Source organism: Falsihalocynthiibacter sp. BN13B15, assembly GCF_041205415.1.
In the GTDB taxonomy this organism is placed as follows: Bacteria; Pseudomonadota; Alphaproteobacteria; order Rhodobacterales; family Rhodobacteraceae; genus Falsihalocynthiibacter; species Falsihalocynthiibacter arcticus.
Genome location: NZ_JBGFCE010000004.1, coordinates 1 through 112403, shown reverse-complemented (window position 1 = coordinate 112403; position 112403 = coordinate 1). Strand labels below are relative to the sequence as shown.

112 protein-coding genes, 1 tRNA gene, 1 pseudogene and 1 riboswitch (1 of these 115 running past the window's edge) are annotated in these 112403 nt (G+C 53.1%); of the genes and pseudogenes, 60 read left to right on the top strand and 54 right to left on the bottom strand.

All coding sequences use genetic code 11. From position 1 onward, the window contains the following. On the bottom strand, positions 1–812 hold the 5' portion of the coding sequence (locus AB9F26_RS08190) for a short-chain fatty acyl-CoA regulator family protein (RefSeq protein ID WP_369767770.1). The gene continues 589 nt to the left of window position 1, outside the view; 812 of the gene's 1401 nt are visible here — the first part of the coding sequence; its start codon is at positions 810–812; the stop codon falls past the left edge of the window. Positions 813–870: 58 nt separating this feature from the next. After that, complete coding sequence (locus tag AB9F26_RS08185; protein ID WP_039000219.1) at positions 871–2082, bottom strand: multidrug effflux MFS transporter; 1212 nt, start codon at positions 2080–2082, stop codon at positions 871–873. Positions 2083–2271: 189 nt separating this feature from the next. Here AB9F26_RS08185 and AB9F26_RS08180 point away from each other — a divergent pair, with 189 nt between their 5' ends. The 6 genes from AB9F26_RS08180 (at position 2272) to AB9F26_RS08155 (ending at position 7837) form a co-directional block, all read left to right on the top strand. Next, complete coding sequence (locus tag AB9F26_RS08180) at positions 2272–3804, top strand: acyl-CoA carboxylase subunit beta (protein ID WP_369767769.1); 1533 nt, start codon at positions 2272–2274, stop codon at positions 3802–3804. 85 nt (positions 3805–3889) lie between these two features. Then, the gene (locus tag AB9F26_RS08175; RefSeq protein WP_369767768.1) at positions 3890–4207 is read left to right on the top strand and encodes a hypothetical protein; all 318 of its coding nucleotides are present in this window, start codon (positions 3890–3892) and stop codon (positions 4205–4207) included. After that, entirely contained in the window at positions 4204–4593 is a 390-nt protein-coding gene (locus AB9F26_RS08170) for a DUF6497 family protein (RefSeq protein WP_369757623.1), read from the top strand. The genes AB9F26_RS08175 and AB9F26_RS08170 overlap by 4 nt, the downstream gene beginning before the upstream one ends. Positions 4594–4798: 205 nt before the next feature. Next, positions 4799–4936 carry a hypothetical protein gene (locus AB9F26_RS08165; protein ID WP_169798703.1) on the top strand — a complete coding sequence of 46 codons (138 nt, stop codon included), beginning with the start codon at positions 4799–4801 and terminating at the stop codon, positions 4934–4936. 186 nt (positions 4937–5122) lie between these two features. Beyond that, complete coding sequence (locus AB9F26_RS08160; RefSeq protein ID WP_039000167.1) at positions 5123–5503, top strand: hypothetical protein; 381 nt, start codon at positions 5123–5125, stop codon at positions 5501–5503. A gap of 333 nt (positions 5504–5836) precedes the next feature. Next, positions 5837–7837 (top strand): acetyl/propionyl/methylcrotonyl-CoA carboxylase subunit alpha, encoded by a 2001-nt coding sequence (locus AB9F26_RS08155; RefSeq protein ID WP_335586256.1) that lies wholly within the window; start codon positions 5837–5839, stop codon positions 7835–7837. A gap of 12 nt (positions 7838–7849) precedes the next feature. Here AB9F26_RS08155 and AB9F26_RS08150 read toward each other — a convergent pair whose 3' ends face one another. Next, positions 7850–8302: a DUF4174 domain-containing protein gene (locus tag AB9F26_RS08150; protein ID WP_335586257.1), complete on the bottom strand. Its 453-nt coding sequence runs from the start codon at positions 8300–8302 to the stop codon at positions 7850–7852. A gap of 180 nt (positions 8303–8482) precedes the next feature. Here AB9F26_RS08150 and AB9F26_RS08145 point away from each other — a divergent pair, with 180 nt between their 5' ends. Genes AB9F26_RS08145 through AB9F26_RS08115 form a run of 7 tightly spaced genes read left to right on the top strand, consistent with a single transcriptional unit; the run spans position 8483 to position 14774 of the window. Next, entirely contained in the window at positions 8483–9436 is a 954-nt protein-coding gene (locus AB9F26_RS08145) for a hypothetical protein (protein ID WP_335586258.1), read from the top strand. After that, a complete protein-coding gene (gene scpA / locus AB9F26_RS08140; protein ID WP_335586259.1) occupies positions 9408–11531 on the top strand; it encodes a methylmalonyl-CoA mutase in 2124 nt (707 codons plus the stop codon). Before AB9F26_RS08145 ends, scpA begins: the two co-directional genes overlap by 29 nt. 58 nt (positions 11532–11589) lie before the next feature. Beyond that, positions 11590–12210 carry a VOC family protein gene (locus AB9F26_RS08135; RefSeq protein WP_335586260.1) on the top strand — a complete coding sequence of 207 codons (621 nt, stop codon included), beginning with the start codon at positions 11590–11592 and terminating at the stop codon, positions 12208–12210. Continuing rightward, complete coding sequence (locus AB9F26_RS08130; protein WP_335586261.1) at positions 12207–12692, top strand: N-acetyltransferase family protein; 486 nt, start codon at positions 12207–12209, stop codon at positions 12690–12692. Before AB9F26_RS08135 ends, AB9F26_RS08130 begins: the two co-directional genes overlap by 4 nt. Positions 12693–12730: 38 nt before the next feature. Next, positions 12731–13411, top strand: a complete 681-nt coding sequence (locus AB9F26_RS08125; protein ID WP_335586262.1) for a molecular chaperone DjiA — start codon at positions 12731–12733, stop codon at positions 13409–13411. Beyond that, positions 13411–14421: an endonuclease/exonuclease/phosphatase family protein gene (locus tag AB9F26_RS08120; protein ID WP_335586263.1), complete on the top strand. Its 1011-nt coding sequence runs from the start codon at positions 13411–13413 to the stop codon at positions 14419–14421. The genes AB9F26_RS08125 and AB9F26_RS08120 overlap by 1 nt, the downstream gene beginning before the upstream one ends. Before the next feature lie 38 nt (positions 14422–14459). Beyond that, on the top strand, positions 14460–14774 hold the full coding sequence (locus tag AB9F26_RS08115) for an AAA+ family ATPase (protein WP_335586264.1): 315 nt from the start codon (positions 14460–14462) through the stop codon (positions 14772–14774). Here the strand turns inward: AB9F26_RS08115 and AB9F26_RS08110 are convergent. The 4 genes from AB9F26_RS08110 to AB9F26_RS08095 are packed head-to-tail and all read right to left on the bottom strand — an operon-like array spanning position 14771 to position 20341. Further along, positions 14771–16312 carry a Ppx/GppA family phosphatase gene (locus tag AB9F26_RS08110; protein WP_039000155.1) on the bottom strand — a complete coding sequence of 514 codons (1542 nt, stop codon included), beginning with the start codon at positions 16310–16312 and terminating at the stop codon, positions 14771–14773. The genes AB9F26_RS08115 and AB9F26_RS08110 overlap by 4 nt on opposite strands. Positions 16313–16362: 50 nt before the next feature. After that, positions 16363–18537, bottom strand: a complete 2175-nt coding sequence (locus AB9F26_RS08105; RefSeq protein WP_369767767.1) for an RNA degradosome polyphosphate kinase — start codon at positions 18535–18537, stop codon at positions 16363–16365. A gap of 39 nt (positions 18538–18576) precedes the next feature. Continuing rightward, positions 18577–19269 (bottom strand): DnaA ATPase domain-containing protein, encoded by a 693-nt coding sequence (locus AB9F26_RS08100; RefSeq protein WP_335586266.1) that lies wholly within the window; start codon positions 19267–19269, stop codon positions 18577–18579. Continuing rightward, entirely contained in the window at positions 19247–20341 is a 1095-nt protein-coding gene (locus AB9F26_RS08095; protein WP_369767766.1) for an AI-2E family transporter, read from the bottom strand. Before AB9F26_RS08095 ends, AB9F26_RS08100 begins: the two co-directional genes overlap by 23 nt. A 175-nt stretch (positions 20342–20516) precedes the next feature. Here AB9F26_RS08095 and proS point away from each other — a divergent pair, with 175 nt between their 5' ends. From proS to AB9F26_RS08080, 3 genes are all read left to right on the top strand, one after another. Beyond that, positions 20517–21854, top strand: coding sequence for a proline--tRNA ligase (gene proS, locus AB9F26_RS08090; protein ID WP_335586268.1), 1338 nt, complete (start codon positions 20517–20519; stop codon positions 21852–21854). Between the two features lie 179 nt (positions 21855–22033). Continuing rightward, positions 22034–23281 carry a lipoprotein-releasing ABC transporter permease subunit gene (locus AB9F26_RS08085; protein WP_369767924.1) on the top strand — a complete coding sequence of 416 codons (1248 nt, stop codon included), beginning with the start codon at positions 22034–22036 and terminating at the stop codon, positions 23279–23281. After that, on the top strand, positions 23274–23948 hold the full coding sequence (locus tag AB9F26_RS08080; RefSeq protein WP_369767765.1) for an ABC transporter ATP-binding protein: 675 nt from the start codon (positions 23274–23276) through the stop codon (positions 23946–23948). The genes AB9F26_RS08085 and AB9F26_RS08080 overlap by 8 nt, the downstream gene beginning before the upstream one ends. A gap of 359 nt (positions 23949–24307) precedes the next feature. Here the strand turns inward: AB9F26_RS08080 and AB9F26_RS08075 are convergent, their stop codons facing one another. The 3 genes from AB9F26_RS08075 to AB9F26_RS08065 all read right to left on the bottom strand — a co-directional run bounded on the left by AB9F26_RS08075 (position 24308) and on the right by AB9F26_RS08065 (position 27423). Further along, complete coding sequence (locus tag AB9F26_RS08075) at positions 24308–24919, bottom strand: hypothetical protein (RefSeq protein WP_369767764.1); 612 nt, start codon at positions 24917–24919, stop codon at positions 24308–24310. Between the two features lie 5 nt (positions 24920–24924). Continuing rightward, complete coding sequence (parE, locus tag AB9F26_RS08070; RefSeq protein ID WP_369767763.1) at positions 24925–26886, bottom strand: DNA topoisomerase IV subunit B; 1962 nt, start codon at positions 26884–26886, stop codon at positions 24925–24927. Between the two features lie 150 nt (positions 26887–27036). Continuing rightward, entirely contained in the window at positions 27037–27423 is a 387-nt protein-coding gene (locus AB9F26_RS08065) for a DUF1761 domain-containing protein (protein WP_369767762.1), read from the bottom strand. 166 nt (positions 27424–27589) lie between these two features. On the opposite strand from AB9F26_RS08065, the gene AB9F26_RS08060 reads away from it, so the two are divergent. Beyond that, a complete protein-coding gene (locus AB9F26_RS08060; RefSeq protein ID WP_335586274.1) occupies positions 27590–28945 on the top strand; it encodes an MATE family efflux transporter in 1356 nt (451 codons plus the stop codon). Between the two features lie 6 nt (positions 28946–28951). Here AB9F26_RS08060 and AB9F26_RS08055 read toward each other — a convergent pair whose 3' ends face one another. Next, entirely contained in the window at positions 28952–29359 is a 408-nt protein-coding gene (locus AB9F26_RS08055) for a hypothetical protein (RefSeq protein ID WP_039003311.1), read from the bottom strand. A gap of 31 nt (positions 29360–29390) precedes the next feature. Next, complete coding sequence (locus tag AB9F26_RS08050; protein WP_335586275.1) at positions 29391–30608, bottom strand: pyridoxal phosphate-dependent aminotransferase; 1218 nt, start codon at positions 30606–30608, stop codon at positions 29391–29393. Between the two features lie 77 nt (positions 30609–30685). Here AB9F26_RS08050 and AB9F26_RS08045 point away from each other — a divergent pair, with 77 nt between their 5' ends. Together AB9F26_RS08045 and AB9F26_RS08040 are read left to right on the top strand one after the other, a co-directional pair. Then, positions 30686–30961, top strand: coding sequence for a succinate dehydrogenase assembly factor 2 (locus tag AB9F26_RS08045; RefSeq protein WP_335586276.1), 276 nt, complete (start codon positions 30686–30688; stop codon positions 30959–30961). A gap of 90 nt (positions 30962–31051) precedes the next feature. Next, complete coding sequence (locus tag AB9F26_RS08040) at positions 31052–31549, top strand: MarR family winged helix-turn-helix transcriptional regulator (RefSeq protein WP_369754368.1); 498 nt, start codon at positions 31052–31054, stop codon at positions 31547–31549. Between the two features lie 63 nt (positions 31550–31612). Here AB9F26_RS08040 and AB9F26_RS08035 read toward each other — a convergent pair whose 3' ends face one another. From AB9F26_RS08035 to AB9F26_RS08025, 3 genes are all read right to left on the bottom strand, one after another. Beyond that, complete coding sequence (locus AB9F26_RS08035; protein ID WP_039003313.1) at positions 31613–32041, bottom strand: VOC family protein; 429 nt, start codon at positions 32039–32041, stop codon at positions 31613–31615. A gap of 78 nt (positions 32042–32119) precedes the next feature. Next, on the bottom strand, positions 32120–33499 hold the full coding sequence (locus tag AB9F26_RS08030) for a surface lipoprotein assembly modifier (RefSeq protein ID WP_369767761.1): 1380 nt from the start codon (positions 33497–33499) through the stop codon (positions 32120–32122). Positions 33500–33505: 6 nt separating this feature from the next. Then, positions 33506–34357 (bottom strand): hypothetical protein, encoded by an 852-nt coding sequence (locus AB9F26_RS08025; protein ID WP_369767760.1) that lies wholly within the window; start codon positions 34355–34357, stop codon positions 33506–33508. Between the two features lie 224 nt (positions 34358–34581). On the opposite strand from AB9F26_RS08025, the gene thyX reads away from it, so the two are divergent. Beyond that, positions 34582–35490: an FAD-dependent thymidylate synthase gene (gene thyX, locus AB9F26_RS08020; RefSeq protein ID WP_369767759.1), complete on the top strand. Its 909-nt coding sequence runs from the start codon at positions 34582–34584 to the stop codon at positions 35488–35490. After that, positions 35487–36308, top strand: coding sequence for a TIR domain-containing protein (locus AB9F26_RS08015; RefSeq protein ID WP_369767758.1), 822 nt, complete (start codon positions 35487–35489; stop codon positions 36306–36308). Before thyX ends, AB9F26_RS08015 begins: the two co-directional genes overlap by 4 nt. 88 nt (positions 36309–36396) lie before the next feature. Here AB9F26_RS08015 and AB9F26_RS08010 read toward each other — a convergent pair whose 3' ends face one another. The 3 genes from AB9F26_RS08010 to AB9F26_RS08000 all read right to left on the bottom strand — a co-directional run bounded on the left by AB9F26_RS08010 (position 36397) and on the right by AB9F26_RS08000 (position 37810). After that, on the bottom strand, positions 36397–37029 hold the full coding sequence (locus tag AB9F26_RS08010; RefSeq protein WP_369767757.1) for a GDSL-type esterase/lipase family protein: 633 nt from the start codon (positions 37027–37029) through the stop codon (positions 36397–36399). 111 nt (positions 37030–37140) lie between these two features. After that, positions 37141–37350 (bottom strand): cold-shock protein, encoded by a 210-nt coding sequence (locus tag AB9F26_RS08005; protein WP_039000949.1) that lies wholly within the window; start codon positions 37348–37350, stop codon positions 37141–37143. Positions 37351–37600: 250 nt separating this feature from the next. Beyond that, the gene (locus tag AB9F26_RS08000; protein ID WP_039000950.1) at positions 37601–37810 is read right to left on the bottom strand and encodes a cold-shock protein; all 210 of its coding nucleotides are present in this window, start codon (positions 37808–37810) and stop codon (positions 37601–37603) included. A 220-nt stretch (positions 37811–38030) separates the two neighbouring features. On the opposite strand from AB9F26_RS08000, the gene AB9F26_RS07995 reads away from it, so the two are divergent. After that, positions 38031–38363, top strand: a complete 333-nt coding sequence (locus AB9F26_RS07995; RefSeq protein ID WP_335586282.1) for an ArsC/Spx/MgsR family protein — start codon at positions 38031–38033, stop codon at positions 38361–38363. Positions 38364–38407: 44 nt separating this feature from the next. Here the strand turns inward: AB9F26_RS07995 and AB9F26_RS07990 are convergent, their stop codons facing one another. The 5 genes from AB9F26_RS07990 to thrS all read right to left on the bottom strand — a co-directional run bounded on the left by AB9F26_RS07990 (position 38408) and on the right by thrS (position 43343). Beyond that, positions 38408–38971, bottom strand: coding sequence for a DoxX family protein (locus tag AB9F26_RS07990; protein WP_335586283.1), 564 nt, complete (start codon positions 38969–38971; stop codon positions 38408–38410). A gap of 8 nt (positions 38972–38979) precedes the next feature. Then, a complete protein-coding gene (locus AB9F26_RS07985) occupies positions 38980–39732 on the bottom strand; it encodes a DUF2063 domain-containing protein (protein ID WP_369767756.1) in 753 nt (250 codons plus the stop codon). Next, entirely contained in the window at positions 39732–40592 is an 861-nt protein-coding gene (locus AB9F26_RS07980) for a DUF692 family multinuclear iron-containing protein (RefSeq protein WP_369767755.1), read from the bottom strand. Before AB9F26_RS07980 ends, AB9F26_RS07985 begins: the two co-directional genes overlap by 1 nt. Positions 40593–40707: 115 nt before the next feature. After that, positions 40708–40998 (bottom strand): DUF2282 domain-containing protein, encoded by a 291-nt coding sequence (locus AB9F26_RS07975; protein WP_335586286.1) that lies wholly within the window; start codon positions 40996–40998, stop codon positions 40708–40710. Positions 40999–41393: 395 nt separating this feature from the next. Then, a complete protein-coding gene (thrS, locus tag AB9F26_RS07970) occupies positions 41394–43343 on the bottom strand; it encodes a threonine--tRNA ligase (RefSeq protein ID WP_369767754.1) in 1950 nt (649 codons plus the stop codon). A gap of 224 nt (positions 43344–43567) precedes the next feature. Between thrS and AB9F26_RS07965 the strand changes: the two genes are divergently transcribed. Genes AB9F26_RS07965 through AB9F26_RS07955 form a run of 3 tightly spaced genes read left to right on the top strand, consistent with a single transcriptional unit; the run spans position 43568 to position 45409 of the window. After that, positions 43568–44326, top strand: coding sequence for an alpha/beta fold hydrolase (locus AB9F26_RS07965; RefSeq protein ID WP_369754376.1), 759 nt, complete (start codon positions 43568–43570; stop codon positions 44324–44326). A 12-nt stretch (positions 44327–44338) separates the two neighbouring features. Beyond that, positions 44339–44770 carry a VOC family protein gene (locus AB9F26_RS07960; protein ID WP_369767753.1) on the top strand — a complete coding sequence of 144 codons (432 nt, stop codon included), beginning with the start codon at positions 44339–44341 and terminating at the stop codon, positions 44768–44770. After that, positions 44771–45409 (top strand): hypothetical protein, encoded by a 639-nt coding sequence (locus AB9F26_RS07955; protein WP_369767752.1) that lies wholly within the window; start codon positions 44771–44773, stop codon positions 45407–45409. Here the strand turns inward: AB9F26_RS07955 and phaZ are convergent. Next, positions 45406–46704, bottom strand: a complete 1299-nt coding sequence (gene phaZ, locus AB9F26_RS07950) for a polyhydroxyalkanoate depolymerase (RefSeq protein ID WP_369767751.1) — start codon at positions 46702–46704, stop codon at positions 45406–45408. The genes AB9F26_RS07955 and phaZ overlap by 4 nt on opposite strands. 106 nt (positions 46705–46810) lie before the next feature. On the opposite strand from phaZ, the gene AB9F26_RS07945 reads away from it, so the two are divergent. From AB9F26_RS07945 to phaR, 3 genes are all read left to right on the top strand, one after another. Next, entirely contained in the window at positions 46811–48631 is a 1821-nt protein-coding gene (locus AB9F26_RS07945) for a PHA/PHB synthase family protein (RefSeq protein ID WP_369767750.1), read from the top strand. A 129-nt stretch (positions 48632–48760) separates the two neighbouring features. Next, positions 48761–49201, top strand: a complete 441-nt coding sequence (locus AB9F26_RS07940; RefSeq protein ID WP_039000961.1) for a phasin family protein — start codon at positions 48761–48763, stop codon at positions 49199–49201. 144 nt (positions 49202–49345) lie between these two features. Continuing rightward, positions 49346–49891 (top strand): polyhydroxyalkanoate synthesis repressor PhaR, encoded by a 546-nt coding sequence (gene phaR, locus AB9F26_RS07935; protein WP_369767749.1) that lies wholly within the window; start codon positions 49346–49348, stop codon positions 49889–49891. A 69-nt stretch (positions 49892–49960) separates the two neighbouring features. Here phaR and AB9F26_RS07930 read toward each other — a convergent pair whose 3' ends face one another. The 9 genes from AB9F26_RS07930 to secG all read right to left on the bottom strand — a co-directional run bounded on the left by AB9F26_RS07930 (position 49961) and on the right by secG (position 56384). Further along, positions 49961–50800 (bottom strand): ABC transporter permease, encoded by an 840-nt coding sequence (locus AB9F26_RS07930; RefSeq protein WP_369767748.1) that lies wholly within the window; start codon positions 50798–50800, stop codon positions 49961–49963. Continuing rightward, the gene (locus AB9F26_RS07925) at positions 50797–51681 is read right to left on the bottom strand and encodes an ABC transporter permease subunit (RefSeq protein ID WP_335585847.1); all 885 of its coding nucleotides are present in this window, start codon (positions 51679–51681) and stop codon (positions 50797–50799) included. Before AB9F26_RS07925 ends, AB9F26_RS07930 begins: the two co-directional genes overlap by 4 nt. Positions 51682–51756: 75 nt before the next feature. After that, positions 51757–52479, bottom strand: a complete 723-nt coding sequence (locus tag AB9F26_RS07920; RefSeq protein ID WP_335585840.1) for a transporter substrate-binding domain-containing protein — start codon at positions 52477–52479, stop codon at positions 51757–51759. A gap of 21 nt (positions 52480–52500) precedes the next feature. Continuing rightward, complete coding sequence (locus AB9F26_RS07915) at positions 52501–52671, bottom strand: hypothetical protein (RefSeq protein WP_335585839.1); 171 nt, start codon at positions 52669–52671, stop codon at positions 52501–52503. Next, positions 52671–53465: an ABC transporter ATP-binding protein gene (locus AB9F26_RS07910; protein WP_369767747.1), complete on the bottom strand. Its 795-nt coding sequence runs from the start codon at positions 53463–53465 to the stop codon at positions 52671–52673. Before AB9F26_RS07910 ends, AB9F26_RS07915 begins: the two co-directional genes overlap by 1 nt. A 144-nt stretch (positions 53466–53609) precedes the next feature. Next, positions 53610–54044, bottom strand: a complete 435-nt coding sequence (locus tag AB9F26_RS07905; protein WP_369767746.1) for a TerB family tellurite resistance protein — start codon at positions 54042–54044, stop codon at positions 53610–53612. A gap of 5 nt (positions 54045–54049) precedes the next feature. Next, entirely contained in the window at positions 54050–54175 is a 126-nt protein-coding gene (locus tag AB9F26_RS07900; protein WP_335585837.1) for a DUF1330 domain-containing protein, read from the bottom strand. A 42-nt stretch (positions 54176–54217) separates the two neighbouring features. After that, positions 54218–55861 (bottom strand): CTP synthase, encoded by a 1644-nt coding sequence (locus tag AB9F26_RS07895; protein WP_369767745.1) that lies wholly within the window; start codon positions 55859–55861, stop codon positions 54218–54220. Between the two features lie 157 nt (positions 55862–56018). Continuing rightward, the gene (gene secG / locus AB9F26_RS07890) at positions 56019–56384 is read right to left on the bottom strand and encodes a preprotein translocase subunit SecG (protein ID WP_335585835.1); all 366 of its coding nucleotides are present in this window, start codon (positions 56382–56384) and stop codon (positions 56019–56021) included. 242 nt (positions 56385–56626) lie between these two features. Between secG and AB9F26_RS07885 the strand changes: the two genes are divergently transcribed. Together AB9F26_RS07885 and AB9F26_RS07880 are read left to right on the top strand one after the other, a co-directional pair. Then, positions 56627–57919: an adenylosuccinate synthase gene (locus AB9F26_RS07885; RefSeq protein WP_039003326.1), complete on the top strand. Its 1293-nt coding sequence runs from the start codon at positions 56627–56629 to the stop codon at positions 57917–57919. A 2-nt stretch (positions 57920–57921) separates the two neighbouring features. Continuing rightward, positions 57922–58137 carry a DUF2842 domain-containing protein gene (locus tag AB9F26_RS07880; RefSeq protein WP_039003325.1) on the top strand — a complete coding sequence of 72 codons (216 nt, stop codon included), beginning with the start codon at positions 57922–57924 and terminating at the stop codon, positions 58135–58137. Positions 58138–58213: 76 nt separating this feature from the next. Here the strand turns inward: AB9F26_RS07880 and AB9F26_RS07875 are convergent, their stop codons facing one another. Then, positions 58214–60529 (bottom strand): hypothetical protein, encoded by a 2316-nt coding sequence (locus AB9F26_RS07875; RefSeq protein WP_369767744.1) that lies wholly within the window; start codon positions 60527–60529, stop codon positions 58214–58216. A gap of 140 nt (positions 60530–60669) precedes the next feature. On the opposite strand from AB9F26_RS07875, the gene AB9F26_RS07870 reads away from it, so the two are divergent. Beyond that, on the top strand, positions 60670–61335 hold the full coding sequence (locus AB9F26_RS07870; protein ID WP_335585833.1) for a thiamine diphosphokinase: 666 nt from the start codon (positions 60670–60672) through the stop codon (positions 61333–61335). Here AB9F26_RS07870 and AB9F26_RS07865 read toward each other — a convergent pair. Both AB9F26_RS07865 and AB9F26_RS07860 read right to left on the bottom strand, forming a co-directional pair. Further along, positions 61320–62228: a DMT family transporter gene (locus tag AB9F26_RS07865; RefSeq protein WP_369767743.1), complete on the bottom strand. Its 909-nt coding sequence runs from the start codon at positions 62226–62228 to the stop codon at positions 61320–61322. The genes AB9F26_RS07870 and AB9F26_RS07865 overlap by 16 nt on opposite strands. A gap of 49 nt (positions 62229–62277) precedes the next feature. Further along, on the bottom strand, positions 62278–62730 hold the full coding sequence (locus AB9F26_RS07860; RefSeq protein WP_335585831.1) for an Lrp/AsnC family transcriptional regulator: 453 nt from the start codon (positions 62728–62730) through the stop codon (positions 62278–62280). A 72-nt stretch (positions 62731–62802) separates the two neighbouring features. Here AB9F26_RS07860 and AB9F26_RS07855 point away from each other — a divergent pair, with 72 nt between their 5' ends. Then, a complete protein-coding gene (locus tag AB9F26_RS07855; RefSeq protein WP_335585830.1) occupies positions 62803–63402 on the top strand; it encodes a LysE family translocator in 600 nt (199 codons plus the stop codon). Position 63403: 1 nt separating this feature from the next. Here AB9F26_RS07855 and AB9F26_RS07850 read toward each other — a convergent pair whose 3' ends face one another. Beyond that, positions 63404–64777, bottom strand: coding sequence for an L-serine ammonia-lyase (locus tag AB9F26_RS07850; RefSeq protein ID WP_335585846.1), 1374 nt, complete (start codon positions 64775–64777; stop codon positions 63404–63406). A 175-nt stretch (positions 64778–64952) separates the two neighbouring features. On the opposite strand from AB9F26_RS07850, the gene rpiA reads away from it, so the two are divergent. The 5 genes from rpiA (at position 64953) to AB9F26_RS07825 (ending at position 70976) form a co-directional block, all read left to right on the top strand. Continuing rightward, complete coding sequence (rpiA, locus tag AB9F26_RS07845; protein WP_369767742.1) at positions 64953–65741, top strand: ribose-5-phosphate isomerase RpiA; 789 nt, start codon at positions 64953–64955, stop codon at positions 65739–65741. A gap of 3 nt (positions 65742–65744) precedes the next feature. Next, entirely contained in the window at positions 65745–67130 is a 1386-nt protein-coding gene (gene gor / locus AB9F26_RS07840) for a glutathione-disulfide reductase (RefSeq protein WP_335585829.1), read from the top strand. 62 nt (positions 67131–67192) lie between these two features. After that, entirely contained in the window at positions 67193–68326 is a 1134-nt protein-coding gene (gene hflK, locus AB9F26_RS07835) for an FtsH protease activity modulator HflK (RefSeq protein ID WP_335585828.1), read from the top strand. Continuing rightward, a complete protein-coding gene (locus AB9F26_RS07830) occupies positions 68326–69207 on the top strand; it encodes a protease modulator HflC (protein WP_335585827.1) in 882 nt (293 codons plus the stop codon). Before hflK ends, AB9F26_RS07830 begins: the two co-directional genes overlap by 1 nt. 341 nt (positions 69208–69548) lie before the next feature. Further along, positions 69549–70976, top strand: coding sequence for a DegQ family serine endoprotease (locus AB9F26_RS07825; RefSeq protein WP_335585845.1), 1428 nt, complete (start codon positions 69549–69551; stop codon positions 70974–70976). Between the two features lie 56 nt (positions 70977–71032). Here AB9F26_RS07825 and AB9F26_RS07820 read toward each other — a convergent pair whose 3' ends face one another. Continuing rightward, on the bottom strand, positions 71033–71593 hold the full coding sequence (locus tag AB9F26_RS07820; RefSeq protein ID WP_335585826.1) for a peptidoglycan-binding domain-containing protein: 561 nt from the start codon (positions 71591–71593) through the stop codon (positions 71033–71035). Positions 71594–71640: 47 nt separating this feature from the next. Further along, positions 71641–72072 carry an OB-fold nucleic acid binding domain-containing protein gene (locus AB9F26_RS07815; protein ID WP_335585825.1) on the bottom strand — a complete coding sequence of 144 codons (432 nt, stop codon included), beginning with the start codon at positions 72070–72072 and terminating at the stop codon, positions 71641–71643. 120 nt (positions 72073–72192) lie between these two features. On the opposite strand from AB9F26_RS07815, the gene AB9F26_RS07810 reads away from it, so the two are divergent. Then, positions 72193–72516 carry a 2Fe-2S iron-sulfur cluster-binding protein gene (locus AB9F26_RS07810; protein ID WP_039002592.1) on the top strand — a complete coding sequence of 108 codons (324 nt, stop codon included), beginning with the start codon at positions 72193–72195 and terminating at the stop codon, positions 72514–72516. Further along, positions 72516–73214 (top strand): FG-GAP repeat domain-containing protein, encoded by a 699-nt coding sequence (locus tag AB9F26_RS07805; protein WP_369767741.1) that lies wholly within the window; start codon positions 72516–72518, stop codon positions 73212–73214. The genes AB9F26_RS07810 and AB9F26_RS07805 overlap by 1 nt, the downstream gene beginning before the upstream one ends. Here the strand turns inward: AB9F26_RS07805 and purD are convergent, their stop codons facing one another. Further along, the gene (gene purD, locus AB9F26_RS07800) at positions 73215–74477 is read right to left on the bottom strand and encodes a phosphoribosylamine--glycine ligase (protein WP_335585823.1); all 1263 of its coding nucleotides are present in this window, start codon (positions 74475–74477) and stop codon (positions 73215–73217) included. It abuts the gene before it with no gap. A gap of 70 nt (positions 74478–74547) precedes the next feature. Here purD and xseA point away from each other — a divergent pair, with 70 nt between their 5' ends. After that, positions 74548–76125: an exodeoxyribonuclease VII large subunit gene (gene xseA, locus AB9F26_RS07795; protein ID WP_335585822.1), complete on the top strand. Its 1578-nt coding sequence runs from the start codon at positions 74548–74550 to the stop codon at positions 76123–76125. A gap of 6 nt (positions 76126–76131) precedes the next feature. Here xseA and AB9F26_RS07790 read toward each other — a convergent pair whose 3' ends face one another. Further along, a complete protein-coding gene (locus AB9F26_RS07790; protein WP_335585821.1) occupies positions 76132–76548 on the bottom strand; it encodes a hypothetical protein in 417 nt (138 codons plus the stop codon). Between the two features lie 204 nt (positions 76549–76752). On the opposite strand from AB9F26_RS07790, the gene AB9F26_RS07785 reads away from it, so the two are divergent. The 4 genes from AB9F26_RS07785 to AB9F26_RS07770 all read left to right on the top strand — a co-directional run bounded on the left by AB9F26_RS07785 (position 76753) and on the right by AB9F26_RS07770 (position 81139). Then, entirely contained in the window at positions 76753–78432 is a 1680-nt protein-coding gene (locus AB9F26_RS07785; protein ID WP_335585820.1) for an NAD(P)H-dependent oxidoreductase subunit E, read from the top strand. A 106-nt stretch (positions 78433–78538) separates the two neighbouring features. Further along, positions 78539–79618: a signal recognition particle-docking protein FtsY gene (gene ftsY, locus AB9F26_RS07780; protein WP_335585819.1), complete on the top strand. Its 1080-nt coding sequence runs from the start codon at positions 78539–78541 to the stop codon at positions 79616–79618. A 1-nt stretch (position 79619) separates the two neighbouring features. Further along, positions 79620–80522: an EamA family transporter gene (locus AB9F26_RS07775; RefSeq protein WP_039002585.1), complete on the top strand. Its 903-nt coding sequence runs from the start codon at positions 79620–79622 to the stop codon at positions 80520–80522. Between the two features lie 8 nt (positions 80523–80530). Next, the gene (locus AB9F26_RS07770; protein WP_039002584.1) at positions 80531–81139 is read left to right on the top strand and encodes an inner membrane-spanning protein YciB; all 609 of its coding nucleotides are present in this window, start codon (positions 80531–80533) and stop codon (positions 81137–81139) included. A 20-nt stretch (positions 81140–81159) separates the two neighbouring features. On the opposite strand, the gene AB9F26_RS07765 is transcribed toward AB9F26_RS07770, so the two are convergent. Beyond that, a complete protein-coding gene (locus AB9F26_RS07765; protein ID WP_335585818.1) occupies positions 81160–81867 on the bottom strand; it encodes a glutathione S-transferase N-terminal domain-containing protein in 708 nt (235 codons plus the stop codon). Between the two features lie 28 nt (positions 81868–81895). Further along, a complete protein-coding gene (locus tag AB9F26_RS07760) occupies positions 81896–82822 on the bottom strand; it encodes an alpha/beta fold hydrolase (RefSeq protein ID WP_335585817.1) in 927 nt (308 codons plus the stop codon). A 112-nt stretch (positions 82823–82934) separates the two neighbouring features. Beyond that, positions 82935–83013, top strand: a riboswitch (SAM riboswitch). Positions 83014–83084: 71 nt separating this feature from the next. On the opposite strand from AB9F26_RS07760, the gene metZ reads away from it, so the two are divergent. Together metZ and folE2 are read left to right on the top strand one after the other, a co-directional pair. Next, positions 83085–84266 carry an O-succinylhomoserine sulfhydrylase gene (gene metZ, locus AB9F26_RS07755; RefSeq protein WP_335585816.1) on the top strand — a complete coding sequence of 394 codons (1182 nt, stop codon included), beginning with the start codon at positions 83085–83087 and terminating at the stop codon, positions 84264–84266. Positions 84267–84346: 80 nt separating this feature from the next. Further along, the gene (folE2, locus tag AB9F26_RS07750) at positions 84347–85444 is read left to right on the top strand and encodes a GTP cyclohydrolase FolE2 (protein ID WP_335585815.1); all 1098 of its coding nucleotides are present in this window, start codon (positions 84347–84349) and stop codon (positions 85442–85444) included. 73 nt (positions 85445–85517) lie between these two features. On the opposite strand, the gene AB9F26_RS07745 is transcribed toward folE2, so the two are convergent. Then, positions 85518–87293, bottom strand: a complete 1776-nt coding sequence (locus AB9F26_RS07745; protein ID WP_369767740.1) for a trypsin-like peptidase domain-containing protein — start codon at positions 87291–87293, stop codon at positions 85518–85520. Between the two features lie 142 nt (positions 87294–87435). On the opposite strand from AB9F26_RS07745, the gene AB9F26_RS07740 reads away from it, so the two are divergent. The 8 genes from AB9F26_RS07740 (at position 87436) to glmM (ending at position 97931) form a co-directional block, all read left to right on the top strand. Further along, positions 87436–88392, top strand: a complete 957-nt coding sequence (locus tag AB9F26_RS07740) for a glycine--tRNA ligase subunit alpha (protein ID WP_369767739.1) — start codon at positions 87436–87438, stop codon at positions 88390–88392. Then, the gene (locus tag AB9F26_RS07735; RefSeq protein WP_335585812.1) at positions 88389–88922 is read left to right on the top strand and encodes a DUF6446 family protein; all 534 of its coding nucleotides are present in this window, start codon (positions 88389–88391) and stop codon (positions 88920–88922) included. The genes AB9F26_RS07740 and AB9F26_RS07735 overlap by 4 nt, the downstream gene beginning before the upstream one ends. Before the next feature lie 3 nt (positions 88923–88925). Further along, positions 88926–91013, top strand: coding sequence for a glycine--tRNA ligase subunit beta (gene glyS / locus AB9F26_RS07730; protein WP_369767738.1), 2088 nt, complete (start codon positions 88926–88928; stop codon positions 91011–91013). An 88-nt stretch (positions 91014–91101) separates the two neighbouring features. After that, positions 91102–93693, top strand: a complete 2592-nt coding sequence (gene ppdK / locus AB9F26_RS07725) for a pyruvate, phosphate dikinase (RefSeq protein WP_335585810.1) — start codon at positions 91102–91104, stop codon at positions 93691–93693. A 210-nt stretch (positions 93694–93903) separates the two neighbouring features. Continuing rightward, positions 93904–94611 (top strand): cell wall hydrolase, encoded by a 708-nt coding sequence (locus AB9F26_RS07720; protein WP_369757620.1) that lies wholly within the window; start codon positions 93904–93906, stop codon positions 94609–94611. 87 nt (positions 94612–94698) lie between these two features. Next, positions 94699–95583 carry a dihydroneopterin aldolase gene (locus AB9F26_RS07715; RefSeq protein WP_369767737.1) on the top strand — a complete coding sequence of 295 codons (885 nt, stop codon included), beginning with the start codon at positions 94699–94701 and terminating at the stop codon, positions 95581–95583. Further along, on the top strand, positions 95580–96575 hold the full coding sequence (gene folP, locus AB9F26_RS07710; RefSeq protein WP_335585808.1) for a dihydropteroate synthase: 996 nt from the start codon (positions 95580–95582) through the stop codon (positions 96573–96575). The genes AB9F26_RS07715 and folP overlap by 4 nt, the downstream gene beginning before the upstream one ends. A 15-nt stretch (positions 96576–96590) precedes the next feature. Next, positions 96591–97931 (top strand): phosphoglucosamine mutase, encoded by a 1341-nt coding sequence (glmM, locus tag AB9F26_RS07705; protein ID WP_335585807.1) that lies wholly within the window; start codon positions 96591–96593, stop codon positions 97929–97931. Here the strand turns inward: glmM and AB9F26_RS07700 are convergent. Together AB9F26_RS07700 and ilvC are read right to left on the bottom strand one after the other, a co-directional pair. Then, a complete protein-coding gene (locus tag AB9F26_RS07700; RefSeq protein WP_369767736.1) occupies positions 97928–98827 on the bottom strand; it encodes a DMT family transporter in 900 nt (299 codons plus the stop codon). The two genes, glmM and AB9F26_RS07700, sit on opposite strands and share 4 nt — an antisense overlap. A gap of 63 nt (positions 98828–98890) precedes the next feature. After that, the gene (gene ilvC, locus AB9F26_RS07695; RefSeq protein WP_369754404.1) at positions 98891–99913 is read right to left on the bottom strand and encodes a ketol-acid reductoisomerase; all 1023 of its coding nucleotides are present in this window, start codon (positions 99911–99913) and stop codon (positions 98891–98893) included. 138 nt (positions 99914–100051) lie between these two features. Here ilvC and AB9F26_RS07690 point away from each other — a divergent pair, with 138 nt between their 5' ends. Both AB9F26_RS07690 and AB9F26_RS07685 read left to right on the top strand, forming a co-directional pair. Then, entirely contained in the window at positions 100052–100510 is a 459-nt protein-coding gene (locus AB9F26_RS07690; protein WP_335585804.1) for an Lrp/AsnC family transcriptional regulator, read from the top strand. Further along, positions 100507–100965 carry an Lrp/AsnC family transcriptional regulator gene (locus AB9F26_RS07685; protein WP_039002568.1) on the top strand — a complete coding sequence of 153 codons (459 nt, stop codon included), beginning with the start codon at positions 100507–100509 and terminating at the stop codon, positions 100963–100965. Before AB9F26_RS07690 ends, AB9F26_RS07685 begins: the two co-directional genes overlap by 4 nt. A 1-nt stretch (position 100966) precedes the next feature. Here the strand turns inward: AB9F26_RS07685 and AB9F26_RS07680 are convergent, their stop codons facing one another. Together AB9F26_RS07680 and AB9F26_RS07675 are read right to left on the bottom strand one after the other, a co-directional pair. After that, complete coding sequence (locus tag AB9F26_RS07680) at positions 100967–102166, bottom strand: UbiH/UbiF family hydroxylase (RefSeq protein ID WP_335585803.1); 1200 nt, start codon at positions 102164–102166, stop codon at positions 100967–100969. A 41-nt stretch (positions 102167–102207) separates the two neighbouring features. After that, positions 102208–102846 (bottom strand): pyrimidine 5'-nucleotidase, encoded by a 639-nt coding sequence (locus AB9F26_RS07675; RefSeq protein WP_335585802.1) that lies wholly within the window; start codon positions 102844–102846, stop codon positions 102208–102210. Between the two features lie 116 nt (positions 102847–102962). Between AB9F26_RS07675 and AB9F26_RS07670 the strand changes: the two genes are divergently transcribed. Beyond that, positions 102963–103610, top strand: coding sequence for a GntR family transcriptional regulator (locus AB9F26_RS07670; protein WP_335585801.1), 648 nt, complete (start codon positions 102963–102965; stop codon positions 103608–103610). A gap of 14 nt (positions 103611–103624) precedes the next feature. Here AB9F26_RS07670 and AB9F26_RS07665 read toward each other — a convergent pair whose 3' ends face one another. After that, a complete protein-coding gene (locus AB9F26_RS07665) occupies positions 103625–105538 on the bottom strand; it encodes a glycosyltransferase (RefSeq protein WP_369767735.1) in 1914 nt (637 codons plus the stop codon). 80 nt (positions 105539–105618) lie between these two features. Then, positions 105619–106785 (bottom strand): glutamine-hydrolyzing carbamoyl-phosphate synthase small subunit, encoded by a 1167-nt coding sequence (carA, locus tag AB9F26_RS07660; protein WP_335585799.1) that lies wholly within the window; start codon positions 106783–106785, stop codon positions 105619–105621. A 195-nt stretch (positions 106786–106980) separates the two neighbouring features. On the opposite strand from carA, the gene AB9F26_RS07655 reads away from it, so the two are divergent. Beyond that, a complete protein-coding gene (locus AB9F26_RS07655) occupies positions 106981–107439 on the top strand; it encodes a GatB/YqeY domain-containing protein (RefSeq protein WP_039002563.1) in 459 nt (152 codons plus the stop codon). Between the two features lie 113 nt (positions 107440–107552). Here AB9F26_RS07655 and AB9F26_RS07650 read toward each other — a convergent pair whose 3' ends face one another. Further along, positions 107553–108065 carry a hypothetical protein gene (locus tag AB9F26_RS07650; RefSeq protein WP_369767734.1) on the bottom strand — a complete coding sequence of 171 codons (513 nt, stop codon included), beginning with the start codon at positions 108063–108065 and terminating at the stop codon, positions 107553–107555. 228 nt (positions 108066–108293) lie between these two features. Between AB9F26_RS07650 and AB9F26_RS07645 the strand changes: the two genes are divergently transcribed. After that, entirely contained in the window at positions 108294–108674 is a 381-nt protein-coding gene (locus tag AB9F26_RS07645) for a hypothetical protein (protein WP_335585797.1), read from the top strand. Positions 108675–108841: 167 nt separating this feature from the next. Here the strand turns inward: AB9F26_RS07645 and AB9F26_RS07640 are convergent, their stop codons facing one another. The 3 genes and pseudogenes from AB9F26_RS07640 to lipB all read right to left on the bottom strand — a co-directional run. Next, positions 108842–110515: a cytochrome c oxidase subunit 1 gene (locus tag AB9F26_RS07640; protein ID WP_335585796.1), complete on the bottom strand. Its 1674-nt coding sequence runs from the start codon at positions 110513–110515 to the stop codon at positions 108842–108844. A gap of 153 nt (positions 110516–110668) precedes the next feature. Further along, positions 110669–111091 (bottom strand): cytochrome C, encoded by a 423-nt coding sequence (locus AB9F26_RS07635; protein WP_335585795.1) that lies wholly within the window; start codon positions 111089–111091, stop codon positions 110669–110671. 127 nt (positions 111092–111218) lie between these two features. Then, positions 111219–111887 (bottom strand): annotated as a pseudogene (gene lipB / locus AB9F26_RS07630) (lipoyl(octanoyl) transferase LipB); the annotation flags it as partial. A gap of 317 nt (positions 111888–112204) precedes the next feature. Between lipB and AB9F26_RS07625 the strand changes: the two are divergent. Then, positions 112205–112290, top strand: a tRNA-Leu gene (locus AB9F26_RS07625). The last annotated feature ends 113 nt before the right edge of the window (positions 112291–112403 follow it).

The following is a 112403-nucleotide window of genomic DNA, read 5'->3' as shown; positions in this document are numbered from 1 at the left end:
AAGAGGACAGCCCCTGCAAAATAGTTGGCGAGCCCGATTTTTGCTATCTCGCGCGCCTCTTCTGTTTGGAACCGTGCCAGATCCAATGTCGCCTCCAGAAGTTCGTTTTGTGTTAGGAAGGCGAGTTGCAAAAGGAGTTGGAATCGTCTCGTTGGTGGCGAAATAAATTTGGAGAGAGTTAGGGTGCGGGTAACAGGGTTGAACCCTCTTAAAACGGTATCACCCTGAAAGTCTACCTGAATACCAAGCGCATTCAGAGCATCCGTCGCGCGGTCTTGCGACGTGATACCCCCATGCTCAGGGTCGGCGACCCGTTCGGCCGCGCGATCAACCGCATCAATGTAATTATCGCAATAGTGAAAGAAGTCGCGAACTTCTTCCCACGGGCTTGGGGCGATGCGGCTATCTTCGCGTCCCAAAACCTCGTCGAGTGATGCGAGGCGTTCGTGGCTTTGGCGGTAGGCGCGGTGGAGGTCCAAAAACGCACGGGTTAGCGCAGGTGCGTTTGATGCGGCCAGACGCATATCCGCGAGAGGTGGTGGCCCGTCAGTGAAAACGGGGTCCGCAAAGGCTTCGCGCATATCACTGACCATCCGTTCGGAATCACCTATCGAAAGAGTTGTAACATCAAAACCAAATTCCTGCGCGAGTGCCAAAACCGCACCCGTACTGATCGGACGCTTATTGTTTTCCATTTGGTTGAGGTAGGGGAGCGAAACCCCCAGTTTTTCGGCAAACGCCTTCTGAGTAAGCCCCAACTTAGTGCGCGTTTCCCGAAGCTTTACCCCAGCGTAGAGTTTTTGAGTTGCCATTTTCGCCTTTGCCTCCGAGCTTTGCAGTTTTGCCGATCGGTCTTCGAGTTTTGCAAAGTTAACCGATCGTTTGGATTCGACGCAAGACGAAAAGGATAGAAATGACACCCATGACAGAGGAGGCGAGCATGAGGGTGACCAAGGGGAGGGGGCCCGCGTCAGGGCTTAGGAGGGTGCCAGCAAAGGCCGAAAGTGCCGCGCCGCCGCCAATCATGATCGCGCCACCAATTCCGCTTGCCGTTCCTGCGAGATGTGGGCGCACCGACAGCATGCCTGCGTTTGCATTGGGCAACACGAGGCCGTTTCCTAGGCCAATAAATGTCATAAAGGCAAAGAAAATTTCAACTGACCCCTCGGAAAATGCGAAGGTTAAATAAGAGGCGCCCATGCCCGCGGTGCAGAGTAAACTTCCCCACAGGATCATTTTGTCGATGCCGAACCGTCGCGAGAAGCGGCCAGAGATATAATTCCCAGCGAAATAACCGAGCGCGGGAGCACCAAAGTATATGCCTGTCCATTCAGGGGGGAGAAGGTACACTTCGCTCGCAATATACGGTGCCCCGCCGAGATAGGCGAAAAAAGATCCTGATGCAAAAGTGGCGCAGGCAACATAGCCCCAGAACCGAAGGGAGCTGAAAAGTTCTGGGTATTGGCGGACCTGTTCGCGGAAGCTCGCGCTGGTTCTGGATGCGGTTTCGCCTAAATCATAGAAGGTAAGCCAAAGGAGGCCTAGGCCGAGAATGAACATCATCCAAAAGCTGGCTTGCCAGCCAAATTGGGTGTCCAAGACGCCGCCGATCGCTGGGCCAACCATCGGGACAATCGACATGCCCATGGTTAAGTAGCCAATCATTGAGGCGGCTTCGTCTTGTCCAACCATGTCACGAACGATAGCGCGTGAGAGGACCATTCCTGTTACTATTACGGCCTGTAACATTCGGAAAGATAAGAATATCTCAACTGAGGGTGCATAAATACATCCAAGGGTCGCGATAAGGAAGATCACAATTCCGCCTAAGATGATCGGGCGACGACCAAACCGATCGGAAAGGGGGCCGATGAAGACCTGCAAGATCGCGTTGACGCCTAGATAAAGGGCTACGGAGAGCTGAATGAGGCGGTAATTGGTGTCAAAATGGTCTGCCATGCCAGCGAGGGATGGCAGGAAGATATTCATCGAGAGCGCTGCTAGTCCTGCGAGGAGGATTAACGTTCCGAGATTTGGTGGGGTGGTTCGATCCAAAAGCCGAACGGTGGGTTTCTCATCCATTCGAAAGATGTAGAGGCGCGATTTGAGAATGTCCATTGGCGATGCGCTGAAAGTGGAGATTTGCATATTTGCAGTATTCAACTGAGTGTTGCAAATGAGTTTGCAAATATTCTGAATTCACCTTTGGCTTTTGCCATTGGGTGGGTATGGTCCAGCAATAGATAACGAATCCCGACCGGAGGACGTCCCATGAAAGATGTTGACACCCAGCTCGCTGAGCGCCGCGAGCAAGCCCAACTGGGCGGCGGTCAGCGCCGCATAGATGCGCAACACGGCAAAGGGAAATTGACGGCGCGTGAACGTGTTGAGCTTCTGCTTGATGAGGGCAGCTTCGAAGAGTTAGACATGTTCGTCGCACATCGTTGCACCGATTTTGGTATGGAAAAACAGCGCCCGGCAGGCGATGGGGTTATTACCGGCTGGGGCACCATCAACGGCCGTATGGTCTATGTGTTCTCTCAGGATTTCACCGTTTTCGGAGGGTCACTTTCGGAAACCCACGCCCAAAAGATATGCAAGATCATGGATATGGCGATGCAAAATGGCGCGCCCATTATTGGCATTAACGACTCGGGCGGCGCACGGATTCAAGAAGGTGTTGCCAGTCTTGCAGGTTATGCCGAAGTGTTTCAGCGCAACATTATGGCCAGCGGTGTTGTGCCACAAATTTCTTTGATTATGGGGCCATGCGCTGGTGGCGCGGTGTATTCACCTGCGATGACCGACTTTATCTTCATGGTCAAAGACACGTCCTATATGTTTGTGACGGGCCCTGATGTGGTAAAAACCGTGACAAATGAGGTTGTGACCGCCGAGGAACTTGGCGGCGCGTCCACCCATACTAAGAAGTCCAGCGTTGCCGACGGCGCGTTTGAGAATGACGTCGAGGCCCTCACCGAGGTGCGCCGTCTTGTGGATTTCCTTCCCCTGAACAATCGTGGAAAGCCACCTGTGCGGCCATTTTTTGATGCGCCGGATCGGATCGAGGAAAGTCTCGATACGCTTATTCCTGAGAACACAAATACGCCCTACAATATGAAGGAGCTGATCCACAAAATCGGCGACGAGGGCGACTTTTATGAAATCCAAGAGGATTTCGCAAAGAACATCATCACTGGTTTTATTCGGCTCGAAGGTTCTACCGTCGGCGTCGTTGCGAACCAGCCGATGGTGCTGGCGGGCTGTCTTGACATTGATAGCTCTCGTAAGGCAGCCCGCTTTGTCCGTTTCTGTGACGCCTTTGAAATCCCGATCCTGACTTTGGTTGATGTGCCCGGCTTCTTGCCCGGCACAAGCCAAGAGTACGGCGGGGTGATCAAACATGGCGCTAAATTGTTGTTTGCCTATGGCGAGGCGACCGTTCCCAAGGTGACCGTAATCACCCGAAAAGCCTATGGTGGCGCCTATGATGTGATGGCGAGTAAGCACCTGCGCGGCGATTTTAACTACGCATGGCCCACGGCCGAAATCGCGGTGATGGGGGCCAAAGGGGCAACTGAAATCATTCACCGTGGCGACATCGGCAATGATGAAAAAATCGCGGCCCACACGGCGGACTATGAGGCGCGTTTCGCCAATCCGTTTGTGGCCGCCGAGCGTGGTTTCATCGACGAGATCATTCACCCGCGCAGCACGCGTAAACGGGTGGCGCGCGCGTTTGCCTCTTTGCGGAATAAGAAGCTCGAAAATCCGTGGAAAAAACACGACAATATCCCGCTGTAAGTCAGCGTGAAGTGGCCCAACCCTTTAATTAACGGAATGCACCGTGCGCAGAAAATGGCATATTCAACGATCGTCAGATAGGCTCGTGCTTTCGCGACGTGGCGAAGTTGTCTTTGATGTGTCGGCACAAAGTGTCTTTCCCCTCTGTGCGCGCGGTCGGTTGGCGCAGCAGATTCGGCAAGATTTGTGGCGAGCCTTGCAAGATTTGCGCGGGTTTTCCCCAGTGATTTTGATTGAAGGGCAGGGCGCAGAATTGCATGTCACGGCAGGTGGCGAAGTCGCTGCCAAAACCTTCCCAAAACCCGCTATAGAGGCTCAGATTTCAGCACTCCTTGCAGACCCAAAATTGCGGGCGCGGTGGCTGCGCCATGCCGCAATATCCGCAGACGCGGTGGACGCATGAAGCGGCTTTCCATTGTCTTGTGCGGGATCGGGAGCGCGGCGTTGGCTGACCCCATTGCGGTGCCGTCGGGGCAATCCATTGAATTCAAACAGGTGATTTGGGCGGAGGAGGCAGAAACACCGAATGCAATTTTTCGGTTTGTCGCGCCAGAAATCACCCGCGACGGCACTGGCATTGAGTATGACACCGCGGCAGAAGATATTCTGTTTCTGTGTGAAACTTTTGCCCTGCCGCGCGTCTTGGCGGCGAATGTCGGGGGCGAAGTTGGCCTTGTCATTTCGCTTTCTCAACAGGACCTCGCATTTGGTGAGGCAAACCCAGATATCCTTCAGTTCTTTGATAATTTTGTGGTCCGCGACGCCACTTGTGACTGGGGAGATGTCTGATGGGAACTTCGTTAGGCTTATGTAATGGCGGGATAAAACATGCATTCGTGCATCAAATCGCCGCCAAATATCTGCGGGGGGTTTTCTTTTTTAGGCGGGCGGATACTGTGGGGACAAGCTTAACGCATTTCTTTTGGAGAATGCGCGAGACGCTTGGCGCATTCGCTTCGATTGCGTCTTTCAAGAACAGTACAGGGAGACATATATGTCCAATTCTATCAAAGCTCTATTCGCCATTGGTCTTTTGTCTTTGGTTGCGGCCTGTGGCGGCGCTTCCGAAGAAGAAACAGTATACGTTGAAGTTGAGCCAATCGTCGAAGAACCGACAATGTCCAAATACTAAAACACAAGATAGGCAGGGCGTAAGTCCTGCCTTCCCCTCGGCTGCAGTTCGAGGAGCCGAATTCAAATGTCCTCGGATAGTTTCGACCGTTTTTCCCTCAGATTTTTCCATTCTTAGCATTTCCCCGATGAACTTGCCTGCGGCTTCCACTAAGCTTGCGCGAATTCAAACAAATAGGGGTATTCCATGTTAAAACATCGCGGCTTTCCCAGTCGCCTCACAGGCACTGATTTCCACTTCACTATTCGGCGCGACAATAAAAAAGGCCCAACACCACTCATTCGCCGCGAGCGCTATGCGGATCGCCGCCCCGCGGATCGGCGGGCGGATGCGGGATTTATCCTCGCTCTGTGGACGCACTTCGGTAACGAACCCTTTGAGCGCGGGAACTTGGATTCGGGGCGTCTGAGTTGGTTTTTCGGACGCGAAGTCATCGCCGCCGAAGAGCCCTTTGATCCCAAAAGCTATGAGGCGATGCTCGTAATCAACGAGCCTGTCGCGCGAGCGAATTTCCCAGACGCCTTTGTGAGCGTGGATGAATTTGACCCCGATGACGAGGAGTACTAGGCGTGTTTTTGCTTATTTCTCAGATACATCGGCAGGTTTCGGCCCATCTTAGGGGGAGTGCAAGCAATGGGCTTCCCAGTGCTGCTACTCTCGTGCAGGCTGTATTTGTAGCGGGTCTTTCTATTCTGTGGCTCGCTGCGACGCGCTCCGCGCGTCACCCTTCCCCTTCTGGGCTCGGCTCTCCCCAGGTCGAGCCCATTTTCGGGAAAATACGGCGTACGCGCCTCCCCATTTACGCATCATATCCAACACGACCCAAACATCGCTTGGGACGTAGGTTTGCTTTTTCGCGCGTTGTTTCGCGCGTATTGGCCCCAAGTTAAGGAAAGTCCCATGTTTAAAAAGATCCTCATTGCAAATCGCGGCGAAATTGCCTGTCGTGTTATTAAGACTGCCCAAAAAATGGGGATCAAAACCGTAGCGATTTATTCAGACGCGGATCGTCGGGCGCTGCATGTGCAAATGGCGGACGAGGCCATTCACATTGGGCCCGCGCCTGCAAACCAATCCTATATCGTCATCGAGAATGTTTTGCGTGCGGTGAAGGAATCTGGGGCGGACGCCGTACATCCGGGCTATGGCTTCCTAAGCGAAAACAAGCTTTTTGCTCAAGCGTTAGCCGATATTGGCGTGGCTTTTATTGGCCCACCTGTGAATGCAATCGAGAGCATGGGCGACAAGATCACCAGTAAGAAAATCGCCCAAGAAGCGGGGGTTTCGACGGTGCCTGGCTATATGGGGGTGATCGCGGACGCGGATGAGGCGGTAAAGATTTCCAATCAAGTCGGCTACCCCGTTATGCTTAAGGCGAGTGCGGGCGGTGGTGGCAAAGGCATGCGAATTGCATGGAATGACCAGGAGGCGCGCGAGGGGTTTCAATCCAGTAAAAACGAAGCCGCCAACAGTTTTGGCGATGACCGGATTTTTATTGAAAAATTCGTGACACAGCCGCGCCACATCGAAATTCAGGTGCTTGCAGATAGCCATGGCAATGCGATCTATCTGAACGAGCGCGAGTGCTCGATCCAGCGCCGCAATCAAAAAGTCATCGAAGAAGCGCCGAGTCCATTTTTGGATGAAGCCACCCGCAAAGCGATGGGGGAGCAGTCTGTCGCTCTTGCGCAAGCGGTCGGGTATGCGAGTGCTGGGACCGTTGAATTTATTGTCGACGGAGCGAGTAAATTCTACTTCCTTGAGATGAACACCCGTCTGCAAGTCGAACATCCGGTAACGGAATTGATCACAGGCGTTGATCTTGTTGAGCAAATGATCCGCGTGGCCTTTGGCGAAGTGTTGCAGATCAAGCAAGACGATGTTCAGCGCAACGGGTGGGCCATCGAAAGTCGCCTCTATGCCGAAGACCCCTACCGCAATTTCTTGCCCGCGATTGGCCGTTTGACACGGTATCGTCCGCCCGAGGAAACCGTGAGTGACACCGTTGTCGTTCGCAATGACACGGGCGTCTATGAGGGCGGCGAAATCAGCATGTATTACGACCCGATGATTGCCAAGCTTTGCACGTGGGCTCCAACGCGCGAAACGGCGATCGAGGCGATGCGGGTTGCCTTAGATAGTTTTGAAGTCGAAGGGATTGGCCATAATCTTCCGTTTCTATCGGCCGTCATGGATCATCCAAGGTTTGCGTCGGGGAACATCACAACAGCCTTCATCGAAGAGGAATATCCCGATGGTTTTGACGGGGTTTCCCTGTCCGAAGACGCCTTGCGCCGGATCGCAGCGGCGACTTGCGCGATGTATCGCGTATCTGAAATCCGTCGTGCGCGCGTCTCAGGACGGATGGATAATCACGAGCGTAAAGTCGGTACGGAATGGGTTGTTGCCCTTCAAGATCAAGCGTTTCCTGTCTCGATTTCAGCCGACCCAAAAGGTGCAAATATTTCGTTTGAAGATGGTGAAACTCTGCGCGTGGTAAGTGACTGGGTTCCAGGGGATCGCCTCGCAAGATTGCAAATCAGTGGCGTTGATTTAGTCCTTAAAGTGGACAAAATCACTTCTGGTTTTCGCATTCGTAGCCGCGGGGCGGACATCAAAGTTCGGGTTCGAACACCGCGACAGGCGGAACTTGCGCACCTTATGCTCGAGAAAATTGCACCCGACACCTCACGCCTGTTGCTCTGCCCAATGCCGGGCTTGATTGTGAACGTGAATGTCGCCATTGGAGATACCGTGCATGAGGGGCAGGCGCTTTGCACCGTTGAGGCGATGAAAATGGAAAACATCCTACGGGCGGAAAAAGCTTCGACGGTTGCAAAAATCAATGCACAAGCGGGCGATAGCCTTGCAGTTGACGACGTGATTATGGAGTTCGAATAAAGTGGATGCCCCTTACTGCAAAGCTCGAGGATTAACAACACGACGTTCTTTTTCTTCTTCTAGGCGCAGGGGCATTTTATCGATTGCACGGATCAATTCTCGTGCACTCCACGGATGGGGTTTGCGTTGTGCAATCGTGCCATCTTTGTCCATCAGAACCATCATAAACCCGTGGGGACGGATGGCTATACGTACATCACTTTCTGCCGTGGGATCGGTGTCGACCACCACCACTACATCGCGGGCAACAAGGGCTGGCCACTGCTCTTGCAGCATTTCCAGTTGGCGCACAATTTGTGGATCATCGGGACGCATTGCAAAGAGCAAAATTGGACGCGAAACCCATTTTAGGTCTTCCAGCGTCGTATCCTGTGCGTCAATGGGTTCAAAAGGCCGTACGTCTTGGGCTAAAGCCGAAGAAGAAACCCCCGCTACTGCAAGGAAAACTAAAGTTAAAATTTTCATGTGTCGCCTTCCGTTCGTATCAAACATAGGCACTCTTGAGGCGTTTGCACAGGGGCAGTGGTGGCGGTCTTGTGGTTTTTTTCCTGTTAATCCTATGATTACGGATCGTCTGTAATGTTATTCCTGATCACATATGCGCGGCGCCTGGGGGCCCGCCTGTTTGGTAAAAGGAAGAACAGAATGGATGTCATTCTCCACGTCGGTGCGCATCGCACCGCGACAGCAAGCTTGGCCGTTTTTTTTGAGCAAAACAAGGACGAAGCACGTGAGCAGCGCGTCGCTTTTTGGGGGGGCGACCGCACCAGAAGTGGCCTGTTTTCCGGTCTCATGGCCCATAAAAACAGCATCATGCCCGATACGCCACGCCGTCGCGACCGTGCGACACAACTTATTCGTATGGAACTGGATCGGCTGGAAAAATCTGGCGTGCATCAACTCATCGTGAGCGAGCCTTCGATGATCGGCACAATGATGCAAAACCTCCAAAGCGAACGCCTGTATCCCAACTTTCAGCCGCGGCTCTCACGATTCTTTGATGCTTTTGGCGATCATTGCTGCCAAATCGCTTTTTCATTACGCTCCTATGAAGGTTATTGGACCTCAGCGTTGGCACATGCGATCCCACGTGGACTGGCTATTCCTAGTGAAAATACCGTGGATAGGCTCGTGACACAGCCCCGGCGCTGGAAAACACTTATCAGCGAGGCGAGGGCGGTTTTCCCCTCCGCCGAAGTCCTTGTTTGGCCGTTTGAAGCTATGGCGGGTCATCCGGTTCGCCAAATAGCGCTCATGACGGGGGCAACGTTCCAACCCTCACGGGCAAACGCGCCTTGGGTCAACGCAGCGCCCAATAGGCGGGCTATTTCAAGGGCCCTGATTGAGCGCAATACCCCTGTGATTTCGGGCACTAATTGGCCACCATTTCAGAACCACCATAGGCAAGTGCTGCGCGCCCAGTATCACGAAGACCTTGAGTGGTTAAAAACCAATAACGACACTTTGATATCCTATAGTGAAACCGCTGGGAAACATCAGCGTTTCGATAATTTGACTGACAGTCAGGATGTTGCGGACAACAAGCCCGCCTACCTAAGAGGACACCCCAATGACAGAGAAGAAAGACGCATGGTCTGAACTCGCCGCCCGCGAATTGCGTGGGCGACCAATTGATGATCTGACATGGAATACCCCTGAGGGAATTGCCGTAAAGCCACTCTACACGGCTGAGGATTTGGAGGGATTGGACCACCTCGGTGGCGTGCCCGGAGCAGCACCCTTTACGCGCGGCCCGAAGGCCACAATGTATGCGGGGCGGCCTTGGACTATCCGCCAGTATGCTGGTTTTTCAACGGCCAAAGAGAGCAATGCATTTTACCGAAAGGCGCTCGCTGCTGGTCAGCAGGGTGTCTCGGTAGCCTTTGATTTGGCAACCCACCGTGGGTACGACAGTGACCATCCGCGCGTCGAGGGGGACGTCGGCAAGGCGGGTGTGGCGATTGACTCTGTTGAGGATATGAAGATCCTTTTTGACGGGATTGAGCTGGATAAAGTCAGTGTTTCCATGACTATGAACGGTGCAGTTATTCCCGTTTTGGCGAGCTTTATTGTGGCAGGTGAGGAACAAGGTGTGGATCGTAGCCAACTTTCGGGCACCATCCAAAATGACATTCTCAAAGAGTTCATGGTGCGCAACACCTATATCTACCCCCCCGAACCGAGCATGCGTATTGTCAGCGACATTATCGAATTCACCAGTCAGGAAATGCCAAAATTCAATTCAATTTCGATCTCTGGATACCACATGCAAGAAGCTGGCGCGAACCTTGTGCAGGAACTTGCCTTTACCCTTGCCGATGGCAAAGAATACGTCAAAGCCGCGATAGCCAAGGGGTTAGACGTTGATGATTTTGCTCCGCGCTTGTCGTTCTTTTTCGCCATTGGAATGAACTTTTTTATGGAAGCGGCGAAACTGCGCGCCGCACGTTTCTTGTGGCATAAAATCATGTCGGAATTTGCACCGAAGAAAGAAAATTCTTTGGTGTTGCGGACCCATTGCCAAACGTCGGGTGTGAGTCTTCAAGAGCAAGACCCCTACAACAATATCGTCCGCACAGCCTATGAGGCCATGAGTGCGGTATTGGGAGGGACGCAATCTTTGCATACGAACTCCTTTGATGAAGCGATTGCTTTGCCTACAGATTTTTCGTCCCGCATCGCACGTAACACCCAATTAATTTTGCAAAATGAAACGGGTGTAACGAACGTCGTCGATCCGTTGGCAGGGTCATACTATGTGGAAAAACTAACCTCCGATTTGGCCGATGAAGCTTGGAAACTAATCCAAGAAATCGACGAGATGGGCGGTATGACAAAAGCCGTGGCAACTGGCATGCCAAAGTTGCGCATTGAAGAAGCCGCGGCGCGACGTCAGGCAGCGGTTGACCGCGGTGACGACGTGATTGTTGGGGTGAACAAATTCCGTTTAGCGCAACAGGACCCAATCGATATCCTAGATGTGGATAGCGTGGCCGTTCGGGTCGAACAAGTTGCGCGGCTCGCAAGCATCCGGCAGAGCCGTGATGCCGCCGCCTGTGAAAACGCCCTCGCGGCGCTTGAACAGGGGGCGAAAACGGGTGAGGGGAATTTGCTTGCGCTTGCCGTCGATGCGGCGCGGGCTCGGGCTACTGTGGGAGAAATATCCATGGCCATGGAAAAAACATTTGGGCGTCATCGGGCGGAAGTTAAAACCCTCTCTGGCGTCTATGGCGCAGCATATGCTGGTGACGAAAATTTTGCCGCAATTCAAAAATCGGTTGATGATTTCGCTCAGGAAGCAGGTCGCCGTCCTCGGATGTTGGTCGTCAAAATGGGGCAGGATGGTCATGACCGTGGGGCAAAAGTTATTGCTACTGCTTTTGCGGATATTGGGTTTGATGTGGACGTCGGGCCGTTGTTTCAAACGCCGGAAGAGGCTGCACAGGATGCGATCGACAACGACGTACACATCGTTGGGATTTCCAGCCAAGCTGCGGGACATAAAACACTTGCGCCTAAACTTATCGAGGCTCTGAAAGCGCAGGGGGCCGAAGAAATTATTGTCATTTGTGGGGGCGTAATTCCGCAACAAGACTATGATTTCCTTTATAAATCAGGTGTGAAGGCAATATTTGGCCCCGGCACAAATATTCCACAGGCCGCACAAGAAATATTGCGTCTCATTAAACCCTAAGGCATTTATTGAAGGGGGCGTCATCAAAGAACGCCCCTTTGCCACAGGATTGAAAATTATGCCGCTTGAAATAGATCACTTTGCAATTGCCTGTGAAACCCTTTCACAGGGGGTGGAATATGTGCAAGACACATTGGGAATTGCGTTGTTAGGGCAGGGGCAACACCCCAAAATGGGAACACACAACCGGCTGCTTTCATTCGGGCCAAATATCTATCTCGAAGTCATTTCGGTAGATCCAAACGCGCTTCGCCCCCCTCATCCGAGGTGGTTCGATCTTGATTCCTTCTCTGGAAATCCGCGCGTCACTAACTGGATCTGCAGAACAAATGACCTAAAAGCCGCCATTGCAAATTCCCCTGAAAATGTTGGACAGCCGATGGCCTTTGAGCGCGGAAAATACCGGTGGGATATGGCCGTTCCCGCAGATGGAAAGCTTCCGTATGATGGGTGCTTTCCTGCGCTCATTCAATGGCATGGCAACGCCCATCCCGCTTCTGAATTGGCGGATGTGAACTGCCGTTTTTTGTACGCAACAATTCAACACCCAAATACCACCGAACTCACATCGTCCCTTGAACCTCTTCAGCCACCAAAAGGAATTCGGTTTGTACAGGGTGACTTACCGGCCTTCGCAATATCAATTGAAACACCTACCGGTGAGCGCACTCTCAAATGATCCGCATAGCCACTCCACTTGATATCGACGCAATTCTAGACATCTGGAATCCGATCATCCGCGACAGCGTTTTTACATTCAACTCCCAGCAAAAGACGCAGGCCAACATGGTTGTCCTCCTGGAACAGAAAGAAAATGCTATGGAGCCGTTTATCGTCTCCGAACTAGACGGAAGGATTTTAGGATTTGCGACGTATGGCCAATTTCGAGGCGGGAACGGGTATAGATTTACCGTCGAGCACACGGTCATCGTTGGCGAGGGGAACTCTGGACTTGGGATTGGACGATCTCTTTTACAAGTTATTGAGAAACATGCGAAAAACAGGGGAATGCATTCAATGATTGCAGGCGTTTCCGCAGATAATACCGTAGCAGTTCTTTTCCACGCAGCTATCGGCTATAGTGAAATCGCGCGTCTTCCTGAAGTTGGGAGAAAGTTTGACCGCTGGTTTGATCTTGTGCTGATGCAAAAGCGCCTATAGCCCTGACATTAATCATTTGATCTGATAGGTTTTTCACTATGTCGATTTGGACCCGTATTGCCGACGCACTATCGGCCCTTTCTAAGGGCGAAAGCCTTTACGAAGTTTTCGATCGGCTGAGCGCCCCTCCTGAACGTAGCGTTGGTTTTACGATCGCAGTGATTGCCTTGGGGGCCAAAATGGCGAAGGCGGACGGACAAGTCACGCGCGACGAAGTTGCGGCTTTTCGCGAAGTTTTCCACATTTCCCCTGAAGACGAAGCAAATGCAGCCCGTGTTTTCAACATGGCGCGCACGGATACCGCTGGTTTTCAGGACTATGCCAAACGCATCCGGCGCATGTTTGGGGCCGACCACACCGCCCTTTGTGACCTCATGGAAGGGTTGTTTTACATTGCTATGGCCGATGGGGAATACCACCCTTTCGAAGATGAATTCCTCGTCGAAGTGGCAAGAATATTTGAGATGGATGACCGTGAGTTCCGCGGATTGAGGGCGCGGTTTGTTCCTGATGCAGAGCCTGATCCTCATGATGTCCTTGGCGTTTCACCCGCAAATTCACAAGCAGAGATTCGAAAAGCTTGGCGCGATTTGGTGCGCGAAACGCACCCAGATCGCCTGATCGCACGGGGCGTGCCCGTCGAAGCTGTGAAGCTGGCAGAAAAACGCCTGATTGCGATCAACCACGCGTGGGAAGAGCTAAAAAGGGACGCCGCTTAATGCGCCTTGCAACATATAATACGGAGTGGTTCTCGGCTTTGTTTAGCCGCGACAACAAATTGCTGTATGATGAGGAGCCTTCGCGGCGATACAAGACAACCCGTCGGGAGCAGATCGAGGCGTTAGGCAAGGTATTTCAGGCGCTGGACGCGGATGCTGTCATGGTTATCGAGGCTCCCGAGACTGAAAAGAAACGCTCGACAGTCGCGGCTTTAGAACAATTTTCCGCCGATTTTGACTTGAGAGTCAGCAAATGTGTATGCGGGTTTTCCAACGACACCCAGCAAGAAATAGCCTTGATGTATGATCCGAGGAAACTCTCTGCCGTTCATGATCCACAGGGGGGCGAGCCGCCTCTCTCTCCCCAGTTTGATCAGGAATTTCACATGGATATCGATGTGGACGGCATGGAAGATTCGATTGTTTTTTCAAAGCCGCCCTTGGAAATAACCCTGACGACACAAAGTGGAGAGACGCTTCGTCTTATTGGTGTACACGCAAAATCTAAGGCGCCCTATGGGGCGAAGGACAAAGACGAAGAAATCCGCATTGCGATTGAGAACCGTCGCAAGCAATTGGCGCAATGCATTTGGGTGCGACGCCGCGTTGTCGAGCATTTAGGGCGCGGGCAAGACGTCGTGGTCATGGGGGATTTTAACGACGGTCCCGGTTTGGATGAATATGAAAAACTGTTTGGCCGTTCCGGAGTGGAAGTCGTTTTGGGTGAGGGTGGGAATAACTGCCTTTTTGATCCGCATGCCTCTGCTGGCCTTACCCAGAAATTTGGCGGAACTCCAACAACATCGCGGTTCTACATCGCCCACCAAAAACGCTATCTTGGTTCCTTGCTTGATTACATAATGGTACCGCAATCGTTACGCGAACGCGCGCCTGTTTGGCGGATTTGGCACCCGTTTGATGACCCTAAAATCTATAGTGATCTCCCTTTGCGCGAAGCACTCCTAGTAGCTTCTGACCATTTTCCTGTGTCTTTGGACATTGACCTATAACGCTTAAAGAATCACCAATCATTTGCTAGGGTGGCAACATGAGACATTTTTGTTTTGCCATTGTTGCTGCCTCTTTTGTTGCGTTTCCAAGTATAGCGGAACGGCAGGGAGAACCCGATGGTGCTGACCTATTAGAGCAAGGGTTGCAGCTATTGTTCAAGGAATTACTGTCGCAAATCGAGCCTGCCTTGAAGGATTTTGAGACCTTTGGCGATGAACTTGGGCCAAAAGTTCAGGAGCTCATCGAAATGATCGATGATTTCCGGAATTATGAAGCACCCGAGAAAATGCCGAACGGCGACATTATCATCCGTCGTATTCGCCCTCTCAAGGAGGGGGAAATCGAACTTTAACCTTTAGAAAATTCCACGCTGGCGTTGGATTCTAGGGCTGAAGCCAAAGCATTGAAACGCGAGGCCGCTACCTCCCCAAACAAGTCCTGATATTCGGGGTCGAGATGCAACACCAACTCTTTTTTCTTCGGGTAAAAGCGTAAACTGGCAACCGCATTCAGGTGTTTGGTCCAAAACATCGCCCCAAACCGCATGGCTTTGCCCAAGGTCTCGGCGTCGGTTTTTTGCTTTGGCGTGAGCATTTCAAACAGGGGTGCAAAGCGTGACGTTTCGCTTTTGTTTTTGTAGCGATGCAGTAGGGCGAGCCCCAAAAATATACGTTCGCGATGTTTTAAACCACCAAGGTTTGCGCGGGTGGTGTTGTCAAAACAAACCTCGCCGCGAAAATCCGGATGGGCGCGCCAACTGACATCATGAAGCAAACAGGCCGCCTTAATAAGTCGCTTGGTTTCCTCGGGCGCAGATTTGTAGAGCGGCATGATGAAGTCATACAATTCGCGGCCAAACCCAGGGGAACGCGCATCTTTGGCCTCCGCGGATCGGCAGGCTTCGATTAAAGGGTCACGGCGCCGCACCCGTTTTGGCATTTGCTCATAGAGCATTCCTTCGCGGATTCCATAGCTGGAAATAGCGATTTCTTTTGGTTTGAACGTTTTTAGCAATTGTTTGAGTACTTGGCTCGCGATCGGAACCAGCGCCATACGTTCGGACGACGTATTGGTGCGGCTCGCCAAATCGTCGAGATCGTTTTCGGCAATCCATTTTGCGGTATCGAGTACCGATCTTGGTGTCATCCGATATTCATGGAGAACCGGAAGTGGATAGTTGCGCCGCTCCATGTCTAAACGCGCAATCGCTCGCCAAGAGCCTCCTACGAGAAATAGCCGCTTATCGGTGATCGGCATCTGATTGTGCAGGTCTTCGATCACGGATTTAATATGGGCCTTCTGGCTTTTTTTCGTCTTGAAACCCATGAGCTTCAAGGGGCCGAGGTCGCTTGAAACGCAATAGCCCACGCCGCTGGCTTTCAGTTCCGCAAGCTCCATCGAAGAGCCGCCAATGTCACACACCAGCCCTTTGGCTTCAGGCCAGCCGAGCAGGACGCCCTGTGCTGAAAGGCGTGCTTCTTCTTTTCCGTCGATGACAAATAGGCGGAGGCCAGTTTCCCGAGTTATCTCCTCCCGAAACTCAGGGCCGTCCTCCGCCTCTCGCACCGCGGCCGTGGCGACGGCTGTCAACGGTGCGATGTTCATCCCCTCTGCAAGGCGCTGGAAACGCTTGATTGCAGCGAGGGCACGTTTGCGTCCTTCGGGATTTAGGCGGCCGGTTTCGCCGAGCCCGGCCCCAAGGCCACACATAATTTTTTCGTTGTAGAAGTAGGCAGGGCTGCGCGCCGCACCGTCAAATACAACAAGGCGAACTGAGTTTGACCCAACATCAACCACCCCTACACGCCTTAGCGCATGCGCAGAGGGGGACTCGAAAAGTGGTCGTCCAAATGGGCCCCAGAGATCTTCGGCCAAATCGACGTCACTCATGTGTGTCTCCTTCAATTCTTAGGCACCTTGCCTTGAGAATATGCATATTGTCAATCTTTGGAATGCGCCAATTCTGGCACATCCGCCGCCCCAGCTTTGCCCCTGCCTGAAAGCGAGGGGTTCTCCATAAAGAAGCGGTGACAGTTGAAGGATATCCCGCCTCCTTCATGGGGTGGACGAGTGTAGGACCCATCGGGTGCCAATATCCAACTCTGCGCCACATCCGCCATATTCGCGGCCATGATTTGGCTCACAATCTGGGCCTTTACTGTCGCGTTAGTGATTTGAACCAGAGTTTCAACGCGCCGCACAAGGTTGCGTCCCATCCAATCCGCGGAGGAGATATAGACTTCGGCTTTTTTGCTGGGGAGGCCGTGGCCATTCCCAAAACAAACAATTCGAGAATGCTCCAAAAAACGACCGACAATAGATTTCACCCGAATATTCTCGGACAACCCTTTGATTCCTGGGCGTAATCCACAGATTCCGCGCACAACAAGACTAATCTTCACGCCCGCTTGTGAGGCGGCATAAAGCGCGTCAATGACGTCCGGATCAACCACCGAGTTCATCTTGGCCCAAATTTCCCCTGTTTTGCCCTCTTGCGCGAATTTCGCTTCACGGGCGATTTTTTCAAGCAGCGTGGATTTTAGGGAAAGCGGAGAGATCGAAAGGTTTTCCAACCCGACAGGTTGCGCGTATCCGGAAAGGTAATTGAAGACTTTTGTTGCGTCACTTCCGAGCGCACGGTCGCAGGTGAAAAACGACAAATCCGTGTAAATTCGGGCCGTAATCGGATGATAGTTGCCAGTGCCATAATGCGTATAGGTGACAAGCTGGTCGCCTTCACGCCGCACAACAATGCTGATTTTCGCGTGGGTTTTATAGTTGATGAAACCATATACAACATGGGCTCCTGCGCGCTCTAGGCGGCGAGATTGGCGGATGTTTGCGGCTTCGTCAAAGCGGGCTTTTAGCTCGACAAAGGCAGTGACGGATTTCCCCATATCGGCCGCTTCGCAGAGCGCTTCAACGATTGGGGATTCGCGGCTTGTGCGATAGAGGGTTTGTTTTATGGCCACAACATCAGGATCGCGGGCGGCTTGATCAAGGAAGCGCACGACCATGTCGAAGGTTTCGTAAGGGTGATGCAGGAGCATGTCTTTTTGACGGATCGCCGCAAACATATTGCCGTCATGGTCCTGAACGCGTTCGGGAACACGCGGCGTGAAGTTTGGCCACAAGAGGTCTGGGCGCTCGTCGATCACCAGCTCCGCGAGGTCGGACGCCCCCAAAAGCCCCTCTGTTTCAACGACTTCGTCATAGGAAACATGAAGCTCGTCGGCGATGAGTTTGCTCAGGGCCTTTGGTGCACCGTTCGAGATTTTAAGGCGAATTACCTCACCTCTGCGGCGCCTTTTCAGAGCCACTTCAAACTCGCGGACCAAGTCTTCGGCCTCGTCTTCGACCTCTAGGTCGCTGTCACGCAGGACACGGAAAACACAACTTCCTTTGGCCATGTATCCGGGAAACAAGCTGTCTAAATGTAAGAGGAGCAGCTCTTCCATGGGTAGGAAACGATATTGCCCGTCTTCGCTTGGCAAGGAAATAAACCGTTTGATTTGGGCTGGTACAGGCAAGAGCGCTTTGAGGGTGCGGCCATTTTCTTTGCTCTCAAGCTGCAACGCAAGCGAGAATCCCGTGTTCGCAATGAAAGGGAACGGATGCGCGGGATCGATGGCAAGCGGCGAAAGAACAGGAAAAACCTGATCGATAAAATAGACCTTTAGGTATTTCTTGTCCTCAGCAGAAAGCTCGCTGTTTTTGAGAACCAAAATGCCTTCCTGTGCCATCTCACTTTGGAGAGAAATCCACGTTTCCTGTTGTTTGTTCAACAACTCACGCGCGTCTTTGTGAATCAAAACCAGTTGATCCGCAGGGCTGCGTCCATCAGCGGCGGGGGTGGTGTTGCCAGCAAGGGCCAACTCGCGCAAACCGGCGACACGTACCGTGTAAAATTCGTCGAGGTTCGTTGCCGAAATCGATAGAAATCTGAGCCGCTCAAGGAGGGGAACATTGGGGTTCTCAGCTTCTTCAAGGACACGCCAATTGAACGCGAGCCACGACAGCTCCCGATTGAAAAAACGGCGAGGACCCATAAAATCTTGCGGATCTAGGGGAACGGGCGCGGGAAAGGGCGCGGTTAAGAAATCACATTCATTCATACGGACGACCTAAGGGAGTTTTATGACGCTATGATGAAGTTATGCGCCAGTTGTGTGGTTTTTGTCCAGAACATCCAACACTTTGGCGACCAGTGGGCGAGTGATCGCGCGCTTTTCAGAAAGGGCGGTTTGGTCGAGGGCGACACACAACTCACCAATAAACCCGAGCGAGCGTGGGATACGTTTGATGATATAGTCGACGACCTCGGGGGCGACGTGCAATTGGCGATCGTTGAAATGCTTGAGCAAGACTACCGTGAGGAGCATGTCGTCGGGAGCTTGAAGTTGCACGACAGCCGTCCCCTCCATCCGGCTTTTGAGGTCAGGTAGGGCGATATTCCAACGGCTTGGAGCGGTGCGCGCCGTGAGTAACAGGAAATGTCCATTCGCAAGGATTAGGTTGTGCAGATGAAACAACAGGGTTTCGCGTTCGCCATCTTGAGCGATCTGATCTGCGTCCTCAAATGCAAGGGGGGCCTGTGCGAGTTGCTCGATGTTTGAGGCCTCCAGATCGCACGCCTGAAGGATTTGTGCCTGCGTTTGCTCCGCCCAAACGTGAACCAAATGGGTTTTCCCAGATCCTATTTCACCACACAACACGATCTTGCCCAAGGGCCAATCTGTTGGCGCACTTAGGGTCTCCAGAGCATGGGCGTTGGAGGGGGAAACGAAGAAATCTTCGCGGCCAAGGGCCGTCCTTACCGGAAGGTTAAGTGTCAGCTGTCGGGGCATTTTCAGGCTCTTTATTGGATATTTCAGTGCCTTGGTACAGATAGCTTTGGGTGTACCCTTTGATCCCAAATCGCGTCACGACTCCGATTGAGGCAGCAACAGGAACGGCGATAAGCATACCGACAAATCCAAACAAGGTGCCAAAAACAGAAAGCGCAAAGATGAGCCAGACGGGGTGTAGGCCCACTGAGGAGCCGACCAATTTTGGTGTGAGGATATTGCCCTCCACGACCTGACCTATCGCAAAGATGATCGCGACAGAGGCGATGGAGCCCCATTCGCCCCAAAACTGAAAGAGCGCCAAACCAATAGCCAAGCCACCGCCGACAAGCGCGCCAACATAGGGAATAAAGGTAAGCATTCCAGCGACGGAGCCAGCCACAAGGCCAAATTGCAATCCCGCAAGCATCAAGGCAATGGCGTAATACGTTCCTAAAATGAGGCACACCGTGCCTTGGCCGCGAATGAAGCTCGCGAGCGTCCTGTCGATTTCGCTGGCCAAATGACGAATGGTTGGTGCGTGGTCACGTGGCAAAAGCGCGTCGATTTTCGCGGTCATATTGTCCCAATCAAGGAGCAAATAAAACGCAACAACCGGCACCAAAACCAAAAGAACAATGATGTTCACCAAAGAGAGCGCCGAGGCAAAAGCGCCCTCAATCAATGCTCCACCCTTGGATTTCACGGCTTCGCTTAGGGAATTTAACGATTGGCGGATCGTACTTTCACTATTGGCAATGTCGGGGAACTTGTTGGTAATAAAATCACGGATGTTGTTGAAATACTCGGGGACTTTACCAATGAGTTCACTGATTTGGATAACTAAAGTCGGAATAATGAGGAGCGCCATCACCACAAAGACAAGAAGAGACAAGAGGGTAATAATCGCTGTTGCAATGACTCTCGAACAACCTAATCTTTCAAGTCGATCCGCAACCGGATCAAGGAAATACGCAATCGCCCCCCCTAAGAGAAAGGGCAGCAGCACATTCCCAAGGGACCAAAGAACGACGAGAAAAACCGCCAAAGCGATGGACCAATACTTGAACTGTTGAGAACTCGAGAGCGCCATTGGAAATCCTTTGTGTTTCGCCCTATGTTGCGCATTGCCCCAATGGTTTCAAGTGTTTCAGACCTTTTAACGATATTGCATGGCAATTACACTGTGGATCACCTTGCCCCATTGAACGTGTGCGCGGTTTGGCATAGAGGATAAAAGACCGAAAATTTGCCAAAAGGGCCTACACATGCGTCTTTCTCGTTACTTTATGCCCGTCCTCAAAGAGACTCCCGCCGAGGCACAAATCGTGAGCCACCGCTTTATGCTGCGTGCGGGGATGATCAAGCAAACGGCCGCTGGGATTTACAGCTGGCTGCCTCTCGGCCTCAAAGTTCTGCGAAATATCGAAAATATCGTGCACGAAGAGCAGGCAAAAGCAGGTCACATTCCGATTCTTATGAGCACTCTTCAACCCGCAGATTTGTGGCGTGAAAGTGGGCGCTATGATGATTACGGCGAAGAGATGCTGCGCGTTCAGGATCGCCACGGGCGGGACATGCTTTATGGTCCCACGAATGAGGAAGCGGTGACGGATATTTTCCGCAGCCATGTCAATAGTTACAAAGACTTACCCCTCACACTCTATCAAATTCAGTGGAAGTTCCGCGACGAAATTCGCCCCCGTTTTGGAGTGATGCGCGGACGCGAATTCCTCATGAAAGACGGGTACACGTTCGATTTGAGCAAAGAAGATGCGTTGCACGCCTATAACCGTCATCTTGTGAGTTACTTGCGCAGCTACGAGCGCATGGGCCTCAAAGCCATCCCGATGCGCGCCGACGGCGGGCCGATTGGCGGCGATTACACCCATGAGTTTCTCGTCTTGGCGGACACTGGCGAGAGCGAAGTTTTCTATGACAGCGAGGTCACCGATCTGTCGTTCGGGGATCGCGAAGTTGATTTCGACAATGTGGCCGAATGCGAAGCCGTGTTGCAAGAATTCACTTCGCGGTACGCCCGCACCGATGAAACCCATGATGAAGATTTATTCAACTCGGTTCCTGAGGAGCGTCGCCGCACTGCACGGGGCATCGAAGTGGGGCAGATTTTCTACTTCGGCACCAAATACTCCGAGAGCATGGGCGCGACAGTTGTCAACGCGGATCAAAAGCAAGTGCCCGTCCATATGGGCAGTCACGGAATTGGCGTGAGCCGTCTTTTGGGCGCGATCATTGAGGCAAGTCATGACGATAAAGGCATCATCTGGCCGGAAGGCGTGACGCCATTCCATGTTGGCATTGTGAACCTCAAACAGGGCGATGACGAAGCTGATGCAGCCTGTGAAGCGCTTTATAAGGCCTTTGTTAAAGCAGGTCTCGATCCACTCTATGATGATCGCAAAGAGCGCGCTGGCGGAAAATTTGCGACAATGGATCTTATCGGTCTGCCTTGGCGGATTACGGTCGGGCCGCGCGGCTTGAAAAATGGTGTTGTGGAACTGACCAGCCGTAAAACCGGTGAAAGCGAAGAAGTCACTCCAGAAGAAGCTATCGCGCGCGTTATCGCGATTTACGCGGCACTTTAAGCGACGATACAGAAGCGCCCCACCGCTCGGGGCGTTTCACATTTGCGGCAATTTCAAGCCGGATATCGCCGAAATTTTGTTTAAACTTGACGGTTTGCAACCTTCCGCCCAAAGTCTGCCCAATCAACAAGGAGCTGCCTGTGGTGCACCAAACTGCCCCCTTTTCCCGTTTTGAATGGATGATCGCTTGGCGCTATTTGCGGGCACGCCGTTCAGACGGTGGCGTCAGTGTAATGACGTGGATCAGCCTTGTCGGCATTTTGCTCGCCGTCGCCGCTCTCATTATCACAATGGCGGTTCGGGCAGGGTTCCGCGCCGAATTCGTTGATACGATCCTTGGGTCAAACGCGCATGTGACCGTCTATAATTCAGAAGAAATCAACGATCTGGGGCAATCCAGTCGCGTAATGCCCGATTATGCCGCGCGTGCCGAAGCCATTGCAAAGGTTCCAGGTGTGACGCGCGTTGCGCCGTTGGTGCGGGGCAATGTTATGGCTAATAGCGGTGATCAAAATACGGGCGCGCAGGTTTTTGGGATTTCGGCCGACGATTTCGCGGGAATTCCTCGTATTGCCAATCCTGAAACATCGATTGGGGACATTGCGCGATTTGACGAGGGGATCGCCATTGGTCGCGAGATGGCCCGTACTTTGAACCTCGATGTGGGGGATGCGATTACGTTGATCTCGCCAAATGGGGTGAAAACCGCCTTTGGGACCAGCCCTCGCGTGAATGTTTACGAGGTCGTCTATATTTTCTCTGCAGGGCGTTATGACATTGATAACGTTCGCGTTTATCTTCCGTTTGAGGAGGCGCAGAGCTTCTTTAATCGCGAAGGTGTGGCGGACGAATTGGAGGTCATGGTCGTTGATCCAGAGGGCGTGGATGACATGACGCCTGCGCTGTTGGCGGCGGGCGGGGAGCGGACGTTGTTGTGGTCTTGGCGGGATCGGTCGGGCGGGTTTTTACGGGCCTTGGCGATTGAAGACACGGTGATGTTTGTGCTGATGGCGGTGCTGGTTTTGATTGCGAGCCTGAATATTGTGTCGGGTTTGGTGATGCTGGTGAAGAACAAAGGGCGCGATATTGGCATCTTGCGGACCATGGGTTTGACCGAAGGCTCTGTGATGAGAATATTCTTTATTTGCGGGGCTTTAGTCGGTGTTATCGGGACGATTTTGGGTGTCATTTTAGGGTGTTTATTCGCGCTTTATTTCGACCAGATTCTGGCCTTTGTGAATGGTGCTTCGGGGGGGGATGTTTGGGATGCTTCGGTTAGGGGTATCTATAAATTACCTGCGAAATTGATGTGGCAGGATGTGGTGAAGGCGGTGTCGTTGTCACTTCTACTGTCTTGTATTGTAACGATTTTTCCGGCTCGTCGGGCTGCGCGAATGAACCCTGTGGAGGCGTTGCGGTATGAGTGATGTTTTGGAACTTGTTGGGATTGAGAAGTCCTACCACACGGGGAAACCCAATCAGATTAATGTGTTGTCTGGGGCGGACCTGAAAATTACGCGGGGCGAGGTTGTTGCGCTGGTGGCGCCTTCGGGGGCTGGGAAGTCGACTTTGCTGCATATTGCGGGTCTTTTGGACTCTGCAAATGGCGGCGTGGTGCGGATTGCGGGGCAGGACGTGGCGGGGCTTTCGGAGCGGCGTCGGACGGGGATTCGGCGGGCCGAGGTTGGGTTTGTTTATCAATTCCATCACTTGCTGCCTGAGTTCTCGGCGTTAGAAAATATTGTTCTCCCTCAGTTGGTTAACGGGGTTTCTCAGAGGGATGCGGAGGCGCGGGGGGGTGCGCTTTTGGCCTCAGTGGGGCTTGTGGATCGGGCTTTGCATCGGCCTGCGGAACTGTCGGGCGGGGAGCAGCAGCGGGTTGCTTTTTGCCGTGCTTTGGCGAATTCTCCGAAGCTTTTGTTGGCAGATGAGCCGACGGGAAATTTGGACCCTGAAACGGCGGAAGTTGTGTTTGAGGCTTTGATGAATTTGGCGCGGGACGAGGGATTGTCGGCGGTGATTGCGACGCATAATCCCGAGTTGGCGGCGCGGATGGATCGGATCGTTCGGCTGGAAAATGGGCGACTTGTTTAAAGTTTTTAAAGTCGATTTTGGCCGGTTTTTAAAGTTTTTAAAGTGGAATGAAGGGTTTCCTACCGCAGCGTGCGGATTACGGAAGCGTTAATGTTAACAAGGCGCTGTTAGCGTGCGCATCGCCTTCGGATTTAATACGGGGCGGTTGTTTCAAGCGGAGCAATATGGTTCCCTTCGGAGGGCTTTCGCCGTACCAATGGCACGACGGTTCTTCCTGACTCCCACGGTGGCGGCAATTTGATCTGACTTTGTCAGATCTTTATCTTAACTTGTCCATTTTCGAAGTTTTCAATTTTGGTCTGAAACTTTTTTAAGCAGCCGACTTCAGCAGCTACTTTTCGACACGCAGATCATTTCCGTCAATTCTTCTGCTCAAATCTCAAATAGGGTTCAAACCAGTTGAAAATATCCTCGAACTGTCGAACGAGGTGAGCAAACTTGTCGGACATTTCGTTAACGAGTGCTGGGGGCATCGCGGTATTTTGAACTATGTTTTTGTTGTAAAGATCGTTGAGATATTTTAAGCGCACAGCATTGGACCAAATGCCTTTGAGGTAAGTCTCAATTTCTTTTCCAAACAAGAATACTGCCATGTTTAAGGTGTTACGAAAATTGTCGAGTTCAGTCTGGCTAACAGTTCCAGACCTCATTATTTCTTTTAGAGACTCGTTAACTTCCGAAAATATTTGGAGTCTTCTATCGAATAGTTTTTCTCGCAATGTTGCTCGGCTCGATTGCCATTGCTGCCATGCAATATAGGCAACGAAAAACGCGATAAGCGTTGGGCCAAGAGCTTTAAAATACATTGTCCAGTGTTCCGATCGAGACGAACTGGGATCGAGGAAGAATCCAAAGCTGTATCCAAGCGCCCACGCTATCGTCATGGCCAAAACTAGGAGAGCAATGGCTCCTAATGTCCAGCAAACTTGTCCTAGATTATGTACTGTCTTTTTGAGCCATGTGTTTAACATGTCCACTAAACATCCAGCTCCTCAACGAACCGTGCATTCTCCTGAATATACTGGAACCGCATTTCGGGTTTTTTGCCCATTAGACGCTCGACGAGGTCGGCGGTTTCGCCGGGTTCGTCTTCGTCGATGGTGACGCGGATCAATTTGCGGGTGAGGGGGTTCATTGTGGTGTCTTTTAGGTCTTTTGCGTCCATCTCGCCCAAGCCCTTAAAGCGGGAGATTTTGATTTGGCCTTTGCCGCCGATGCCTTTTTCAAGGGCGGCGTTTTTCTCGGCTTCGTCGAGGCAATAGAGGCGCTCGGAGCCTTGGACGATGCGGAATAGCGGCGGGCAGGCGAGGTAGAGGTGGCCTGCGTCGATCATCGGGCGCATTTGGGTGAAGAAGAACGTCATCAGGAGGGCCGCGATATGGGCGCCGTCGACGTCCGCATCGGTCATGATGATGATTTTTTCATAGCGCAGATCGTCGAGGTTGAATTTGGTGCCAAGGCCGACGCCGAGGGCTTGGGCGAGGTCGCTGATCTCGGCGTTGGTGCCGATTTTATTGGAGGCCGCGCCGAGGACGTTGAGGATTTTACCCTTGAGGGGCAGGAGGGCTTGGGTTTTGCGATTGCGCGCCATTTTGGCAGAGCCACCCGCAGAGTCCCCTTCCACGATGAACAGCTCGGTGCCTTCGCGGGAGTTGGAGGAACAGTCGGTGAGTTTACCGGGGAGGCGGAGTTTTTTGGTCGCGGTTTTGCGCTGGGTCTCTTTTTCCTGACGACGGAGCAGGCGTTCTTCGGCGCGCAGGACGAGGTAGTCGAGGATGGCGCCTGCGGCTTTGGTGTCGTTGGCGAGCCAGTTGTCGAAGTGATCGCGGACCGAGTTTTCGACCATTTTATGGGCGGCTTCGGTGGAGAGGCGGTCTTTGGTTTGGCCAACGAATTGCGGGTCACGAATAAAGCAGGAGACGAGGGCGCAGGCGCCAGACATCAGGTCTTCGCGGGTGATTTGCGCGGCTTTTTTGTTGTTCACCAGTTCGCCGTAAGCGCGGATGCCTTTGAGGAGGGCGGCCCAGAAACCGGCGACGTGGGTGCCGCCTTCGGGGGTTGGGACGGTGTTGGTGTAGGATTGGATGAAGCCGTCGCGGGCGGGGGTCCAGTTGACGGCCCATTCCACGGAGCCCGGGACGCCGAACTTTTCCTGAAAGGTAACTTTGCCTGCGAAGGGCGCGTCGGCGTAGGTCGAGGAGGTGCCGAGGGTTTCGTTGAGGTAATCCGCGAGGCCGCCGGGAAAGTGGAAGGAGGCCTCAAGGGGGGTTTCGCCATCGTCGACTTCGGATTTCCAACGGATTTCAACGCCCGAAAAGAGGTAGGCTTTGGAGCGGGCCATTTGGAACAGGCGTTTGGGTTTGAACTTTTGGCTGCCGAAGATGTCGGCGTCGGGGTGGAAGGTAACCGAAGTGCCACGGCGATTGGGGGCGGCACCGATTTTCTGGATCGGGCCTTGGGGGACGCCGCGCGAGAATTCCATCGCGAAAAGTTCGCGGTTTTTGGCAACTTCGACGCGCAGGTGGTCGGAGAGGGCGTTGACCACGGAGGAACCCACGCCGTGCAGTCCGCCAGAGGTTTCGTAAGCGTCGCCGCCAAATTTACCGCCTGCGTTGAGGGTACAAAAGATGATTTCGAGGGCGGTTTTTGTCGGGTCTTTTGGGTGCGGATCGATGGGGATACCACGGCCATTGTCGCGGATGGTGACCGAGTGGTCGGCGTGGAGTTCGACTTCGATTCGGGTGGCATGGCCCGCGACGGCTTCGTCCATGGAGTTGTCGACAATTTCGGCCACGAGGTGGTGGAAGGCGCGCTCGTCGATGCCGCCGATATACATGCCAGGGCGCAGGCGCACGTGCTCCATATCCTCAAGGATTTGGATGGAAGAGGCGTCGTATTCTTTTTCAGGAACGGTGCCAGAAAGAAGGTCGTTTGCCATGATGCGCTGCTCATTTTTGATTTTGGTTGCTGGCTATTGTGACATTGGGATGCGGAGCAAGCAAGCGGTAGCGCGGTGATTTTGTACAAACGGGCCTTCATTTATGGCAAGCGTGTCTGTTGGCCTCCCCGCGAAGGGGAAGCCGCGCGTTTAGAAGATGCCGTTACAGATAACCATGATGACAAGCGCGACCAGCCAGTAGCCAGCGTTCACTTTGCGGGCGTAGTCGGAGTGTTGCGCGAAGGCACCGTTGGCATAGCCCATCACGGTGAAGGCGAGAGTTGCGAGGATGACAGTGAGGAGGTGGTTGGAGGCTGCTGTGACGGCAACAAACCAACTCATGAGAAAGAGGCCGAGGGCTTGGCTGATCATCGCGACTTTGGGCATTTCCGATGAATCCCCCAATTTAACGCCAACACCTTCAGCCCATTTGACGCCAAAGAGTTTGGGGGAGTACCAAAGCCAGCCAACAACAAAGGATACAATTGCCCCGACAGAAACGGCGGCCCAACTTACGCCCGAAAAGATTTCCTGCATTTTTGCTCCTGTTTTTATGTATGCATTTGTTACGCGTGGCGAAATTGTGCCACAAAATGTCGAAAACGCATAAAGTATTCGCAAGTTCGCCCTATGGTGACGTGAGGGTGGAATTTTACACCTCTCCATTCTTGTATTGCTCAGAAAACAGGCGTAAGCGAAATTCATGCTTAAAGAAATGTCATACGGCGCGCATATGCGTGCAATCGTCGTCCTTGGTTTGCCCCTCATTGGTAGTCAACTTGCGCAGTTTGCGGTCCATATGACCGACACGCTGATGCTGGGATGGTATTCCGTGGATGCGCTGGCGGCGGGTGTTTTGGGTACGTCGTTTGCGTTTATTCTGTTCATTCTGGGCAGTGGTTTCGCGGGCGCGGTTGTGCCCCTCGTGGCGGCCGCAGATTCGCAGGGTGATCCGGTGCAAATTCGCCGTGTCACCCGTATGGGCATGTGGGCGGTCGGGTTTTTCTCGGTCGTTGTGATGATTCCGATGATTTATTCCGCGCCGATTTTGATTGCGGCGGGGCAGGACCCCGAGCTTTCACTTGCGGCGCAATCCTACTTGCGCATCTCGGCACCGGGGATGTTGCTCGCGCTTTTGGCGACGGTTTTGCGGATGTATCTTTCGGCGCTGGAACGGGCGAACGCGGTTTTCTATGCGTCGCTGGCGGCCGTGGGTTTGAACATCGTGATGAATTACGCGTTCATTTTCGGCAACTTAGGCGCGCCAGAGTTGGGAATTCGCGGGGCGGCGATTGCCTCCCTTGGGGTGAACGCGCTTTTGCTGATTTATATGGGGCTTTATGCGATCCGCAAATTGCCCGAGCATGAATTGTTCGTGCGGTTTTGGCGGCCCGATTGGGAAGCTTTTCGCGAAGTTGTGCGCCTTGGGACGCCGATTGGCATCACCAGTCTGGCGGAGGTCGGCTTGTTTAACCTTGCGACTTTGATGATCGGTTGGTTGGGGACGATTCAACTGGCGGCACACGGGATTGCGCTTCAGATGGCGGGGGCGGTTTTCATGGTGCATCTTGGCCTGTCAGCCGCGGCGACGATCCGTGCTGGCCGTGCTTACGGCATCCGTGATGAAGCGCATTTGCGCCGTGGCGCGCTGGTGGCGACGCTGGCCTCGTTTATTCTGTCGCTGTTTGGGGTAGCGCTTTTTGTGCTGTACCCAGAGTTTTTGGTCGGGGCTTTTATTGCGCCTGACGATCCTCTGCGCGGTGAAATCATCGTTATGGGCACGGGTCTGTTGCTACTGGCGGGGATTTTTCAGGTGGCGGACAGTTTGCAAGTGATGTCGCTTGGCTTGCTGCGGGGTCTTCAGGACGCGCGGATTCCGATGTGGATCGCGGTTTTGTCCTACTGGGGATTGGGCGCGCCCGCGAGCTATTATTTGGGCACTGTCATGGGCTATGGCGCGCAGGGCGTTTGGGGCGGTCTTGTGATCGGCCTGTCGGCGGCGGCAGTATTGCTGACGATGCGGTTTTGGATGCGGTCGGTGAAAATCGGGCAAGCCTAGAAGCTGTTAGCCGCGCCCTTTTAGGATGCGATCGGCCTTTTTGCGCACCAAAACCGTGCGCAGATCATGCATCGCAAGCAAGAGCGTATCGGTGATATCGTCGAGATTCTCATCCGTTGCTTTGCTCTGAACCCATTGCGTGGTGATGTTGAGGTAATCCACCGCGCGGTGGATATCATCGATATCGCGTTGCGCCAGTAGGCTGCGCCGATCCGAGAGCCATTGGGTGATCGCGGCCTTCTCGGGGTCCGACAAAGGCCGATCCCCGTGGGGTTTTATCTCGCCATTGCGCACGTTAACCACGGCGATTTGATCCATCTCGATGCGCCGCTGGCGGTTTTCCGTATCAACACGAAAAACCGCAGCCCCGTTTTCACGGATTCGAAAGTAAAACTCGGGCAGCTCACCAGCCATTTAGATATCCTTCACTCGTCAAATTGCCCCGTTAAGAGAGCGCCGCGCAGAATGTTTGGATGCGCGTGCAGGCCTCTATAAGGTTCGTGTCGGAAGTAGCGTAGCTGACACGGAAGTTGGGCGATAGTCCGAAGGCCGCGCCAAACACCACCGCAACGCCCGTTTCTTCGAGAAGAGCGGTTGCGAAGACTTGATCGTCGGTGATTTTGGTGCCAGCGGGGGTGGTTTTGCCAAGGCAACCCGCGATGTTGGGGTAGACATAAAACGCGCCATCGGGTGTGGGGCAGGTGATGCCCGTCGCGGCGTTGAGCATTTCCACAACGAGGTTACGGCGGCGCAGGAAGGTCGCGTTGTTGACCGCGAGGAAGTCTTGCGGGCCGTTGAGGGCCTCGACCGCCGCCCATTGGGACACGGAGCAGGGGTTGGAGGTCGATTGGCTCTGGATTTTGCGCATGGCCGCGATGAGGGGTTGTGGCCCCGCCGCATAGCCAATCCGCCAGCCCGTCATCGCGTAGGCTTTGGACACGCCGTTGCAGGTGAGGGTCCGGTCATAGAGTTTGGGTTCAACCTCGGCCGGAGTGGCGAATTTGAAGTCGTCAAACACGAGGTGCTCATACATGTCGTCGGTCATCACCCAGACGTGGGGGTGGCGCAGGAGGACATCAGTGAGGCCTTTGAGTTCCTCGGCGGAGTAGCCCGCGCCCGTCGGGTTGGACGGCGAGTTAAAAATCAGCCATTTGGTTTTCGGAGTGATCGCGGCTTCGAGCTGTGCCGGTGTCATTTTGAAGCCGGTTTCGATGCCAGCCTCGACGGCGACAGGGGTGCCGCCCGCCAGCAAAACCATATCGGGGTAAGAGACCCAATAAGGTGCTGGAATGATGACTTCGTCGCCTGCGTTCATTGTCGCCATGAGGGCATTATAGAGGATCTGTTTGCCGCCCGTGCCAATGGTAACCTGTGCGTTGACATAAGAGAGGTTGTTGTCGCGCTTGAGTTTCGCACAGATCGCGGATTTGAGTTCTGCAATGCCATCCACAGCGGTATATTTGGTTTTGCCTGCGGTGATCGCAGCGATCCCTGCGTCTTTGATGTTCTGGGGCGTGTCAAAATCCGGCTCGCCCGCTCCAAGGCCAATCACGTCCTTGCCTGCGGCCTTAAGTTCGGCGGCGAGGTTGGACACGGCAATCGTGGGGGAAGGTTTGACGCGCGCAAGAGTTTTGGAAAGAAAATCGTCGGGAATGCTGGACATGGGAGGCTCCGGTTTGTATCTGCCGGAACCATGTCTTAGGCTCACATCGATGCGCTGACAAGCAAAAGGACGGGTAGATGAACCAAGAAATCTTGAACGAGACCCCGGAGAATCGGATCAAACGGATGCAAATGCGCAGCTGGCGGCGTGGTATCAAAGAGATGGATATGATTCTCGGACCCTTCTCGGACACCGAATTGGTGGGTATGGACGCGGCGACACTCGATATCTATGACGCGCTTTTGTGGGAAAATGACCAAGAACTCTACACCTGGGTGAACGGCACAAAGCCAACGCCAGAACGGTTTTCGGCGATTATCACGACAGTTTGTGCGCACGCTTTCAAAAAATAAGTCAAAAATTTTCAGATCAATTTCTATGATTTAACCGAATGTTCGGTTTTTGCCGCGAATGTCGTTTCAAAGATAAACGCGGAGAGATTTATGAGTATGCATTCCAAGCTGGCGGTACCAACCGTTCAGGGATTTATGACCGGATACCTAGAGGCATTGGCCCTTGTGGAGCGGCTTCACCGACTACTCCTTGACGTGATCAAGGACGAATTTGAGCGCGTGGGCGTGCTTGAGATTAATGCGGTTCAGGCGCTGTTGTTGTTTAACATCGGCGAGAACGAGGTTACCGCAGGGGAGTTGAAAACCCGCGGGTATTATCAGGGATCCAATGTTTCGTATAACCTGAAAAAGCTGGTTGAGATGGGCTATATGCACCATCAACGCTGTGAAATTGATCGTCGTTCCGTGCGGGTGCGCCTTACGGAAAAGGGGCGGCATATTCGCGATGTTGTGAATGATTTATTTATGCGACACGCCGATGGGCTTGAGTCAAAGGGTGTGTTGGGCGCGGATGGGATTGAGGAAATAAATGTGTCCCTGCGCCGTGTCGAACGGTACTGGACCGATCAAATCCGCTATATTTATTAAGAATTTATGCAGCGCTGTGAAGGGCCCGAAGCACAATGCGCCTCGGGCCTTTTGCACGAATATCTACCAGTGGCCGGTGTTTTCCATGCTCGCCCAAGGTTCAGCGGCGGCGAGGTTCGCGCCTTTTTGCAACAATTCGATCGAGATATTGTCGGGGGAGCGAACAAAAGCCATATGCCCGTCACGGGGAGGGCGATTGATGACGACGCCCGCATCCTTCAATGTTTGGCAGGTGGCATAGATGTCGTCTACTTCATAGGCCAAGTGGCCAAAGTGACGGCCATCACTTGGAAGATCATCGTCGCCATCCCAATTATAAGTAAGTTCAACTGGGCATTCTTCTTGGCCCTCGGCTGCCATGAAAATAAGGGAAAAACGCCCTTTTTCACTATCATAACGCTTGGTCTCTTTGAGGCCAAGGAGCGCAAAGAACGCCATCGATGCCTCGAGGTTTTTGACGCGCACCATCGTGTGAAGATATTTAATACCCATTACAGAAATCCTTTGTTGATTTGTGCATAGAGTGCCCTCAAACGCACCGAAGGTTCAAGGGTTGTAAGGGGCGGGTCGTTAGAAACTGCTGCGAAATCCAAGGCCCAAGCCAAAACCGTCTGCAGAGAATAGGGCGGCGTTAGAGTATTTACGCGCATAGGAAAAGTCGAGGACCGGCGCGAAGCCATAATATTCGAAATCGTCAAAGAACATTGAAAGCGTCGCGACTCCGAGGTGGTCTACGCGCTTCTCACCTTGAGTATACCTTGATTTTTCAAACACTTGCCCATCATATTGGAGAGACAGGCTGGTTGTCGCCGAGAAAAACGGCTTAGCCCAAGTATAGCTGATGCCGCCACCTATGGCGTCATTAGCAAGGTCCGAGGCGCGGCCAAATTTTGGATCGCCAATAAGATTGGTGGTGCTCGCCGTGATATTCCAACTAAATATCCCGCCGGATTCCGTTGCGCGCCGTTGCTGTATAACCGCCAGTACTCTCCCTGTGTCGCGCGCATGGTCGTCCAATCGCGAGTTGGCTTCTGTGAAAAGGGAGAATTGCAAAATACTGCCACTTTCCTGTCTATGGAGTAGGGAATATTTAAGCCAGATCAAGTTGCTCAGAGGCTCGCCGCCATAGCGATAGCGCCCGACCGAAGCCTCAAAGGAATGGGCATTCATGCTTGAGGGGGCCGCGAAGTCATAGGCGGCATAGAGTTTGAAGCTGCTGAAGGCGTAGTCGCTGCCCTTGGCGTCGGGCGCTATGGATATGGCTTCTTCGGACAGCTTGTATTGGCGCGTTTCAATATCGCCGCCAAACCTTAAAGTTTTGCTCTCAGAGAGCGGCTTTTCGTATTCCACCCGTCCGCCAACCACGAGGCCCATACCAGAAAGAGGTTTGTTGCGGCCAGAAATAATCAGGGGAAGGCCGCCAATTATCACGACATCGGAGTTGGAGCCGTTGTTGATGTTGGAGGAGGGGCGCAGGGAAAACCGAAAGTCCATTGACCACGGATTTTGACTGCGGACATATTGTAGGTCCCTGATTGCTATGTTTTTTTCTGCCTCGCTAGGGGCGTTTTGCGCGGCACGGCGCAGCCAAATTTGCGCGAAGGTATGCGAGCCATCCGAGGCGAGGGCCTGAGCGACGACCAAAGCGGCGTTGTACTTTTGTGAGTCGGTTACCGCTACGCTCCACGCTTTTTTCCCAGCTTTAGATGCGGCCTTGAAGTTCCCCAGATTGCGTTCGGCGACCGACAAGATGAGGAGAGCATTCAGATCTTGCGGATCGCGAATGAGCAACCCATTAGCAATTTGGCGTGCGGCAACGGGTTGGCCGCCAGCTAGGTAATGAGCGGCCGCAGATCGCGCTTCTTGAGGGGAAAGACGGACTTCGGCTTGCGAAGCGGTCGCAACGCAAGCCGAAAATAGAAGAGATAGGAGGAGGGGTCTGAGATGCATTGGCCGCTAGTCCGCAGCGATAAAGACGCCCGTTTCTTGGACTATATCTCGATCAGCAATGCGTACAGCGCCGACCACTTCCTCACTGTTAGGACCTGCAAAGATTGCCGAATAGGTGCCCGTCAAATCGCCCGAATGTGCGGTTCCTTCGATGATGCCACTGTCCGTAAAAGCAGAAGTTTCATCTAGAACAAGGGCCTCAAGTGCGCCGATGCGTGTGCCGTTTGTGTTATATTCAGAGCGATCAAAAACCAATCCGTGGATGGCACCGGTAACGTCAAAATCGTTAGGATCGACGTAAACCAAAACTTCTCCGCTCGAAAGCGTGATCACTTCGTCGGGGGATGTGGCATCATTGTGCACGAGAATGCCCGCATAATTGCCATCATAGCGCAATTCACCTGTGGGACGGGTAACGTTGTTTGAAGCGCGGCCAATCATGGCACCACCGTGGCCGAAGGGAGCGTATATGCCGCCGCCCTCTCCATTGATGTGGTTGCCACTGCCTGCGGCACCAGCGCGGCTATAGGCGGATTGGCTATAGACGGCGTAATACTGAATGTGGCCTTGCTCGCCAACTTGCTGGCTCGCGTAGACTTGGAACTCTGGTAGGGACTTGATGCCAGTATTTACATAGCGTCCAGCATCGCCATCGAACGGCAAGTTGTTGATAACGAGTTGGTCATTGGCAGCATCGTAGACCAGATTGTTCATATCATCGTCGTCGCCGATATAGTTATCGGTCGTGGCTTGGGAACCACCCGTTTCTTCGTCCGAACCGGCGCCGCCAAAGGGGGGGGTGCCGGTTGCACAGGCTGACAGTGTCAGGGCGGAACAGAACAATAGATATTTATACATAAGTTGGACCACTGCTTTCGTCTCAATTTTTGTTAAAAGTCCCCGCAAAGCGTGTGAAAGTCAATGATGGAGAGGCGTTAGGGGCGGTTTTTCAGCATGTGTGGTTTTTCTAGTTCACTGAGCAAATTGTCCCTCAGTTTGTGGCCAAGGTCGCATGGATTCGTATATATAGGGTTGGAAACGAGTCGCATCCCCACAAACGCACATCCCAACGAGGACCAATCATGCCCCTAAGCCCCGAGCAGCTTGCCGAAATTGAAGCCCTTCGCGCCTCCCCGCAACCCACGTTGCGCGCCGTTGCGCCGGGGATGGAAAAGCATCTTTATACCGCGCAAGAGGTGTTGGATCACGGGTTTGTTCGGGTTGTCGACTATATGGGCGACGACGCGGCGATCTGTCAGGCGGCGCGGGTTTCTTACGGTAAGGGCACGAAATCGGTTCAGAATGACAAGGGTTTGATCCGCTATTTGATGCGCCACTGGCACTCGACACCGTTTGAGATGTGCGAAGTGAAGCTGCATGTGAAACTGCCGGTTTTTGTCGCACGGCAATGGATTCGGCATCGCACGGCGAATGTGAATGAATATTCCGCGCGGTATTCTATTTTGGACCGCGAGTTTTATATTCCTGCGCCGGAGCATTTGGCGGCGCAGTCGGTGATCAACAATCAGGGACGTGGCGAGACCTTGACGGGCGACGAAGCGGCGCGGGTTTTGGAAATCCTGAAGTCGGATGCCAATCGCGCCTATGACAACTACGAAGCGATGATGTCGGATGAAGGGCAGCAAGGGTTGGCGCGGGAATTGGCGCGGATGAACCTGCCGAGCAATATCTATACACAATGGTATTGGAAGGTCGACCTGCACAACCTGTTCCATTTCCTGCGGTTGCGGGCGGATAGCCATGCGCAATATGAAATCCGTGTTTATGCGGATGCGATTGCGAAGGTTGTGGCGGATTGGGTTCCGGCGGCCTTTGGGGCGTTTGAGGATTACCGGATGGGCGGCGCGAACCTGTCTGCGCAAGCCTTGGATGTCATCCGTCGCCGTTTGAAGGGCGAAGAGGTGACGCAGGAGACTTCCGGCATGGCCGCGCGCGAATGGCGGGAATTTGTGGATATGATTGAGGGGTGAGCTACGAAACGGCCCTTGACCAACTTAAAATTTTGCAGCGCAAGGTTTGGAGTGAGTTGCATGCGCTTAAAGGGGCGAGTGTAACTCAAGCAACAATCGATCAAATAGAGAGATGTTTTCGCGAAATAATCGAGGACGTTAAGGATCTTTCCTACCAAATTCAGGATGAGAGATTGGCTCGCAAAATGCAATCGTTTGAAGATCAAATGAATGCTCTCTCACAGCCTATCGAAATTCAAACTTTGGCCGATGCAATTGATCGTAGCCTGAGGATTATCGAAATGTTTTCCGAAGTATCTTTAGCTCCGACGCGCGAAGGTGGGCTACTCGCACCTTTTGACACTGAAAAAGACTCCGCCGAACAGCTCCAAGGATCCGAGAAAAAGGTTTTCATTGTTCTTGGGCATGATGAGATAGCACTTAGCAAGACTGAGAATCTACTTAGAAAACTAGCGTTGGAACCGATAGTTTTGAGAGATCGTGCCAACGAAGGGCACACAATTATTGAGAAGTTTGAAAGAAATTCGGACGTTGGCTTTGCAATCGTTCTGATGACTTCTGACGATGTTGGAGGGCTTTCAAAAGACTCAGTAAAACCGCGGGCGCGACAAAACGTGATTTTGGAGTTAGGGTACTTCATCGCAAAGCTATCGCGCAAAAGAGTTGCTATTTTAAAATCCGATGGCGTTGAGGCGCCTTCGGACATTTTTGGTTTAGTATATACGTCTTTGGACAAGGCTGGAGCTTGGCAATGGACAATTGCTAGAGAACTTAAAAACGCTGGGTACACAATTGACCTAAATCACGTACTCCAATGATCTTTTATTATCGGATCAATTTTCTGTCTCGGCGGGTTTGAAATGTGGAGTGGCTTCAGCCGTTGTAGCGTTCGTTACTCTTATTTTATTAGGGTTGCCTAAGAGCCTTTCCCACAGCCACTGCAAGTTTCTCATGCATCTCTGGCCCGTAGTGGACGCCATCCATTTCACTGACTTCGATGTAGTCGCCCGCGTTTAGGAAGGCGGTGCCGTGGCGGGTGGCGATGTCTTTGAGCAGGGCGGGGAGGGCGTTGGAGGCGGTTTCGCCGTTTGCGAATTTCTCGGCGAGGAAGCCAATTTCGCGCACGGGGGGCGGGGCGATGAGGAGGAGTTTGAAGCCGTTGTGGCGGGTCTGCATTTCTTCGGAGAGGGCGGTGGCGACCAAGCCTTCGATGTGGGCGGCGATTTCTGTGGCGGAGAGGGCAAGGTGTGTTTTGACGTCATTGGTGCCGAGCATCAACGTCATATAATCAATCGGGCCACAGCTTTGGAGCGCGATGGCAAGGCCAAGGCGGCCATCCATGTGATCGCCCATATCGGTTGGATCGGGGGTGGCAGCGGTACGTCCGGGGAGGCCTGCTTCGACCAAATCCCAACCAAGGGAGGCGGCCACGCGGGTTGGCCAGCGGGTTGCCGCATCATATCGTTCACGGATATCGTCGGCATAAAGCGGGGCGGCGCCATAGGTGTTGCTGTCGCCAAAAGTAAGAAGTGTGGTCATGAGTGCCTCTAAGGATGATGTATTTTCCATAGAGTATCAAATGCGCAAAAAAAAACACCCTGCGAAATTCGCAGAGTGTTCATTTTCATCATGGCGTGAGCCAAGAAGAATTTAGTCAACCAGTGCCAAGTTATCAGCAGAAGCGCGACCGTCACGGCCTTCTTGAAGGTCGTAGGTAACTTTTTGGTTGTCGGCAAGACCTGTGAGGCCCGCACGTTCAACAGCAGAGATGTGTACAAACACATCGGATCCGCCAGCGTCAGGTGCAACAAAGCCGAAGCCTTTAGTAGAATTAAACCATTTTACGGTGCCAGTAGCCATTTCCGTAGTCTCCTATTTTGGCCGCCCACAACATGTGGCGGTTTGGTGATCAGCCCTTGTTATAAATCGAACCGGCTGCTCAGAAGGAGATAGGCGGAAGAATAGAGTCTGTCGTCACATCACCCGTATGACGGATAATGCGGGAAATCGCAAGGGATTCCTTTGAAATCTTTGAGTTAGCATCCGTTTCTTACCAAAAAAGATTGAAACGGCCCGAAAAAGAACGGGCCGTGTAATCTTTTAGAAAGGTTTAGCCAACAGTCTTGATGTTGCCTGCGGATTCACGTCCGTCGCGACCGGCGACCAATTCGTATTCCACTTTTTGGTTGTCTGCTAGACCAGTCAGACCAGCTTGTTCAACAGCCGAGATGTGAACAAAAATGTCCGATCCGCCTGCGTCTGGTGCGATAAAGCCGAAGCCTTTAGTTGTATTGAACCACTTAACGGTGCCGGTAGCCATCCGTTTTCTCCCTAATCAATCTTACCCAATCGCGGAATTGCGGCGGGCTGTGTCGACAGGTATTTTACGGAGGTGTGCATCCCGAGGGATGCGGGTCTTCCAAAAATCTGTTAACACGTCAAAATCGTTAGCTGAATTCTCATAAAAGGCAAGAAGTTTCGGAAGTTGGGCGCGAAATTGTCGGGAAACACAGTGAAAATCGGAAAAATCGAGGGCTGAGATGAAAGTTTGGACTTTGAAGAATTGCGATACATGTCGCAAGGCTGTGAAGGAATTGGAAGCTGAATTTGGTGCTCTTGAGCGGGTGGATGTGCGGGACGATGGTGTGGCACCCGTTGATTTGGCCCGATTTTATGCGGCATTTGGCGAGGATATTTTGAACCACCGGTCAACCACATGGCGCGGACTTTCTCCTGAAGCGCGCGAAGGGAACCCTCTGACCCTTTTGGCCGCGCACCCGACCTTGATGAAACGCCCTGTGATACAACTGGATGAACGGTTGTTTTTGGGATGGGGAAAAGACGTGCAAGCGGAGTTAATGCAAAGTAAATAGCCCCACCCTAAGGTGAGGCTTGTAAGCTGGTTTTGCTTTAGAGTTTAGGCTTGGGGACGGCGACGCAGGAGAATGCGGTCAACCGAGAGGGGGCCAGCGCCCTTAATGACGAGCACAACAAGAACTGTGATCCAAAAGAGGCGCTGATCAAGGATCCCGCTGTCTGGAGCGCCATCAAACCAAGCGCCGAGGGTTCCGGGCTGGTTGATTCCGCCGTGTCCGTAGAGATCGGTAAGGCTCTGGACAAAGATAAATCCGATCATGCCAATTGCCCCAAGTCGCGTGAAAAGTCCCAGAACGATGAGTGCGGGAAGGATGAATTCCGCCCACATCCCCGCAACCGCAACCGCCCAGTAAAACCACCCGAGTTGGCTTGTATCATAGCTAACAGCCTCGGCGGCCTTGGGGAAAATCTGGGCGTAGGCCCCAGCGGAAGGCGACAAAAATCCGAAAACCCCGTCGCCGAGTTTTGTAAGGGCCGAGTTCCAGTAGTAAACCAGCAAGGTCGCCGCAAAGGTAAAGCGCGCAAGGGTTGGGAGGAGCCATGTGCCCGCAAATTTGGTCAGTAGACGAACTGCGAAGTCATATAATGTGAGGAGCGCGTGCATAAAATATCCTAAATCAGGTCAATATGGGTGATGGCCCCGCCGGCAAGAAGGGCGCCGAGGACCGTTGTGAGATCGAATTCGGGTATTGTGCTGGCCGCCTCAAAGGCAGCCCCGAAGGTCATGTTTTTGCCGAGGGTTTCGATGAAATCCGCCCCGCCAGCTGGTAGGAGAGTCGCTTCGGGGTCAAAGTCCGGACGGGTGAGCAAAACATCCTGCGCGCTGGGGGTGACAGAGGGTGCATCGGAGCGCGTATTCACTAGATAAATCGCGTGAAGCGGCCAAGGCGAGCGCAGGATTTTCACGGCGGGTGCGAGGGTGAGACGCGCCGCCATAAGCGCGTCGGGGGAGATGGATTGCAGGGTCTCGGCCGCGATGGGAGGGGCGTCCGCTGCGTGATATGAGGCGCGAAGAGCCAGTTCAAGACGTGCAACATCGGGCAGATAGGGCAGGTGCGCGACGGGTTCGAATTTGGCTAGAAAGGCAGGCATTTCAGCGCCATAGAACATCATAAGCGGGGAGCGTGGCGGGTGGGCGCGCAAGTAAACACCAGCGACAGCGTCGAAAAACTCTTGGCCGACAATGCGACATAGGACTGGAAAGGCTTGGCCTAAAGCTTCGGTGAGGGAGACCGCGACATTGTTGCGATACACCGAGAAACGCTTACCGGCGGGGGAGCCATCGGGGCCAATCAAACCTTCAGGGGGGGGCGTGTCTGGGTCGAGCAGGGCATGAATGAATTGTGTTTGAGAAACGGTCACCATCACACCGGCACCGTGTCAAGAACCGTCGCGACCCGTTGGGCTTCGGCGGCGAGGGTGGGCCAATCGGGGACATCATTGTCCCACTCGATGAGGCTGGGTTTGGCACCGCCTTTGAGCAAGGTATAGGCGTACATTTCCCACACGGGTTCGGCCACTTCACGGCCATGGCTGTCGATCAAAAGCAGGTCGCCATCATCGTCACTGTCCTCCTCAAAACCCGCCAAGTGGATTTCCCCAACCAGATCAAGGGGGAAGGCATCAATGTAGGAATATGGGTCGGTTTTTTGGTTGGTGGCGGAAATAAACACGTTGTTTACATCGAATAATAAGCCGCACCCCGTGCGTTGAGCGATCTCGGCGAGGAATTCGGCTTCGGGGATTTGGCTTTCGGCGAAGGTGAGGTAATTGGACGGGTTTTCCAGCAGCATACGGTGGCGTACGGTGGATTGAACTTGATCGATATGTTCGCAAATCCGCGAAAGCGTTTCTTGAGTATAGGGCAGAGGCAAAAGGTCGTTCATGAAGCCAACATCATGAGTGGACCACGCAAGGTGTTCGGAAAAACTGGCGGGGTTAAGCCATGAAACCAGATGACGCAGGCGTTCGAGGTGGTCTGGATCAAGGGGCTTCTCGCCGCCGATCGACAGGCCGACACCGTGCACAGATATTGGGAGTTTTTCGGAGAGGGCACGCAGTTGGGCGATGGGGCGGCCGCCCTGACCCATGTAATTTTCTGCGTGAATTTCGAGCCATTCCACGGGGGAGGCATCGGTCATGATCGCGGAAAAATGCTGGGGTTTGTAACCAACGCCGGGGCGATTGGGGAGGGCCTCAAAACGGTGCGGGTTGGAATCGAGCACGGGAGCCTCCGGAACACAAATTATTCTAGGTAGTCTACATCAGAATTGGCTAAGAACCAAATCCGAGTAATTCGGGGAAAATGCGCCCCACCCAGACGGGTGAGGCGAATAGAATTTATGCAGGGATGTCGCGCTCAAGAGCTTCGAGGGAGCCCATGCGGCCTTCGCCTACGTCCATAGTTGCACATGTGCCGGCAGCAACGAGTTTGAAAGCGTTTCCTTGAAAATCAACTTTGGATGTACCTGCACAAGTTGTGCCTGGACCGGCTGCGCAGTCATTTGCACCAGCAAGGGAAACACCATAGCATTTTTCTTTTGCGCCATCCGCTGCAGCAGGAAGAGCGTGGGCAGAAAGTGCAGCAGCAACAGCGCCAGCAGCGGCAAGAGTTTTGAAGTGTGTAGACATTGAGATATCCTTTAAAAAACTGTCATAAAAATCGCAGCAAGCGATTGGGTAAACTCTATGCGAGCCAGGAGGGAACGGGCCACTCACATCGTCGTTATTCACTGGCGCGTGAAGTATCGCGAGGAGGCGGGTGGGAGCGTACGCGTGAAAAATCCTCTTAGTTTTAAGGGGCTGACGACAAATTGTCGCATAAGCGAAAGTTTGGAGGCGCGCGGTACTCCGCCGAATATTTCACCAATGAGGGGGCGTATTGAAACAAATCCGCCGAAATACTGGTGGAAATTGTTTTAAAATTGCGCGGCTTGAGGATTGTTACAGAAAGCGCAGGCGCCTAGGGCGATGAAAAATGGCCCGAAAACTGAAGTTTCCGAGCCATTCCTTAAATTGCGAGCGATTTAGTCGCGCAAATCGGGGGGTGTTGCTTCAACCGCGAGGTCTTCGACGACTTGATCAAGCTCTAAGACCCTTGTTTGCTTTTCACCCAAGCGGCGTAGGGTGACGGTGCGGTCTTCGACTTCTTTCTTACCGATTGCGAGGATGACGGGCACTTTGCCAAGGCTGTGTTCGCGGACCTTATAGTTGATCTTCTCGTTGCGAATGTCGGCCTCAGCGCGCACGCCACGTTTTTGCAGGGCGGCCACAGCTTCCAAGACAAACTCATCCGCATCGGATACAATAGAAGCCACAACCACTTGGCGCGGCGCAAGCCAGAAGGGGAATTTTCCTGCGTGCTCTTCGATCAAAATCCCGATGAAACGCTCAAACGAGCCCAAGGTTGCGCGGTGCAACATATAGGGCGTGTGTTTGGCACCATCTTCGCCCACGTACGTGGCGTTGAGGCGTTCAGGAATGTTTGGATCGACCTGAAGGGTGCCACATTGCCAATCACGCCCAATGGCGTCGGTCAAAACGAACTCAAGTTTCGGGCCGTAAAACGCGCCTTCGCCGGGGTTGAGTTCAAACTCGTACCCTGCTGCTTTACACGCGTTGCCTAGGGCGTCTTCAACGAGGTCCCAGCTTTCATCTGATCCGACGCGCTTTTCTGGACGGGTGGAAAGCTTGATGCGCCAGTTGTGGAAGCCCAACTCACCGTAGATTTGCGAAAGAAACTCGACGAATTTTTTGGTCTCGGATTCGATCTGGTTTTCTGTACAGAAAATATGGCCGTCGTCTTGGGTAAAGCCGCGCACGCGCATGATACCGTGCAGTGCGCCCGAAGGTTCATAACGGTTACAGGAGCCAAATTCCGCCATGCGCAGGGGCAGGTCGCGGTAGGATTTGATGCCTTGGTTGAAGATTTGTACGTGGCAAGGGCAGTTCATCGGCTTGAGCGCGTTCACAGTTTTTTCGCGTGCATGTTCCTCGTCGACTTCGACAATAAACATGTGTTCTTGATAGGCTTCCCAGTGACCGGACGCTTCCCAAAGCTTGCGGTTCACCACTTGTGGTGTGTTAACTTCGACATAGCCGTCTGCATACTGCTTGCGGCGCATGTAGTCTTGCAACTCGGTATAGACGCGCCAGCCGTTTGCGTGCCAGAACACTTGGCCCGGTGCTTCTTCCTGCATGTGGAAGAGGTCCATTTCGCGACCAAGTTTGCGGTGATCGCGTTTGGCGGCTTCTTCGAGCATGTGGAGGTGCTGCTTGAGGCAGTCTTTGTTTTGGAACGCCACGCCGTAGATGCGTTGCAGCATCGCGCGGTCACTGTCGCCGCGCCAGTAAGCGCCCGCGATGGACATCAGTTTGAATGCGTCACCCGGAACTTGACCGGTGTGTTGAAGATGTGGGCCGCGACAGAGGTCTTGCCAGTGGCCGTGCCAATACATGCGCAGGGGTTCGTCGCCCGGAATGGAGTTGATAAGCTCTACTTTGTAGGGCTCATTATTGGCCTGATAGAAATCAACGGCGCGTTCACGTTCCCAAATTTCTGTGGTCACAGGCTCGCGCTTGTTGATGATCTCTTTCATCTTTTTCTCGATGGTTTCGAGGTCTTCTGGTGTGAAGGCTTCTTCGCGGTCAAAGTCGTAATACCAGCCGTTTTTAATCACGGGGCCGATGGTGACTTTGACGTCGGGCCAGAGTTCCTGCACGGCGCGCGCCATGATGTGGGCACAATCGTGACGGATCAACTCAACGGCTTGTTCCTCGTCTTTCATAGTGTGGAGCGCGAGGCTTGCATCTGCGTTGATGGGCCATTGCATATCCCAATGTTGGCCGTTCACTGTTGCGGATATGGCTTTCTTCGCGAGGGATGTGGAAATGCTCTCGGCCACCTGCGCGGGGGTAATGCCAGCATCATATTGGCGGGAATTGCCGTCGGGAAGGGTAAGGGAGATTTGGGCCATCATGGGGCTCCTCGTCAGTTTGGCGCCTACGAAACGCCCGGTTGCGGGTATATGTTCGTGCGTGTTTTGCCGCGCGGGGCGGGTAAAGTCAACGCGGATTTATGGGTAAATCTCAGGCGGGAGGCCGCGATGACAATCGGGCGTCGGCGAATTGAAAGGCTTGAAACCCATGCCCCAGAGCGGCACTGTGGCGGTCACACATCGGCAGTCATTTGGAGCCAAACATGAGCGAGCCACAGTTTCTAACCACCGACACAGGGCGTAAAATTGCCTACTACCTTACAGAGGGCAAAGGGCCCGGCGTGGTGTTCTTGGGCGGGTTCATGTCGGATATGGGCGGCACCAAGGCTGTGTACCTTGAGGATTGGGCCAAAAAAACAGGCCGCGCCTTTTTGCGGTTTGATTATTCGGGGCATGGCGAAAGTTCGGGCGCATTTACGGACGGAAGCATCGGCGAATGGGCCGCAGACGCACAGGCCGCCATTCGCACATTGACCGAAGGGCCACAGATCTTGGTTGGCTCATCTATGGGGGGCTGGATGGCGCTTCTTGTGGCGCGCGCGATGCCCGAAAAAGTCGCCGGACTGGTGGGAATTGCCGCTGCGCCCGATTTTACCGAGGATAGCATGTGGGGCGGTTTTGACGTGGCACAAAAGGCGGAAATGGCCGAAACGGGGCAGGTTGCCTTGCCCAGTGACTATGACGATGGGCCGTATATTATCACTCGAAAGCTGATCGAGGATGGGCGCGAAGAACTCGTGCTGCGTAGCCCGCTTTCTCTGCCATTTCCCACGCGATTTTTGCAGGGAACTGCCGATGCGGATGTGGATACTTCGGTGGCGATGCGCCTTTTGGAACATGTTGAGGGCGGTGATGTCCGCCTGACGCTGGTCAAGGGGGCCGATCACCGCTTCTCGACGCCTGAATGCCTAAACCTGATAACAAAGACCTGTGAGAAGGTCATCGCACGGGCGAAATTTTGAAAGGCTGAAATAATGGACCAACGAGTAAGTTTGATAACGCTTGGTGTGGCCGATATGGATGCGTCGGCCGCGTTTTATGAGGGGTTGGGTTGGACGCGGGTGGAAAGTCCGGATGGGGTCATTGCATTTGACCTGATTGGCCAGACGCTTGGGTTGTATCCGAGGGCGGCTTTGGCCGATGATCTCGGCATTCCGGTTGCGGATGTCGGCGGTTTTAGCGGGGTGACATTCGGCCATAATGTGCCCCAAAAAGAAGATGTCGCGCCGTTATTGGAACGGGCAAAACAGGGCGGTGGGACGGTGTTAAAGCCCGCAGTTGATGTGTTTTGGGGCGGACACCACGGGTTTTTCGCCGATCCAGACGGGCATGTGTGGGAAATTGCGCATAACCCGTTTTCACCGCTGGGGCCAAAGGGCGAATTCCAATGGAACGGCGTGAAATAGATGCGTAAACCCGCGAGCATGCGAGGGCTTGAGGCCTTTGGGCGCGCGCGGCTGTCGAAGTATTTCTTCATGCGCGATTTTCTGTATTCGGAAATTGGCGCGGTGCACGGGTTTTCAAATATTCCCGACGATCCGGAACTTGCGATTGCGGCAGGGCGTGCGCTTTGTACGCAACTGCTTGATCCGCTTCAGGAAACCTTCGGCGCAATTTCTGTGCGGTCAGGGTTTCGGGCGGCGGATTTGAACCGGTTTGGCAATGAGAACGCGCTGAACTGCGCCAGAAATGACGTGGATTTTGGCGGGCATATTTGGGACAGGAAAGATCCACGCGGCGCCATGGGAGCCTGTGCGTGCATCGTGATTCCGTGGTTTGCGGACCGATATGAAAAGGGGCGGGATTGGCATGATCTGGCGTGGTGGTTGCACGATCATTTGCCCTATTCCGAAATACGGTTTTTTCCAAAACTCGCGGCGTTCAATCTTACGTTTAGCGAGGTGCCAAAGCGGGATATTCGCGGGTGGATTGGCGGGAATTCTGTTGTTCTGCGCGCGGGGGATGCGCCATCTGAGGAGCAAGCGGTGCGCGCAGCACGGTATTTTGATTTCCCGAAATTTCGCGGGCTAGATTTGCCGCATTAGGCTTTGAGTTTGGTCACTGTTGCAGACTTTTGCGCAGGTTTCTCAGCAGCTTTTGGCGTTTCGGGTTTCGCATTCGCATCGATGAAATCAAGGACAAGCGGGCGGATATTGTTGCGCCAGCTTTTGCCTGCAAAAATACCATAGTGTCCGGCACCAGGTTCAAGGTGGCTGGCTTTTTTGCTATCGGGCAGGCCAGTCAACAAGTCGAGCGCGGCGACGCATTGGCCCGGTGCCGAAATATCGTCGTTTGCACCCTCGACGGTTTTGACGGCAACCGAAGTGATTTTGCCGATGTCGATTGGCTTACCTTTGACAACGAACTGATTTTTGGCAATTTCGCCGCCTTTGAAAATCCGTTCGACGGTTGAGAGGTAGAATTCGGCGGTCATATCCATAACGGCAAGGTATTCGTCGTAAAAGCGGTTGTGCGCATCGTGGTCGCCAGCTTCGCCTTTAGAAACGCGGGAAATTTGCTCTTGGAAAGCTTGCGAGTGGCGTTCGCTATTCATCGATACAAAAGACGCGAGTTGGAGGAGGCCCGGATAGACCATGCGCCCGACGCCCTTGAATTTAAATCCAACGCGTTGAATTGCGGTTTTTTCGAGTTGGCCCATTGTGACGCGGCGACCAAAGTCGGTAACGTCGGTTGCTGCGGCGTCGGGGTCGATTGGGCCACCAATGAGCGTCAGGGTGCGAGGCTGTGCGGACGGATCGAGCTCGGCGAGGTAGGCTGTCGCAGCGAGCGCTAGGGGGGCGGGCTGACATACGGCAATTACATTGGCTTCTGGTCCAACTTCGCGCATGAAATCAACGAGGTATAGGGTGTAATCTTCAATATCAAACTTGCCTTCGGAGACGGGAATGTCCCGCGCATTGTGCCAGTCGGTGATATAGATTTCGGCGTCTGGAAGAAGGCTCGCGACGGTGCTGCGCAATAGGGTTGCGTAGTGGCCGGACATCGGAGCGACCAACAAGATTTTGCGCGCCTTTTCGGGACGTCCTTGCACGTTGAACTTGATCAAATCGCCAAAAGGACGCGAGACAACGGATTCAACTGAGACCACATGATCGCATCCATCCTCGCCAGGAATTGTATGAATGCCCCAGTCAGGCTTGGCTGCCATGCGAGCGAAACTACGCTCTGTGACGTCGCCCCATGCGCCGATCCATTGCAAAAACGGGTTGGGAACAAGGCCCATGGCAGGGAAGGCAGCGACGGCTTTTGCAGATGCGCCCAACCACTCGTTGGTATTGCGCATTGTTTCCATCATGTCATAAGTGGCCATATACCGCATATTCGCTCCTTCACAGCGCTGATTTCTCAGGCTAAGCTTGATTTGTGCTGCACGCGCGTCCTGCACTATGCTGCACTTGCAGAAAGATTAGGGTAGAAAAAATCATATGACAACCAATCAGAACGATTCCGACGAAAAATCCTCAGATTCAAACGGAAATGTGACATCTGAACGTCTGTCAGAGAATCTGGCTAAGGTGGAGGCGCTTTCGGCGCGCCTTGTCGCCGCCCTTTCGAAAAAACGTAAAATTGATCCCAACCTCCAAGGCCCAAGTAGCGACCTCTTCATGAAGGCCGCTGCCGCTTATATGGCCGAAATGGTAAATAATCCGTCAAAAATGGTCGAACATCAGGTTGCCTATTGGGGGAAGTCGCTTAAGCATTACGTGGATGCGCAGCATACTTTAAGCGAAGGTAAAATTGAGGCGCCCAAAGATTCTGGGCCTACCGATCGTCGATTTGCAGACCCCGCGTGGGATACGCATCCGTATTTCAATTATATTAAGCAACAATATTTGATGGGCAGCGATGCTGTTTCGCAGGCCGTGGCGGACCTTGACGGGCTAGATCCGTCAGATAAAAAGCGAGTCGATTACTTTAGTCGCCAGATTGTGGATATGTTTTCGCCCAATAATTTTCTTGGGACAAACCCGACGGCGTTGGCCAAAGCAGCCGAGACCGAGGGGCAATCCTTGGTGGATGGGCTGGAAAACCTTGTGCGCGATATTGAAGCCAATGATGGCGAGCTTTTGGTAACTTTGGCCGACAAAAAGGCCTTTAAAGTTGGTGAAAATCTTGGGACGAGCAAAGGATCGGTCGTCTTTCGCAATCGCATGTTTGAACTTGTGCAATATGCCCCCCAAACCGAAACCGTCTATAAGACTCCGTTGATTATCTTTCCGCCGTGGATCAATAAATTCTATATTTTGGACCTCAAGACGCAGAATAGTTTGATAAATTGGATTACAGAACAAGGGTTTACCCTGTTTGTCGTCTCTTGGGTCAACCCGAACGCTTCCTATAAGGATGTGGGATTGGCGGATTATGTGAATGAGGGGTACCTTGAGGCCATCGCGACGGTCAAAAAGATTACCAAGGAAAAGAGCGTCAATGTTGTGGGCTATTGCATTGCCGGAACGACTTTGTCGCTAACACTTTCGAAGATGAAAAAGGCGGGGGACAAATCGATAAAATCAGCGACCTTCTTTACCACGCTAACGGATTTCTCGGATCAGGGCGAAGTTGGCGTGTTTTTGGACGAAGGCTTTGTTGGTGGGATTGAACGCGAAGTTGCTGAGACGGGTGTTTTGGACTCGCTCTTCATGTCTAAGACCTTTTCGTATTTGCGCTCCAATGACCTGATCTATGCGCCCGCTATCCGGAATTATATGATGGGGGAGGCGCCGCCAGCGTTTGACCTTCTCTATTGGAACGGCGACGGAACGAACCTTCCGGGCCAGATGACGGTCGAATATCTGCGTAACCTTTGTCAAGAAAATCACTTCGCGCGCGGAATCTATGAAATGGAGGGCGAGGTGCTCTCGATTAAAGATGTGGACGTGCCCGTTTGTGCTATCGCCTGTGAAACCGACCATATCGCGGCTTGGACTTCCTCGTATCGCGGCGTGAGTCAGTTCCAGAGTAAATCCAAAACCTTTATTCTGTCTGAAAGTGGCCATATCGCTGGGATCGTGAATCCGCCTAGCAAGAAAAAATACGGCCATTATACCAATGAGGACATGACGCTTACCGCAGATGCGTGGAAAGAAGGCGCAGAGTTTCATGAGGGCTCATGGTGGGAACGATGGGGAAAATGGCTGTCTGAACACTCAGGCGGGCAGGTTCCGGCGCGAATTTCCGGTGATTCGGGCTATCCAGAGCTTTGCCCTGCTCCTGGAACCTATGTTTTGGCACCAATAAGTGATTGATTTATAAGGGTATTGAATAATAATGCTGCGATGCAGCATAAAAAGCTTGAAATGCCGCGCTGCAGTATGCATATTGTTTGTACAAGAGAAATTCAGCGGAACTTCCCGCCTGCACTTAGGAGCGAACACATGACACAAGCACAAGATTTCACCAAGATCATGCAAGACATGGTTGGCGCATTCCCAGTAGACACAACTGCATTTGAAGGCGCGTTCAAAAATTCCGCCGCCCTTGGCGACAAAATGTCCAAAGTAGCTTTGACAGCTGCTGAGAAATCTAACGAGATTTCCACAAAATGGACAAAAGAAACACTCGCGAAACTGTCCGCAGTTTCCGCAGTTAAAACTGAGCCAGCTGATTATAGCAAAGCATTGACAGAATTCGCTTCTTCAACTGCTGAGATGGCTTCTGAAAACTTGGCCGCTTTCGCTGAAATTGCGAAAAAAGTTCAAGCTGAAACTGTTGAACTGATGCTTGCTGCTGGCAAAGACATCACTGAAGAAACAAACGCTGCTGTTAACAAAGCAACTGCAGACGTTACGAAAGCTGCTAAAGCGGCCACGAAGTAATTTGAGGTTCTAACCGCGGGTCTCCTCCTCCCTCCCTCCCGCGCTTCCTCTTAAGGCGAGATCCTCTCGGGTCTCGCCTTTCTTTTTGTTGCTTTCCTTCTGCGCATGCGCAATTCTTCTGCATTGCAGAAGAAGGGGATCCCTGTGAGCGAAGCCGAAAAAACACTACTTATCAAACGTTATGCCAGCCGCCGTCTTTATAATACCGAGACCAGCGATTACGTCACTCTTGACGACATCGCGGGCTTTATCCGCACAGGGCGTGAGGTCCAGATTATTGACCTAAAAAGCGGCGACGATCTGACACGGCAATATCTTCTACAGATTATTGCGGAGAGAGAAAGCCGTGGTGACAATGTATTGCCCGTCAATGTCCTCATGGATTTGGTGCGTAGCTATACAAACCAAGCAGGCAGCGTTGTCCCTGACTTTCTCTCTGCGAGCTTTGAAATGCTCCGCGAGAGCCAGACCAAAGTTATGGGCGGCTTTCCCAGTCCTTTGGCCGGCATCCCTGGGCTTGACGCGCTAAAGGCTCAACAGGAAGCGTTTTTGAAGACCATGACCGGCGGATGGACCGCGCCTACATCTGAGCAGCCAGCCCCAAAAGACACCGCGAGTAGCGATAGTGATCTGGCTGACATCAAGAAACAGTTGGCGGAACTGCAAAGTAAGCTGTCAAAAATGAGTTAAGCCAATTGGCTCTGCGGTAGAAAACGCACATTCTACCGCAAAAACCCCCTGTTTTCAGCGTGTCACGCGTCAGCGAATGATCTGGGGTCTGAACTGAAATTTGCGACGGGCTTCTTGTGGTAAATGCCGATTGAGATATTTACTGATAGCCCCATAAATCCCAATCACAACAAACGTCAAAAGCACATAATACATGGCAAGGATCGGATAAGGGACGAACGGGTTAAACGTTTTGTCCGCAAAATAACTGGCGTAATACAGCGCATCGCCGCGTTGCTGCCATGCCGGAAAGCCCGAGAAATAGACCAAGGTTGTGGCGTGAAAGAGGAAGATCGCCTCGTTGGTGTAAGCGGGCCACGAGAGGCGCAGCATGGTGGGGAAAATCACCCGCCGGAATTTCTTCCAACCGGTTAAACCATAGGCATCGGCAGCCTCGATTTCCCCCTTGGGAATAGAGTTCAGCGCACCATAGAAGATTTCCGCAGTATAGGCCGTTGTGTTGAGGAAAAGCACCAGCAATGCCCCGAGCCAAGCTTTTGTTAACATGCGGGTTTCCAGCGTAATCTCGACGAAGCCTAGGTTGAGGTCGATGCCGAGTTTGGGCAGGAGCACGAAGGTTTCATACGCCAAAAAGAACTGAATAAACAGGGGTGAGCCGCGAAAGATAAAGATGAAAATCTCGGCGGGACGGCGCAGAATCCAGCGATGTGAGCTTTTGGCCATGGCCACGGCTGTGGCGGCAAAGAAGCCAAAGATGAGGGCGAGGACGCCGAAATAGATGTTCCAAATCATACCCGAACCAATCAACGTGAATTGATCACACAGAGTGAAGTCGGTTTTGGGCAGAAGCCGTTCACCGTATCCGAGGGAGCGCAGGCCGTAGTTTTGGATGGTTTCGAGGCAACTCATGCCGTGGCCTCGCGTCGCTGGGCTTCGCCGCCTGCGGTTGCCTGACCACGGGAAAGTTTACGCGTCAATTTGGCAAAGGCGATTTCGCTCACTTTGGTTAGTGTGAGGTAGAAGACCATCAAACCAAGGAAATACCAAATGCGCCAATCTGGATGCGGATAGTCGAAGGCATTGGTTTTGTGGCCCCCCATTTCGCGGGCCCAAAAGACGATGTCATGAATGCCTAAAAGGAACAAAAGTGGCGTGGCTTTTACAAGGATCAACCAAAGATTGGAGAGGCCAGGCAGCGCGAAAATCCACATTTGCGGCACAAGAATGCGCCAGAAACTTTGGCGGTGCGACATACCGTAAGCTTCGGCTGTTTCCATTTGGGCACGGGGGACGGCTTGCATCGCGCCATAGAGAACGTTGGCCGCAAAGGCGCCGAACACGATCGCAAAGGTAAAAACCGCGATTGAGAAACTGTAGGTTTCATGGACCCATTGGGCCGAGGAGGAGAGGGGCATTTTGGCATCGGGGCAGACAAGGAAATCACTGCCCTGACGAATGGCGTCGGTCCATTCGGGGCATTTTACCTTGTGGCGCGTCCATTCGACAGCTTGGTCAAGGGCGATGACAAAGAACATAAAGAACGCAATATCAGGAACCCCGCGCACGACGGAGGTGTAACTTTTTCCAAACCAGCGCAGAGGGGCGATGTGGCTACGGGATGCTGTCGCGCCCAAGAAACCAAAAAATAAGGCAACGGGTGCGGTCACGGCCAGCAAGAAGAGCACCGTTAAAAACGAACTGTAAAACGCGAAATGTTTTCCTGTCGTGAGATAGCACGACAGCCATGTCAGGCCTTCGAGGGCGGACGGATCGGAGCAATATGAAAAGATCGGACAGTCCCCTGAGTGGTTTGGCCAAAAGGAAAACGCGCGCCTTTTTTCAAGGCGCGCGTTGACTATTAAGGTTTAGAATACTTGGGCGTCTGCGCCGAACCATTCGGTGATCAAAGCGTTCAACGTGCCGTCAGCTTTCATAGAATCGATGGCTGTGTTGAATTTTGCTTTAAGTTCTGTGTCGCTTTTGCGCATGCCGATGCCGATGCCGCCGCCCAAACCAACGGGTTCACCAACGATAAGCATATCGCCACCGCTTTCCGCCGCGATGGGATAAAGGTAGTCGCCGTCTGCGAAGACTGCGTCTGCTTCACCATTTTTGACTGCAGCGACGGTTTCGTCTGGAGTTGCGAATTCAACCAAGATTGCACCGGATTCTGCAATGTAACCTGCTTGAATTGTTGCGGCTTGTGCAGCAACAACACCAGATGTTAGGTCAACATCTGCGGATAAAGCGAGGTAAGCGGAAGCCGCTGGTGGCGTGTAGTTTTGCGAGAAATCAATGACTTCTTTACGCTCGTCCGTGATGGACATGCCTGCAATGATTGTGTCGTAGTTGCCGGAGTTGAGGTTTGTGATGATGCTGTCCCAATCGTTTTGGACCCATTCACATGTCAATTCGGCACGTTTGCAGAGTTCATTGCCCAAGACGATTTCATATCCGTCGAGATCGCCATTATCGTTGACGAAGTTGTAGGGAGGGTAGGCACCCTCTGTGCCCATGCGAACGGTGTCAGCGAAGGCAACGCTCGTTGTAAAAACTAAAGCTGCGGTCGAAAGAAGGATATTTTTCATTTTAGTCTCCGTGAGGTGTAATTACGTAAGTCTTCCGCCAACGGGGAACCAACGCTTGGTACGCGCATTCTTGGTTCCGTCGTTGAGAAACTGGGTTATGCCCGAAGGGCCGAAATTTAGGGCGATTTTGGAATCAAACTCTAATGGGCGATTCACAAATGTGAGCGCAACAAGGGCACTAGGTGCAGGCATTATGCACTCACCGTTGCGCTGAGAAATTGTTGCAAACGAGCGGTTTTAGGAGCGGTGAAAAGGGTCGACGGCGGGCCTTGCTCTTCGATGATTCCCTGATGCAAAAACACGACGTGGTCCGAAACATCATTCGCCAACCGCATGTCGTGCGTAACCAATATCATCGTGCGGCCTTCGTTTGCCAAGTCTTTGATGACTTTTACAACTTCTTGCTCCAGCTCTGGATCAAGGGCACTTGTCGGCTCGTCGAACAGGAGGGCTTTGGGCTGCATACACAACGCACGCGCGATGGCGGCGCGTTGTTGCTGACCGCCAGAAAGTTGGGCAGGATAGGCATCACATTTGTCGCCAATCCCCACTTTTGCCAACAGGTCGCGCGCGCGCAACTCAACCGCCTCTCGGTCCTCTCCGAGGACGGTAACAGGGGCTTCCATCACGTTTTGCAGGATGCTCATATGCGCCCACAGATTGAACTGTTGAAAAACCATCGACAGATTGGTGCGAATGCGCGTGACCTGTGCGCGGTCAGCGGGGTGACGCCCCAAACCTTGTCCGCGCCAAGAAATAGGCTCGCCTTCAAAAAGGATATCCCCACTTTGGCTATCTTCTAACAGGTTCGCACACCGTAAAAGTGTGGACTTTCCTGACCCAGAAGAGCCAATCAGCGACACAACATCCCCACGGTTCGCCAAGATGTCCACACCCTTAAGGACTTCCAGCGGCCCATAGGATTTATGCAGGTTGCGGATTTCTATCACAGGAGTTTGTGTGTCGTTTGCTTTAGGTTTTGTCACGGTATTCCAGCTGTTTGGATTTGGTTCATTATTAGGAAGGATATTCCTTAAAATTGCAAACAGAAAGGACGATTGACGTAAGGGAACGCAATTTGGTGCGAAACGCCCAATTGTCGGGGGCGCCTCGGTCCAGGAAATTGGGGATTATTGATTGGATAAAACACGTTGACGACAGCGCGCACTGTCCATGTCCGTGATACCCAGTAGGTTTGCGAGCAAACGCATGAGTGTGTCTTCGTATGTATTGCGGACACCATCGGCCAAAACCACTTCCCATAGAGCCTCGATAACGGCCTCGCGCTCGTCGTGTGGCACCGAATCCTTGATCGAGCGGGTAAAGCGGACGGTGTCGGGGGCCGACTTCTCAAAGACTTCGGCTTCCTGACGCAACTCGGTGGTTTTCTCGGGGGTGATCTCGTAGCGTTTTGCCAAAATACGGTCGATGCGGGCGATTTCTGTGTGGGAATAATCGCCATCGGTGCGTGCTATGCGCACAAGCAACCCCGCAATTGCAATGCGGTCGTCGAGTTTTTGTGGCTCTGCTTCAGGGGCAAAAAGAGAAAATATTTTATCAATCATTTTAGTTATGTTGCTTCCTTTAGGGAGGTTTTAGCAAAGGCAACGCCGTTCGCCGCGACATAGGATTTGTAACCTTCCGGATCGCCCACATCTACATGCGCGATCCAGTATCCTTTGAGACTGTCTGTCATATGTCCCCCCCAATTTTTGGTAGGTTAGGCATTTCACCACCGTTAGACCAGACGCGAATTGTCCTTGGCAGCTTTTACGAAGCCTTCAAAAAGCGGGTGCGGCGCGAAGGGTTTGGATTTTAGTTCGGGGTGGTATTGCACGCCGATGAACCACGGGTGATCGTTCCACTCGACGATTTCGGGCAGTTTCCCGTCTGGACTCATGCCCGAGAACTGAAGGCCGACGGCCTCCAATTGTTCCCGATAGCGCACATCGACTTCATAGCGGTGGCGATGGCGTTCCTCGATGCTGGTCGTGCCATAGACTTCTGCGACTTTGGAGCCTTCTTTCAAAGTGGCCGTGTAGGCGCCCAATCGCATTGTGCCGCCCTTGTCATCAGACAGTCTACGCGCGATTTTATGGTTGCCCTGCACCCATTCCTTGAGGTGGTAAACCACGGGAGTGAAACGTTTTTCACCGGATTCTTGGTCGAACTCTTCGGAGCCCGCATCGGTGAGGTGGGCCACATTGCGTGCAGCTTCAATGACCGCCATTTGCATGCCCAAACAGATCCCGAGATAGGGGATTTTACGGGTGCGTGCAAATTCGGCCGCTTTTATTTTGCCTTCGGTTCCACGTTCGCCAAAGCCACCGGGAACGAGGATTGCGTGAAACCCTTCGAGGTAGGGGGCGGCGTCGGTTGTGTCGAAAATTTCTGCATCGACCCACTCGATTTTCACCTTCACGCGGTTGGCCATGCCACCATGTACAAGAGCTTCGGCGATGGATTTATATGCGTCCTCAAGTTGGGTATACTTGCCGACAATCGCGATTTTCACTTCGCCTTCGGGGTTGAAGGCGCGGTCTGCGACATCAACCCAGCGGGTGAGGTCGAGCGCCGGTGCGGGGTCGATGCCAAAAGCATCAAGGACCGCCGTGTCGAGGCCTTCGCGGTGATAGGCGAGGGGGGCTTCGTAGATCGATTTGAGGTCGTATGCTGCGATCACTTTGTCTTTGCGGACGTTACAGAAAAGCCCGATTTTTTCGCGCTCTTTTTCTGGGATGGGTTGTTCGGAACGACAGACAAGCACGTCTGGGGCGATCCCGATGCTGCGCAATTCTTTGACGCTGTGTTGCGTGGGTTTGGTTTTCAGCTCGCCCGACGCGGCAAGGTACGGCAACAGGGTGAGGTGCATGAAAATACACTCGCCGCGCGGCTTGTCTTGGGCAAATTGACGGATTGCTTCAAAGAAAGGCAAGCCTTCGATGTCGCCCACAGTCCCACCAATTTCGCAAAGCATGAAATCGACTTCATTTTCGCCAATATGAAGGAATTCTTTGATCTCATTGGTCACGTGCGGGATGACCTGAATGGTTTTACCCAAATAATCGCCGCGGCGTTCTTTTTCCAACACAGTGGAATAAACACGCCCAGAGGAGATGGAATCCGTATTACGCGCAGCGACGCCGGTGAAGCGTTCGTAGTGGCCCAAATCAAGGTCCGTTTCGGCGCCATCATCGGTCACAAAAACTTCGCCATGCTCAAATGGGCTCATGGTTCCGGGGTCTACGTTGAGGTAAGGGTCGAGCTTACGTAGGCGAACAGTATAACCACGGCCTTGCAACAAAGCGCCAAGAGCCGCTGAAGCCAAACCCTTGCCAAGTGAAGACACAACGCCACCAGTAATGAAAATATAACGAGCCATGTGGCGAACGTCTCCCGTGAGTGTTTTAACTGAGATGAAAACGGCGCAAAAAAGCGCAGCATCACGGGAGTTGAGTTATAACGGATTCTCAAGGAAACCGCAACCCAATCAGCAAGATGCTGCGGAGCATTTCTGCTCGTTCTCAATTTATAGTAGCTTATTCGGCGGCGGGGGGTGTAAGCGTTTCGTCGCCAGATGACGGCGGCAGCAAAGAGTCACCTTCACCAAGTGAGGAAGCCGGAGCTTCAATCGGCGCAGGGGCCTTTCCACCAACGCGATCCAAAACCGACCCTGCACCAGCATTTTGTGCTGCAATTACAGTCAAGGTGATCGACGTCATGATGAATCCGCCCGCCAAAACCCAAGTGACTTTGCCAAGGGCTGTCCCGCCGGAGCGCCCCGAGGTGCCCCCGTTGCCGCCACCGCCAATACCCAAGCCGCCCCCTTCGGAACGTTGGATTAGAACGATGCCGATCAATGACAACGCAAGAAGTAGGTGGATGACAAGAACGATATTTTCCATGAAGCAGCCTCGCTTGAGATTTGGAGTTATTTAGGCGGCTTTTCCCGTGCTCGCAACCCTATTCGTTGAAAGCCCTTGGTCGGCCCCGTGAAATCCTCGCGGGTGTTGCTGCATTTCTAGGGAATTCTGCAAAAGAAGTACCCCTGTCTTGTGCTTTGGGGGGTAAACGGTGTTTTAGAGGTTCCCTGTAAGTCCATAGCAAGTTATACGGGCGCGGGTTTTCCAATCACCGGGATAGAATAATGGCAAATGTAGTCGTCGTAGGCGCTCAATGGGGCGACGAAGGAAAAGGCAAGATTGTTGACTGGCTTAGCGAACGCGCAGATGTAATTGCGCGCTTCCAAGGCGGTCACAATGCGGGTCACACCCTCGTTATTGACGGGAAGGTCTATAAACTGTCGCTTCTCCCATCGGGAATTGTTCGGGGTGGCAAACTCTCTGTGATTGGCAACGGGGTTGTTCTTGATCCTTGGCACCTCATCGAAGAGATCGACAAGCTGCGGGCGCAAGGCGTCGAGATTTCGCCTGAAAACTTGATGATTGCCGAAAATACCCCTCTGATTCTTCCAGTTCACGGCGAACTGGATCGTGCGCGCGAAGGCCACAATACGGTCGCCAAAATTGGCACGACGGGGCGCGGAATTGGCCCTGCATATGAAGATAAGGTTGGACGTCGTGCCATTCGTGTTGCCGATTTGGCAGACGAGGCCACTCTTGAAACGCGCGTGGATCGTTTGCTTCAGCACCATGACGCGCTGCGTCGCGGCATGGGGCTTCCTGAGGTTGATCGGGCTGATTTGCTCGCGAAACTCAAAGAAATCGCCGAGCATGTTCTGCCTTATGCGGCTCCTGTTTGGAAAATTCTTAACGAGAAACGCAAAGCAGGAAAACGTATCTTGTTCGAAGGCGCACAAGGCGCGTTGCTCGATATCGATTTTGGCACTTACCCCTTTGTGACGTCATCTAATGTGATCGCGGGTCAAGCCGCGACAGGGACGGGCGTCGGACCGGGTGCAATCGACTATGTGCTTGGAATCGTTAAGGCATATACAACCCGTGTGGGCGAAGGCCCGTTTCCTGCAGAGCTGGATGACGCGGATGGCCAACGGCTTGGTGAGCGCGGCCATGAATTTGGGACGGTCACAGGACGCAAGCGGCGTTGCGGTTGGTTTGATGCGGTTTTGGTTCGGCAAACCTGCGCCACGTCTGGAGTGTCCGGCATCGCGTTTACCAAGCTCGACGTGCTTGACGGGTTTGAAGAACTCAAAATTTGTGTGGGGTATGAACTCGACGGGAAGCGGGTGGATTATTTGCCAACTGCCGCCGATCATCAAGCCCGCGTCACACCGATTTACGAAACAATGCCGGGTTGGAGCGAGAGCACAGAAGGGGCGCGCAGTTGGAACGACCTTCCAGCGGCCGCGATTAAGTATGTGCGTCGCGTTGAGGAGTTGATTGAGTGCCCTGTGGCCATCCTCTCAACCAGCCCAGAGCGCGAAGACACCATCCTTGTTACTGACCCTTTCGAGGATTGAGTATGGCATTGAGTTATAAAGCCCGTCGGCGGTGGTCGCTGTTTGCACTCCTTGTGGGGCTCCCAGCGTATATCATTGTTGCGGTTAGTGTTATTGGTCTGTTTGATCGGCCTCCGTTTTGGTTGGAACTGGTGATCTATGTGTTCCTTGGGGTTATTTGGGCGTTTCCGCTTAAGGCCATCTTTAAGGGCATCGGTCAGGCAGATCCGGACGCTTAGAAAAGAGCGAGCCCAATGAGGTAGGAATCAAAAAAGGCGGCCCAATGGCCGCCTTTTTTGTTTTGTGACGCTGATACTACTCGCCAGCAATACGTGCTTCTGGGTTGAACCGAGTCGACTGCGCGATTTTGAATTGCCCGCGTTTTACTTTTTCGATTTTACCTTGACGCAAGAGGAGGCCAAAGGAACGCAGACCTTCTTCGCGTGAGACACCTTGGTCTTCCGCGAACTGCAAAGCACGACGCATGATGTCGGGACGTGTGAAATGCTCTTTTCCTTCGACAAAGGATGCGTAGGCTGCTGCTGCTTCCAGCAAATCTGGCAATTCAATTGCGCCAACGCGCTCGGCGAATTCCGCGAAGGATTTGCTTTCCTCAAGATGCTTCGCCGTTTTCGAATTTGCGCGTCCGCCTTCCGACAGGTCTTCGTTCACATCTCGCAATTCGAGCGCCGATTTGCCTACGCGACGTGGCCGTACTGCTGGCCCATCGTGCAGGTCAATGCGTTGCTCAGACACCAAGACCAAAGGTGCGGGGCGATCATCTTTGCTGCTGCCCGCACGACGCTCGGCACGGTTCGGACGAACAACTTCGGCCAAATCTTTACGGTAGGCACCTGTATCGTCGGATTTTGGTTTCGAACCGCCCAAAATCCTCCGATCGGCAACTGTTGCTGCAACCGCCGCTTTAAGATGCGCGATGGCCGAACGACGCCGAGTTCCATCGCTCTCGGCAAACTTCGAATCGCTCTCCTCCATGAGGCGGTTCACATTGTCTTCGTCTGCTTGCTTGCTCAACGAATGATATTGTGTCACCTCGGGGAGAGGTTCAAGTGTGGGGATGTCGTCTGGTGTTTCATTTGTTACAGCCGCAAGTTCGGCCATCAATTCTGCTTCATCTTCCGCCGATAGAATCGACTCTTCAGCCGTTTCATTTGCATCGTCGGTGTCATCGTCAGTAAAAGCATTCTCTTGAGGTGACGCGGAGACGTCGAGGAATTCTTCAACGGCGTCCTCCTCCAAGGCTTGCTCCAAGTCAGTCTTTTTAACATGAATGACGCGTGCGCGTGCGCGTGCTAGAACATTGGATACGCTGCCTTTTGGCGTGCGAGTTGATTCTTCTGTGCTGCTTTCTACCGATGCAGTATCAGGTGCTTCGTCTTGAAACGCGTCCTGAGGAGCATCGAGCTTGGCCAAATCCGCAAGGTCTTCGTCTCTCTGGGCCTCGGACAAAACGTTTTCTGTTTCCAAACGGGACTCAAGGCTTCCTTCGAAAGTATCGTCCTCTTGGTCTTGGTGTGTGCCTTCTTTGATCGCGCCATCACTATGCGATGTCGAATCGTCTTGGGATATTGTGCCCAAGATGGACGTGATATCCGTTGCGGCGAGGGGCTCATCCCCTTGCTCATTGGTATATTCGTCAATGCTGGCGACAGTTTCAGAAGGTTCAGACTGGGCCATGAAAGCACCAACACCTGCAAGCACTGCCGCATCGTCGTCGCTTGTGGATTCAACGTCCATTGAAACAGCTTCAGGCTCAGAAACATCGACTGAATTTTCCGTCGTGAATTCAAGTTCTTCTTCTGCATCGTTTTCGAGGGAAACCGCCAATTCGGGCATGTCTTCAAGGGTGTCTTCGAAGACATCAGAAACAACAATGTCGGCGTCCTCGACGAGGTCTGCTGTCGGCTCTTCGTCGGTGTCTTCAATTGTTATTTCTAATACTGCTTCAACGACTTGCGAGTCTTCGAATGACTCTTGGGTCGCTTGCTCGTCTGCCACTGGCGCTACTTTAGGCGCAGAAGGGAGGACGATTTCAGCGTCATCTTCAATGTCTTGAAAGGCGCTTGCGATTGGCTTGAAAAGGTCTTCGCTGTTTGCGTCTTCGATGACTTCTGCCGGAGCGTTTGTTGGGGCGCGTGATACGGCGGCCCGAATGCGTTGCAGCTTGGCGGCGACGGATTCTGATCCATCAATTGCTGCTGCCATCACAAAAGGTGCCGTTTTTTGCGTGAGTTGAACTGCAACCGGAGCGGGCATTTTTACCGTTTGGTTGAGGGGGGCGGTGGGATGCGCTTGAGGCGTCTCAGAAACGGGGGCGCTTTCTTTCGTGAATGTAGGGTCTTGCTCGCCCTCTGCCTCACTTTTGCGTAGCACAACGCCGTTGTCGCCAATTTGCGCCTGAACACGACTGCGAACTTCACGTTCTGCAATGCGAGCCAGCATTTCCACGTCTGGAGCGGGGGGTTCCGCACCAAAATAACGGTCTTCTGCCGCTAGGGTCTTAAAATATTCCGCGATGGCCTTCATCGTGGAGAACGAATCGTCGAAACCTTCAAGTGTGCAAGAGAAGGTTCCGTAAGATACGGTCAGGATTTTGCTTTCGCTTATCATGATACTGCTCGCTTTCTCTCTTACTCTGCAACTATATGTTTACCACGTTGCCGATCACACAATTGTTCGGAACTACGTTATTATACGTATCATTTCTGGGCCTAAATATGGCGTGTTTCCAAGAATAAGGCAAAATCACCATGTTTCATCCCATTGTTTCCAAATCTACACCGATCACTTTGCTTGGTGGAGGAGAGGTTACCTCAGACACCCTTTCAGAAGCCCTAACCCGTGCGCCAATTTTAGTGGCATGTGATGGCGGGGCCAAATTTGCGTTAGAAAACAACGTGCAACCCGTGGCTGTTATTGGGGATATGGATTCAATTGACGCGGCTTCAAGAGAGAAAATCGGCGCAGAACGACTGTTTTTAGTAACGGAACAGGACACAACCGACTTTGAAAAAGCACTTTTACGGTGCGAGGCGCCCATTATGCTAGGGGTTGGGTTTACAGGAGCGCGGTTGGACCACGAACTCGCGGCGTTTAATGCTTTGGTTCATCATGATTCGAAAACTGTCATCCTTTTGGGCGGCGAGGATGTGGTTTTCCGCGCTCCCAAGTCGTTGCGGATTGACCTCCCAATTGGATCACGGTTTTCTCTCTTTCCTATGGGGCATGTGCGCGGCACATCCGAGGGGCTTCGCTGGCCAATCAATGGGCTTGAGTTTGAACCTGGTGGGCGGATTGGCACATCGAATGAGGTTTCCGGTCCTGTATCCCTCACGTTTGATGCGCCCCATATGCTTGTAATTTTGCCGCGTTCTGCCCTTAAGGTGGCTATGGACGCGCTTTATTCTGCGGCTTGAAGCGCGGACGCGAGGCGGCTCTCTCGATAGATAATGTAAAGGCCGCTGGCGATGACGATCGTAATTCCCAGTGCCGCGACCCCGTTGGGGAGATCGTTGAACAGTAAGTAACCGTAAACCGTTGCGATTGGAATTTCGAGATATTGCATGGGAGCAAGGGTTGAGGAAGGTGCAAACCGCAACGACCACGTCATCAAAAGATGCGCAACGGTACCAATGCCCCCCATTAGAATAATGATGCCCCATTGGTTGTTCACCGAGGTTGTGATTTGAAAATCCGTCCAGCCGAAATGCGCGCCTACAAACCAAAGCGGCACAACAAGCGCGACACCCACGATGCCGTTGAACGCCTGAAGCGCCATCGGATCGACCTCGCGGGAAATGACGCGGGTAATAATCATGAAAACGGCAAAGGCAAAGGCCACCCCAATGGGCAGGAGCGCGGTCATCCCCACAAGCGCAAAGCTGGGTTGGATCACCAACATCGTGCCAAAGAAAGCAACGCCCGCCGCCAAAATCCGCCGTGGCCCAACTGTTTCGTTAAGAAAGAACCAGCCTAGAAACATCATGATGATCGGCATGATAAAAACAATCGCCAGTGTTTCCGCCAAAGGGATATACCGCAGGGCAATAAAGAGCATGATGGTAGACGCAATGTGCAGAGAGGTACGCAGGAACGTAAAGCCCAAGACGCGGGGCGAGGCCCGCATATCCGTCCGCGCAAACAGGACAATAGGCACAACAATCAGGCTTTGGATAATAAAGCGATAGGCCACAAGCTCAATGACGCCATTCGATCCACCCAGCAGTTTTGCCATAGCGTCGCCCAACGGCGCAAGAATGCAAAAGCCGATGATGAGGAGGATTCCAAGGAGGGGACGATCTTGAGACATGGACGAACTCTAGGTGTTCGCCGTGCCCCTGACCAGCGGATTTGCGCGTCTAGGCGCGGTCATCTTTGGGCGAGCCGATCACTACATAAGTTGTGATCGAATGCACCTGCGGCAGGGTGCCCAATTTCTCGGTGTGCAGCACTTTATAACTCGCGAGGTCTTTGGTTTCGACCCGCAGGAGGTATTCAATCGTTCCAGTCACATTGTGACATTCCCGCACTTCGGCGACCTTCGAAATCGAGCGCTCAAAGGCTTCCTGACTGGTCTTGGAGTGATCATTGAGGCCGACGCCAATATAGGCCGTGAACCCCGCGCCAATGGCCGTTTGATCTATGGTGGCCCGATAGCCCGTAATGACGCCCCGCCGTTCAAGGTCTTGGACGCGTCGCAAGCAGGCGCTGGGCGAAAGGCCGACTTTCTGTGCGAGGTCAAGATTGCTGATCCGACCATTCATAGAAAGTTCGCGCAATATCTTTTGGTTAATGGGGTTAGAATCTATCATATGTTGTGAACATTCTGTCATTTTTGCAAATTTAGCAATCACATGTCGCGTCTGATGTGCAATATCTTGCGAATGGATATAGAAAACATCAAACCCCTCATGGTCTTTGCCTTCGTTATGTCGGTGACACCTGGGCCGAATAACCTGATGCTGATGGCGTCTGGCGCGAATTTTGGCCTCCTGCGCACGGTGCCTCACATGCTTGGCGTTGGGTTTGGCTTTGTCTTCATGGCGGTTCTTCTGGGCATGGGACTGATGCAGGTCTTTGACGTGTTTCCCGAAATGTTGACAGTTTTTAAAGTTTTGGCAGCGGTCTATATGGCCTATTTGGCCTATAAAATCGCAACGGCCCGCCCCCCAAAGGAGCAGGCGGCAAAGGGCCACCCGATGCGTTTTTACCAAGCGGTTTTGTTTCAATGGGTGAACCCGAAGGCCATCGGCATGGCGATCTCTGCGATGTCGCTTTATGCGGCGGACCAGACTTTGGCATCTGTATTATTAGTAGGCCTTATATTTGGCTGCGTAAATCTGCCGTCCGTCAGTCTTTGGGCCGTGATGGGCGTGCAAATGCAAAAGGTATTAACCAACCCAACCCGTATGCGCGTGTTTAACGGCATCATGGCGTTCTTGCTTTTGTTATCGGTCATTCCGGTTTTGAGGGCCAACTTATAACTCAGCAGTTGGGCACGTTCACCGCGAGGCCACCAAGGGAGGTTTCTTTGTATTTCTCGTGCATATCTTCGCCCGTTTGACGCATGGTTTCGATAACGGAATCGAGCGGAACAAGGTGGTGCCCGTCGCCACGAAGGGCCAGAGAAGCCGCCGACACCGCTTTGATCGCGCCTAGTCCGTTGCGCTCGATGCATGGCACTTGAACGAGGCCCCTGATCGGATCGCAGGTCATGCCCAAATGATGTTCCAGCGCGATTTCAGCAGCATTTTCGACCTGCTCAGGGGTGCCCCCCATAGCTGCCGCAAGGCCCGCCGCCGCCATCGCTGCCGCCGAACCAACCTCGGCCTGACATCCGCATTCCGCGCCGGAAATTGAAGCGTTATGTTTGACCAGCCCGCCAATGGCCGCCGCTGTAAGGAGGAAGTCGGGAATCTGTGAGGGCGAAGCGTTGGGAACGAAATCGAGCCAGTAGCGCAATGTTGCGGGAAGCACGCCCGACGCGCCGTTGGTCGGGGCGGTCACGACTTGGCCGCCGGCGGCGTTTTCCTCATTTACTGCCATCGCAAAGCAACTCATCCAGTCGTTGATGGTATGCGGCGCACTTAGGTTGAGGCCGCGCTCCGCCAGCAAGCTTTCGTGGATCGCTTTGGCCCGTCGTCGTACCGACAAGCCACCGGGGAGGATGCCATCGGTGGCGAGGCCTCGGGTGATGCAATCGTTCATGACGTCCCAAAGGCGCAGGATGTCTTTGTCCAAATCCGCCGAGGTTTTACGCGCGTGTTCATTGGCGCGTTTTAGGTCGGCAATGGATTTGCCCGAAGCGCGGCACATATCGAGCATCTCGACGGCCGTTTGGAACGGGAAGGGGATCGGTTCGCCCGGATCGGTGTTTTTGCCCGCTGCAAGTTCGGCCTCGGTCATCACAAAGCCGCCGCCGACGGAGTAGTAAACATCGCGCAGAATGACGTCGCCTTGGGCGTCAGTGGCCATCAGGATCATGCCGTTCGCATGGCCCGAAAGCACAGTGTCGTAGTCGAATTTGAGGTCCGTCGTTGGGTCAAAAGCAAGCGGCAGGAGACCCTCGGTTGTTATGATTTTTGTCGCGTGAATTTGCGCCAAGGTTTCCTCGGCTTTTGCTGCATCATAGGCCTCAGGTGTGAAACCCGCGAGGCCGAGGATGGTGGCGCGATCAGTGGCGTGGCCTACTCCGGTGAAGGCGAGCGAACCGTGAAGGGAAGCCCGCAGGCCATGTGCCCTGAAGGGCGACCCCCGAAGGCGCTCAAGGAAATGCGCGGCGGCGACCATGGGGCCCATTGTATGGCTTGAGCTCGGGCCGATACCGATTTTAAACATGTCGAAAACGGAGAGAAACATCATGGCCTCGCGTGAAAAGTTTCCTATAGGAAACACGCGCGGGGGGAGGGTGCAAGGGTGCATGCGACACTGTTTGCGCTAAAGGCGGCGAAACCCGTGCATATTTTCGGCAATTGCCTCTCGCCGCGCCGCGTGAGGTTTTGTATAAACACCCCAACTTATGAGGAGTCGCACTATGTCTGGAGAACTTTCCCCTATCGATAAGGCCAAATTCGTCGCCGCCAAACGGGCCGTCGAATATGTCGAGGACGGGATGCGCGTTGGCATGGGCACGGGCTCAACTGCGGCATGGATGGTGCGGTGTTTGGGCGAGATGGTGCGTGAGGAGGGGCTGAATATTACGGCCGTTCCCACATCGACCCGCACCGCTGAATTGGCCCGCAGCGTGGGCATCAAAGTTGTGTCCTTGGACGAGGCCAAATGGCTGGACGTTACGATTGACGGCGCGGATGAATATGACGGTAACCTCAATTTGATCAAAGGCGGCGGTGGCGCCCTGTTGCAAGAAAAGATCGTGGCCACGGCGAGCGATCAGATGGTCGTTATTGCGGATATTTCCAAGCAAGTAGAGACCCTTGGCGCGTTTCCTTTGCCCGTTGAAGTGATCCCCTTTGGCTGGCAAACCAGCAAGGCGTTGATCGAAGAGACCCTTATTGGCCTTGATGTTTTGGGGCGCACGACCAGCCTTCGGATGAATGGCGATGCGGCCTTTTTGACCGATGAGGGGAACTATATTCTGGACCTCCATTTGCACCGGATCGGCAATGCACGTCAGATGAGTCTGGTGCTCAATCAGATCCCGGGTGTTGTGGAAAACGGGCTGTTTGTTGATATTTGTGACGTAGTTGTGATCGGCTATGGGGATGGAAAAGTCGAAGTGCGCGATATAAATAATGGAACAGTTGAGGAGTCCCGTCTTGATTTCGTCGAGAGTGACAACCTTTTTGCGGATCTAGGGGACTAAATTATGACATTCGACTTTGATCTATTCGTCATCGGTGGCGGAAGCGGAGGCGTGCGCGCCGCGAGACTTTCATCGACCGAAGGTGGCGCCCGCGTTGGTTTGGCCGAGGAATACCGTCTGGGGGGCACCTGTGTGATCCGTGGATGTGTTCCGAAAAAACTGATGGTTTACGCGAGTGAATACAAAGATCTTATGGTCGACGCCGCACATTATGGTTGGGACGTTTCGGTTGGCGATTTCGACTGGCATACGTTTCATCCGCATTTGACGCGCGAGTTGAACCGTCTTGAGGGGATTTACGGCTCGATTTTGGACAATAACAATGTTCAACGTTTTAATGCCCGCGCCGAACTTGTGGATGCGCATACGGTGAAATTATCGACGGGCGAACAATTTACAGCCAAGCATATTCTGGTGGCCGTTGGGGGCCGTCCCTTTACGCCCAAATTCTCTGGGTCCGAGCACACGATCACTTCGAATGAAATCTTCCTGTGGGACGATTTACCGAAGTCGGTTTTGATTGTTGGCGGTGGGTTTATTGCCTGCGAATTTGCCTGCATCCTTAAGGGGATGGGCGTCGAAGTCACGCAATATTATCGCGGCGAGCAAATCCTGCGGGGCTTTGATCGTGAGGCGACTGATGTGATCGCGAGCGAGATGATCACCAAGGGGATCGACCTACAGCTGGGCGAGAATGTGGAAAGCATCCTTAAGACCGAAACGGGCCTTCAGGTGACGTCAACTTGTGGTCAAGTGGTTGAATTTGATCAAGTTATCTACGCTACAGGGCGGGTGCCCAATACGACAGGTATGGGCCTTGAGGCAGCGGGCGTTGCGCTGGGCGGCAAGGGGGAAATCCTTGTTGATGACTATTCGCAAACCAATATTCCATCGATCTTTGCCGTGGGCGATGTAACCGACCGCATCAATCTTACCCCCGTCGCCATCCGCGAAGGCGCGGCGTTTGTGGATACGGTTTTCCATGGCAATCCAACCAAGCCTGACCACGATTTGGTGGCTTCGGCCGTCTTTACCCAGCCAGAGTTTGGTACCGTTGGCATGACCGAAGATGAGGCCGCGAAAACCGGTGCGGTTGAAGTCTACACCACGAGTTTCCGCCCCATGCAGACGCTTTTTGCGGGGCGTCAGAACAAAGCCTTTATGAAATTAATAGTTTCCGTTGAGACCCGAGTTGTTTTGGGCTGTCACATTGTGGGCCCGAGCGCGGGCGAAATGATCCAAATGGTCGGAATTGCAGTAAAAATGGGTGCGACGAAGGAAGATTTTGATCGCACATGTGCGGTGCATCCTGTCATGGCCGAAGAATTGGTGACAATGAAAACGCCAACACGCGTTGTTCCTGCCGCCTCTAAGGTGGCAATGCCTTGAAATTTCGGTTAGAAGCCGCATCTAAGTAAGTAGCATAGTTAATTCAGACGTTAGGAAGCTTTATGGCGGGAAATAATGGCGGCCCTTGGGGTGGCGGAGGCGGCGACGATGGTGGCGATAAAGATAATCGTCCCAATAACGGCGGTGGACGTAAACCCGGACAAGACGGACCCCAACTCCCCGAACTTGAGGAATTGGTAAAAAAGGGGCAAGAACAGCTTCGCGTTTTGATGGGTGGTCGCGGCGGCGGTGGTCGCAGCAATGGCGGCTCCGGTGGCGGCGAAGGTCAGGGACCTGCCCTCAACGGAACAACGATTGCAATTGGTGGCCTTGTGGCGCTGGGCCTTTGGGCTTTTGCATCGTTTTACACCGTCAAACCGGAAGAGCAGTCAGTAGAACTGTTCCTTGGTAAGTATTATTCAACCGGCGAGCCGGGCCTGAACTTTGCGCCCTGGCCCTTTGTGACCAAAGAAATCCTAACCGTTTCGCGCGAGCAAATCGTGGAAATCGGCACCGGAGCGCGCGATGGTCTGATGCTCACTGGCGATGAAAACATCGTCGACATCGACTTCCAAGTCGTTTGGAACATCAATGATCCCGCGAAATATCTGTTCAATCTACGCGACCCAGAGGCGACCATTTTGGCGGTGTCTGAATCGGCGATGCGCGAAGTTATTGCCCAATCTAACCTGTCACCGATTCTGAATAGGGATCGCGGGTTGATTGCCGACACGGTGAAAGCACTGGTTCAAGACACTTTGAATTCATACAATGCCGGCTTGAACGTCGTGCGGGTCAACTTCAAAAAGGCCGATCCGCCCAGCGAGGTTATCGAAGCATTCCGCGATGTTCAGGCCGCCTCGCAAGAGCGTGATAAGCTTGAGAAACAAGCGGATGCTTATGCCAACAAAGCTTTGGCGGGCGCGCGCGGGGAAGCTGCACAGGTTCTCGAAGAATCCGAAGCATATCGTGCACAGGTCGTAAACCAAGCCGAGGGTGAAGCCAGCCGGTTCCTCTCGATTCTGGCAGAATTCCGCAAGGCGCCTGAAGTTACGCGCAAACGTCTTTATCTTGAGACAATGGAGCGTGTTTTGGGCCGTGTAGACAAAGTTATTATCGACGGCGACTCTGCGGGGCAGGGTGTTGTGCCTTATCTTCCGCTCAACGAGTTACGTAAAACCGGAGGGACAGAATAATGAAAAAGACAGCATATATTCTACCAGTCGTCGTAGCAGCCGTCGTTCTTGGGTTCATGTCCATGTTTATCGTGGATGAAAAAGAAAAGGCGCTTGTCCTTCAGTTTGGTCAGGTTAAAGCCGTCAAGGAAGAACCGGGTCTCGCGTTTAAAATTCCGTTTATTCAAGAGGTTGTCTACTATGATGACCGTATCTTGAGCCGGGATGTCGAAGCCTTGGAAGTCACGCCGTTGGATGATCGCCGGTTGATCGTTGACGCCTTTGCGCGGTATCGGATCACAGACGTGGAACGGTTCCGTCGGGCTGTTGGTGCGGGTGGTGAACGGGCTGGTGAAGCGCGTTTGGATTCAATCCTTGTTTCAATAATTCGCGAAGTCTTGGGGGGCGTAACGTCTAACGATATTCTCTCTGCGGATCGGATTGCGTTAATGTCGGAAATTCGTGCCGGTGCCGTTTTCGAAGCTCAAACCTTGGGGCTTGAGGTGGTTGATGTACGTTTGAAACGCACAGATTTACCGCAAGCAAACCAAGGGGCAACTTTTGATCGGATGCGCGCAGAACGGGAACGTGAAGCGACCGACGAGCGTGCGCGCGGGAATGAGGCGGCACAACGTGTGCGGGCTCTCGCAGATCGTACCGTGGTTGAATTGGTTTCGGATGCGAGACGCCAGTCCGAGATTATTCGCGGTGAAGCCGATGCCAAACGCAACGGAATTTTTGCGACGGCCTATGGGTCGGACCAAGATTTCTTTGAATTCTATCGCTCGCTAACGGCGTATGAACGTGCTTTCCAAGCGGGAAATTCTTCGATGGTGTTGTCACCTGACAGTGAGTTTTTCAAATTCATGCGGTCGTCCACCGGTGAAGTTCCCGCGAAATAAGGGCGCTATAGATCTCAATTTTAGGGCCCATGTTTCGCGACATGGGCCTTTTTTGTTGGCGGAAGCGAGGCTTTCTCGTGGCGGGAGATTTCGTACCCGTCCCTTGAAAAAAAATGAATCGGCCACACCTTCAAATCAATGGTAACATTGCAGTCACGTTCATTTGTGAGTTCGCGATTTGATTTTGGGTTGCAAGTCCGCGCGCAGAGTTAAAGTAATTGCAAGGAATACGGCAACAAAGTGCTGGATGCAGTGTCGCCGCAGGATGATGTGTAAAATAGGAGCTTAAAGTGAAATCTTTGGCAGTTTCAATTGATCGAGACGTAGAACAGAAATCAAACATGGTGAGAGCGGCCTTGTTCGCAACATTGGCTTTGGTTCTGTTTCTCGCACAGAGCATGGTCGCGTTCGCACGCGGTGCGCCCGAAAGTTTTGCGGATCTCGCAGAATCCATTAGCCCGTCCGTGGTGAACATAACAACCTCAACGACCATTGCGCGCGCCACTCAACCGGGTCCTGTCGTGCCGGAAGGCTCCCCGTTTGAGGATTACTTTCGCGACTTTTTGGATCGTCGTGAAGGGGGCGGGGATCAACCTCAGCGCAGCCAAGCTTTGGGATCGGGTTTTGTGATTTCCGAGGATGGTTTTATCGTCACGAACAATCACGTGATTGACGGGGCGGACGAAATCATGATCGAATTTTTCACGGGTGAGGAATATCCCGCCCGTTTAATTGGCCGTGATCCCAATACGGACATTGCGCTTCTGAAGGTTGAGAGTGACACACCATTACCATTTGTGGTTTTTGGCGACAGTGACAATGCACGTGTCGGTGACTGGGTCATGGCCGTTGGCAATCCGTTGGGACAGGGTTTTTCGGTTTCCGCAGGGATTATTTCAGCGCGCAACCGGGCGCTTTCTGGTAGCTATGACGATTATATCCAGACCGACGCGGCGATTAACCGTGGCAACTCTGGTGGTCCCTTGTTCAATATGGACGGCGATGTTGTGGGCGTGAATACGGCCATTCTGTCGCCCAATGGCGGCTCCATCGGGATTGGTTTTTCGATGTCATCGGCGGTTGTCAGCAAAGTTGTAAATCAGTTGCAAGAGTTCGGTGAAACCCGTCGTGGATGGCTGGGTGTGCGCATTCAGGACATCGATTCTGACGTGGCCGAGGCACTTGGACTTCCTGACGCGACGGGTGCTTTGGTGACGGATGTTCCAGAGGGTCCTTCGGCTGATGCTGGTGTCAAAGCTGGAGACGTGATTACATCTTTCGATGGTGTCGAGGTTGAGGATACCCGTGCATTGGTGCGCCGCGTTGGAGAAACGGAAGTTGGTAAAGCTGTTGATATGGAAGTGTTCCGTGAGGGTGAAGCAAAGACGCTCACGATCACTTTGGGACGTCGCGAAACTGCGGAAGGAAATGGCGATACTGTCGTGCCGTCCCCTGAGGCTCAAGATCCCGTTGAGATGGAAATTCTTGGCGTTACTTTGACTGAGCTTACGGATGAGGTGCGCGAGGCACTTGAATTGCCAAGCAGCGTCAATGGTTTGCTCGTGAAAGGCATCGACGAAACCAGTGAAGCCTTTGAAAAAGGTTTGCGGGCGGGGGATGTGATCTCGGAGGCAGGCCAGCAAGCCGTGAATTCGCTTCAAGACCTTGAAGACCAAATTGAAGATGCCAAAGATGCAGGGCGCAAATCCTTGCTTCTTCTTGTGCGTCGTGACGGTGAGCCGCGCTATATGGCGGTTAACTTGTCATAATTTTCGGATCACTAGGGTCTGATCTCGGGGCGTCGCATGAAAATGCGGCGCCTTTTTCAGTCTAGGATGTAGTTTGACAAGCCAAGTTGCTGGCCCGCTTCGAGTGAGACGATAGAGCTGTTGAGGCCCTGAATTTCTTGGTATTTTCGAACGGCTTGGCGGGTCGGCGAATCCATTTCACCGTTGATTGGTCCCGCGTAATACCCGCGCACGCTTAAGGCGCGTTGAAGGTTGAGGATGAAATCCTCGCCGATAGTCTCCGAGCAGGGTGTCTCAAACCAGATTTCATCCCGCTGGCGGGTGATCTCTTGGCGGGTTTCGACGCGATAGATCGCAGGTTTCGTGATCGTTCCGCTCGCATCGACCTCTTCGGGTTCAACGAGAAATTTCTCGGTGGTTGTTTGGATGGTTGCAGGCGTTTCGTCGCGCGCCCAACAGCTTCCCTCGCGGGCATTTGGCGGAGCGCTGGCTTGGCTGACAGCTAGCTCGGGCTCACTCAGGCTCGCCACGTGGACGCCCTTGTCAACGCAAGCGGACAGGCCAAACGCCGCACTCAAAAGCACGGCGGTCGCACGAAAATACCCGAGTTTCGGGTTGGTCATATTGATTTTGCTCATTCTGCTCTTCTCTGCGGCGGATCTTTTGCCCACCTGCAGGAGCAATCTTAGCGTGGTTTGAGCGACGCGAGAACCCGTGTCGACTTGGTTTGTGGCGCAGGTTGCACCGTTGCATCAGCGCGCAGCAGATCGTCGAGCATATAAGAGATGTCCTCCACCACTTCGGCGACCACATGAATGACGGTATTTTCCCGCTGAATACGCCCCGTTACCCGCAGCAAACGCCCCGCCACCACCGCGCGACGATAGCGTTCGTAGATATTCTGCCAGACCACGATATTGGAAACGCCCGTCTCGTCTTCCAGCGTTAAAAAAATCACGCCTTTGGCGGTTCCGGGCCGTTGGCGCACCAAAACAAGCCCCGCAACAGCCACCCGCGCCCCCGCAGGCGGCTCCTCTAGACGCGCGTGCGGCAAGCAGGCCGGAGGGCGCGGCCATGTATTGGGTTGAAAATGGGGGGCGGGGTTAAATATCTGCATGAGAACAAATATAGAACATTTGTAAAATTTAACAAGTGTTCGTGAGCCAGCGGCAAAAGAGGGTGGCGCAGGGCAGGCACCTTAGATATTCACGTCCCCAACTGTTAAAGGAAAAGATACATGGCCAAAATAACATACATCGAGCACAACGGCAAAAAACACGAAGTGGAGGTGGCCAATGGGCTATCTGTCATGGAAGGTGCGCGCGACAATAACATTCCCGGAATCGAAGCCGATTGCGGTGGCGCTTGCGCCTGTTCCACATGCCACGTTTACGTGGACGAAGCATGGTTAGAAAAAATCCCAGGCAAAGACGCGATGGAAGAAGACATGTTGGATTTCGCCTTTCAGCCAAACCCCACGACCTCCCGCCTGACCTGTCAGATCAAAGTGACGGACGCTTTGGACGGGCTTGTGGTGCAAATGCCAGAAAAACAAATCTAATGGTCAGGGGCGCGCTCTTTGCACTGGCTTTTGTGGCGACACCTGCTTCGGCGGATGTAATCACCAAAGCCGAATATAGCGCCCCAACACAGCGCTATGATCACGGTATTCTTGGGGATTCCACGGAATACGGCGCGCTTGTTCTAACGATGTCTTCGGGCAAAAAAATGCGCCTCACTTTGCCCGAGGACCACGTGTTCGAAGATATCGCGCCCCGACTCATGGATGTCGATAACGACGGTGCGCCCGAAGTTGTGGTTATTGAAACCGATATGCATAAGGGGGCTGCTTTGGCCATTTATGACGCGTCGGGCAAAGTGGCCGAAACGCCGCATATCGGTCGCACGCACCGTTGGCTTGCCCCCATTGGCGGTGCTGATTTAGATGGGGATGGCCTCGTTGAACTGGCCTATATCGACCGCCCCCATTTGGCGCGAGTGCTTACGATCTGGCGCTTCCAAGATGGCGCATTGCATCCCGTTGCGACGCGCGAAGGTCTTACCAACCACAGCATCGGCCAAGACTATATTTCAGGTGGCATTCGCGACTGTGGCGATGGTCCCGAGATGATTACAACGACGAGTGATTGGTCGCAAATTGTAGCTTTGACTTTGGTGGGTGGCCGCATCGAAAGCCATGTATTGGGCCCGAATTCGGGCGCCAATTCTTTTTCAAATGCAATGAACTGCCGCGATTAACTAAAGCGCGCGATACCCAATATCGCGGCGGCAGAACCCTTCTGGCCAATCAATCTGATCCACCATTTTATAGGCCCGTTCCTGCGCTTCTTTGAGGCTGGCCCCGCGAGCGGTGACGTTCAACACACGTCCGCCATTGGCCGTAATTTTGCCGTCAATCTCTTTGGTTCCCGCATGGAAGGTCATGTTCATGCTGTCTTCGTTCAGGGATTTGAGGTCGCGAATTTCGGACCCTTTTGCATAGGCATTCGGATAGCCATTGGCAGCCAAAACCACCGTCAAAGCGTGATCGTCGGCCCAGTTGACCTGTGCTTTGTCGAGTTCACCGCGCGCACAGGCGAGCAATAAATCGAGAGCTTGAGCCCCCAAGCGCATCATTAAAACCTGACATTCAGGATCGCCAAAGCGGGCATTGTATTCCACGAGACGCGGCTGACCATTTTCAATCATAAAGCCCGCGTAAAGCACCCCCTGATAGGGCATGCCACGTTTTGCCATTTCGGCGACTGTGGGCTTGATGATCTCGTCCATGGCTTTTTGCGTCACAGCGTCGGTCATTACGGGCGCGGGAGAATAGGCGCCCATGCCACCGGTGTTGGGGCCTGTGTCGCCTTCGCCCACGCGCTTGTGGTCTTGGGCCGTGCCTATGGGCAAAACATTTTCGCCATCGCAAAGGATAAACCAGCTGGCTTCCTCGCCCATCATAAATTCCTCAATCACAACTTCCGCACCTGCCGCGCCAAACTCGCCTCCGAACATGTCGTCAATGGCGGCAAGGGCCTCAGCTTCGGTCATGGCAACGATGACGCCTTTTCCTGCGGCCAAACCGTCGGCTTTGACCACGATTGGTGCGCCTTGTTCTCGAATATATGATTTCGCGGCCTCGGCTTCGGTGAAATGCGCATAGGCCGCAGTAGGGGCGCCGGAGGCCGCGCAGATTTCCTTGGTGAAGTTTTTTGACGCTTCAAGTTGCGCCGCTTTTGCCGAGGGGCCAAAACACAAAATTCCCGCATTGCGCAGATCGTCGGCAACGCCAAGGGCAAGCGGTGCTTCGGGGCCGATTACCACGAAATCAATCGCGTTTTCCTCAGCAAATGTCACGACTTCGACGCCGTCACAGGGATCAATGGCAGCGCATTCCGCCATTTGTGCGATGCCCGCATTTCCGGGCGCAACGATCAACCGATCACACTTGGGGTTTTGTTTTATCGCCCATGCCAGTGCATGCTCGCGCCCACCGCTGCCTAAAATCAAAATGTTCATTGCGTCCCCCGCTTGGCCTTTGTTACGGGGCGTTCTAAGGTGCCTCACACCAAGAAACAAGCGAGCAGACATGTCCGACCTTATTGACGACCCCGAACCCGGCCAAAACGCCCCAGAATTCAGCGTAACCGAGATTTCGGGCGCCATAAAACGCACGATAGAGGGCGAATTTTCCCGTGTACGTGTGCGGGGCGAAGTGGGGCGGGTGAGTCGGCCTCGGTCGGGGCATATTTATCTCGACCTAAAAGACGATCGATCTGTTTTGTCTGGAATTATCTGGAAGGGCGTTTCCGCCAAGCTTGCAACCCAGCCTGAGGAAGGCATGGAGGTTGTTGCGACGGGCAAACTCACCACGTTTGGCGGGCAATCCAAGTATCAAATGGTGATCGAAGACATCGCCCCCGCCGGTATGGGCGCGTTGATGGCGATGTTGGAAAAGCGCAAAGCGCTGCTTATGGCGGAAGGGCTTTTTGATCAAGGGCGCAAGCGCGAGTTGCCGTATTTACCAGAGGTGATCGGGGTTATCACCTCACCTTCAGGGGCGGTTATTCGCGATATTCTGCATCGTTTACGCGACCGTTTCCCGCGCAAAGTTCTGATTTGGCCGGTCGCGGTGCAGGGCGCGAAATGTGCGCCTGAAGTTGTGGCCGCGATCGAAGGTTTCAATGCTATGACGCGGGGCGGGGCGATTCCCCGTCCTGACCTCATAATTGTCGCACGGGGCGGGGGCTCGATTGAGGACCTCTGGGGCTTCAATGAGGAGGCCGTCGCACGGGCCGCCGCCGCCAGTGAAATTCCGTTGATTTCGGCCGTAGGGCATGAAACCGACACAACATTGATCGATTTTGCCTCCGACAAACGCGCGCCGACACCAACGGCGGCGGCGGAACTTGCGGTGCCAGTGCGCATGGAGCTTTTGGCGCATATCGATGCTCAAGGCGGGCGGCTTTTGCGGGCAATCAGCCAAGGTGTTTCCCAGCGGAGGCAACGTTTGGCGGATGTGTCCCGCGCGCTCCCACGGCCAGAAAGTTTGCTCGAAAACGCAAGCCAGAGATTGGATCGTGCAAGTTTACAATTGGGGCCCAATCTAACCAAAGCTGTTCAATCTAAACGTTTGAAATTGCAGCAGGTATCCGCTCCACTTCAACCTGCTGTTCTGCGCAGCCAGATCAAAAGCGCACAAGATCGACTGGCGCGCTGGAGCCTTGGGCTTGCCCCTAGCCTTGCCCGTGGAACATCGCACAAACGGCAGGGGTTTGATAAAGTGGCCGTGCGCTTGCGGCCGGAAAATATTGAGCGCGAGATCCTGCGCAAGAAAGATCGCTTAGAGGGCGTTTCCAAACGATTTGTCGCGCTTGCTCGTACGCAAACCGATGCGCGGCGTGAGCGTCTCGACGGATATGAGCGGATGCGGCAAAGCCTAGGATATACTGAGACGCTTAAGCGGGGCTATGCCGTCGTGAGGGGCGAGGATGGAACCCTTGTGACCACTGTGACTGCGGCAAAATCCGCAGGGGTTTTGGAGGTTCAATTCCAAGATGGGCGCATGTCTACGGGGGCTGTTTCTTCCACGCCGAAGTCTGAATCGACTCTCCAAAAAGCCAAAAAGAAAACCAATCCGCCGGGCGGGCAAGGGACTTTATTTTAGCACCCTTTAAACGCCGACGTCCGGCCCCTTGCAATACAGCGGGGTGGAACTGCGCGCGGTTTCATAAAGCTCGTCAGATGTGGGCGCATTTTCATAATGCGCAATCAAACCGTTGCTCCCCACTGAAAACGACCAACATTGCGGCACCGTCGGCCCATCGTAAATAAAGCATATTTCGTCATTTTGCGCGAACCAAGTACCGTCCTGGCATTCCCCATCATTGAACGACCAGCGCACGTGATTGTCCGGTAAATACTCCTCGACTCCAAACACTTGCCCGTTTTTTGAATAGGTCAACGTCTTGCCCGTTACGTAGGCTGAAAAGCTTTTTTCCCCAAGAGTTTCTAAATCCAAAACATCCGTCGCAAGGGCGTGTTTTGGAATAGAAACAAGAGCTAGTATGGCAAGGGTACGCAACAACATTCAATTCACCAGTTTGGTAATCGGATGCGCGAACTATGCCAGAAAATACTGAAGGGCTCCAGAAATATTCAATTTGATTACAATCGTAGTTAATCCGGGCCGATGCGAAACAAAGCACAACGTTTCCGAAGTGTTTTGTGTCGCTTTTGTTGTGGTGCGTGCCCAATCGAACCTTATGATGAGGCAATAATATGGGAGAACGGTGTGGACCAAAAAACAGGCGTGTGGAAGTCCGCTAAGGGCAAGGGGCGCACGACGCCCAAGGGCCGTCAATTGGACGATGCTGCTTTGAGCGAGGTTCGGACACTTTTGGCAGATGTGCCGCGTCGCCGCGATCTGCTGATTGAATTTCTACATCTTATTCAAGACGCGTATGGCCATCTTTCTGCCCCTCATTTGCGGGCGTTGGCCGAGGAAATGCGCGTTTCAATGGCGGAGATTCAAGAGGTCGCGAGTTTTTACGCGCATTTTGATGTTGTGCGTGAAGGAGAGGCCGTTCCGCCTGCGCTGACAATTCGAGTTTGCGACTCGCTGTCTTGTGAAATGGAGGGCGCGCAGCAATTGATGAGCGCCCTGAAGGCAGGAAGCGATCCCGCTTCTGTGCGGATTTTGCGCGCGCCCTGTATGGGCCGTTGTGACATGGCACCGGTTGCCGAGGTCGGGCATAATCACATTGATCATGCGACGCCCGAGAAGGTTTTGGCGGCTGTGGCTGCGCGTGATGTCCACACAAAAATTCCCGAATATGAAGATTATGGCGCCTATGTTTCAGGCGGTGGATATCGCGTTTTGCATGCGTTGCGTGAAAATGGTGACCCAGAGGCGACGGCGGAAACCGTTTTTGAATCTGGGTTGCGTGGCCTTGGAGGCGCGGGCTTTCCGTCAGGCAAGAAGTGGGGGTTTGTCTTCGCGGAAACGGGGACCAAGTATTTGGCTGTGAATGGCGACGAAGGGGAGCCTGGAACGTTTAAGGACCGTGTGCACCTAGAAGCCGAACCGCATCTTTTTCTAGAAGGTATGTTGATCGCCGCATGGAGCATTGGCGCGGAAAAAGCCTTTATTTATCTGCGGGATGAGTATCCTGCGGCGTGCGAAATCCTGAAGCGGGAAATCGCAAAACTTGTCGAGCAGAAGATTGTTCAAGAGGGTTATATTGACCTTCGCCGCGGCGCTGGCGCCTATATCTGTGGTGAAGAAAGCGCGATGATCGAGAGCATTGAGGGCAAGCGCGGATTGCCACGCCATCGTCCGCCATTTGTTGCGCAGGTCGGGATTTTTAACCGTCCAACATTGGTTCACAACGTGGAAACCCTCGCTTGGGTGGCGCGTATTCTGCGCGAAGGGCCGGAGGTTTTTTCGGGGGTTGAGCATAACGGGCGGGTTGGGCTGCGCAACTACTCCGTTTCGGGGCGGGTCGCTAAACCGGGTGTCTACCTTTTGCCTGCAGGATCGACCGTAACCGATATTATTTCTGCGGCGGGCGGCATGAAACAAGGCCACATTTTCCACGCGTATCAACCCGGCGGGCCGTCGTCGGGGTTGCTTCCTGCACACTTAAACGACGTTCCACTTGATTTTGACACGCTTCAGCCACACGGAACGTTTATCGGATCGGCCGCCGTTGTTATTCTCTCGGATCAAGATCGCCCTAGGGACGCCGCGCTCAATATGTTGCGGTTTTTTGAGGATGAAAGTTGTGGGCAATGCACGCCGTGTCGCGTTGGCTGTGAGAAAGCCGTGAAGTTGATGCAGGCGGATCATTGGGATCAACCATTGCTAGAAGAACTCTGCCAAACGATGGTCGATGCGTCGATCTGTGGTTTGGGCCAAGCCGCGCCAAATCCGATCCGACTTGTGATGAAGCATTTCCCCGACGAAATTTAGCGTTTCACGGACGTAAAAAAGGTGAAGAACGTGTGATTTCGCTGCTCCCCTCTTTCATAGGGCGGGGCAATGGCTTAGGTGAAGAGGATCACCAAGAGGCCGCTCAATGTCGTTTTTTAAAAAGCTCAAGAACCGTCTGGTAAAATCTTCGTCAAAACTTGACGAGGGTTTGGATGCAATCGTCGCCGAAACCGTTGAGGCACAGCCCGAAGTGGTCGCTTCCCCAGAAGTGCAGCCCTCAAGCCCCCAAGAGGTTGCAGCACCAAAAATCGAAGAAGTCGTCGTGAGCGCGCCGGCCAAACCAAGTCTTATGGGGCGTATTCTTGGACGCGAAAGCGAAAAGAATATACCGCGCCGTGAACTTGATGACGAGATGCTTGAGCGGTTGGAAGAATTGCTGATATCGGCGGATATGGGGGTCGATACGGCCCTGCGTGTGACGGCGAATATGGCCGAAGGGCGCTTTGGCAAAAAGCTTTCAAGTGCCGAGATAAAATCGCTTTTGGCGGATGAAATTACCCGCATCATGGAGCCCGTGGCCAAGCCGCTACCGATTTATACCAAAAAACCACAGGTCGTTTTGGTTGTTGGGGTAAATGGCTCTGGCAAAACCACGACCATTGGAAAATTAGCGAGCCAATTCAAAGCGGCGGGCATGAATGTTGTCATCGCTGCGGGTGACACATTTCGCGCGGCGGCCGTGGAGCAATTGCAGGTTTGGGGCGAGCGTGCAGGCGTGCCCGTTTTGACGGCACCAGAGGGAAGTGACCCCGCGAGCCTTGCGTTCGATGCTATGACCAAAGCAGAGGCCGATGGGGCCGATCTGTTGTTGATTGATACCGCTGGGCGTTTGCAAAACCGTGCGGATCTCATGGAAGAACTGGCGAAAATTGTGCGGGTTATTCAGAAGAAAGACCCAACAGCGCCCCATAATACGCTCCTCGTCCTTGACGCAACGACAGGGCAAAACGCGTTAAACCAAGTGGGGGTTTTTCAACAACTCGCCGATGTTTCGGGACTTGTGATGACAAAACTGGACGGCACGGCAAAAGGCGGTGTTCTTGTTGCTTTGGCTGATAAATTCGGGTTGCCGATCCATGCAATCGGTGTCGGAGAGCAAATCGACGATCTTGCCGCATTTGACCCCGAGGAGTTTGCCCGTGCCCTAACTGGGGCGGATATTTAGGTTGACTGAATGGCTTATTTCCCTTGAGGGAACCGAAATGGGGCATAGGGTTGCCCTTGGTTTGGCCCTTTTGGCTGCCGTTTTACATGCTATTTTCGGTGCGCTTCAAAAGGGTGAGCACGATCCGTGGCTTTCGCGTGGGGCGATTGATTTTAACTACGGCGTGATGGCTGCTCCCTTTGCATTGTTTGTCGTTCCGTGGCCTGAGCCACACATGTGGCCCATTTTTTTCGGCATGTTTGTTATCCATATTGGGTATAAGGCCATGCAGGCGCAAACCTATGTTTTGGGTGCTTATACAGTGGTTTACCCGGTGGTGCGCGGGATGGGGCCGCTGTTTACGGTTCTTGGGGCGGGGCTGGTGTTTGGTGAACATTTCGCGTTCGGTCAGTGGATCGGTGTAGTGGTTTTGTTATGCGGGATTTTTGGGTTGGGGCTCTACAATCTGATGTATCTAGAGACCAATCGCGAGACCCTGAAAGCGGCGCTATTGATGGCGACCGGCACCGGAATGTTTGTCGCGCTTTACACGACCTACGACGCCTATGGAATTCGCGCAACGGCCAACCCATTCACCTTTCTCGCGTGGTTTTTCTTTATTGATAGCCTTGCGATCCCGCCCTATGCTGCGTGGCGTTATTCAAAAATGCAGGTGAAACCGCGTTTGAAGCCTTTGATGAAACGCGGAATATTGGGGGCATTTGTCGCCTTTTTTAGCTTTGGGTCGATCATGATGGCGACGCGGCTTGATAGTGTCGGCGAGGCTGCCGTCTTGCGCGAGACGTCAACAGTATTTGCCGCCCTTATCGGCTGGCTGGTGCTAGGGGAAAAGGTTGGGCCGCGACGGCTCATTCTTATGTCATTGATTGCCGTTGGTGCAGTCATTGTTGAAATGAACGGTTAGGAAGAATGATGACGGAAAAAACGGTAAACCCCTTTGTAAAGCTAGGCTTGGAGCTTGGTCCAGTCGTCCTGTTCTTCGTTTTCTATGGCCGCATCAAGGATGAATTCTTCACAATTGGCGGCGTGGAATACGCTGGGTTCATTGTTGCAACGGCGCTTTTCATTCCCCTGATTTTGGCTTCAACGGCAATTTTGTGGTGGCTGACAGGCAAGCTGTCAAAAATGCAGCTAATGACAGCCGTTTTGATCGTGGTTTTCGGTGGAATGTCCGTTTATTTCAACGACGAACGCTTTTTCAAAATGAAGCCCACCATGATCTATCTTTTGTTCGGCGGTATTCTTGGGATCGGCCTTTTACAGGGCAAAAGCTACCTTCGTTCGGTCATGGAAGAAGTCCTTCCTATGCAGGATGAAGGCTGGATGATCCTCACGAAACGGCTGACTGCCTTCTTTGCTGCGCTCGCAATTACGAATGAATTTGTCTGGCGCACGATGAGCACGGACGCGTGGGTGAATTTTAAAACCTTCGGCCTCACGGCTGCTGTATTCGTGTTTTTTATGTTTCAAAACAAACTCATGCAGACCTACGCGGTAACGGTCGAAGATCAAGATACATGACGGTCGCCCTAGGCCTACGCCTAGGGTTTTTTCTTGAAGAGAAGGTCGTGGGATTTTTTGTCACTTTGAAGATTTGACCGCTTTTCAGCGGCCAATGCCCGACCTTTGATGACGCCTTTACGCGCGCTGACTTGGTCCAGCCAACGGGCGAAATGTGGTTTGTCTTCTAGGGTTTGTTGCTGGCCTTCCCAAAGGCTGGCCCAGCCCCAAATCGACATATCAGCGATGGAATAGAAGTCGCCAGCAACATATTCGTTCTCTGCAAGACGCCGATCCAAGACGCCATAAAGACGTGCGGTTTCATTGCGATACCGGTCTTTCGCATAGGGCAGATCATTTGGCGGTTCCATTGCGGGCGCGTATTTTAAAAAATGATGCGCTTGCCCTGCCATGGGGCCAAGGCCGCCCATTTGCCACATAAGCCATTCGGTTACAGCGATTTTTTCACGCGGAGTCTCGCCCCCGAACTGTCCGGTTTTCTGAGCAAGATATTGCAGAATTGCCCCACTTTCAAAGATCGAAATGGGCGCACCATCGGGCCCGTCAGGATCGATAATCGCGGGCATCCGGTTATTTGGGGCAATTTTAAGGAAGTCGGGTGCGAATTGATCGCCTGCACCAATATTAATCAGATGAAGTTTGTAGGGCAGGTCCATCTCTTCGAGAGCGATTGAAATTTTCCAACCATTTGGGGTCGGCCAGTAATATAGGTCTATTGGGATTGTCATCATTCGCTCCTTATCCTCGGAGCAATGATCATCTTTTGGGACTAGATAGCAAGGGGGCGCGGGTAAAGAGACGAGACCATCGACGGGATTGCGAACGCGCGCAAGCCGCGGATAAATCGGATATTGATAGACTGTCTGGCGCGTGGAGAAATTGGCGATAGAGTGGAAACATTCCAGGTCGAAGGTAGGTTGACCAATGACAGATACGCCGGAGCGGAGGCGCAATCGGAAACCCTTGGCGTCTCAAAGCGGCAAGGGTGTTTGCACAGTCAAGTTGAAGGTCCAGCCAATTCGCGCGGGCAGGGGAGAGGCCATGCCCCAAGCTACGAGAAAAGGGGCGATGCGGTGCAATGGCCGTTTCAATCAGTAAATCGTAGAGATCATTTTCGCGACTGGTAATGTTTAGAACTTCGCAACTTTTGCCCGCTGGAGTCTGCATCGCAATTTGGGCCACGGAACTTAGCTCAGCCCCAGCCATTAAGACAATACGGTTTAGGGCGTTTTCCGGGAGTTTCGCAAGCGCAGCCAAGAGAACACGCGCTCCAAGGGAATGTGCCATCACGTTGATTTTGCGGTTGGGGGCAAGATGGTGCAGAGTAGTAATCACAGCAGCCAACGTATCTGCCGCAGGGATCGCTTGCTTGTAAGCTTGCCAAATTGTGCCGCGCGCATGCCACCCAAAGGCGATGCACTGCCCCTCTTCCTTTGTCGCTCTGCCAAATCCGAGGTGATGGGGCCAAGAGATACAGGTTCGTTTTTCATGACGCGGTCTTAACGCAAAAATCTGGGCATGCGGATCATGCTTCTCTTCAAATGGCGAATATCGAAAACCATGCAGCATAATCGTTATGGGGCCCGTTGATGGGCCTTTGAGCATGTTCTCGACAGATTTGCACGCCGTTGCGCACACTGGGTCAGCCGCTCCAAACGGAGCGTTTATTCGCAAAACGGGCATAGCGTCCTCGCGTCGTGGTCTATCATTGGGATAAATCCACTGTATATCAGGAGCATGAATTTCTCGTTACGACTGCGTGACGGGCTTGACGAAAGCGCCGCAGGCCCCTATTCAGGCGTCCTGTGGCGATTTGTTCTCCTGATTGCGGGCCACGTTAAATATGCCGCTAAAGAGGTCTGGGACGTACCCCCTCGCTTCTTTTTGCGCAGGGGGTTTTTTTGTGTTTTCACGTAAGTGGAGACAGGCACAAAGGGTTGAGACAATGACTAAAGACTGGAACGCGCGCACGAAAATGGTTCATGCTGGAAGCCGCCGCAGCCAATACGGTGAAGTTTCCGAGTCGATTTTTATGACCCAAGGCTTCGTTTACGACTCAGCCGAGGCCGCCGAGGCCCGCTTTGTAGAGGTCGGAGATGACGAGTTTATTTACGCACGATATGGCAATCCGACCGTTCGGATGTTTGAGGATCGTATCTCCGCCATCGAGGGTGCAGAGGACGCATTTGCAACGGCAAGTGGTATGGCGGCCGTAAACGGCGCATTGATGTCTATTCTCAAATCTGGCGATCACGTGGTGAGTTCGCGGGCGCTTTTTGGCTCCTGTCTCTATATTCTCGAGGAAGTTTTGCGTCGTTTCGGGGTGGAAGTGACCTTCGTTGATGGTGCGGATTTAGCGCAATGGCGTGCCGCTGTGCGGAAAGACACTACCGTCGTGTTCCTTGAATCCGTGAGCAATCCGACCCTAGAAGTCGTAGATCTTAAATCTGTTGCCGAGATTGCCCATGCCGTTGGGGCGACCGTCATCGTGGATAATGTTTTTGCGACGCCTGTGTTCTCTCGCGCCATTGAATTCGGCGCGGATGTCGTCGTGTATTCTGCGACTAAGCATATTGACGGCCAGGGCCGATGCCTTGGTGGTGTTGTGCTTGGGAAAAAGGAATATGTCCGCGGCCCACTAGAAACGTACCTAAAACACACTGGCGGTTCGATGAGTCCTTTTAACGCTTGGGTTATGCTCAAAGGGTTGGAGACTTTGGATTTGCGGGTCCGCGCACAGGCTCATTCCGCAGAGGTAATCGCCGAGGCCTTAGAAGGGCACGAAAAACTGGAGCGCGTATTGTTCCCGTTTTTAGACAGCCATCCCCATCAAGCGATTGCCAAAGCGCAGTTTGAGAAGTGCGGCACAGTCCTTTCTATTGATCTTAAAGGCGGGAAAGATGCCGCGTTCAAATTCCTGAACGCGTTGGAAATTTGCATTATTTCCAATAACCTAGGTGATGCAAAAAGCATTGTGACGCATCCGGCGACCACAACCCACCAACGTCTTCCTGACGATCAAAAGGTGCTTTTGGGAATTTCCCCAGGTTTGGTGCGTGTCAGTATCGGCATTGAAGATACCAATGACTTGCTGTCCGATATTTTGAACGCACTGGATGCCGTTTAGGCCGCAATTTTTGTCGGCATAGGGTTGGAACTCTTGGGTAAAGCCGCGTAACGTTGCTTTACCTGAAGGGGGGGGAAGGAATGAATACGGACATGCAAAAAACGCTTTTATCGCGCGATCAAGCGAAGGCTGCGCTCGAGACCTTAAGGGAATGGGCCGCACATGTATCGCCAGTAGAAGTGGCCGAATTGGACCCCGCGATTGGACGGCTTCTTCCAGAGAGGGCGTTGGAGAATTACCCAGCGCTTGCAAGAGCTTATCCAGAGGAGTTCACAACGGATGACGCGTATCGTGCGACGCTCCCTGATCTACAGAACGGCCCTGAAAGCCTCATTCGCGGCTCTCGGCGCCCCATTCAACACGTGGGAATTTCGAATTTTCGTCTCCCCATCCGCTTTCAGGCACGCGCAGGCGGCGATCTGGCTCTAGAGACCTCCGTGACAGGCACGGTCAGCCTAGAGGCTGGTAAAAAAGGCATCAACATGTCGCGCATCATGCGCACGTTTTACAAATACGCGGAAAGTGTCTTCAGTTTTGACGTTATTGAAGCCGCTCTCGCGGATTACAAAACCGATCTTGAGAGTTTTGACGCGCGCATTCAAATGGCGTTTTCTTTTCCTGTAAAGAACAAGAGTTTGCGGTCAGGGCTGGCAGGTTATCAGTATTACAATATAGCATTAGAGTTGGTCGAGACCGCCGGTAAAGTTGTGAAAATCATACATTTGGACTATGTCTACTCGTCCACATGCCCCTGTTCGCTTGAACTATCCGAACATGCGCGCCAAACACGCCACCAATTAGCTACCCCACATTCACAGCGGTCCGTCGCCCGTATCTCCGTTTTGCTTAACTCTGAAAAACCACGTCTTTGGTTTGAGGATTTGATTGATTTGTGCCGTGTTGCGGTGCCGACGGAAACCCAAGTGATGGTGAAGCGTGAAGATGAGCAGGCCTTTGCCGAACTCAACGCGGCAAACCCGATTTTTGTCGAAGATGCCGCGCGTCTGTTTAGTGAGCAACTTCAGAATGATGAACGCATTTTGGACTATAGAATCGTCGCGAGCCACCAGGAAAGTCTACACAGCCATGATGCTGTGAGTGTTCTGACAGAAGGGCAAACGTTCGAGGCCCAAAGCTTCGATCCGAAACTGTTTTCGACGTTATTCCACGTTGGCTGATGACACAGGCCCAGAAAAGAAAAAGGGCGCAGCCAAAGTATTGGGTGCGCCCTAAGTTATTGAATTTTATCCTTTAGTTCCAGCATCGCACCAAGACGGTCATGTCAGACGCGCGTGCCGTTAGGTCCACTGGGTGGAGCGCTCCGCCTTCTGAGGACGTCGTCGAGGCGATGCCGTTGTCAGCCAAAATCTTGAGGATCGCATTCGCTGAGGTCGAGAAACTTACGTTTTCCGGCAAAGCGCGGCCGTCCTTAACTTCGGTTGAGCGCAACATGCCGATGACCGTTCCGCCTGCATTAACTACAGGGCCCCCTGCGTCGCCCAATAGGGACACTAGATCTAGCCGCTGGGTGTTCACCTCTCCGTCAAGGCCACGAACGTCTGCTAATGCGCCGAACGTCATTGTCGGAGCCCCCAGAGCGCCCTCGTAAGAATAACCAGAGACGGCGACTTCCGATTTCAAACGGGGGGAGGCATTGGCGAAAGTCGCGAAGCCAAGCGGTGCTAGTTTTTTCTCAGGTTTCAAAATAGAAATGCCGAGAGCCGGGTCAGTGAAGATAACGTCAGCAAATGTTAGGTCATCCAATGTCAGTTTCGCGCAGGTTCCCGCAAACTCGCTCGTGGTCAAGACTGTGCCTGTTGCGTCCAGATAGAAACCAGAGCGCGACAGGATTGGTTGACGAATTTGGAGGCCAGACAGAAGGTCAATCTTCTGCTCGTTTTGATTAGTACCAGCGAAGTCATCAAGCGCCGTGTCACCCATTGATAGGAGGCTCGTCATCATCACACCGATGATGCGGTTCATATTTGCCTTGTCGCCAGCAGGCCAAACGAGGGTGAAGCCCTTAATTGTGCCGTTTTCCAAGGCAGCATAGGTATAGGAGTTGATTTTTGCATTGTTGCCTCGCAAAACAAAGCTCGCATCCTTGCGCTCGCGCTCTCCTGTTAAAGGAACAATTTCAAGAGTTTGCATGATTTCATACAGGCCAAACAACGTCGCCTGATCGCCCTTTTGCGAGATCAGAGAAACGGAAACGCCACTGTCGCCTTTTGGCAAGAAGTGAACGAAAGGCGCGGTATAGCTGTCAAATTCGACCAAATCCATTGGCAGATCTATAGAAATTCCCGCTTTGGGGTCGCTATAGTTTTCCATCCCTGCATTTGTGAACACTTCGTTGAATTTCGCGCGTAATTCGCCGCGTTGGTATGTCGTCAGGATACCCGTCGTGTCATAGCCCATCGCCGCTTGATATTCGGCCATCGCACGCCGCGTTCCGGCACCAAAGGAGCCGTCAATGGCACTGGTGTAAAAGCCTTCCCATTGCATGGCTTCCTGAAGTTCCATTTTTTCTTCACGTGACAGGGCGTTTTCATTTGCGCGCGCCTGACCCGGGGTTTCGTCCGGAAGGGTGATGATTTGGCCTACGGGCTCGGTCGGAGTTAGTTCGGTGCTTGTGGTGGGTTCAACGGTTGTCGTGGGTTGAGTAAGGGTGGTGCCTCCAAGGGGCCAAAACTGTTGTTGATAGCCGCGGCTGTCTGCCAAATAACTGTCCCTCGGGATCAAATTTTCCTGCTGCAATCTTTCAAGTTCCTGCGCCGCAGCCGCTGCCGAAAACGGGCCGATCGAAATTACATACCAGCCAGAGCTGACCCGAAATCCGCCCACATTCGGAAAGGCACCTGAAAAGGCGCGCACACGTGTCTGTGCCTCGTTCAGGGTCGGGTGGGCTTCAATCTGAATCCATGTATTTTCTTGGGCCTGTGCCTGATTTGGGGCCGCGAGAAAAACAAGAAGGGTCGAAATAAGAAATATTGAAATGGCTGTAACCAGTGGCCGGGCATGAGTCATGGCGGTCGGGTTTCCCTTTGTTGGATATCTGTTGCGCTATTTGTCTTGTTTTGCGCATTGCGAGCCAATAATGCAAGAGCAAGCAATTGACCCTTCGCGAAGGGTTGCGTATTTGGAACGGGAATTTTCATAAGGATCCGCCATGTCCGCCGCTTCAAACTCGAAAACCAAACCTAGAAGCTTTCAGGAGATCATCCTGCGTTTGCAAAACTATTGGGCGGAGCAGGGCTGTGCCGTTTTGCAACCCTATGACATGGAAGTCGGCGCGGGAACGTTCCACCCCGCCACGACGTTGCGCTCGCTTGGCAGCAAGGCATGGGCCGCGGCCTATGTTCAGCCGTCGCGCCGCCCGACTGATGGGCGTTATGGGGAAAACCCAAACCGCTTGCAGCATTACTATCAGTATCAAGTCGTGATTAAACCAAGCCCCCCCGAGCTTCAGGAACTCTATCTTGGGTCCCTCGCCGCTATCGGGGTGGATATGGAAATCCATGACATTCGCTTTGTTGAGGACGATTGGGAAAGCCCAACCCTTGGCGCATGGGGTCTTGGATGGGAAGTTTGGTGTGACGGCATGGAAGTCAGCCAGTTTACCTATTTTCAGCAAGTTGGCGGTCATGATTGCCACCCAGTGTCAGGCGAGTTGACCTATGGGCTCGAACGTTTGGCGATGTATATTCTTGGCGTCGATCACGTGATGGACATGCCGTATAACGACCCCGCGTCGCCTACCGCCTTGAGTTATGGCGATGTGTTTCGCCAAACCGAGCAAGAGTACAGCCGCTGGAACTTTGACATTGCCAACACAGATGTGCTTTTGCAGCATTTCTTGGATGCGGAAGCCGAGTGCAAAACGATTTTGGACCAGCCCTATGTTGATCCCAAAACGGGCAAGCGCATTGTCATGGTGCATCCGGCCTATGATCAAGCGATTAAAGCCAGCCACTTGTTCAACCTTCTCGATGCGCGCGGCGTGATTTCGGTAACCGAACGTCAGGCCTATATCGGACGCGTGCGGACCTTGTCCAAAGCTTGTGCAGACGCCTTTGTGCAAACCGAGGCCGGTGGCTGGGTTGCACAAGAGCAGGCGCAATCATGATCGGGAAACTCATTGCAGGTGCAATCGTGATTACAGCATTGATCGCCGGCGGTGCGATGTATTATTTGCAGGAATATGGCTTTTACGAAACCGTTGAGGCTTCGTCCGAGAATGCCAATATCCAGATAACCAACCTCGTCACCCAAGCTCCCGAACCTATGCTTATTTCAGGGTTCGAGGGGATCGACGCTGACAGCTCCCCGATCCGATATCGCGCGTGTTTTACAACGCCCATGTCGAATGCCATGATGACAGAAACATTCCAAACCTATCCCGCAGCCGAACCGCTGGTGGCTCCCAAACAGTTTTCCTGCTTTGACGCCCGCAAACTTGGAGCCGACATCGAAACGGGCACCGCGACCGCCTATTTGGGCCAAGCAAATATCATTTATGGCATTGATCGTGTGATCGCCGTCTACGACGATGGGCACGCCTATGCCTGGCACCAAATCAACACCTGTGGCGAGCATGCTTTCAACGGCGATCCCGTCCCCGCATCCTGTCCTCCCGTACCTTCTGAGAAAGAATAAATCATGGCCGACCTACTGATCGAACTCTTCTCCGAAGAAATTCCCGCACGCATGCAAACCCGCGCTGCGGCGGATTTGAAGAAACTTGTAACGGACGGGCTGGTTGACGCGGGCCTGACCTACGCGTCAGCGGGGGCCTTCTCAACGCCACGACGGCTCGCGCTATCCGTCGAAGGCCTCCTCGCCGAGAGCCCCGACACCATTGAAGAGCGCAAAGGCCCGAAAGTCGGTGCGCCGGAAAAAGCAATCGAAGGCTTCCTGCGCGGCGCAGGGCTCACGATGGACGATCTGCAAATTCGCGATGACAAAAAAGGCCGAGTCTATTTCGCGGTGACCAAAAAGGCGGGGCGGCCTGCGGCTGAGATTGTCGCGGAAACGCTCGAAGCGGCAATCCGCAATTTTCCGTGGCCAAAATCCATGCGCTGGGGAACAGGGAGTCTAAAATGGGTGCGTCCGTTGCACTCTATACTTTGTATTTTGAGTGACGAAACTGGCACCACGGTCGTATCATTGGATGTCGACGGCATCAAAGCGTCAGACGTTACATTCGGCCATCGTTTTATGGCACCAAAATCACTCAAAATTGCCCATTTCGACGATTACCAACGCAAGCTGAAATCGGCATACGTCGTGCTCTCATCTGAAGAACGCGCAGACCAGATTTGGAACGATGCTACCAACGCGGCCTTTGCTCAGGGATTTGAAATCGTTGAAGACAAAGGATTGTTGGCAGAGGTCGCAGGGCTAGTGGAATGGCCTGTTGTCCTGATGGGCGATATTGCCGGAGACTTCCTCGGGTTGCCCGTTGAAGTCCTGCAAACCTCGATGAAAGAGCACCAAAAGTTCTTCTCTGTGCGCAATCCAAAAACAAACCGTATCGAGAAATTTGTCACCGTGGCAAATCGAGAAACCACGGACAACGGCAAAACCATCCTCGCGGGGAACCAAAAGGTTCTGTTTGCGCGGCTTTCGGATGCCAAATTCTTCTGGGAAAATGATCTACGGATCGCCAAATCTGACATGGCGTCGTGGACGAAGTCGCTCGCGAATGTCACCTTCCATAATAAGCTTGGAACGCAGGCCGACCGGATCGACCGGATTGAAGCACTCGCGCGGGATTTAGCGTCAGTCGTTGGTGCTGATGTCGAAATGACAGCCCTTGCAGCACAGGTTGCCAAAGCCGATCTTTCGAGTGAAATGGTCTACGAATTTCCGGAACTTCAAGGGCTTATGGGACGTTATTATGCCGAGGAAGCCGGACATCCGCAGCCCGTCGCGGATGCCTGTGAAGCGCATTACTCGCCCCTTGGTCCCAGTGACAATGTCCCAAGCGAGCCGGTCTCTGTGGCTGTTGCCCTCGCCGATAAGTTGGACACTTTAACTGGGTTTTGGGCGGTAGATGAGAAACCAACGGGGTCAAAAGATCCGTTTGCCCTGCGCCGCGCCGCACTTGGTGTGATCCGTTTGGTCTTGGAAAACAACGTGCGTTTGCCGTTGGAACGCTTTGTGGACGCGCAACTCGCACGTCACGAAAATGCGCTCAATTCAGGTGAGGCCGCCCCGACAGAGAGCCTACTGGCTTTTTTCCATGACCGTTTGAAAACATACCTCAAAGACCAGGGTATTCGCTTTGATGTTATCGACGCTTGTTTGGCGATGCCTGCAAATGATGATCTTACACTTCTTGTGAAGCGCGCTGATGCCTTGGCTGCGTTTTTGAAAACTGATGACGGTGAAAATCTTCTTCAAGGGTTTAAGCGAGCCAACAATATTCTCTCGCAAGCCGAAGAAAAAGATGGTGTGGAGTACTCCTATGGGGCGGATGTGAAATATGCCCAAGCGGACGAAGAGAAAGCGTTATTTGCAGCACTAGACACTGGCGAGGCTGCGATCTCTCCGGCCATCGAGGCCGAAGATTTCGCGGGCGCAATGAGCGCCATGGCCGGGCTCCGAGCGCCGATTGACGCATTCTTCGACTCGGTTCAGATTAATACCGACAGTCAGATCACACGGCGCAATCGTTTGAATTTACTAAATCGGATTCGCACGCTGTGCCTTACGGTTGCGGATTTGGGTAAAATCGAAGGTTGAAGATCGCAAGAAATCCGCTTAGGGCGCAAATTTGGCGTCCTAAGCGGCAAACGGTACGTCAAAGCTTGCCAGCCTTCGTTCAAACGTTATGGTCTGGGAGACAAGGAGTGCTGCGGTGCAGAAAAATGCGAAAACTTTAGAGTTCACACAGATCACGACAACTGCGCCGATAGCTACCAAACGGCACGGCGGGCGCGCTAAATGTCTTCAGAGACTGGTGCGATTGGATATGCCAATTCCTCGCACACTTGCGCTTTCCTTTGATGCTGTGGCCGGAATTGCAGCCGGAATATTACCCGATACCACAGCCATGATGCGGGATTTTGGCGACGGTACCCTTGTTTCCGTGCGACCAAGTTCCGAAGATCCCGATTGGGGCGGTCCGCGCGCCGTTTTAAACATTGGAATGAATGACGCACGCCATGCACAGATGGAATTGTCGGTAGGGAAAGCGAGCGCGAATGCCCTTTATTTGCGCTTTATTCAAGCTTATGCCGTTCATGTCGCACGCCTTGATGCCGACATGTTTGAGGATCAACCCTTTGACAAGAACGACCCTGATGGGGACAGCGCCTTGCAATCTGCTTTGCGCGCCTATGAGGATGAAACGGACGAGAAGTTTCCGCAAGACCCAGCCCAGCAGCTCGCCGAGGTGCTCCGTTCGATGGCGCGCGCATGGTCTGGAACCACGGCACGTCTTCTGCGCAGTGCAAAAGGTGCCCCGGAGGACGCGGGTCTTGGGTTGGTCGTACAAGAAATGGCCTTGGGTGTTGGTCATGACAACAGCGGCTCTGGCGTTATTCAATTTGTCGACAGCGAAACAGGCCTTCCGCAGATTACAGGACGCTACAAATGCCAGAGCCAAGGCCGTGATGCGCTTGGCGCTCAAAGGGACGCGTTGTTTTTAAACAAAGACCCGCGAGGAGATTCGCTTCAAGATATGTTGCCTGAGCAATTTGATCGCCTTGTTGAATTAGGCGGAATGGCGCGGCGCAGTTTGCGAGAAGAAATGCAAATCGAGTTCACGATTGAGGGCGGTGTTTTGCATATTCTGGATGCGGTGCGGGTTAACCGGCGCGCCCGAGCCGCGTTGCGCATTGCCGTTGATCTTGCGCGTGATGACGTCATTGCGCGTGAAGAAGCGATCATGCGGATCAACCCACATTCGCTGACAGAACTCTTGCACCCTCATGTGGATCCTCTTGCCGAGCGCGACATCCTTGCGCGCGGTATTGGTGCCAGCCCCGGTGCGGCGCTGGGGCGGATCGTGTTTTCAGCGACGGCAGCACAAGCGGCTGCGGCAAAGGGGGATGCTGTGATCCTCGTCAGACGTGAAACCTCCCCCGAAGATATTCGGGGCATGCACGCTTCTGTTGCTGTTGTGACTGAAAAAGGTGGGATGACCAGCCACGCGGCTGTGATTGCACGCGGATTGGGTTTGCCTTGTATCGTTGGTGCGTTCGATCTTGTGATAAATTCCAAGGATAAAACACTCACCACACCCAACAATCGCCGCTTTGTCGAAGGCGATCTTCTCACGGTTGATGGTTCTTTAGGGGAAGTGCTGGCGGGGGAGCCAAAATTGCTCGACGCCGCCTTGGACGACGCCTTTACGACCCTCCTCGACTGGGCGGATGATGCCCGTGATATCGATGTGCGCGCCAACGCAGACACCCCCGCAGATGCGAAAACGGCCCGCCGATTTGCCGCGCAGGGCATCGGATTGTGTCGAACGGAGCACATGTTCTTTGAAGACGACCGGCTAACGGTGATGCGTGAAATGATTTTCGCCAACGGGCCAGAAGACCGCCGCGCAGCGTTGGATCGCTTGATGCCTATGCAACGCGCTGATTTCATAGAGCTTTTTGAGATTATGAAAGGACAGTCGGTTTGTATTCGCCTTTTTGATCCCCCCCTACATGAATTTCTCCCTTCCACACGCGAAGGTATTCATGAACTCGCAGAAGCATTGGACTTGCCGTTGTCGACGGTGACCGCGCGGATTGAAGCTTTGACGGAGTTCAATCCGATGTTGGGGATGCGGGGCGTTCGGTTGGGGATCACAATTCCCGAAATCTACGATATGCAAGCGCGCGCTATTTTCGAAGCCGCCGTTGAAGTGACACGACGCGGGGATACGGTTGTTCCTGAAATCATGATCCCGTTGGTGTCCGCGCAAAAAGAAGCGGAATTGGTGAAATCACGAATTGATTCCGTGGCTGCGGCAGTGCGCTTCACGGAAGGCGTGGATTTCACCTTTCGCTTGGGCGTGATGGTCGAAACCCCTCGTGCAGCGTTACGCGCTGGGGATATCGCCCTAAACACCGATTTCTTAAGTTTCGGAACAAACGATTTGACACAAATGACCTATGGGTTGTCGCGGGACGACGCCGCACGGTTCATGTTTGATTATGTCCGTCTGGGTGTTTACACTGAAGACCCTTTCCATGTTCTGGACACGGACGGCGTTGGCGAGCTCCTGACAATCGGTGCGGAACGCGGCCGCGCTGCGCGTCCTCAGATCGTTCTGGGCATCTGTGGCGAGCACGGTGGGAATCCAGAATCGATTGCCTTTTGTCGGCGTGCGGGATTCGATTATGTGTCGTGTTCACCCTATCGCGTTCCGGTTGCACGCCTCGCTGCTGCACAGCTAGCGATTGCAGACAAGTGGCGGTCCTAGAGGCGTTTCTTTAGCTAAGATATTGTTTTAATTTATATAAATTTGAGCGAAACTGATTGCCGACAGTTGTTTCCATATTTGGGGGTAATCGGGGGTTTCTCGCACGTTTGTCGCAGTAAAGATTCAGGTGTAGACAAGCCCACCTTTTTTGCCTACATCACCTGCCGGTCGGGGCCGTGGGGGCTGCTGATCCACAGGTGTGGGTTGAAAATGGGTGAAAATATGTTTTTCCAGATGATTAAAACGACGCTTCCAAGGGCTGCAACCAAGTCGGTTTGCGGCCCTCTATTGCGCGGACTCGTCCTGTGCGTTGCCATGGCTGGTCCCGTTTGGGCAAGCGACACGGTGACCGGAACAAAGACCCTTCCGCACAGTACACACCAATCTGAAAAAAATCCCAACTCCTTTCTCAAGTTTTTTATTGGCCGCAGTCAGAAAACAGCAAAAACCAAAAGTTTTGAGTATAGCAAATCCTGGTTGGCGTCCCAAAAGCCCGCTTCGGGCGACGATCAGTGGGCGTGCTTGAGTGAAGCGCTCTATTTTGAGGCGCGTGGCGAAAGTGTTAAAGGGCAATTTGCGGTGGCCGAGGTTATTTTGAACCGTGTCGAAAGTGCAAAATACCCAAATTCTGTCTGCGGTGTGATTAAGCAGGGCACAGGCAAGAAATACCAATGCCAATTTACCTATACTTGCGATGGGAAAAAGGAACTCTATAACGAGGCCTCCGCGCGAAAAAGCACGCAGAAGATAGCCGCAGCCTTATTGTCTGGCGCTGTGCCGCGCTCCTTGACCAAGGGCGCGACCCATTATCACACTAAGGCCGTCAAACCGTCGTGGTCCAAGAAATTCCCTCGCGTCGCAGCGATTGGTGTGCATTATTTCTATCGCCAACCCGGGGCTGGGACGAATAAATCCTAAGCTGCGCTCACATCCGCCGTTAACGATGATTTTACTGGTTTGCTCGCTAGTCGCGCTGTACATATCCGACAACAATCGGGATTACACATGACAGTTGAGCCTAGCGCACATTTTTTACATCCAATTGAGCGATCCTCGGTGCTGCGCCCCACGGGTGTTTTGGATCGTATTTCCCTGCGCGATCACATTGTGGCCGTTGAAATTGGGGCCTTTGAAGTTGAGCGCGCAGTCACACAGCGGTTGTCCTTCAACGTCGTGGTTGAAGTTTCGGATGTCCAAAAGCCGCTCGATGATGATGTCGATAAAATTCTTTCGTATGATCGTGTTACGGACGCTATTTCAATTGCTCTCACACGGTCTCGCGTAAATCTGCTTGAAACATTGGCAGAAGATATTGCCACTTTGATTTTGGCCGCCCCCCAAGCACAGCGGGTTTTCGTACGCATTGAAAAACTGGATCGTGGCGCAGGGAAACTTGGTGTCGAGATTGTCCGCGAAGCTCTTACCGTGGGGGAAGCGTATTCGGATTGGTCGGGTTTGGCTCCGCTTATCGTTGCCGTTCCAAATCACCTGTCACTCTCTGAATGGGTCTCGATTTTTCACACCCATGCCCATCCAGTTCTTCTCCTGCCAGAAATGTGCCTTGAGTTTGGGGCGACACAAGACGAGATTGCCAACCAACGGCTGGAGTTATTGGCGTGGGACAGCGCGGCTTGGACCCTCTCATCGCGCAATGAGCACGTCGGTGTCGTTGGGAGCCGTACGGAAATGGAGTGGGGTTTCGGGCAGGGGCGTGTCAACGTTTGGGCGCCAATGAAGCAAGTTCTCGATAGCCCTCATCCGCCCCAGAGCTTTGACGCTGAGAGGTTGGCCTTTTGGCTGGCAAAGCAGCAAGCCGGGCAGGTCGTCGGATTGGACTGCCCGATTGGCGTTGAAATCACAGACCCCACCCAGTTTTTGGACCTGTCATGACGTTTTACTACCGCGCCATTCCGCGAACCGACCAAGCAAAGCCAGAAGGCGCTGTTTCCCTTGCGGGTGGTTGGTGTTGGTTTGACCAAGTGGAAGTCCTACAAAGGGGGCGCGCCATGCACCTCATTGCCGCGCGTGAAACCCCACATGACGTTCTGCAACGCATGACCTCTCCGCGCGCTGATATTGCGTCCTTGGACATGGGGCGCCCCAATATTATGGGCATTTTAAACGTGACGCCCGACAGTTTTTCTGACGGAGGCAAGTTTGCGTCAACTGCCTCGGCAGTTGAGAAGGCAGAGCGAATGATTTCTGACGGCGTCAACATTATAGATATCGGCGGGGAGTCAACGCGCCCCGGAGCGCTCGACGTTTCGATTTCTGATGAGATCGCGCGGGTGGTTCCTGTTATTGCGACCATTCGCGCTCAAAGTGATATTGCGATTTCAATTGATACACGCAAATCAGACGTCGCGCAGGCGGCCATGCACGCAGGCGCAACATTTGTGAATGATGTGTCCGCGATGGGTTTTGACGCCAAGATTGCGACTGTCGCTGCGCAGGCGAAGACCCCGATTTGTTTGATGCACGCGCAAGGGCAACCAAAAGACATGCAAGTCGACCCGCGCTATGAGAACGTAGTTCTGGATATTTACGACTATCTTGCTCATCGGATTGAAATTGCCGTTCAGGCAGGTGTCGAGCGCGCGCAAATTGTTGTTGATCCCGGCATTGGTTTTGGCAAAACTCAAGGCCATAACCTTGCGATTTTACGCGGAATTAGCCTGTTCCATTCCCTTGGTTGCCCCGTTCTGTTGGGCGCGTCGCGGAAAAAATTCATCGGTGATATTACGCAAGAACCAATTGCAGAACTCCGTGTCGGTGGGTCACTTGCTGTAGCGCTCAAAGCGGTATCACAGGGGGTTCAGATTTTGCGCGTCCATGATACAAAAGAAACAAAGCAAGCCATACGGCTCGCACAAAAAATCTAATGTAAAAGGTGACTTATGGGCGATTTATTTGGAACGGACGGTGTGCGTGGTCAGGCAAACTCCTACCCGATGACAGCAGAAGTGGCGCTGAAATTGGGTGCGGCGGCCGGTCGGTACTTTCGAACAGACGGCCAAAATCGCCACCGCGTTGTGATCGGCAAGGACACACGGCTTTCGGGATACATGCTCGAAAACGCCCTGACGGCGGGCTTGACGAGTACGGGAATGAATGTCCTTCTTTTGGGGCCGGTGCCCACGCCCGCTGTAGGCTTTTTGACCCGCTCTATGCGGGCTGATATTGGTATCATGATTTCAGCAAGCCACAACCCGCACCAAGACAATGGGATTAAGTTTTTTGGGCCCGATGGTTTTAAACTTTCTGATGGCGCGCAAAACCAGATTGAAATGATACTTAAAGGCGAAATTGCCCCCGTAAAGCCAGAAAATATTGGCCGTGCGCGTCGTGTAGAAGACGGCTTAGGCCGCTATATTGAGTATGCGAAAACAACATTCCCATCCCGCGGAAGACTCTCTGGTCTGAAGGTCGTCGTGGATTGTGCCAATGGCGCAGCCTATCGCGCAGCACCCGAAGTGCTTTGGGAGCTCGGCGCGGAAGTTATTCCCATTGGTGTTTCTCCTAACGGATTTAATATTAACGATAAATGTGGTTCAACGCATACTGAAACAGCCGCGCAAGCTGTCGTGCAGCATGGTGCCGATTTAGGCATATGTTTGGACGGTGATGCTGATCGGATCATGATTATCGATGAGAACGGGAAGGTCGCAGATGGCGATCAAATAATGGCTTTGTTGGCAGACCGATGGGCGCTCGACGGACGTCTTTCCGGGGCGACGTTGGTGTCGACAGTCATGTCTAATTTGGGGCTGGAACGCTTTCTTTCTGCACGGGGTATAAACCTCCTGCGAACGAATGTCGGTGACCGCTATGTCGTTGAGGCGATGCGCGCAGGGGGCTTTAATCTGGGTGGAGAGCAGTCGGGGCACATTGTGATGACAGACTACGCCACCACCGGTGATGGGTTGATCGCAGGTCTTCAGTTTATGGCAGAGATGGCGCAGTCTGGAGACAAGGCGAGTACCCTGACGCAAAACTTCACTTCCGTGCCTCAAATGTTGAGAAACGTCAAATACAAAGGTAATATTGACCCATTATCACTTGAAAAAGTTGCATTAGTGATTGCCGATGGTGAAGCCAAACTGGCAAAAACGGGCCGTCTTGTTATCCGTAAATCTGGCACTGAGCCTCTTATTCGTGTTATGGGCGAGGACGAAGATCTCTCGAGGTTGACCAATGTTGTCGACGAAATCGTCGGGGTTATTGAATCCGTCTGCTAGGCGCGCCATTTTTGGCTAACGGCGACACCAAATAGGATAAGCCCCAGAGCTGGCAACAGTTGTGGGGGCATTGTTTCACCTAGCAATGTGACGCCGAAAACAACCGACCAAATCGGGACTTGATAATTTGAGAGGCCGAGAAAAGACGGCCCCGCCTCGCGAATGACAGAAACGAGGAGGAGGGTGGCCAAGGCCGTCGGGAAGAGTCCCAAATAAAGGGTCGCGAGAACGGGACCAATGGGGAACTCAGTCGGCACACCGTCAAACCAAAGCGCCAAACCCACGCTGACAGCCGACGCCATCAAAAGCGCCGCGGCACTAAAGCTTCTGTGGGAAACAGGTGGGGCGCGCCGCGTGATAATGGAGCTACACGCATAGGACGCGGCGGCGAGGAAGCACGCCAGCCGCCCAACACTTTCTATTTGGGTTCCCGACGAGACAAATGCGTCCTTTCCAACAAGCAGCGCAACACCCGCAAAGCCGATCAAAAATCCAATAGCTTTTCGAACTGTCAGTCGATCACTTGGTACAAAAATATGCGCCAGAGGTAACACAATCAGAGGAACTGCAGCCATGGAAACACCTGCAAATCCGGAAGTAACATAGCCTTGGCCCCAAGATAGAAGCGCAAACGGCACCGCATTTGCAAAGACACCAAGCCCTAAGGCCGAAAGCCAAATGTGTCGTGCATTTGGGCCTCTCGTATCTGGCAATCCGGTGCCCGCCAAGTAAGTAACTACACATAGAACACTGGCGGCAATGGTAATTCGAATGGCCGCGACCCAGAGAGCAGTAAAGCCTGCAATCGCGAACTCAATGAACATAAAGGATGCGCCCCAAAGAGCACCAAGGAGAAGAATCCGTCCCCAGTTTTTAAGTCCTGCTTGGGCAAACATAGCGCATCCTCTCAACGAAAAAAGGCGCCGCGATGGGCGCCTTTTCCCAAGTATTTAAATGGTTTAGTTCTTTTCGTGGTCGACAAGTTTGCCTGCGGAAATCCATGGCATCATGCCACGAAGTTTCGCGCCAACTTCTTCGATTTGGTGCTCGTCGTTCATGCGACGTGTCCCCTTGAAGAAGGGCTGACCAACAGCGTTTTCAAGCATGAAGTCGCGTACAAACTTACCAGTTTGGATGTCTGTGAGAATGCCTTTCATCGCCGCTTTGGTTTCAGCGTAAGGAAGAACGCGTGGGCCTGAAACATACTCACCATACTCAGCAGTATTGGAAATCGAGTAGTTCATGTTGGCAATGCCGCCTTCATAGATCAGGTCAACAATGAGCTTGGTCTCGTGAAGACACTCAAAATAAGCCATTTCAGGAGCGTAGCCAGCTTCAACAAGAGTTTCAAAGCCCATGCGGATAAGCTCAACGATACCACCACAGAGAACAGCTTGTTCGCCAAAGAGGTCAGTTTCGCATTCTTCGCGGAAGTTGGTTTCGATAACGCCAGAACGACCGCCACCGATTGCGGAACAATAGGAAAGACCGATTTCGAGGGCTTTGCCTGTCGCGTCATGGTCGACAGCAACGAGGCAAGGAACACCGCCGCCTTTAACGTATTCGCCGCGAACCGTGTGGCCTGGGCCTTTTGGCGCCATCATGATGACGTCGATGCCTTCTTTGGGTGTGATCAGACCAAAGTGAACGTTCAAGCCGTGGGCAAATGCGATGGCTGCGCCGGGTTTGATGTTGTCGTGCACGTATTTTTTGTATGTTTCTGCCTGAAGCTCGTCGGGCATTGTGAACATGATAACGTCACACCAAGCAGCAGCTTCGGCGATTCCCATAACTTTCAGGCCTTCGCTCTCGGCTTTTTTCTGGGATGGGGAGCCTTCACGGAGGGCAACGACGAGGTTTTTCGCACCCGAGTCACGCAGGTTGAGCGCATGCGCGTGGCCTTGCGAACCATAGCCGAGGATGGCAACTTTTTTGTCTTTGATCAGGTTAATGTCGCAATCGCGATCGTAATAAACACGCATGTCGGTGCTCCTTTTGTTAAGCAATGTAGTGTTGTGGTGAAAATAGCGAATTTCGCATGGTATTCTTTGTCGAAATGAATAAAATGTCCTCATGTTTGGTGTTTTCTATTCGCCAAATTTTTGTTTTTAGGAAATTTCATGCTTACCGATGAAATATCACGCAGAATTCTTCGGCATATGCAGGCCGAACCTGATTTGCCGATGGCCGAACTCGCTCAAAGGTCGGGACTTGCGGCCGGAACTTGTGCGCGGCGGCTTGAAAAACTGCGTGAAGCAGGAATTTATCAAGGTGTTCAAGCCATTATCAACTGGGCGGCCCTTGGATATAGCGTTGAGGTTTCGCTGCGGGTGACGTTGGACAAAACTCAGTCGCGGGCGTTTGACGAATTCATTGAAGAGGCACGTAAAATACCGGAGGTTTCGGAAATTCACACATTCCTCGGTCGGGTCGACGTGAGGCTTGCGGTTCTTGCACGTGATATGGCGCATTATCAGGAAATATATAAAACGCGTATCCTGACCCTGCCACATATTGCGGATATTGAGGCGCTTATGCAGGTCGCTGCGATTAAGATGTCGGAGGATTTGCCCCTATGATTGACCTTGATGAAATCGATCGTAGCTTGCTGCGCGCTTTGGCGAAGGATGCCAGTCAATCCGCTGGAGCCTTGGGGAAACGGTTCGGCCTGTCCCAACCCGCCACATGGCGCCGGATTAAACGTCTAGAAGACGCCAAAATTATTGTCGGACGTCGGCTTGTGCTGAATCGAGAAGCGCTGGGATTTGGAGTAACGGTGTTTTTGGGTGTAAAACTGGCCACCAAGGGACGGGTTAGTCTTGAGGATTTTGAACGCGCGGTCACGGCGATTCCTGAAGTTCAGGCCGTGCACCACGTGTTGGGAATGTATGATTATCGCTTGCGGGTCGTGGCCCGCGACCTTGCCGATTTTGAGCGTGTTTTGCGACGGCGCGTGATGACCCTTCCGGGAATTGGCAATGTTGAGGCCAATGTTCTTTTGAGTGAAGAGCGATGTCCGGGGCCGATTGGCTAGCTTAACGCATGCCCAGGCCAGCTTTCATAAGGGTTTTCCGAATGGGCGCGACCGAATAGAACGTGTTCAAAGCGCCAGCCCGTAAGTCGCGTAACCCCTGCGCACCAACCATTGAGGCGCGGTTCAATAGATCGACGCCTGTGACGCGTATTTGGGCTTCCCGATGGCGCAACCTGTTATATTTTTCGAGCATTTTCGGGGTCCCAAGGGCCGTTGGATCGGATGTCGCGAGGTCGAGGAGGACGCGTAAGTCGCCTAAACTCATGTTTAAGCCCTGTGCACCAATCGGTGGAACAACGTGGGCTGCCTCGGCCATCAGCGCCGTGCGTTGGCCATACATTGTGGCGGCGATTTGGCTGATGATCGGCCAACTGCTGCGCTGGCTTTCAAGGGTGAGAGGGCCGAGAATACCTGCTGATCTCAAGGTGATTTTCTCTTCGAACACCTCTATTGATAGGGTTGCAAGGCTGTCGATCTTCGCGGCTTTTTCCATCCAAACAACAGCGGAAAAGTGTTTTCCATCGTGATCGGGGAGGGGCACGAGGGTAAAGGGGCCTCCGCTTCTGTGTACTTCGGTCGAAACATTTTCGTGCGAAGGTGCATGCGAAACGGAAAAAACAAGCGCCTTTTGACCGTAACGAATTGTTTTTACAGGGATATTTAACGCCGCGCGCACATTTGAACTTCGTCCATCCGCCGCGATAAGGAGCTTGGTCGAAATAGACGACCCATCCGTCAGGCGAACAATGGCGGAAGTTTCGCGGGTTACAACATCTTGGGTTCCAACCCCTGCGCGAAAGGTTACATTCGCAAGCGTTTCAATTTTCGCCAAAATCTCACGGCGCAGAAGCCAATTTGGTAAGTTCCAGCCGAAAGGTAAGTCACTGATATCGCTGGCGTTGAAGTCCTTGATAAGGCGCGCTTCTGGCAATTCTCCACCCGCATCGACGATGCGCATCGTTTGCAAGGGGGCCGCATGGGGCGCGAGCGAATCCCAAAGGCCCGCATCGATCAAAGTCTGGCGAGCCGGTTGCAAAAACGCCGTCGTGCGCAGGTCTGCTTGTGGGTTAGACGATTCAGTTATCGGTGGCGTCGGGTCAACGCAGATGACGGAAAAACCCGCCGCTCCAAACGCCGCCGCGGCCGTAAGACCGGCAATTCCGCCGCCCGAAATTAAAATATCTGTGTGGGATCTATTCATGCCTTAGATGTAAGCTTCAAAAGGGCGCACGAAAACCCCTCCTAGACCAACTGCGACAGAAAAGTCGTTAGGTCGGAAGTATGATAATGAATGTGATCTTGGGGCGATTGCTCGGGGGCCACATGAATCGTGCGCATTCCCATCGCATGGGGTGCAATGAGGTTGCGCGTATCATCCTCAAACATTGCTGCGGAGGCAGGAATGGTGCCATCCTTTGAAAATATGGTTTCGAACGCAGCGCGCTCGGGCTTGGGGCGAAAATTTGCGTGCTCCACGCCGTAAATTGCATCGAAAATACCATCGAGGCCCCGCGCCTTTAGAACCCGTTCGGCATAGGGCGCGGTGCCATTTGTATAGACGATTTTACGTCCGGGAAGTGCTGCAATCCGCTCTGCTAACGCCGGAGCAGGGCGCATATGTGACACTGAGATGTCATGGACATGGGACAAATAGGGCGCGGGATCGACGCCATGTTCATCCATTAATCCAGTCAAAGTAGTTCCGTATTTTTGCCAATAGTGCTGGCGAAGGTAATTGGCCTGTTTTTCATCAACGTTGAGAGCGGTCATAACAAAATCGGTCATGCGAACTTCGACTTGGTCAAATAGCCGATCTGACGGCGGATATAGCGTATTGTCGAGGTCAAAGACCCAATGTTTGATGTGGGAGAATTCAGCCATTGGAGATTTAGTTTGATTTTGCATAAACGCATTGTAGGGAGTTGTGATTGAAGCAGCAACGGGGTTGATCGCGATTGCCGCACGGGAGTAGGGTGCGGATACGCGAGGGGAAGCACATGAGTGAACACAAAAACGGCCAAAAAGATGCGTATGCGCTGGTTTTAGGCGCAATCGACGTCGGAATTTATCGGCCGGGGGATCGATTGGTTGAGAGCGAATTGGCTGAGCAGTTTGGCGTTTCCCGCACGCCCATTCGAGAGGCCCTTCAACGGCTTGAAACACAATCCCTTTTAACCCGCGATGGTCGCAGTTTGATTGTGGCTTCCCTTGATCACAATCAGTTAGCGGAATTATATGTGGTGCGGACCGAGCTTGAAGGGCTCGCGGCCCGTTTAGCAGCACGCCATGCCGCGCCCGAAGAAATCCGTGTTTTACGCGAAATGGTTGAAGAGGATCGCGGTTTTTTAAGCGATCCGGAAGCGCTGTCGTTGGCCAACAGAAGATTTCACAAGCAAATTCACCTCGCTTCGCACAATCGCTACCTCGTTCAGCAGTTGGATTTGGTGCATCGCACCATGGCTCTCCTTGCGACCACCTCTTTGGCGGTCAAAGGGCGGGGCGAAACGGCGCTCAATGAGCATGAAGCCATTGTCGCAGCGCTGGAAAAACGGGACGGTGAAGCCGCACATTTGGCGCTCAAAAGCCATATTTCAAAGGCCTTTGAGACGCGCCTCAAACTTGATGCCTTGAGCGTCCGGATTTAATTATGGCGTTTATTTCAAACTCTATTTGACGATTTCACTACCTTTTCCGCGTAAAGGCCATGCTCTGTTTTATCCCAATAGAACGGGCGAACAATAAGTTCATAGATGCCTTTGTAAGACGCTAAAGCTCCTAGCGGAAAATAAAAGTGAAGCGTCGGAACCCACCACAGAAGATGTCTGTGTCGTGGGCCCGAAACCGCCATCATTCCAACAGAAATTGATAGGATCTCAGATAGGAAAAAAATAATCCCGAGCGCGATTATCGCGTTGCTAGGGAGGATCATTTTAATCGGGTGATGATCGAAAAAAGGAACGAGCCAAAAAGACCACAATAGGGGGGCCAAAATATACTGGCTGAGGGTGCCTAGAAACAGGAGTTGGACGCCAAGAAAGCGCCATGGACCCAAGTCCTTTAGTAGTTTCGCAGGATTGCGCATGTGGACCGCCCATGTGATTGCATAGCCTTTAAGCCATCGAGAACGTTGCTTAATCCACGGCCAGTAGCGGCAATTCGCTTCCTCATAGGTGACTGTTGGGAGAACTTCCGTTCGATATCCGTGCCGCGCAAGGCGAATTCCAAGGTCCGCATCCTCAGTGACATTATGTGCGTCCCAACCCCCAAGTTTTTCAAGCGCTTCGCGTCGAAAAAAAAGCGTTGTACCGCCAAGAGGAATAGCAAAGCCTATTTTCTGAAGCCCTGGCAGAATAACGCGAAACCATGTCGCATATTCGACGGTAAAGCATCGCGCCAGCCAGTTCGTTTGCGCATTGTAAAAGTCTAAAACGCCTTGCAGGCAAGCAACGTCTTGTCCACGTTCATGAAAACGTCGAACCACAGTATGGATCTGCCCCTCCTCAGGGGCGTCTTCGGCGTCATACACTCCGATGATTGTCCCTCGGCAAAAATCCAACGCATAATTCAAGGCCCGTGGTTTGGTCCTTACCGCCCCAGTTGGCACGGTCACCACACGGGCCCATTTGGGCAAATCGGCCTCGGCGAGGGCCTGTGTTGTCGTGTGGTCATCGGCTTCTACGACGAGGCAAATGTCCAACAATTCCTTTGGGTAGGACAGTTTGGAAAGGCGTCGGATAAGCTGGCTTGCAACTTTTCGCTCTTTGTAAAGAGGGACCATGATGGACACTACGGGAAGGCGCGCAATTGACGGAGATTTATGGTGTCGAAACCCTGGCGTTTCCTTTTTTCTGAAATTTGAGACTTGGGTTGCCGCTGCTGCGAATTTTAGGGCGGAACATGCAATCAGAGTAAGAACTGCCCAACCAAAACAAAGGGAAATAACGAACTTTGGAACTAACAATATTCCCATGATAATAAAGAGAATAAGGGCAGTTGCGAACCGCTTCTTCTGTGGTGTATGCCAGTTGCGGCAACTTTCTTCTTCGCGGACACAGGTCTCTGCGCTATACGTTAAGTAGGTTTGCCGAACCCGTTCTAAGGCGCTAAAAACTTGAACTTCCGAGGCAATTGCCATTCTTACAGGGCCAAAATCTTCAGGCAGGTTGCGAAGCACGTTCTCAAATTCGGCAGGGCGGGCGGTGCAGATAATCGTCACGATCCCGACCCGTTTCCAAGGCAAGAAACGCCCTTTCAAGCATACTTTTGCGCCAATGGCGTCAATAAGGCGGGCGTCCGGCTGCTCAAAGTTCAAATCTACGAATTGCGCCCCCCATTGCTCTGAGAGTCCGCGATAAAGTTCTTGGTCAGTCACGAGGTCGTGGGCGATCAAAATATCGCCTATTTGGACTTCTTGTCGTGCCTGCAGTGCCAGCGCTTTCACGAGGTCACTGGGCGAAAGAGCGCCGTTTTGCACGAGGATTTGGCCAATAGGAGGCCGTCCACGCTCGGCTCTTGGCTGATGTGGAGCAACCGTAGAGAACGGTCGCACAGTGCGAAGTTGGGTCAGTTGCATGGTGCAGGCGACGTCCTATGAGGGCACGCCTACATTTACTGGGAATGGTTAATGTGCGATTAACCGACGCGTAAAGAGTGCTACTTTTCCATCGCTTTTACAAAACGCTCAAAGAGGTAATAGCTGTCTTGCGGGCCGGGAGAGGCTTCGGGGTGGTATTGGACCGAAAATACCGGTTTTCCGTCGACTCGAAGGCCGCAATTGGAACCGTCAAAAAGGGAAATATGGGTCTCAACGACGCCTTTGGGAAGGGATTGAGAATCGACCGCAAATCCGTGGTTCATTGACGTTATTTCAACTTTTCCGGTGTCTTTATCTTTAACAGGGTGGTTTGCACCGTGGTGGCCGTGGCTCATTTTGACTGTTTTTGCTCCCAAGGCCAAAGCAAGCATTTGGTGGCCAAGGCAAATACCGAAAACGGGAATGTCGGCCTTGAGAATACCTTGGATCATTGGCACGGCATAGACGCCCGTTGCCGCGGGATCACCGGGACCGTTTGAAAGGAACACACCTTCGGGGGCGTGGGCCAAGATTTCTTCGGCGGTCGCGGTGGCGGGAAGCACTGTGACGTCGCAGCCAGCGGAGGCGAGGCAGCGTAGAATGTTGCGCTTGGCGCCGAAGTCAATCGCAACGACTTTGTGGCCGGGCTTCGTGGTTTTTGAGTATCCGTCAGGCCAAGCCCAGCGTTGCTCATCCCAGGTATAGGACTGCGCGCAGGTCACTACTTTGGCGAGGTCGAGGCCTTCTAAACCTTTGAACGAGCGCGCTTTTTCTACGAGATCGGCGATATCAAAAACGCCGTCCTCAGAATAGGAAAGAGCCACATGCGGCGCGCCTTGTTGGCGGATTGCGCGGGTGAGGCGGCGTGTATCAAGGCCACCAATTCCGATGCGTCCGCGCCGTTTGAGCCAGACGGTCAATTCTTCGGTTGCGCGCCAATTGCTGGCGTCGGTGGGGTCCCATTTGACCACCATTCCGGAGGCAAAAGGATCGGCAGTTTCGTCGTCTTCGGGGGTGACGCCAGTATTGCCAATATGGGGGAAGGTGAAGGTGACGATTTGGCCCGCATAGGAGGGGTCGGTCATGATTTCCTGATAACCGGTCATGGCTGTATTAAAGCAAAGCTCTGCGATCTCGGTGCCCTCGGCTCCAAACCCATAGCCGTAAAACAGAGTGCCATCCGCAAGCGCAAGGCAGGCAGTGGGATGTGGTGAAGCGGAAGGTTTATACGATGTGGCGGCAGACATGGGCGACTCCTTAGGCAAATCGGGCGCAAACTTGTCGGAAACTAATGGCGGACGGCAACAGGGTCAAGGGGGCAAAAGAAAATAGATTAGTGTTAATATTCAATATGTTACCAATATAGACGGAGGTTGAAAGCTTAGAGATCACAGAGTATTGTCCTAGGTCTTAACTTTTCGGAAACCAGGGGATGGAAACCGATGGACATGAGAACAAGAATTACGACGGCGATGAAAGAGGCGATGAAGGCAAAGGAAGCGGCTCGGCTTTCCACGCTACGTCTTATCAACGCTGCAATTAAAGATCGTGACATCGCTTTGCGCGGTGAGGGCGACGATTCTGGGGTGGCGGGAGATGAAATTCTCGGAATTCTGGGAAAAATGGTCAAACAGCGTCAGGAAAGTGCGCGCGCCTATGAAGAAGGTGGTCGTCTTGAATTGGCGGAGAAAGAGCTGCAAGAGATTGTAGTCATTGAAGAATTTCTGCCGCGTCAACTTGATGCGGATGAGAGCGAAGCGGCTGTTGTGGACGCGATCAAATCGGTCGGGGCTGAGTCTATTCGTGACATGGGCAAGGTCATGGGCGTGTTGAAATCCAAGTATACAGGGCAAATGGATTTCGGACGGGTTGGACCGCTGGTCAAGGACAGACTGGGCTAAAACAGCCGTAAGTTTTCCATATGATTTGCATATGTTTTTCATATGCGCGTTTCTTAAAAAGGCAGGGCTCCGTTTGGGCCCTGCCTTTTGAGTCTGCGGTGTAGATAAATCCGCTAGAGGCCGAGCTGTTGGCTCAGCTTTTTGAAGTCCTCCCAACGGGGAAATCCTCGGTACTTGGTGGAGCCATAGGTGGTGCCGTATTTATAGGGAAGGAAAGCGACAAACTCGCCAGCTTCATCGAGCATATCCAAACCGTAGACCGAACCAATATGATATTGATAGCGGACGACTTTTTCTTTTTGGGAATAGAGCTGGCCGTTCCACACCCATTTGCAGGTGAGGACGTTGATCTCCTCGGCGCCGTCAACCTTCCACACCCCCTTGCACACACGCGGCCCTTCGGGATGGTAGCTGAAGGACAGCAGGCCGCCGTTTCGAGCCTGATAAATTTGGCCGTTGGCATGGGTGTCAAAGCTGTTACCGGAAAGCATCCGTGCGATCTGAAGCTCATTGGCGAGGGGACCCGAACCTGGCACAGCGTTTCGCCCGCCAGAGCAGGCCGCCATGAGCAGTAGGCTCAAGGCGCCGGTTTTCAGAATGAACCTCCAATTGGCCGAGACGAACAAAGGTATTCCTTTAGTGGGGCGCACGACCCTCTTGCCGTGGACGCCATCATCACATCCCTTAGGTTAATGTGAGGTTATTGCGAGAGGGGGGGGGAATTGGGTTCAAAAGGCGACCGCGGCGAATTTCTGGGTTGTTGACAGAACAAATGTAGCCGTGCTCTTGTATTGCCTCGTATGCGTCTCAAAACCAAGAATGGAACAGAAGAAGGAAAACATAAGGAGATTGAAATGAAATTTGCAGTCTATTTATTTGCCGCGACTATTGCCGCACAGAGTGCTTTTGCCTCTTGTCCTAGTTCACCACCAGAGACCGTTTGGAATACCCACGATGGAGATCAGCACGTTAACGCGGAGTATCTGCAAAAGATACTAGCGGGTAACTCCGTCAAATATGGTCGCGAAGGCACCGAGTATTACAACAACAATGGAACATATATTTTTAGTACCTCGGCGGGCGAACTCAGAGCGCCCAGCTACAAGTATTATGAAGATGGCTCGCGCTGCATCAATACAGTTACCCCGCGGTTCGATCTTTTTGTTGTCAACGATAGACGCCTGATTTTGATTACGAATGACGGTACGCGCTTGGAAGGCCAAATAAGAAGATAGCTTCTTCAGGGTGAAGGAAGGTTGAATTCAAAACCTTCAAGAGGTTGCTGGAACGCGCGAGAAGACCGCCTTTGTTTGACGGCATAAAGCGACAGAATCGAAATTTGACAACAAAAAAGGCCCCACCAAGGGAATGGTGGGGCCTTTTTATTATGGGGTCGGCGATCTTAGTGTGAGTGGGGTTTGTCCCAGACGCTTTGATCAACCAGTTGCTCGAATGTGTGCTCTGGGGGTGGGCAAGGAAGGGTCCATTCCAGAGTGTCGGCGTATTCATTCCAGTAGTTGTTCACCGTGATTTTTTTACCGTAACGCAGCGAGTAGACCATGATGCCGATAAAGAAGATGAACGAAGCGAAGGAAAGGAACGCGCCGTAGGAGCTGATTTTGTTCCAGTAAGCGAAGGCTTCAGGATAGTCGATGTAGCGACGTGGCATGCCCTGACGACCCAAGAAGTGCTGTGGGAAGAAGGTCAGGTTTGCGCCGATGAACATCATCCAGAAGTGCAGTTTACCGGCCCATTCAGGATATTCACGGCCTGACATTTTACCGAAGTAGAAGTAGACGCCGGCGAAGATACAGAACACGGCTCCAAGGCTCATCACATAGTGGAAGTGGGCCACAACATAGTAGGTGTCATGATAGGCACGGTCGACGCCCGCTTGGGAAAGAACGATGCCCGTTACGCCACCAACGGTGAAGAGGAACAGGAAGCCGAGCGCCCAAAGCATGGGGGTTTTTAACTCGATTGAGCCTCCCCACATAGTGGCAATCCACGAGAAGATCTTGATGCCCGTGGGCACCGCGATCACCATTGTCGCCATCATGAAGTAGCTTTGTTGGCTAAGCGACATACCCACGGTGTACATGTGGTGTGCCCAAACAACGAAGCCCAGAACCCCAATCGCGACCATCGCGTAGACCATTGGCAAGTAACCAAAGATCGGTTTCTTGGAGAAGGTTGCGATGATGTGGGAGACGAGACCAAAACCGGGAACGATGATGATATACACTTCGGGATGCCCAAAGAACCAAAGGATGTGTTGGTACAGGATGGGATCGCCGCCGCCTTCGGGTTGGAAGAAGGTGGTGCCGAAATTCCGGTCGGTGAGCAACATGGTGATCGCGCCAGCCAGAACGGGTAGGGCCAGAAGAATCAGCCATGCAGTGACAAAGATCGACCACGCAAAGAGCGGCACTTTGTGCATTGTCATGCCGGGGGTACGCATATTGAGGAAGGTGGTGATCATGTTGATCGCGCCAAGGATCGAGCTAGCGCCCGAAACGTGGACCGCGAAGATCGCCAGATCCATCGAGTAGCCGCCCTCAGAGGTGGAAAGCGGTGGATAAAGCACCCAGCCAACACCAGAACCGCTTTGACCGTTGCCACCCGGGGCAAACAGTGAGGCAATACCAAGGCATGTGCCAACGACATAAAGCCAGAACGAAAGGTTGTTCAACCGCGGGAACGCCATATCGGGCGCGCCGATTTGGAGCGGCATGAAGTAGTTACCAAAACCACCGAAAAGGGCGGGGATAACCACGAAGAACATCATCAAGACACCGTGGTAGGTGATCAAAACGTTCCAGAGGTGCCCGTTTGGCGTACAGAGTTCAGATGAATCCGCGAACAGACGTGCGCCTTCGAGGCACATATACTGAACACCGGGGTTCATGAGCTCTAGGCGCATATAAACGGTGAAGGACACCGATATGAACCCGACCGCCGCGGCGACGAAAAGATACAGTAGTCCGATATCTTTGTGATTTGTAGACATAAACCAGCGGGTAAAGAAACTCCGCTCGTCGTGATGTTCGTCGCTAGTCATAGCTGCGTCGGCCATGTCCTGCCTCCCAGTGCTTTTATAAATTGGACGCGCAGGGGCAGGCCCTGCGCGACGTGTTCCGCTCATGTCTTAGAGCGCTTCTGTTTTGTGGGCAATCATCTAGACGTCCCGACGCCCTTTTTTTTCATCGTTTCCGACGAAATACGGAATTTATTCCGATGCGGGACCCATTGTTGCAAGGAAGGCCGCAACATCTTCGCCGCCCTTTTTCAATTTAAAGGTCATTTTTGTTTTTGCGCCCGAATCGCCTGTGACCTCTTGGAGGTAGTCTTTTGGGTTTCCAGCATACTCAGCGATGGCTTCTTCGTCCCAGACGATGCCCGCTTCATTTGCTGCAATAAGGCCGGAACCATATTTGAAATCTTCTTCGGACCCCATAACACGACCGACGATACCATAAAGATTTGGACCCGTTTTGCCGCCTTTGAGGAGCACTTCATCGCCATTTGCGATCATATGGCAAGACTTACACTGCTTGAATGTTTTCTCGCCTTTTTCGATATCGCCTTCAGCAAACGCAGGGGATGCGATTGCGAGGGATGCGATCGCGGCCAAAATATGAAATTTTGTCATTAGGAACCTCTTTAGTGAGTTAAGTGTTCGCGCTGTGCCCGCATATCATAGGGAATCGACGCCGAATTAAAGGGTAAAAAACCTTCTGCGACCATTTTGTCATTTTATTTCGACGAACAGGGCGGCCTTAGGCTTCATAGGGCGCGACGCACCGCTCAAAACAGCGCTTGAGGGCCACATCGACATCGCCCATTTCGACGGGCAGCCCTAAATCTACGAGGCTTGTGACCCCGTGTTCACGTATGCCACAGGGGACAATGCCGTCAAAATGCGACAGGTCGGGTTCAACGTTGATCGAGATGCCGTGAAAGCTGACCCATTTGCGCAGGCGCACACCAATAGCGGCGATTTTGTCTTCTTGGAGGGAGCCGTCGACATTGAGGGGGCGATCAGGGCGCGTGACCCAAACCCCGACTCGGCCCGCGCGGCGCTCGCCTGTGACGTTTAATTCCGCCAAGGTGTCAATCACCCATGCTTCGAGCTGATTGACAAAGCAGCGCACGTCATGGCCGCGTTTGCCGACATCAAGCATCGCATAGGCCACCCGTTGGCCAGGGCCGTGGTAGGTATATTGTCCGCCGCGTTTGCTCTCGTGAACGGGGAAACGGTCGGGATCGGTGAGGTCTTCGCGTTTTGCGCTGGTGCCTGCCGTATAGAGGGGCGGGTGTTCGACCAGCCAGATGGCTTCCTCGGCCTCGCCACGGGCAATCGCGTCGGCGCGTTGCTCCATGAAGGTTACGGCCGCCTCATACTCCGTGAGACCCTCAGATAGAATCCATTCAACCACCGAAGTCTCCTCATATGCGTTTTCTGCTTTTTCCGGCCGCTTGCGTGGTCAGAAAAGGTACGGTTTCAGACGGACAAAACCGCGTGCCCTCTGGTTAAAGGTTTCCCATGGAATCGTGCAAGAGTGCAATGGTTCGAATTCTGGGGGCGATGGGAGGGATTTCGTGGTTCTGCGGGTAGGGGAGGCTTTGTCGCGCCCTCATTTTCAAGGGATTTGTACAGAGGGGGAAGCAGAGGTGGAAGTTTTCTGACTATTGCCGCGTTTTCCTACTTCACATCCCCGAATCCCTTGGCTATACCCCGCCCCAGACTACCAGAATATCACGTGCGGTCGTGGCGGAATGGTAGACGCGCAGCGTTGAGGTCGCTGTGGGGTAACACCCGTGGAAGTTCGAGTCTTCTCGACCGCACCAATATTTTCCCCTTAAACAGTGATATCTCTTATTTATATAAGGTTATACAGGGGTTTATGGTGGGCGTTTCGTACTGAAATGCGCTAAAATCCATTAAAATTGACATGTCATTA

Excerpts from the sequence above, each read along its gene's own strand:
- AB9F26_RS08160 (WP_039000167.1), top strand. The coding sequence starts at position 5,123 with ATGTTAAAACATCGCGGCTTTCCCAGTCGCCTCACAGGCACTGATTTC.
- AB9F26_RS07810 (WP_039002592.1), top strand. The coding sequence starts at position 72,193 with ATGGCCAAAATAACATACATCGAGCACAACGGCAAAAAACACGAAGTG.
- AB9F26_RS07995 (WP_335586282.1), top strand. The coding sequence starts at position 38,031 with ATGAAAGTTTGGACTTTGAAGAATTGCGATACATGTCGCAAGGCTGTG.
- AB9F26_RS07930 (WP_369767748.1), bottom strand. The coding sequence starts at position 50,800 with ATGAGTTGCCTCGAAACCATCCAAAACTACGGCCTGCGCTCCCTCGGA.
- rpiA (WP_369767742.1), top strand. The coding sequence starts at position 64,953 with ATGTCTGGAGAACTTTCCCCTATCGATAAGGCCAAATTCGTCGCCGCC.
- AB9F26_RS08180 (WP_369767769.1), top strand. The coding sequence starts at position 2,272 with ATGAAAGATGTTGACACCCAGCTCGCTGAGCGCCGCGAGCAAGCCCAA.
- AB9F26_RS08055 (WP_039003311.1), bottom strand. The coding sequence starts at position 29,359 with ATGGCTGGTGAGCTGCCCGAGTTTTACTTTCGAATCCGTGAAAACGGG.
- AB9F26_RS07945 (WP_369767750.1), top strand. The coding sequence starts at position 46,811 with ATGACAACCAATCAGAACGATTCCGACGAAAAATCCTCAGATTCAAAC.
- gor (WP_335585829.1), top strand. The coding sequence starts at position 65,745 with ATGACATTCGACTTTGATCTATTCGTCATCGGTGGCGGAAGCGGAGGC.
- AB9F26_RS08030 (WP_369767761.1), bottom strand. The coding sequence starts at position 33,499 with ATGCATCTCAGACCCCTCCTCCTATCTCTTCTATTTTCGGCTTGCGTT.
- ftsY (WP_335585819.1), top strand. The coding sequence starts at position 78,539 with ATGTCGTTTTTTAAAAAGCTCAAGAACCGTCTGGTAAAATCTTCGTCA.
- carA (WP_335585799.1), bottom strand. The coding sequence starts at position 106,785 with ATGTCTGCCGCCACATCGTATAAACCTTCCGCTTCACCACATCCCACT.
- phaZ (WP_369767751.1), bottom strand. The coding sequence starts at position 46,704 with ATGCGGTATATGGCCACTTATGACATGATGGAAACAATGCGCAATACC.
- AB9F26_RS08000 (WP_039000950.1), bottom strand. The coding sequence starts at position 37,810 with ATGGCTACCGGCACCGTTAAGTGGTTCAATACAACTAAAGGCTTCGGC.
- AB9F26_RS08095 (WP_369767766.1), bottom strand. The coding sequence starts at position 20,341 with ATGGCGCTCTCGAGTTCTCAACAGTTCAAGTATTGGTCCATCGCTTTG.
- AB9F26_RS07645 (WP_335585797.1), top strand. The coding sequence starts at position 108,294 with ATGAAATTTGCAGTCTATTTATTTGCCGCGACTATTGCCGCACAGAGT.
- secG (WP_335585835.1), bottom strand. The coding sequence starts at position 56,384 with ATGGAAAATATCGTTCTTGTCATCCACCTACTTCTTGCGTTGTCATTG.
- AB9F26_RS07965 (WP_369754376.1), top strand. The coding sequence starts at position 43,568 with ATGAGCGAGCCACAGTTTCTAACCACCGACACAGGGCGTAAAATTGCC.
- AB9F26_RS08115 (WP_335586264.1), top strand. The coding sequence starts at position 14,460 with ATGAGACATTTTTGTTTTGCCATTGTTGCTGCCTCTTTTGTTGCGTTT.
- folP (WP_335585808.1), top strand. The coding sequence starts at position 95,580 with ATGACGTTTTACTACCGCGCCATTCCGCGAACCGACCAAGCAAAGCCA.
- AB9F26_RS08005 (WP_039000949.1), bottom strand. The coding sequence starts at position 37,350 with ATGGCTACTGGCACCGTAAAATGGTTTAATTCTACTAAAGGCTTCGGC.
- AB9F26_RS08025 (WP_369767760.1), bottom strand. The coding sequence starts at position 34,357 with ATGTATAAATATCTATTGTTCTGTTCCGCCCTGACACTGTCAGCCTGT.
- AB9F26_RS07735 (WP_335585812.1), top strand. The coding sequence starts at position 88,389 with ATGATCGGGAAACTCATTGCAGGTGCAATCGTGATTACAGCATTGATC.
- AB9F26_RS08075 (WP_369767764.1), bottom strand. The coding sequence starts at position 24,919 with ATGTTAAACACATGGCTCAAAAAGACAGTACATAATCTAGGACAAGTT.
- AB9F26_RS07855 (WP_335585830.1), top strand. The coding sequence starts at position 62,803 with ATGGATATAGAAAACATCAAACCCCTCATGGTCTTTGCCTTCGTTATG.
- AB9F26_RS07865 (WP_369767743.1), bottom strand. The coding sequence starts at position 62,228 with ATGTCTCAAGATCGTCCCCTCCTTGGAATCCTCCTCATCATCGGCTTT.
- proS (WP_335586268.1), top strand. The coding sequence starts at position 20,517 with ATGCGTCTTTCTCGTTACTTTATGCCCGTCCTCAAAGAGACTCCCGCC.
- AB9F26_RS07820 (WP_335585826.1), bottom strand. The coding sequence starts at position 71,593 with ATGAGCAAAATCAATATGACCAACCCGAAACTCGGGTATTTTCGTGCG.
- AB9F26_RS08060 (WP_335586274.1), top strand. The coding sequence starts at position 27,590 with ATGCTTAAAGAAATGTCATACGGCGCGCATATGCGTGCAATCGTCGTC.
- AB9F26_RS08135 (WP_335586260.1), top strand. The coding sequence starts at position 11,590 with ATGCCGCTTGAAATAGATCACTTTGCAATTGCCTGTGAAACCCTTTCA.
- AB9F26_RS07675 (WP_335585802.1), bottom strand. The coding sequence starts at position 102,846 with ATGGCTGAATTCTCCCACATCAAACATTGGGTCTTTGACCTCGACAAT.
- AB9F26_RS08145 (WP_335586258.1), top strand. The coding sequence starts at position 8,483 with ATGGATGTCATTCTCCACGTCGGTGCGCATCGCACCGCGACAGCAAGC.
- xseA (WP_335585822.1), top strand. The coding sequence starts at position 74,548 with ATGTCCGACCTTATTGACGACCCCGAACCCGGCCAAAACGCCCCAGAA.
- AB9F26_RS07765 (WP_335585818.1), bottom strand. The coding sequence starts at position 81,867 with ATGACAATCCCAATAGACCTATATTACTGGCCGACCCCAAATGGTTGG.
- AB9F26_RS07915 (WP_335585839.1), bottom strand. The coding sequence starts at position 52,671 with ATGCCTGCACCTAGTGCCCTTGTTGCGCTCACATTTGTGAATCGCCCA.
- AB9F26_RS08010 (WP_369767757.1), bottom strand. The coding sequence starts at position 37,029 with ATGACCACACTTCTTACTTTTGGCGACAGCAACACCTATGGCGCCGCC.
- AB9F26_RS07885 (WP_039003326.1), top strand. The coding sequence starts at position 56,627 with ATGGCAAATGTAGTCGTCGTAGGCGCTCAATGGGGCGACGAAGGAAAA.
- glyS (WP_369767738.1), top strand. The coding sequence starts at position 88,926 with ATGGCCGACCTACTGATCGAACTCTTCTCCGAAGAAATTCCCGCACGC.
- AB9F26_RS07665 (WP_369767735.1), bottom strand. The coding sequence starts at position 105,538 with ATGCAACTGACCCAACTTCGCACTGTGCGACCGTTCTCTACGGTTGCT.
- AB9F26_RS07635 (WP_335585795.1), bottom strand. The coding sequence starts at position 111,091 with ATGACAAAATTTCATATTTTGGCCGCGATCGCATCCCTCGCAATCGCA.
- AB9F26_RS07875 (WP_369767744.1), bottom strand. The coding sequence starts at position 60,529 with ATGATAAGCGAAAGCAAAATCCTGACCGTATCTTACGGAACCTTCTCT.
- AB9F26_RS07895 (WP_369767745.1), bottom strand. The coding sequence starts at position 55,861 with ATGGCTCGTTATATTTTCATTACTGGTGGCGTTGTGTCTTCACTTGGC.
- AB9F26_RS07830 (WP_335585827.1), top strand. The coding sequence starts at position 68,326 with ATGAAAAAGACAGCATATATTCTACCAGTCGTCGTAGCAGCCGTCGTT.
- AB9F26_RS07700 (WP_369767736.1), bottom strand. The coding sequence starts at position 98,827 with ATGTTTGCCCAAGCAGGACTTAAAAACTGGGGACGGATTCTTCTCCTT.
- AB9F26_RS07860 (WP_335585831.1), bottom strand. The coding sequence starts at position 62,730 with ATGATAGATTCTAACCCCATTAACCAAAAGATATTGCGCGAACTTTCT.
- AB9F26_RS07655 (WP_039002563.1), top strand. The coding sequence starts at position 106,981 with ATGGACATGAGAACAAGAATTACGACGGCGATGAAAGAGGCGATGAAG.
- AB9F26_RS07680 (WP_335585803.1), bottom strand. The coding sequence starts at position 102,166 with ATGAATAGATCCCACACAGATATTTTAATTTCGGGCGGCGGAATTGCC.
- ilvC (WP_369754404.1), bottom strand. The coding sequence starts at position 99,913 with ATGCGTGTTTATTACGATCGCGATTGCGACATTAACCTGATCAAAGAC.
- AB9F26_RS08100 (WP_335586266.1), bottom strand. The coding sequence starts at position 19,269 with ATGCCCCGACAGCTGACACTTAACCTTCCGGTAAGGACGGCCCTTGGC.
- AB9F26_RS08125 (WP_335586262.1), top strand. The coding sequence starts at position 12,731 with ATGTCGATTTGGACCCGTATTGCCGACGCACTATCGGCCCTTTCTAAG.
- AB9F26_RS08120 (WP_335586263.1), top strand. The coding sequence starts at position 13,411 with ATGCGCCTTGCAACATATAATACGGAGTGGTTCTCGGCTTTGTTTAGC.
- AB9F26_RS08155 (WP_335586256.1), top strand. The coding sequence starts at position 5,837 with ATGTTTAAAAAGATCCTCATTGCAAATCGCGGCGAAATTGCCTGTCGT.
- AB9F26_RS07790 (WP_335585821.1), bottom strand. The coding sequence starts at position 76,548 with ATGTTGTTGCGTACCCTTGCCATACTAGCTCTTGTTTCTATTCCAAAA.
- AB9F26_RS07760 (WP_335585817.1), bottom strand. The coding sequence starts at position 82,822 with ATGCCCGTTTTGCGAATAAACGCTCCGTTTGGAGCGGCTGACCCAGTG.
- AB9F26_RS08170 (WP_369757623.1), top strand. The coding sequence starts at position 4,204 with ATGAAGCGGCTTTCCATTGTCTTGTGCGGGATCGGGAGCGCGGCGTTG.
- thrS (WP_369767754.1), bottom strand. The coding sequence starts at position 43,343 with ATGGCCCAAATCTCCCTTACCCTTCCCGACGGCAATTCCCGCCAATAT.
- AB9F26_RS07870 (WP_335585833.1), top strand. The coding sequence starts at position 60,670 with ATGTTTCATCCCATTGTTTCCAAATCTACACCGATCACTTTGCTTGGT.
- AB9F26_RS07815 (WP_335585825.1), bottom strand. The coding sequence starts at position 72,072 with ATGCAGATATTTAACCCCGCCCCCCATTTTCAACCCAATACATGGCCG.
- purD (WP_335585823.1), bottom strand. The coding sequence starts at position 74,477 with ATGAACATTTTGATTTTAGGCAGCGGTGGGCGCGAGCATGCACTGGCA.
- AB9F26_RS08050 (WP_335586275.1), bottom strand. The coding sequence starts at position 30,608 with ATGTCCAGCATTCCCGACGATTTTCTTTCCAAAACTCTTGCGCGCGTC.
- AB9F26_RS07960 (WP_369767753.1), top strand. The coding sequence starts at position 44,339 with ATGGACCAACGAGTAAGTTTGATAACGCTTGGTGTGGCCGATATGGAT.
- AB9F26_RS07770 (WP_039002584.1), top strand. The coding sequence starts at position 80,531 with ATGACGGAAAAAACGGTAAACCCCTTTGTAAAGCTAGGCTTGGAGCTT.
- AB9F26_RS08130 (WP_335586261.1), top strand. The coding sequence starts at position 12,207 with ATGATCCGCATAGCCACTCCACTTGATATCGACGCAATTCTAGACATC.
- AB9F26_RS07880 (WP_039003325.1), top strand. The coding sequence starts at position 57,922 with ATGGCATTGAGTTATAAAGCCCGTCGGCGGTGGTCGCTGTTTGCACTC.
- folE2 (WP_335585815.1), top strand. The coding sequence starts at position 84,347 with ATGAATACGGACATGCAAAAAACGCTTTTATCGCGCGATCAAGCGAAG.
- AB9F26_RS07745 (WP_369767740.1), bottom strand. The coding sequence starts at position 87,293 with ATGACTCATGCCCGGCCACTGGTTACAGCCATTTCAATATTTCTTATT.
- AB9F26_RS07920 (WP_335585840.1), bottom strand. The coding sequence starts at position 52,479 with ATGAAAAATATCCTTCTTTCGACCGCAGCTTTAGTTTTTACAACGAGC.
- AB9F26_RS07640 (WP_335585796.1), bottom strand. The coding sequence starts at position 110,515 with ATGGCCGACGCAGCTATGACTAGCGACGAACATCACGACGAGCGGAGT.
- AB9F26_RS07850 (WP_335585846.1), bottom strand. The coding sequence starts at position 64,777 with ATGTTTCTCTCCGTTTTCGACATGTTTAAAATCGGTATCGGCCCGAGC.
- thyX (WP_369767759.1), top strand. The coding sequence starts at position 34,582 with ATGCCCCTAAGCCCCGAGCAGCTTGCCGAAATTGAAGCCCTTCGCGCC.
- AB9F26_RS07985 (WP_369767756.1), bottom strand. The coding sequence starts at position 39,732 with ATGGTGACCGTTTCTCAAACACAATTCATTCATGCCCTGCTCGACCCA.
- AB9F26_RS07900 (WP_335585837.1), bottom strand. The coding sequence starts at position 54,175 with ATGACAGACAGTCTCAAAGGATACTGGATCGCGCATGTAGATGTGGGC.
- AB9F26_RS08105 (WP_369767767.1), bottom strand. The coding sequence starts at position 18,537 with ATGAATGAATGTGATTTCTTAACCGCGCCCTTTCCCGCGCCCGTTCCC.
- AB9F26_RS08185 (WP_039000219.1), bottom strand. The coding sequence starts at position 2,082 with ATGGATGAGAAACCCACCGTTCGGCTTTTGGATCGAACCACCCCACCA.
- AB9F26_RS07825 (WP_335585845.1), top strand. The coding sequence starts at position 69,549 with ATGGTGAGAGCGGCCTTGTTCGCAACATTGGCTTTGGTTCTGTTTCTC.
- AB9F26_RS07670 (WP_335585801.1), top strand. The coding sequence starts at position 102,963 with ATGAGTGAACACAAAAACGGCCAAAAAGATGCGTATGCGCTGGTTTTA.
- AB9F26_RS07940 (WP_039000961.1), top strand. The coding sequence starts at position 48,761 with ATGACACAAGCACAAGATTTCACCAAGATCATGCAAGACATGGTTGGC.
- AB9F26_RS07955 (WP_369767752.1), top strand. The coding sequence starts at position 44,771 with ATGCGTAAACCCGCGAGCATGCGAGGGCTTGAGGCCTTTGGGCGCGCG.
- parE (WP_369767763.1), bottom strand. The coding sequence starts at position 26,886 with ATGGCAAACGACCTTCTTTCTGGCACCGTTCCTGAAAAAGAATACGAC.
- AB9F26_RS07740 (WP_369767739.1), top strand. The coding sequence starts at position 87,436 with ATGTCCGCCGCTTCAAACTCGAAAACCAAACCTAGAAGCTTTCAGGAG.
- ppdK (WP_335585810.1), top strand. The coding sequence starts at position 91,102 with ATGGTCTGGGAGACAAGGAGTGCTGCGGTGCAGAAAAATGCGAAAACT.
- AB9F26_RS07975 (WP_335586286.1), bottom strand. The coding sequence starts at position 40,998 with ATGTCTACACACTTCAAAACTCTTGCCGCTGCTGGCGCTGTTGCTGCT.
- AB9F26_RS08080 (WP_369767765.1), top strand. The coding sequence starts at position 23,274 with ATGAGTGATGTTTTGGAACTTGTTGGGATTGAGAAGTCCTACCACACG.
- AB9F26_RS08150 (WP_335586257.1), bottom strand. The coding sequence starts at position 8,302 with ATGAAAATTTTAACTTTAGTTTTCCTTGCAGTAGCGGGGGTTTCTTCT.
- AB9F26_RS07720 (WP_369757620.1), top strand. The coding sequence starts at position 93,904 with ATGGGTGAAAATATGTTTTTCCAGATGATTAAAACGACGCTTCCAAGG.
- AB9F26_RS08045 (WP_335586276.1), top strand. The coding sequence starts at position 30,686 with ATGAACCAAGAAATCTTGAACGAGACCCCGGAGAATCGGATCAAACGG.
- AB9F26_RS07685 (WP_039002568.1), top strand. The coding sequence starts at position 100,507 with ATGATTGACCTTGATGAAATCGATCGTAGCTTGCTGCGCGCTTTGGCG.
- glmM (WP_335585807.1), top strand. The coding sequence starts at position 96,591 with ATGGGCGATTTATTTGGAACGGACGGTGTGCGTGGTCAGGCAAACTCC.
- AB9F26_RS07905 (WP_369767746.1), bottom strand. The coding sequence starts at position 54,044 with ATGATTGATAAAATATTTTCTCTTTTTGCCCCTGAAGCAGAGCCACAA.
- AB9F26_RS07805 (WP_369767741.1), top strand. The coding sequence starts at position 72,516 with ATGGTCAGGGGCGCGCTCTTTGCACTGGCTTTTGTGGCGACACCTGCT.
- metZ (WP_335585816.1), top strand. The coding sequence starts at position 83,085 with ATGACTAAAGACTGGAACGCGCGCACGAAAATGGTTCATGCTGGAAGC.
- AB9F26_RS07715 (WP_369767737.1), top strand. The coding sequence starts at position 94,699 with ATGACAGTTGAGCCTAGCGCACATTTTTTACATCCAATTGAGCGATCC.
- AB9F26_RS07990 (WP_335586283.1), bottom strand. The coding sequence starts at position 38,971 with ATGCACGCGCTCCTCACATTATATGACTTCGCAGTTCGTCTACTGACC.
- AB9F26_RS08110 (WP_039000155.1), bottom strand. The coding sequence starts at position 16,312 with ATGAGTGACGTCGATTTGGCCGAAGATCTCTGGGGCCCATTTGGACGA.
- AB9F26_RS08165 (WP_169798703.1), top strand. The coding sequence starts at position 4,799 with ATGTCCAATTCTATCAAAGCTCTATTCGCCATTGGTCTTTTGTCTTTG.
- AB9F26_RS08040 (WP_369754368.1), top strand. The coding sequence starts at position 31,052 with ATGAGTATGCATTCCAAGCTGGCGGTACCAACCGTTCAGGGATTTATG.
- AB9F26_RS08035 (WP_039003313.1), bottom strand. The coding sequence starts at position 32,041 with ATGGGTATTAAATATCTTCACACGATGGTGCGCGTCAAAAACCTCGAG.
- hflK (WP_335585828.1), top strand. The coding sequence starts at position 67,193 with ATGGCGGGAAATAATGGCGGCCCTTGGGGTGGCGGAGGCGGCGACGAT.
- scpA (WP_335586259.1), top strand. The coding sequence starts at position 9,408 with ATGACAGAGAAGAAAGACGCATGGTCTGAACTCGCCGCCCGCGAATTG.
- AB9F26_RS08085 (WP_369767924.1), top strand. The coding sequence starts at position 22,034 with ATGATCGCTTGGCGCTATTTGCGGGCACGCCGTTCAGACGGTGGCGTC.
- AB9F26_RS08065 (WP_369767762.1), bottom strand. The coding sequence starts at position 27,423 with ATGCAGGAAATCTTTTCGGGCGTAAGTTGGGCCGCCGTTTCTGTCGGG.
- AB9F26_RS07690 (WP_335585804.1), top strand. The coding sequence starts at position 100,052 with ATGCTTACCGATGAAATATCACGCAGAATTCTTCGGCATATGCAGGCC.